The sequence below is a fragment of the Pseudenemella bisphenolivorans genome (assembly GCF_051133435.1).
Lineage (GTDB): Bacteria > Actinomycetota > Actinomycetes > Propionibacteriales > Propionibacteriaceae > JAAYAO01.
In genome coordinates this window covers 57672-170400 of the sequence record NZ_JBPGNY010000001.1, presented here as the reverse complement: position 1 = coordinate 170400, position 112729 = coordinate 57672, and the positions used below count along the sequence as shown (strand labels likewise).

The window sequence follows — 112729 nt, the reverse complement described above, 5'->3', positions numbered from 1 at the left end:
CGCGGGAAAAACCACCTTGTTGCGGATCCTGTCCGGGTTGGAGGAGCCCGATACCGGTGAGGTGGTGGCCGGGCACGGGCTGAAACTCGGTTACTACGCGCAGGAACACGAAACTCTGGATGTCACCCGCAGCGTGCTGCAGAACATGGTGTCGGCCTCGCCGAACCTCAACGACACCGAGGTGCGCAAGGTGCTCGGCTCGTTCCTGTTCTCCGGCGACGATGTCGACAAACCGGCCGGGGTGCTGTCGGGCGGGGAGAAGACCCGCCTCGCCCTGGCCATGCTGGTGGTCTCCAGCGCCAACGTGCTGCTGCTGGACGAGCCGACCAACAACCTCGACCCGGCCTCCCGGGCCGAGGTGCTGGAAGCGATCCGCACCTACGCGGGCGCGGTGGTGCTGGTCACCCACGACGAGGGGGCGGTGGAAGCACTGGACCCCGACCGGGTGTTGATCCTGCCCGACGGGGTCGAAGACCTCTGGACCCCCGATTACACCGACCTGATCTCCCTGGCCTGACCCGTCGACCCCGTCCTGCCCGTCCGGGACGGGCCGAGCACACTCACACAGTTGGTCGGGCGTGGTTGGATGAAGGATGGTCGCGTTCACCAGCGGGACAGCGGCACCACCGGATGAGGAGAACAAGCGCGCAGTGACTATGGGAATGGGTCCGGCGAGCCCGGGCGGCCTGATGCGCCGGATGGGCAAGGGCCAGGACATCGGCGACTTCAGGCCCGACCGGGCGATCTGGCGCCGGGTGCTCGGGTACGCCAAGCCCTACCGCGCCACGATCGTCCTCTTCGTGACCATGGTCGTGCTCGGGGCCGCCCTCTCGGTCGCCCCGCCACTGCTGTTCAAGGAGATCATCGACCGCGGCGTGCTCGGCGGCGACAAACAGATCGTCGTGATGTTGGCCCTGGTGGTGGCCGGCCTGGCGATCGCCAGCGCCGTGAGTTCCCTGATCGAGCGCTGGTGTTCGTCCCGCATCGGGGAGGGGCTGATCTACGACCTGCGCACCCAGGTGTTCGACCACGTCTCGTCGATGCCGGTGGCCTTCTTCACCCGTGCCCAGACCGGCAAGCTGGTCTCCCGGCTGAACAACGACGTGATCGGCGCCCAACAGGCCTTCACCTCGACCTTGTCGAATGTGGTCTCGAACGTGATCCGGCTGGTGCTGGTGGCCGGGGCGATGATCGTGCTGAGCTGGCAACTCACCCTGGCCTCGGTGGTGCTGCTGCCGATCTTCTTCATTCCGGCCCGGATCATGGGCAGGAAACTGGCCGGACTGACCCGCCGCCAGATGCAGTACAACGCCGACATGGCCGCCACGATGACCGAACGCTTCAGCGTCTCGGGGGCACTGCTGGTGAAACTCTTCGGGCGATCGCAGGACGAACATGACGGTTTCGCGGCCAAGGCCGGGGGAGTACGGCACGTCTCGGTGCAGATCGCGATGAACCAGCGCTTCTTCATGGTGTCGCTGACCCTGGTGGCGGCCCTGGCCACCGCCCTGGTGTACGGGGCCGGTGGTGTGATGGCCGTGGACGGGATGCTGACGGTCGGTACCGTCACCGCCTTGGCCGGGCTGTTGGCCCAGTTGTACGGCCCGCTGACCCAGCTCACCAACGTCCGGATCGACGTGATGAGCGCCCTGGTCAGCTTCGACCGGGTTTTCGAGGTGCTCGACCTGGCGCCGATGATCATCGAGGCCGAGGACGCGGTCACCCCCGAAGCGCCCTGGTCGGTGGAGTTCAAGGACGTGCACTTCAGCTATCCCAGCGCCGAAGAGGTGTCCCTGGGCAGCCTGGAGGCCGTCGCGATCACCGAGCGGGCCGGCTCCGAGGTGCTGTCGGGATTGGATTTCCGGGTCGAACCGGGTCAGACCGTGGCGCTGGTCGGATCATCCGGCGGCGGTAAAACCACCATCACCCACCTGATCGCCCGGCTCTACGACGTCACCGGTGGGTCGGTCGAGGTGGCCGGCACCGACGTGCGCCGCTGGCATCTGGCCGCGCTGCGCGACCGGGTCGGCTATGTCACCCAGGACGCGCACATGTTCCACGACACGATCGGGGCGAACCTGCGCTATGCCCGTCCCGGAGCCGCCGAGGACGAACTGTGGGCCGCTTTGGAGGCCGCCCAGGTGGCCGACCTGGTGCGCAGCCTGCCCGACGGCCTCGACACCGTGGTTGGGGAACGCGGATATCGGCTCTCCGGTGGTGAACGGCAACGCCTGGCGATCGCCCGGCTGCTGCTGAAGTCGCCCCCGATCGTGGTGTTGGACGAGGCCACCGCCCATCTGGATTCCGAGTCCGAGGCCGCGGTGCAGCAGGCCCTCGACCGGGCGATGGAGAACCGCACCAGCGTCGTGATCGCGCACCGTCTGTCGACGATCCGCGATGCCGATCAGATTCTGGTCGTCTCGGGGGGACGGATCGTCCAGCGCGGCAGCCACGACGAACTGCTCGCCACCGGCGGTCTTTACGCGGAGTTGTACGACAAGCAGTTCGCCCACCGCGGGTGAACGACCTCGGCTGAACGCACGCCGGCCGTCAGCGCTGCAGGATCAGCAGCTCGAGGTTCGAGAGCTCGACCAGGGATTCATCACTGCGATTCAGGGAGTCACAGGGCACGTCGGCGATGAACAAGACCTGCTTGCGGGTGCCGGCGATCTCTTCGGGCAGATCGGCACCGGTGATGTGGACATCGTTCGAAATCGCCAAGGGGCCATCGACGCGGTGACGTTCGACGACCTCGGCCCGGGCGTTGCCGAGCATCGGGCCGAGGCCGTAGACATAGTCCCTGATGTTGAAGGTGACGTAGCACTGACCATCGGTGGGAATCAGGTAGTTCTTGCCCCGTTTCAGGTCGACGTCGTAGTCCACCGTGCTGCCGGGGCCGATCAGGGTGATCGTGTGGGTGCCCGCAGTGCCCTCGACGAAGCGTCGGGGTTTGCCTCCGGTGAAGCTGTCAACGTCCTCCCCGTCCACCTGCAAGCGATACGTCGCCTCGTCGGGGGCGAGGACGGCCAGCCGCGGCTGCGGGCTGGACAACAGGAGCAGGAGCCCCGGCAGGGTGACAGCGGCGACTACCAGCCCTACCCCCAGCAGCACGATCGGCCAGACCCGTCGCTGGGGCCGTCCCTCGGCCGGGGCGGGTGCCAGCGCGTGGAAAGCCGGGCCGTGGGGCGGATACCCCCGGTGCGGCGGGGCACCGGACGGTCGCTCGTGCGGTGGATGGTGCGGCGGTTGGTGCGGCGGCTGGGCAGGCGGTCCGGAAGGTGGGTGCATCAGTTCTCCTCGGGATCGCGGGGCGCCCTGCCCCAGCACCGGACATTGTGACAGGCCAATGGGCCGCAGCCGGCCCCATGAGGCCGATGGACGGGGCACTGGAAACCGAACGACACAGCCCTCCGTGGCCGGGACCGCGGAGGGCTGTGTTCGTGCGTTCGGAGAGTCAGTTGTCGCTGACAACCGCCTGATCGAGGAACACCGTGTAGGCCCCCGAGGGGACGATGCCGGTCACGTTGTCATTCCAACCGACGGTGGTGGCCATGGTGGCCATCATCGCGATCGGCGGATCCTCGTCGAAGGCCTGCTGCACCTTCGCCAGCGCCTTCTGCTTGTCCTCCACCGTGTTGGCCCCGAGCAGTTCGATGCCGGCGGTGTCGAAGTTCGGGTTCTGATAACCGGTGACGTTGGTGTTGGCGGTCGACCCGTAGTTGTTCCACAGGTTCGCCGGGATGTCGGTGTCGGGCATCGCGGTGTACGACAGGGACACCTCGAAATCGTGCTCCGCCCACACCTTGTTGGCCTTGTCGCGGCGGTACTCGACCTTGCTGTTGAAACCGACCGCATCGAACTGGGCCTGCAGTACCTGGCAGACCTTGCGTTCGGCCGGGGTCTGGTCGCACAGGATGTCGAGGTTGCCGTCGAAGCCGTCGGCCTTGGCCTCCTCGACCAGCTTCTTGGCCTTCTCGACGTCGTATTCCAAGGAGGTCTTCTCACCGAACAGGGCAGCACCCTCCGGCACGACCGACTTGCTCGGAATCGCGGTGCCCTCATAGGCCCGGTCGTTGATCACGTTCGGGTCGAGCGCGTGCACCATCGCCTTGCGTACTCGCGGGTCGGACGTGGCGTACTTCTCCCGGTTGTTCATGAACACCATCTGGGCCATCGAGGTGGGTTCGACGAATCCGTTGAAGTCCTTCTGCAGCCGGGCGCCGATCTCGGGATCACGGGTGAACATGACGTCGATCGAGCCGCTGCGCAGGCTGTCGATGGTGGTTTCCTCGTTCTCCAGGTACACGAAGCGCAGGTTCTTGGTCTTCGGCGCCTCACCCCAGTAATCGGGGTTGGTGGTCAGGACGAGTTCCTCACCCGGCGCCCACCGCTCCAGCTTGTACGGTCCGGCGCCCACCGGGTTGTTGCCGAACTCCTCCTCGCCCATCTTCTTCACCGCGGTGGGGGAGACCACGGTGCCGGGCAGGTTGGTCAGATCGCCCAGGAAGCTGAAGTTGGGCCGGTCGAACTTCAGCACCACGGTGTGTTCGTCCGGGGCCTCCATCGAGGTGGCCTGTCCGACCCCGGCGCCGAAGCGGGACGGGGTGTCGACGTGCCGCTTGAGGCTGAAGATCACCGCTTCGGCGTTCAACGGGGTGCCGTCGGTGAAGGTGACCCCGTCACGCAGGTTGATGGTGAGCTCGGTGCCGTCGTCGTTGAAGCTGAAGTCTTCGGCCAGGCGCGGCGAGTACTCCAGGGTTTCGGGGTTGTAGGTCAACAACGTGTCGTAGATGGCATGCAACTCGATGCCGCCGGAAGTGCCGGTGCCCAGAGCCTTCACCGGATCGAGCGCGGTGGGGGGCTGGAAGGCCCCGAAGTTCAAGGTGTCTTTGGGGGTGCCGCTGGGCTCGGTATCGGTATTGCCGAAGAACTTGGCTCGTTCTTCGGCGTTCGAGCCGGCGGGATCTCCGCCGCCACCGTCGGTTCCGTCATCGGTGCGAACCCCACAGGCCGACAGGATAACGAGACCCGCCACGGCCAGGGAGGCGAAGAGCTTTTTGCGCATCGGAGTCCTTTCACTGGAACCGCCAATGCTGCTGTCTGCGCCTCCCCGTCCGAGAACTGCCATTTCAGTGAGTGGGAGTGGAATTCGCACTATTTCTGGGTGACGGCGCCTACGGTGAGCATGCGGCCCGATCCATCCTGTCGACTCCCCGCTGCCCATACCGCCGCTTCCGGCGCCGAGGCCAGTCCTTGGGGCGGTCTTCCGTGCCTCCGGCTCGCTCCCTTCGGGCCGGATGGTTACACCGAATGCTGGTGAGATCGCATGCTCAGTGGGCTGGGCGATGACTTCACGGGAGCGGATCTGTGATGTCGGTCTGAATGGCGGGGACTTCGTGCATCGTGATGGGGGGCGTACCCGGGGGATCCGGAGCGGGGTCAGGTGCTGCTGCAGGGACGGGGTAAGGGGCGCTGGCGACAAGATCGGTGTAGTGCTCCACGCTGGGAACTTGAGCGGGTGTTCCTGCGAAGGTCGGCGAGGTCTCAATGGCCACTGCGAGTCGAGTGCCGTCAGGTAGGAGGCGTTCGATGATCAGGTATCGCCCGTCCGGATAGTCCCGGATGTAGCGGATGGCCGTGCCATATCGGTCGCAACCGAGGTGGAGCAAATCACCAGAGCATTGGAGCGGGGCAGAGGTGTCGGACGCATAGTGCAGTTGCCATAGCAGGCCGACGTTGATGCCACCCGTTGGGAGGTGTCCCGCTATACGTGTGTGGTCGGGGGAGTATCGGGATTCCGGGCCGGTGGAGAAACCCCAGCGGTCCACCCACGTGGATAAGGATCGTGGGTCATAAGGGTTGGATGGGGTGTCGGCGTCGGGATGATGTGTTGGCGCTGGGGTTTGCGTCCCCGTCGGCGATGTCGGCTGGGTAGCGATTTCGGTACCCGATGGTCGGGTGACGATCCACACAGTCGACAGAAGCAGCACGACCGGAAGGGTGACCAAGACCGCTGAGGCGGTGCGACGCCTCGTCCGGAGATGACGTGCTCGGGCGGTCACTTTGACAGGATCGATTGCCTCGGGATGGCCGGCCGCTTCGCTGAGCTTCTTGTGCAGATCAGTCATCGGCTTCCTCCTCGATGTCGAGTGTTAGGTGGGTCGAACGGCGCATCTTGGTCAGAGCGCGATTGGCTGTGCTCTTCACGGTGCCGACCGCGACGTTCAAGATGTCGGCGATTTCTTTCTCGGAAGCGCCTTCGAAGTAACGCAGGACGATGACTGCTCGCTCGCGACGGGTCAGTTCGCGCAAGGAACGATAGACGCTGTCACGGGTGGCGAGGTCGCTCACGAAGTCGGTCCTCGCGGGATGGTCCTCTATGTAGTCACGGGGGTGCTCTCGCCACCAACCTCCGCGCCACCAGTCGGTGTTGCGGTTGATAACGATGCGCCGGACATAGGCATATGGTTCTTCATCTCGGATCCGGTCCCATTTGAGATAGGCGCGCGCATATGCGTCCTGCACCAGATCTTCTGCCCGGTCGACCGATCCGCACAGCAGTCGGGCAGCTCCCAGTAGACGACCAGACGTGGCACGCACGAAGTCATCGAAGTCAGTCGTTTCCACCACCTCTGTCCTCTGGGTTGACAGTCGTGCCCGTGCTCTACCCACGCCTTCATGAACGCGAGTTCTGGCCGAGAGGTTCTGTCTGCAGGGGCAGAACCTTTGGCAATCAACTCACGTAAGTGCCGGTATGGACATGATGCCTTGGCCAGTACTCCGCCGGCCGACAAAACCTGAAGTCGTTGCTCTTTGGTGCGGTCTGTCGGCGTTTCTCGCTGCACTCATTACCCAGTGGGCGGCCAAGCGCCCGGCATTCCATCCGAGTCTTCTGCTCAATGTGTCGGAGGCTTCTCCAATGGCCGAGTACATCCGTGCGATCGACCCGGGGTTTCATTTCGTTTCGTCCACAGAGCACTATGACGGCGTCTACTTCTACGCGATGGCCCTGGATCCCTTCGCAATGGGACAGGCTCACACCCTCATTGATCTCGCCGCCTACCGGTATGGACATCCGCTGTACTCGTGGGTGGCTGCAGTGATGAGCGCGGGGCAAGTTTCGTTATTGCCCTGGGTGTTCTGGCTAATGAGCTTGGGGTCGATGTTCGCGGCGGGGTTCTTCGCGTCCCGGCTCGTTGCCCGCCTGGGTGGTTCACCGTGGTGGGGCCTGGCCGTCGCGATGAGTCCCGGCCTGTTGTACAGCAGTTCCACGGCTCTCACCGAACCCGCGCAGGTGGCCCTGACCTGTGCCGTCCTGCTGTGGTTGACCCGACCGCGATCGAACCCGGCGGTGCTGGCCATCATGGTGGTGGCTCTGTGTCTGCTCAAGGAGCAGTTGGTGCTCGTGCCGGTAGCCCTGGCCATCGCCGAGGGGGTGGCAGTGGTCGGGCGGCGTCGACTACACCCAGGTCGCCTGCTCGCGTTTCTTGCCGGGCCACTGGCATTGGGTGCCTGGCTGTACTTCGTCCGCAACCGCTTCGACGCCGCCGCCAAGACGTACGACGAGGGCAACATCGACCTGCCGTTGCGGGGTTGGTTCCAGATCTTCGACTACGCAGCAGCCCTCCGGGAGCGAGACTTCTTCAGCTCTCAGATCGGCACCACGGTCGTGCCCGGCATCATCGCAATCGCCGTTGTTCTGACGGTCGCGAGCGTCATCGCCGTCCGACGGCGCGACGCCCTGTCGTGGGTGGTTCTGCTGCAAGCGGCCGTGGTGACCTGTCTCGGTTGGCGCACCCTGATGTATCCGCACGAGATGTTCCGCATCCCGGCAGTTGCCCTCGTGCTGGCCGTGTTGCTGATCGGTGTGGCGGCCACGCGCCCGGTCAAGGCGCTTTCGCCGGACACCACGGACGCACAAGCTCTGCGCCCTGGGACTGTTTCGTCCGGAGGGACGGGGTAGCCGTCAGTTGTGCAGCAGGGCACTGGGTGCCACGCCGGAGTTGTTCTCCTTACCGGCATCCGCGCCCCGGGCGAGCAGCAGATTCGCCGTCGCGCTGTTCTGCTCCGGGGAGTTCATCGCCGCCCGCCACAGCGGGGTGTTGCCCCAGGCATCGGTCGGGTCGATCTCGGCGCCGTGGTCCAACAGCAGTTCGGCCACCTCGGGGAAGTCGTGGATCGCCGCCATGTGCAGAGCCGTCATGCCCTGGTTGTCAGTGGCGGAAAGGTCGTAGTTCTTGCCGATCAGGTACGACACCAGTTCGAGGTTGTTCTTGGCAACGGCCGACATCAGAAATGTTCTGCCATCGCGGTCGACGGCATCGACGCCGTATTCGGCGATGAACGCATCCAGAGCCTGCTTGTCGTCCGGATTGACAAGCAGTCGAATCATTCGTCTTTCGTCCATCGTTGCCATGAAAGCTCGCTCTTCCGCCGTCGCCGTTGTTTCGGCCATCCTAGGGGGCGGCGTGGCAACACGTCCTACTTCTGGGTGACGACCGCCTTGTCCAAGTGGACGGTGTAGGCGCCCGCAGGTTCGATGCCGGTGACGTTCTCATTCCAAGCGACCGTGGTGGCCATCGTGGCGAGCATCGCGACCGGCGGATCCTCGTCCAGGGCCGTTTGGATGTTGGTCAGGGCCTTGCGCTTGTCGTCGGTGGTCTTGGCGCCGCGCATCTCGATCGCCGCCTTGTCGAAGTCCGGGTTGTCGTACCCGGTGACATTGGTGGCCGAGGTGGAGCCGTAGTTGTTCCAGGCCACCGAGCCGATGTCGGTATCGGGCATCGCCTGACTGGTCAGGCCGACCTCGAACTCCCGCTGTACCCAAATCTGTTGCACCTTGTCGCGGCGGAAGTCGGTTTTGGTCGTGAACCCCACTGCGTTGAACTGCGCCTCCAGCACCTGGCAGACATCGCGCTCCTGCGCCGTCTGGTCGCACATCAAGTCGATGTTGCCGTCGAAGCCGTCGGCCTTGGCTTCTTCAACCAGCTTCTTGGCCCCCTCGGGGTCGTATTCCAAGGTGGTGTTCTTGCCGAACAGGGCTGCGCCCTCCGGGACGTAGTTCTTGCTCGGGATCGCGGTGCCCTCGTAGGCCCGGTCGTTGATCACCTTCGGATCGATTGCCATCACCAGAGCCTTGCGCAGGCGCGGATCGGCGGTGGCACGGCCTTCCCGAGTGCTCATGAACATGATCTGGGCCATCGACGTCGGCTCGATGAAGCCGCGCGACTCGTTCAAGAGTCGGTTGGAGATGATCGCCTCGCGGGTGAACATCGCATCGATCGACCCTGAAGCCAGGCTGTCGGCGGTCGTTTCGCCCGAGCCCAGGTAGACGAAGCGCAGGGTGTTTGTCTTGGGTTCCCCACCCCAATAGTCGGGGTTGGCGGTCAGGACGAGATCCTCACCCGGCGCCCACCGCTCCAACAGGTAGGGCCCGGCCCCGACGGGTTTGTTGCCGAACCCCTCCTTACCCAGCTTCTGCACCGCGGTGGGCGACACGATGGCTCCCGGCATGTTGGTCAGATCGCCCAGAATGCCGTAGTTCGGCTGCTCGAAGCTCAATCGAACCGTGTGCTCGTCCACGGCTTCCATCTTCGAGGCCAGGCCGATCGCCGCACCGAACCGCGATGGGGTCTCGATGTGACGTTTCAGGCTGAAGATCACCGCTTCGGCATTGAACGGGGTGCCGTCGCTGAACTTCACGCCCTTGCGGAGGTTCAGGGTGAGTTCGGTGCCGTCGTCGTTGTAGCTGTACGACTCGGCCAGTCGGGGACCGTATTCGAGGGTCTCGGCGTTATAGGTCAACAACGTGTCGTAGATGGCGTTCAACTCGTTGCCACCCGAGGTGCCGGTGCCCTGAGCGACCACCGGATCCAGCGCAGCCGGTTCCTGGAAGGCCCCGAAGTTCAGCGTGTCCTTGGGAGTGCCGCTCGGCTCCTTCTGGACGTCACCGAAGTAGTGCGCCAGCTCGTCGGCCTTCTTCCCCGAGGTCGGTTCACCAGCCGGATCATCGGGCGTTCGAGCACCACAGGCGGACAACAGGACCAAACCGGCCACTGCCAACGAAGCGAGGAGTTTCTTGCGCATAGCGGATTCCTTCCGGGATGTCGCCGATGTTGGCAGTTGCGAGCTCGGGGACGGGGCAACCTCCCGTTGAGTAAGAGCCCCTCTGGGACAATGTGTTTGCTGGCCAGTCCATCGGCACTAGCCTCACCGCAAGGCTTTTCTCCGCGGGAGGTTTTCGATGCGGTACGGACTCTCCAAAGTGGGGATGGGATTCATCGCGGCCGCGCTGTTGCTGGCCGGTTGCGCCACCGGCGGCGACCGTCAGGCCGGCGACCCGGGGTCGGACACCGCCCGATCGGACGGCGGATTCGAGTTCAAGGACGGCCCGATCTGTACCGATGAGGCGCCCGGCGACCCGGTCGCGGGTGGCACGCTGACCCTGGCGATGCTCACCGAACCACCGGCGATCGACCCGGCCGTGACCCGCCCGCCGGCCGCTACCGGTGGCGTCGAGGTGCTTGCGGTGTTCGAACCCCTCCTGCGTTACGACCCTGCCGCCAAGAAATACGTGCCGCAGTTGGCCGAGGCGGTCGAGGCCAACGACGACTTCTCGCAGTACACCGTCACCCTTCGCGAGGACGCGACCTTCAGCGATGGCTCACCGGTCGATGCCGAAGCCGTCAAGTGGAGCATGGAACGGTACGCCAAGACACCCACTGCTCCCGACGGTGCACTGTGGAACTCTTCGGTCTCGGCGGTCGAGGTCACCGATGAGCGCACCGTACAGATCACCCTGGCCAAGCCCTGGTCGACCTTCGAGGTGATGCTCTCCCTCGGGCCGGGGATGATCGTCGCTCCCTCCTCCGGTGCGGGCGAAGCGTTCACGCCGATCGGGGCGGGCCCGTTCGTGCTGGACAAGCACGTCCCGCGCGAGAGCATCACGATGAGCGCCAACGAGAAGTACTGGGCCGGCAAACCCCACCTGGAGGGGGTGCGCTTCATCTACCTCGGTTCGGCGCAAACCAATATCGAAACCCTGCAGTCCGGCGGTGCCCAGGTGGCGATGCTGCGAAGCCCCAACCAGGTGCAGGACCTCTTCGCCGAGGACGAATACTGCGGCTCGATGGCCATGATCGGTGGCGGGGCGGTGCTCCAGATCAACGCCGATGAGGGCCGGCCCGGCTCCGACCCACGGGTGCGAAAGGCGCTGCAGCTGGCCATCGACCCGAAGGTCGTCTACGAGCGCGCCTTCGACGGCAAGGGCATCCACAGTTCCAGCCTGTTCCCCGAGTACTCGCAATGGCACACCGAACAACAGGGGCTCGAACCCGATCCCGAAGAGGCCAAGCGACTGATCGAGGAGGCCAAGGCCGACGGCTTCGACGGCACCGTCAAGTACCTGGGCACCAGTTCGGGTCAGGATGTGGCACTGGCGGTGCAGGCCCAATGGGAAGCGGTCGGGCTCACCGTCGAGGTCGACCTGCTGCGCAGCGTGCCCGAGCAGGTGGAACGCATCTTCAAGAAGGACTACGACACCGTCTACTGGGCCGTCGGGATAATGGAATCGGATGTCTACGGCCGACTCAGTGCGGCCCTGCACAGTGACGGCAACCAGTTGTTCGGCACCGCAACAACACCCGAACGCGACGCTCTGATCGACAAGTTCCGCTCCGCACCGGACGCCGAGAGTCAGCAGCGGATCCTCAACGAGTTGCAGCAGAGCATCAACGACGACGTCCCCTTCGTCAGCCTGGGTGCCATGTCGGACGTGTTGGCCTGGCCCAAGAACGTCCACGGCATCGAACCGGCCGGATACGGCACCGTGTTGTTGGGGCGGGCGTGGATAGCACCGTGAGCGCGACCGAAGGAGAAACTGCATGACCGACCTGAACTTCACCGCCGGTGATCGGATCGTCGTCACCGGCGCCGCCAGTGGCATCGGACGGTGCGTCGCAACGCGTGCCGCCGAACTCGGCCTGGAGGTCGAGGCCTGGGACCTGAACCTCGATGGGGCCGAGGCGGTGGCCGAGGAAATCAACAACTCCGGGGGTCGCGCGCTGGCCCGGGGCGTCGACGTGGGTGACTACGAGGCCATCGAACAGGCGATGCAGGCCGCCCATGCCGAGGGCAGGGTGCGTTACCTGGTGAACAACGCCGGCCCGCCGTCCTACCTCGACCTGTCCTTCGACGAGGGTGTTCGGCTGGTGCTCGGCTCGATCCGCGCTGCCACCGATGCCTGGCTGGCCGGCGAACCCGGCGGCAGCACCGAACCGGGTGTCGTGGGCGCGGCCATGTGCGCCACCGCCTCGGTCGCCGGCACCCAGGTCGGCACCGGATCGAACTGGTACTCGGCGGCCAAGGCCGGTATCGCCGGGTACATCCGCCACCTGTCGGCCTACCGCAGTACCGAGGCCCGCTTCAACGCGGTGGCGCCCGGCATGGTGGGCACCCCGCGACTGGCCGGCTTCACCGCCAGCGACCTTGGTCAGGACATCCTGGATCGCATTCCGTTGGGCCGGGTCGCCGAACCCGACGAGATCGCCTGGGCGGTGCTGTTCAGCCTGTCGCCGTTGGCGACCTACCTCAACGGCCAGTTGCTGGTGATCGACGGAGGCTGGTCGATCACCCAGTAGCCCGGCAGTTCTCACCGCGCCAGAGGTTCCCACCCAGCAAGGAGATAACACCCATGAACGACGCGACCCCGTCCCTGGAAGCACGGATCGCCCGACTCGAAGCCATCCGGGATATCGAGGAACTCAAGCACCGGTACCTGCGGGCGGTCGACGCCAGGAACTTCGACGAGTTCCGGGAGTGCTTCGTCACCGAGGGCGCCAGCCTGGGCTACGGCCCGATGGGCCACTTCAACTCGGTGGACGAACTGCTGCAGGTGTTCAACGCCTACTTCCTGAGCAAGGACGACGACGGCAACCACATCGTTTACGACATGCACCACGCGGTGCACCCCGATATCGAGATCATCTCCGACACCGAAGCCACCGGCCGTTGGACGCTGCGCTTCCGCGAGGTCAATACCCGTGACCGGGTGGAGGTGATCAACTGCGGCACCTACACCGACCGCTACGTCAAGGTCGACGGCCGCTGGCGGATCCAGGAACAGGAGTTCTCGATCCTGTGGATGTTCAGCCAACCCCTGTCCGACGATGCCACCGTGATTCCGTACGGCTTCGATTCCTGAGCGGAGATACCCATGACCGAACAGTTGGAAAAGCAGATCGCCGCCCTCGAAGCGCGGCACGAGATCGAACAGTTGAAGTACCGCTATCTGCGGGCCTGTGACGCCAAGGACCCGCAAGCCTTCCGCGACTGCTTCGTGCCCGAGGGTGCCGACCTGGACTACGGCCCACTGGGCAAGTTCGACACCGTGGACGACCTGGTGGCGATCTACGAGCGGATCGCCCTGGCCAAGGGGGAGGACGGCTACTTCATCCTCGACATGCACCACGCCATGCACCCCAGCATCGACATCATCTCCGAGACCGAAGCAGTGGGGCAGTGGACGTTGCGGTTCCGTCAGGTGAACCTGCACGACCGCACCGAACGACTCACCTGCGGCAACTACGACGACAGCTACGTCAAGGTCGACGGGCAATGGCGCATCCGCAAGCACCACTTCCACGCGCTGTGGTCGGTGGCCCGTCCACTGCCCGAAGGTGCGAGCGTGATGCAGCTCGGCTGGGGCGAGTGAGGCTACTTCCGAAAAGCCAGGATTCTGCCCGACCTACTGGACAGGCACACCTCCGGAACCCAATCGTCGGAGACGCAGACGAAGACCGTGTCGTCGTTCGCCGCCACGGCGAAAGGCATCTGATCAACGGGGTGGGCGGCGTCGAGCAGCCCGTCCGGAGTGACCTGCAGGATTTCTTGACTGAACGGTGACGCCACCCAGAGGAACTCACCGTCGAAGGCCATCCCGTCGGGCATCCGGTCGGGACGGTCGAACTCGACCAGGACGCGACGCTCGCTCAGTTCATCACCGGAGCGCCGGAAGGACGTGACCCGGGGCGGCGTGCTGCGGGTTTCGGCCACGAGCAGGGTGTCCGGCAGGGCGACGATGCCGTTGGCGAAATACATGTCTTCGGCGGCCACGCTCGCTCGCCCGTCCGGGTCGATGACGACCAAGTTCGCCGGGTGGCAGGGCGTCGGGGGAGCTGTGTCGTCCCCGAAGTTGCCCACGAAGACGTGATCGGTCTCGGTGACGGTCAGATCGTTGACGTGCCAGGACGCGAGATCACTCAGATCCGCCCATTCCCGCAGCGTTTCCTCGGCGACGCTCCACCGCAGCACTTTGCGGGTGTGCATGGCGGCCACGGCAAGGTCCCCATTGCTGAAGAAGCCCAGTCCGGAACAGGCATCTGGCATCTCGAGTGTCACCTCGGGCGTGCCGTCGGCGCGCACTGCTCGCACACATTGTGCGTGCATGTCGGAGAACCACAGCAGTCCCTGGTGCCAACGGGGCCCCTCGGGCAGGGTCAGGCCGGACACGATGACTTCCGGGTTACGCACAGCAGCTCCATCTTTCGGCGGAAATCGAATTCCTTACAGATGGTACTGGCCCTTGCCGCGCTGCTCGGGGGCACTTACGTTCAGGTTCGAACCTGCCCGGGCAGGTGAACCGAGAGGGAAGAAACATGCGCAAAGGTGCTGTGATCGCGGCCAGTCTGGCCGCGTTGGTATTGGCCTCGTGTGGCGGTGGTGGCAACACCGAACCGGAGAAGGGCGAGACGCCCGAGTTGAAGGGTGATCCGATCGTATTCGGCATCAACGAGGACAGCACCGGACCCGGTTCTTCCTACAGTCCGATCGCCGGCCGGACGGTCCGCGACGCCGTGGACGAGATCAACGAGAACGGCGGCATTCTCGGTCGACCGGTGAAGGTCATCGTCGGCAATGACGAATCCGACCCGACCAAGACCCCCACGGTGATCCGTAAGCTGCTCGACGACGGTGCCGATGTGTTGTTCACCCTCACCGGCACTGCTGCGCTCGTCCAGGCCAAGCCGGTGGTGGAACAGGACAAGGTGATCACCATCGCCTCGATCGCCACGGCGCAGACCGTGGTCGAACCGCCGGACAACACCTACATGTACGCTCTGGCCAACTCGACCGCAGACTGGGCCAAGGCCTACTGCGGCGCCTTCGAAGCCAAGGGCTTCTCGAAGGTCGCCTTGCTCTCGGACAGCACCCCGACCATCGAGGGCCTCAACGAGATGATCATCAAGGGTATGGAGGCCGAGTGTGGTGTCGACATCGTGGCCTACGAGAAGGCACCGATGGATGCTTCCGACGTGTCGGCCCAAGTTGCCCGCGCCAAGAATGCCAACCCCGATGTCATCATCGTCACCAGCGTCGGCGGCAATATCGAGGTTCTGTTCCACAACACCGCCGCCCAGCAGATGCCCGATGTGATGCGCTTCTCGCTGGCCTCACTGGGTAACCAGCCCGAAGTCTGGAAGACAGCAAACCCCGGCGCCCTCGAGGGTGTCGTGTTCATGGGTTCGCTGGACATGACCAAGGAATCGACCCTGGAACTGCAGGACAAACTCCGCAAGCGCCGCGGCGAGCCCGACTACCGGCTGACCGCCTTCGACGCCCAAGCCTACGACTCGGTCTACCTGCTGAAGGCTGCCATTGAGGAAGCCGGCACCACCGACAGTGCCGAACTGAAGAAGGCTCTCGACAAGATCGAGAAGCAGCCCGGACACTACGGTCAGAAGGACATGACCATCACCTGGTCGGCCGACAAGAAGCTCGGCACCGACGGGTTGTGCGGCTTGGTGTTGACCGAGTTCGGTGCCAACAACGAGCCCTCGGGTCCGTGGCCGGACTACCAGCCCGAGTGCTGATTCGCTGATGACCGATCCACAACTGTGGCTGTCGGCACTGGAGATCGGGTGCTTCTTCGGGCTGCTGGCTCTGTCGTACTACCTGATCCTGATCGGTTCCGGCTTCTTCAACTTCGCCCTCGGCCCGTACGCCATGGTGGGTGGCCTCAGCGCCTCCTGGTTCATCGTGAACCTCGGCTGGCCTCCCATCCTGGCGGCACTGGTCGGCGTGCTCCTGGTCGTGGCCGTTTCGGCCGTCACCGAACTGGTGGTCGTGCGCCCCGTCCAGAAGAAGTCCGGACGCGGGGAGCTGCCAGCCCTGGTGGCTGTTGCTGCGGTGCTCTTCGCGGTCCAACAGGCAGCAGGTGTGGCCTTCGGCCGGGTGCCGCTGCCCGGGGTGCGTCTGGTCGAGGGGTCGCCCATCGAACTGGGAGATGTCTACCTGTTCCCGACCTCGGCGTTGCTGATCGGGGTGACCTTGGTGGCCTTCATCGGTGTCGGGCTGTGGATGTCGAAGTCCACCACGGGACGGTTGCTGCGGGCGGTCGGCGATAACGGTGACGCCGCCCGGATCCTGGGCCTGCCCGTGTCGCGGGTGCGGCTGGTGTCGTTCATGCTCGGTGGCCTGTTGGCAGGGGTCGCCGGAGTTCTGTTCTCCAGTAAGTCGGGCATTTCCTTCCAAGCCGGGCTGGGCTGGACGCTGACAGGCTTCCTCGCCCTGGTGATCGGCGGCACCGGACGGATCTATGCACCTCTGATCGGGGGGCTGATCTTGGGCATCGTCCAAGTATTCACCCCCTTCTACTTCGCCACTCTGGGGCCGCAGACGATGATCTTGTTTCTCGGTGTGATCTTCTTCGCCTTCAAACCCGAGGGCATCTTCGTGCGAAAGGTCCGGGCATGAGCACACCGACGACGACCTACAAGTTCTCCCGGGCCGGCGACAGGTGGCCACCGCTGGTGGCGGCTGCCGCACTGTTGCTGGTCTTCCTGTGGACCGGAGGGATGGCCTCACGCCACGACATGATCGTGCTGACCTGCACCTATGCGCTGATCGCCTTGGGTATGTACATCCCCTTCGTGATGGCCGGCACGATGTCGATGGCCTACAACGCCTATGCCGCACTCGGCGCCTACGGGGTGGCCCTGATCGCCGCGCACACCGGGTTGCCGATTTGGGTGGGGTGGCTGCTGGGAATCATCGCCGCGGTGATCATCGCGGTGGTGCTTTCGCTGGCCACCCGTCGACTTTCGGGATTCTTTCTCGCCGCGGTGACCCTGCTGTTCGGCACCGCCTTCGAATACTGGGCCGGCGTCTCCAAATGGAGCGGTGGTGCCGGAGGGATCGGCAACATTCCGCGGGTCAGCTTCTTCGGCTGGGAACCCAGCCGTGCGGTGCAGGTGGTGATGGCCCTGGTGCTGGTCTGGCTGGTGACCGTGCTCGTCGAGCGGATGCGGCGCAGCCCCTTCGGGGCCACCGTGCGAGCGATGCATGAGAAACGGCTATCGGTGGACACCGGTGGAGTGAAAACCAGCACTCTGGTGACGGTGTGCCTCGGGGTGGGCGCGGGCATCGCCTCCCTGGGCGGCTCCCTGTTTGCCACCTTCGTGCGCGGAATCACCCCGGAAACTTTTACTCTGCATGTAGTTTTCCTGGCCATCTTCATGCCCCTGATCGGCGGACGGCTCAGCGCTTGGGGCGCAGTCCTCGGCGCATTCCTGGTGGTGCAGTTGACGCTGAACTTCCCTTGGGCGGCCAGCGGCCAGTTGATCCTGGCGATCGCGGTGCTGGTGGTCATGCTCGCCGCCCCCGGCGGGGTGCTGGGCTGGATCGATAGTGCTTGGCGGTTCGTGCGCCGGATGATCAGCAAGGAGCGGTCGGCATGAGCGAACTGTTGTTGTCGGGCCGGGGCCTGAACAAGTCCTACGGTGGAGTCATCGCGGTCAAGGACGTCTCCATCGAAGTACATGCCGGTGAAGTGCTCGGCCTGGTCGGCCCCAACGGAGCCGGAAAAACAACGTTGGTCGACCTCATCACCGGGGCGCAGGTCGCCAACTCCGGTGAACTGCGACTGCGTGACGAGAAGCTCGCCGGACCGGCATCGCGCCGGGCCCGGATGGGCCTGGCACGGACCTTCCAACATCCGCAACTCCCGCCCGACCTGCGGATCATCGAGGTTCTGGCGACCGGGGTAACAGCCAAACGGTTGGGCTCCCTGCCGGCCATCGTGGCTCGGCTGTTCACCAGCATGATCACCGGCCCCGATGGCGATTACGACACCGCCGCGGCCGTCGGCACCGAACTGGGCATCACCGATCTGGACCGGATGTGCGGTGATCTGACCCTGGGCGAACAACGCTTGGTCGAGGTGGGTCGGGCGCTGGCCCAGGAACCAATCGTGATGTTGCTCGACGAGCCCTTCGCCGGCGCCGACCCCACTGGTATCGCCGGCATCGTTGACGCGATCCGCCAGGTGCAGGAACGGGGCTTCGGAGTGATCCTGGTGGACCACAATGTCGATCTGCTTGCCGGCCTTGTCGATCGAGTGATGCTGATGGATCGCGGTGCGGTGGTCTTCGACGGTGACCCGGAAGAATGCCTGGCCAGCGACACGATGAAGCAGGTCTACTTCGGGACGGCGGACTGATGAGCCACGAACTGATGGTCAATGATCTCTCGGTGCGTTATGGCAACGCGATTGCCGTTGACGGGTTGAATCTCAGAGTCGACTCCCAGCAGATGACAGGGTTGGTCGGGCCGAATGGCGCCGGCAAGTCGAGCGCGCTGCTCGCGATCTACGGATCCATCGCCACCAATGCCACGGTGACGCTCGACGGCGACGACGTGGCGCGCATGTCGCCGCGCGATCGGGCCCGCCGGATCGCCTTGGTGCCACAGGGACGGCAGTTGTTCCCGAAGATGACCGTGCGCGAAAACCTGCGGGTGATGTCCGAGTTCTTGAAGTTGCCGACCAACGCGGTGGGTGAGGCGATGGATCGGTTCCCGATCCTGCACGACCGCGCGAACGCCTACGCCGGCGTGCTGTCGGGTGGTGAGCAGCAGATGTTGGTGGTCACCCGTGCATTGATGGCCAACCCGCAGGTGCTGTTGCTCGATGAGATGATGACCGGCCTGGCGCCACGCATCGTCCAGGAATTGTCGGCGACCGTCCGCGAACTTGCGGACTCCGGGGTCGCGGTACTGACTGCCGATCCGTCGATCACGCCCGTGCGGCGCATCATCGACCGTGGGTATGTGCTGTTACGTGGACGCGTGGTGAGCGAGGCGGACAATCTGACCGACCTGGACCGGCAGTACCAAAGAGCGATGGGCATCATTCACCGTGAGGTGGAGGACGCCGAAGCGATCGTGGACCAGGCGATCGCCAGCGATCGTCCGGTGGACTACGAGGCAATCAGCGAACACGAGACGCAGGAACCCAGATGAGCGAAGGGCCGGCACGCGGCCTGGGTGAGAACCTCACGGTGCACCCGAGCCTGATCGAACGCTACGAGGCCGAAGGGTGGTGGATCAGCGACTCCTGCGGTGAACTGCTGGCCCACTGGGCCGAGCGGAAACCCGACGAGATCGCGATCGTCGACGATCAGGGTCGGCACACCTGGTCGGACTACCACCGGGCGGCCGACGACCTGGCCCGCACCCTGGCAGGACTCGGCATCGACGCCGAAGCCTCAGCCGCGGTGTGGTTGGACGATTCCTTCGAGTTTCATGTGGCTCTGGTGGCCGCCGAACGTGCCCGCGTCGTGGCCCTGGGGGTGGGCGCCCGGGCCCGGGTCGAGGAACTGGCGCACCTGATGCGCGGCGCCGGGGCACAGGCCCTGATCACCACTGCCGACCATCGCGGTCAGGACACCCGCTCGATCGCCGAACAACTTCGGGAACGCGGGGTCGATCTGCGTTACCTGCTGCTGATGGGCGAAGAGTTCGAGGTGGTGTGCCTGAACGGCGCACCGGCGCCGACCCCACGCGAGCCGGGGGAGGGATTCGGCCCGAACGACTTCTCGCTGCTGAACTCCACCTCGGGCACCACCGGGTTGCCGAAGCGGGTCGCACACACCGCGAACCAGTGGTTCGCCTTCGCGGTGATGGCACAACAGTCGGCCGGCCTGGGTGACGACGAGGTCTTCGGCGGCTTCGTCCCCGGCCCCTTCGGCTTCGGCCTGTGGACCTCCCACTACGCGCCGCTGTACCTGGGCGCGCGCACCGTGCTGACGGCCCGGTTCACCGCGACCAAGGCACTCGAACTGATCGAGCGCGAGCAGATCACCTTCATCGCCTGTGTCAGCACCCAGTTCAAGATGATGCTCAACGACCCGGCGATCGGTTCGACCGACTTCAGTTCCCTGCGCGTGATGTACTCCGGCGGTGAAGCCGTACCGGCCGCCAAGGCGCGTGAGTTCGAGGAGTACACCGACTCGGTCGTGCTGCAGTTCTTCGGCTCCAACGAGATCGGCGCGGCCAGCATGACCACCCCCGACATGACCGCCGAGCAGCGGCTGGCCACCGCCGGACGTCTGATCGAGTGCATGGACGTCGCGGTCTACGACGAGGCCGGGCAGATCATCACCGACCCGCTCACCCCCGGCCAGCCGGCCGCCCGCGGGCCACTGAACTCGCTGGGGTATCACGGCGACGAGGCAGCCAACGACCAGTTGTACAGCCCGCACGGCCGAATGCTGATGGCCGACCTGGTCACCGTCGATACCGACGGCTTCCTCCGGGTGGTCGGCCGCAAAACCGACATCATCATCCGCGGCGGTAAGAATATCTCCGCCCTGGAAGTGGAGGCGGCGGTCGAATCCCATCCCCGGGTGGGGTTGGCCGCGGTGGTGCCGGTGCCGGACGAGCTGTTCGGCGAGAAGGTCTGCGCGGTGGTGGAGACCCACGACGGGGCAGAACTGACCCTGGCCGAACTGACCGAGCACCTGGCCGGCAGCGGCCTGGGCCGGGAATCGTGGCCGGAGTACGTGGTCACCCACGGCGACCTACCGCGCTCCTCGGGCGGCAAACTCGCCAAACGGGAGGTTCGGTCGATCGCCCTCGGCGCGCTGGCAATGGATCAGACATGAGCGAACTGCTGCGGCGCCGGCACCTGGTGACCTATGCCGACACCGACCCGGCCGGGGTGATCTACTACGCATCCTGGGTGCCGTTCCTGGAACGGCTGCACACCGCCTGGCTGCTGAGCAACGGATTCCGCGACCCCGAATACGAGTCCCGCTTCGGGGTGCGCTCGGCCTGCCGCGCGATCACCGTCGATTATCTGCGTCCGGTGCATCTGTTCGACCAACTCGACCTGGTGCTGCGCGTCGACCACATCGGCACCACCTCCTACCGGATACGGCTCGACTACGAACTGGACGGTGAACTGACCGGCTACGCGACGATGACCGTCGCCTTCTTCGCCGAACAGAAGGCCCCGATTCCCGACGAGATCCGCGAGGCGTTGATCCGGCACCAGGGGTGATCAGCCGGCGTCACAGGGGTTGATAGCGTCGAAGGATCCCGAGATCTGGAGGGCCTTCGATGACTCAGCCGACCATGCTCGACTACATCCTCGACACCCCGGGGCTGCTGCGCCGGATGCCGGCCGAGCGGGCCGCGCTCACCGGTGACCTGGTCGAGTTGTATCGGGCCCGCAATCCCCGACGGTTGCGGCTGGTCGCATCCGGATCCAGCTACCACGCCTGCCTGGCCGCCGAGCCGCTGTTGCGCGAGCTACTGAACGCCGAGGTCGGCGTGGTCACCCCCCACGCCTTCACCTACTACCACGGGGGCCTGGCCCCGGACGAGCTCGTGCTGGTGGTGTCGCAGAGCGGGCAGAGCACCAACGCGATCGAGGCCCTGCGCACCGTGCGCGAACTCGGCGGGACGACCGTCGGCGTCACCGCCGACCCGACGGCCGACATCGCCGAGGTGTGCGATCACGTGATCGACTACGGCGCCGGGGTCGAAGAGGTTCCCTATGTCACCCGGGGCCTGGCCGGACTGACGATGTTCCTGATCCTGGCCGCGGTCGAGATCAGCGGTGACGCATCGCCGCTGCCGGCCCTGCAACAGGTCGCGGACACCTACGAAGACCTCATCGGACGCAGCCGGGACTTCGTCGAGCGGCATAACCGAGCGCTCACCTCGATGGGCACCACCTACGTGTGCAGCAGCGGCCCCAGTGAAACCCTCGGGCTTGAGATGGCGATGAAGATCGCCGAAACCGTGCATGTGCCGAGCTTCCACTACGAGGTCGAGGAGTTCATCCACGGCCCGAATATGCAACTCGACCCGACTTACACGGTGTTCTTCCTCGACCCGAACGACGCCAGTTCCGAACGGGTCGGATTGGTGTACCGGGCCGTGGGGGAGGTCACCGACCGGGCCTTCATCCTCACCGCCGACGAGAGTTTCGTCGACGATCCGAAGGCGCTGGTGGTGCCTGAAGCTCCGGACGCCCGGGTGCTCACCCTGGCGTACCTGCCGTTTCTGCAGGTGATCTGCCACGAGGTGAGCACGGCTCTGGGCAGCACGCGGCAACACCCGCTGATGGACAGGTTCCGCGAGATCGTCGCCTCCAAGACCGACGACCCGTTCAGCCGTCCGAACTGACCCCCGAACCAAGCCGACCCAGCCCTGCCGGCACCCCCAGAACTAACCCCGAGCGCTGAACCGGGCGCGCAGTTTCGAGCGCTGGATCTGCCCGGTGGCGGGGGTGAGGGGCAGCTCGTCGACGATCTCCAACTGTCGGGGATGCTTGAACGATGCGAGCTTGCCGGTCAGGTGCTCGCGCAACTCCGGCAGGGTCGGGGGGTCGGCCGGGTCTGCGGGCACGATCACCGCGCACACGATCTCGTGCCAGGTCGGATCGGGCAGCCCGATCACCCCGGCCAGCGACACCCGCGGATGCTCCCGCAACACCGCCTCGACTTCCGAGGGGGCCACGAACTCGCCTCCGGTGCGCACCAATTCCTTCGTGCGTCCGACCAGGGTCAGGTACCCGTCGTCGTCCATCACGCCACGATCACCCGACAGGTACGCGCCGTCGCGCATCGCTGCGGCGGTGGCCTCGGGATCGCGCAGGTAACCGTTCATCACCGTCGGCCCGCGGAAGCACACCTCGCCGGTGTCGGGATCGCACCACACCACCCCGGGGAAGGCCGCCCGGCCCACCGAGCCGGGGTGGTCGGCCAGTTCCCAGTCCTGCAGGCCGGTCATCCGGCCGGCTTCGGTCGAGCCGTAGAGCACCGACGTGGTCGCATTCGGGCAACGCTCCTTGATCGCGTCCAACAGCCCGTCGGCCAGCGGGGAGGTACCCGAGTCGGCATGCTTCAGACTGGACAGATCCCAATCGCCCGGGTGGGCCAGGATCCGCTCCCACACCGCCGGAATGCTGTACAGGGCGGTGGCCCGGTGCCTGGTGATCGACTCCAGGATCAGCTCGGCATCGGCCTTGGCAACCAAGTGAATCGCGGTATGGCTGAGCCAGGCCTCGATCGCGTAATGCCAGCCGCCGTAGTGATACAGCGGAAAGGTGCACATCACCCCACCGACGCCGCGCACCCCGGTGGAGAAGGTGCCGCCACCGGGGGAGGACCGCAGCCAACTTGCCAGGTGTGACACCAGCACCGCTTTCGGAGTGCCGGTGCTGCCGGAGGTGAGATAGGCGATGTGCGGGTCGGTCGGGGCCGGTTCGGGCAGATCCTCGCCGCGGGCCGGTGAGCGCCGGGCCATGATCTCCTCGCGGGTCACCGACGGCCAGCTCGACCCGGCCGGAATCGCGGCGTCGTGCACCACCAGATTCGGCTGCAGCACATCGAGTACCGGGGCCAGTTCGGACGGGGTGTAGTTCGGGTTGACCGGTGCGAACACCACCCCGAGCCGGCCACAGGCCAGCAGCGCGGCCAAACTGTCCAGGTGGGTCCGGCAGACCCAGGCCACCATCCCCAACGGCACCTCCTCATCACCGGCGGCCGGCAGCCCCTCGGCGACCAGATTGTCGGCCAGTGCCTCGGCCCGGGCGTCCAACTCGGCGAAGGTGATCGCCTCCTCACCGAGGGTGGCGGCGATGTGGGTGGGTCGGGCGCGCACGGCGGCATCGATCACCGAACCGATCAACATCCCGGAGGTGCCCGAGGCGGGTCCGGCGGGTCGGGGGCGGGTCATGCGGGCTCCTCATTACTGCTCGCGGGGTTGCTGCTGATATCCGAGTTCACGCTGTCCCGGTTCACGGTGTCCCAGGCCAGGTCGGTGAACACCTGGGGCGGGTTGATCGCATTGTGCTGGTGTTTGCCGGCCGACATCGCCACCGCTTCGGGAATCGACTCCAGACCCTGCAGGCGGTGGGTGACCAGGGCCTCGGTGTCCACATCTCCGCGGGCGATCAGCCGCAGAGCATGATCGAAGACCGACGAGGACGCGGAGTAGCCACCCGATCCGGTGTTGGGGTGCAACACGTTCACCACCCGCTCCCGGGCGAGGTCCAGCGGGAAATGGGCCTTGTTGTCATAGACCGCCTCGAGCAGCACCCGGCCGCCGCGCCGCACACAGCGCAGCGCCAATTCCAGCGTCGAATCACCGCCCAACCCGGCTCCCGGCGGGCCACCGGCGGCCTCGACCACCACGTCGGCCCCCAGGCCCGCGGTGAGCTCGGCCACCTCGGCGGCGACATCGTCACTGCGGGCATCGAGCACCACATCGGCACCGAGACGGGCGGCCAACTCGCGCTTGGCCTCGCTGCGTCCGACCGCGATGATCAGCCCGGCATTGCCGTGCCGGGCCACCTGGATCTCCAACAGCCCCATCACCCCACAGCCGATCACCACCAGCGCCTCACCGGGCTGCACGTGGAGTGCCGCATGACCGTGCAGAGCGCCGGCCAGCGGCTGCACCCCGGCCGCGGCCGAGGCGCTGACACCGGGGGGAATGGCCACCACATTGGCCGCCGGTACCACCACCTCCTCGGCGAAGGCCCCCTCACGGGTGAACCCCAGATACTCCGGCATCCCGGACGGGCCGGGCACGGTCTCGATCGCGGTGACCCGATCCCCGGGCCGCCAACGGTCGACCTCGGCACCGCATTCGGTCACCACCCCGGCGAACTCGTGCCCACCGAAGAGCACCGGCCCGGCCGCCAACCGCTTCGCCAGGTGATCGTGCAGGGTGATCGGTTCGCCCATCGCGAGCAGGGCCTCGGTGACACTCGACTGCACTGCGGCAACCCCGATGCGCACCTCGTCGGGACCCACGGCGGGGGAGGGGACGTCCTCCATGCGCAGATCGCCGAAGGAATGTAGTCGGGCTGCCAGCACGCTCGGCTCCTTGGTTCGGGTCCGTTTTCCGGTGGCCGGGGCAAGGGGCTGGCCACCATCACAACGTAATGTATATTGTATTCAAACCTGATGGGAGGGCTCATGGCTGACTCAACCAGAAACACGCTGCCTCTGGCGGTAACCGTCTCGGGCATCGGAGGACAGGGCATTCAGCTGCTGTCGAAGACCTTGGCGCTGGCCGCGACGAAGGCCGGTCGTCATGCGATGCTCGCGGCCGATTACGGCGGTGAGATGCGCGGCGGCCCGTCGTCCACCAGCTTCGTGATCGACGACAAGCCGGTGAACGCCCTGCCGATTCTGGAAGAGACCGACGCCATCGTGCTGTCGCACCACAAGTTCAGCGAGCGTGCCTGTGAACGGCTGCTGCCCGGTGGGTTGTGCATGGTGAACAGCTCGATCGTCGACCAGTCGGTGATTCCGGCCGGCGCCCGGGTGATCGAGGTACCCGCGGCCGACCTGGCCAAGCAGATCGGCTCCCCGCAGACCAGCGGGCTGATCCTGGCCGCCGCCTTCAACGCCCTCTACGGCCTGGTCGACCACGAGATCCTCGTCGATGCGATGCGCGAGTTGATCCCGCCCTACCGGCAGCAGGCGGTTCCGAAGAACATCGAGGCCATGGGTGTCGGCCGTGACGCCGTGGCCGGCCACGACCTGACAGGAGTACCGGCATGAGCGAAGAACTCGAATTGCTCGAAGGCACCGCCGCGATCGCCAAATCGGCCATTGCCGCCGGCATGACCTTCTTCGCCGGCTACCCGATGTCACCGTTCACCGGCCTGCTCGAATCGTTGTCGGCGATGATGCCCGAAGCCGGCGGGGTGTGCATCAACGCCGAGTCCGAGATCGAGGGCGTGAACATGACCCTCGGTGCCGGGGCCGCCGGCGCCCGGGCCGGTACCGGATCCTGCGGCCAGGGCATCGCCCTGATGCAGGAGGCGATCGCCGAGGCGGCGCTGAACGAAACCCCCTTCGTGGTGTTCAACCTGGCCCGCGGCGCATCCGACTACTTCCAGTGCACCAAGGGTGGCGGCTGGAACGACTACCGCACCATCACCCTGGCACCGAAGAACGTGCACGAGGCGGTCGAGCACACCCAACTCGCCTTCCACCTCGCCGACAAATACCGCGCCCCGGCCATCGTCTACGGCGACCCGCTGATGGCGCGCACCACCGTCGGCATCCACATCAAGAAGCTCGACTTCGACGAACTGCCAGCCAAGGACTGGGCCCTGGACGGGTCGATGTCGGGCACCGGCAAATCGCGCCAGGTGTGGACCTGGGCGATGGGCAAGGTCACCGATCCCGGACCCGAGATGGACGCCCACTGGCGCTACATCGCCGAGAAGTTCAACCAGATCGACGGCATGGAACAGCGCCACGAAGAACTGTGGTGCGACGACGCCGACACCATCGTGGTGGCCTGGGGTACCGGCGCCCTGTTCGCCGAGAAGGCGGTCTGGGAACTGCGCAAGGCCGGGCACAAGGTCGGCGTCTTCCGCCCGGTCACCCTGTGGCCCTTCCCCGGGCCGGCCCTGGAACGGGTCGCCGAGGGCAAGCGGGTGCTGGTCTTCGAGGCCAACGCCGGTCAGTGCCTCGAGGACGTGTACCAGTGGGTGCCGCGCCGACAGGTCACCTTCATCGGCCGGGTCAGCGTCGACCACACCGGCATGAACTTCGGCGACATCATGGACGCCCCCGTGGTGCGCCAACTGATCCTGGAACAGCTCGACAGCCGTGAAACCGCAACCGCAGGAGCGAACCAATGAGTGCCCCCAGCAAGCAGTTGCCGATCGTCGACAGCAGCACCGCCCCCGAGGGGACGGTCAAGGTTGCCGACCCGAACCCGAGCCTGATTCTGGGTGCCCACTCGCTGTGCCCCGGTTGCGGTGAACCGGTGGCCCTGCGGCTGCTGATGGAATCACTGCAGGACCTCGGTATCGTCGATCGCTCGATCGGCGTGGTCGGGCACGGCTGTTACGGCTCCTTCGTGCGGATCATGGACATCGATGTGCTGCAGTGCCTGCACGGCCGCGCACCCTCGTGCGCCACCGGCATCAAGCGGGTGCGTCCCGACTCGGTGGTGTTCACCCTGCAAGGTGACGGTGACATGGTCAACGAGGGACTCCAGGAGGTGCTGCACAGCGCCGCCCGGGCCGAGAACATCACCTGCATCCTGCTGAACAACGGCGTTTTCGGTGACACCGGCGGGCAGGCCACCGCCACCACGGTGGTCGGTCAGCGCACCAAGACCAGCCTGGAGGGGCGCGACCCCAGCACGCACGGTTACCCGATTCCGGTATCCGACCTCGTCGCCTCCCTGGAGGGCTCGGGCTACGTGGCCCGCGGTCACGTCGGCGACCCCGGCGGCGTCACCCGCACCAAGAAGATGATCAAGGAAGCCCTGCAGAGCCAGCTCGACGGCAACGGGCTCAGCCTGGTGGAGATCCTCACCATGTGCCCGACCGGCTGGTTCGTCCCCGCCGGTGAGGGCCCGAACTACCAGCAGCAATCGATGGAGCAGGTTTACCCGATGGGTGTGCTGAAGCGTCCGGGCGGTGAGAACTGATGCCCGCGTTGCGCAGGGTCAAATCCAGCGAAGCGGTCGCCGATTACCTGCTGGGGGAGTTCACCGCCGGCCGGCTCAAGCCCGGGGACCGCATCGACCTGGACGCCGTGGCGAACGAACTGGGCGTCAGCCGGGCCCCGGTGCGCGAGGCGCTGGTGCTGCTGGAACGCGACGGCACCGTCCGGATGCCCTTCCATCGCGGCGCCTTCCTGGGTGACATCAACGCCGAGCGGGTGCGCGAAGGAGTCACCCTCTATGCCCTGCTCAGCGGTCTGACCGCCCAACTGGCCGCCCCCGAGGTCGAGGGCGAGTACCTCGACCTGCTGGGCGAGGCGGTCACCCAGGCGCTGGCCGCGACCAACACCCGCGACTACGAACAACACGCCCGCGAGTTCCGCCGGCTGATCAACCGAAGGGTCGCCGGGCCGCACCTGCGGGCGATGCTGCGCACCTTCGTCGGGCTGGTGGTGGCCGTCTCCTCGGTGGCGGTCGACGAGGACCTCGCCGGCCAGCAGAAACTGCTCGAAGAAGAGTTCGAGGCCCTGCAGACCCGCGACCCCGCCACCGCTGCCCGGGCCGCCATCAAGCACATCCGCCAGACCGGTGAACAGGGCCTGGACGTCCTGGTGCAGCGCGGCATCATCGCCGCCGACCACAACGACGACGACTTCGTGGCCCGCCGCCTGCCGTCGATCGAGGCCCTGCTCACCACGATGACCGGAGGACAATCATGACCACCGAACAAACTCCCGCCGGAACCACCCGCGGCGGCGTGGTGATCGACGTCGATTCCTGCAAGGGCTGCGAACTGTGCATCACCGTCTGCCCGCCGAATGTGCTGGAGATGTCCGCCGACCGCAATGCCCTGGGCTACCGCTACCCGGTGCTGCACGACGGCTGCACCGGCTGCACCGCCTGCCAGATGGTGTGCCCCGACTACGTGTTCACCGTCTACCGGCGCCCGCGGGCCAAGAAGGGCGACAGCCAGGCCGACTGACGGCCGGGCCGGAACCCGATCACGGTTCCCGTCGCACCCAGCAACTCACCGTCACCGACAGCACGGTCTCGATCGGGGCCGGATCGGTGGCAGCACCGTGATTTTTGGCAGGACCGTGGTCGTTGGCCGCACCGTGGTTTTTGGCAGCACCGTGGAAGGCATTGGGGCCCATCGCGATCAGATCGGCGACCTCAGCGCCGGACAGTGAGAGGTCCGCACGCACCTCGCCGCGTCCGACCGGGTCGAAATCGGCACCGAGATCGGCAGCGATCCGGTCGAGCTTGGCCTCGGCCACCTCCAACAAGCCGTGGCGCTGCCGCAGCGCCGACAGGTGATCGGCATTCGGTGTCACCACGATCACCCGGCCCCCGGGGCGCAGCACCCGGGCGAACTCGGCGGCGTGACGGGGCGCGAAGATCACCAACACCAGATCGGCGGAGGCATCGGCCACCGGCCAGTCACCCCAGGTGTCGAAGACCACCGCACCGATGCGGTCGCCGGCCTTGGCAGCCCGCCGGGCGGCGGCCACCGAGACATCACCGGCCAGCGCCACCGCGTCCGGATGGTCGGCCAACAACCGGCTCAGATACCAACCCGGGCCGGCACCCGGCTCGATCCACCGTTGCCCGCCCGCGGGGTCGAGATACTCGGCCACTGCCTCCAGGATCGGCCGGTAGTGGCCGGCATCGAGAAACCTGAGCCGGGCCGCAACCATCTCCGCAGTGTCGGCATTGGCCGGGGGAGCGCTGCGCAACAGGTTGAGGTGCCCCTGGCGGGCCAGGTCGAAGCGGTGCCCCCTCGGGCAACCCACGGTCGCCTCCCGGCGCTGCAGTTCGGCACCGCACACCGGGCAGCGCAACAGGTCGAGCACCGCATCGATGGCCATGGCCCGGATCCTGGCACGTCCGACATGGGCGTGGACAGCACCCCCGGAGTGCGGGACGATGACAGTGTTGTGATCATGATCACGTGCTGACGAGGAGGTCGCCCGCGATGACTGAGCAAGCCGAACCCCGCCGAGTGCCCCTGCGACGCCTGCCGGAGATGAAGGGGGTCGAACTGTCCGGCTCGAAGTCCATCCTGATCACCCAGGAGCGGATCAACTGGTTCGCCGAAGTCACCGAGGACCGGCAATGGATCCACGTGGACACCGAGCGCGCCAAGGACGGGCCCTTCGGAGCAACGATCGCTCACGGGTTCTTGACCCTGTCCTTGGGCGTGGAGCTGTACTTCTCGCTGCTGCAGGTCACCGGGGTCGATCAGGTGATCAACTACGGGTTGGAGAAGGTGCGCTTCCTGAGCCCGGTCCTGGTCGGATCCGAGCTGACCGCCACCGCCACGATCGACGACGTGGCCCCGTGTCGCGGCGGCTACCAACTGACCTCGACCCTCACCTTTGAGACTGGTGGGGAACGCCCGGCATGTGTGGCCACAATAGTGTTCCGTTACCTCGGACCTGTGGACGAACCAGCCTAGGAGCGCCGTGATCAAGAAGCTCACCCGACGAGCCAGTGCCGCTGTCGATCCGTTCGGGTGGCTTTCCGCCACCATGGACGTGGCCAAGAAGGCGGCCACCAACCCGGTCGGAGTGGCCACCGCCACCGCGAAGTACGGGTTGCAACTCGCCACCCTGCCGCTGTCGGCAGCCTGGGTGAGCACCGGCATGGAAGGGTTGCCGCTGCCCGAGGTCAAGGGGGACAAGCGCTGGTCGAACCCGGCCTGGACCCAGCACCCGATGTACAACGCGTGGCTGCGGTACTGGGTCGCCACCGGCGAATACGTCGACGATCTGATCGCGGCCGGGGGAGACCCCGACGAGTTCAACGTCCGCAAGGCGCGCCAGTTCGCCCGCATCGTGCTGGACATGAGCGCCCCGTGCAACAACCCGTTCACCAACCCCGACGTGCACGTGCGCAGTTGGGAAACCGGCGGCAAGAGCCTGATGAAGGGCTTCTCGCACTTCCTCGACGATGTCATCCGTCGTGACGGCAAACCGCTGCGGGTGGACGAGGGTGCCTTCACCGTCGGCGAGAACATGGCCGCCAGCAAGGGCAAGGTCATCTACCGCAACGAGTTGATCGAGGTGATGCAGTACGAGCCGCTCACCGAGAAGGTGCATGCCACGCCGTTGCTGATGGTGCCGCCGTGGATCAACAAGTACTACATCATGGACCTCAACCCGGGCCGGTCGCTGGTCGAATGGGCCGGCAAGCAGGGCCGAACGGTGTTCATGATTTCGTACCGCAACCCCGACGAGTCGATGGCCGACACGTCCTTCGCCGACTACATGACCCAGGGCGTGCTCGCCGCCCTGGACGTGGTGCAGGGGGTCACCGAGCAGGACCGGATCGACCTGCTCTGCGTCTGCCTGGGTGGGGCGATGGCCACCATCACCGCGGCCTACATGAGCGCCACCGGCGACGACCGGATCGGCAACATCACCCTGATCAACACCCTGCTGGATTACAGCGAGACCGGTGACCTGGGGTTGATGTCGGACCCGGAGACGGTCTACAAGATCGACACCCTGATGGAGGCCAAGGGGTACCTGGAGGGCAAGAACCTCGCCACCTCCTTCGACCTGCTGCGCGCCCACGACCTGATCTACAGCTACTGGATCACCCGTTGGATGCTCGGTGAGGACCCGCCGGCCTTCGACCTGCTGGTCTGGAACGAGGACAGCACCAACATGCCGCGCAAGATGCACGGCGAGTACCTGCGCAGCCTCTACAACAACAACGAACTCGCCAACGGCACCCTGGAAATGGCCGGCCAACGGCTCGGGCTCGACCTGGTGAAGAACGACGTCTACATCATCGGTGCGATCAACGACCACATCGTGCCCTGGGAGTCGTCCTACGCCGGGGTGCCGCTGCTCGGTGGCGACGTGCGCTATGTGCGCGCCAGTGGGGGACACATCGCCGGCATCGTGAACCCGCCGAGCAAGAAGGCCTGGACCGAGGTGCTGGGCGATCCCACCGAGGCCTCGCAGATGCCCGCCACCAGCGCGGAATGGCTGGCCAAGGCCGAACGCAAGGCGATCTCGTGGTGGCAGGACTGGGCCGAATGGTCCAAGGCTCGCGCCGGTGAGTTGATCGACCCGCCGGTGATGGGTGGCGGCAAGTACGAACCGATGGACGACGCCCCCGGCACCTACGTCTTCTGAGGCTTCACCCGGAGTTTTCTCCCTGGATTTGAAGTGTTAGCTAACGGTAGCTAACATAGCTAACAGCGATTCCCACTCCAGAGGAGAAAACAATGGCCACCACCACCAGCAAGCCCACTGCCAGCAAGACTTCGGCCGCTGCGACCAAGACCGCCGCTGCCGCTCGCAAGAACGCCGATACCGCTGCCGCCACCTCGCAGAAGGTTGCCGACGCGGCCGTCGAGAACACCACCAAGCTGACCGAGAGCGCTGCGGAGAACACCCAGAAGGTTGCCGACGCCGCCGGCGAGAACCTCGCCAAGGCTGCCGACACCGCCACCGCTTCGGCCGCCAAGGTCACCGAGGCCACCACCAAGGCCGGCGCCAAGGCCGCCGACGCGACCGTGCAGAACGTCACCAAGGTGACCGACGCCGCCACCAAGGCAACCACCAAGGCCGCCGACGCCGCTGCGCAGACCGCCACCAAGGTGACCGACCAGTCGATCGCCCAGGCCGACGCCGCCGCTGCCAAGCTCGAGGCCGGCATCGCCGCCAACACCGACACCATGGTGCAGGCGATCAACGACTCGACCACCAAGATGTTCGAGCTGAACACCCTCTACGTCGAGGCCGCCAAGAAGGCCGGCAACCAGAACCTGGACTTCTTCGAGAAGAACACCGAGATGCTCTTCGACGCCCAGGCCAAGATGGCCGAGGCCGTGAAGGTTCCGGGCTTCGCCGACATCGTGAACGCCCAGATCGACCTGGCCAAGGGCCTGACCCGCGCCAGCACCACCATGGCCCGCGAACTGCTCAAGTGACCTGATCGCCCCACAGCAAGACCCGATCGCCGCCGGAGTCCTATCCGGCGGCGATCGTCATCTCCGGGAGAGTCAACATCTTCGGGCAGCATGCCGATCGATTGTGAAAAGGTGATGTGGTGATGTCCCAACCGTTGCAGCGGGTTCTGCTCACCCCGTTCACCCTGACCCGTCAATTGGTGGAGGGCTGGGCGGGCTATCTCTCCCACGCGGCCACTCGACCGACCGGGCCGGTGGAGTTCTGGACCGATACCGGCAACTTCTGGTCGTCCATGTTCGACCCGACCCCGCCCACCTTCGCCCACCCGCACGAGGTGGTGCGCGAGTGGCCGATCGCCCGGCTGCTCGACTTCGGAGCCGACGAACCCGACCGGCTGCCCACCCTGGTGCTGCCGCCCCGATCGGGAATGACCTCGTCCGGGGTGGACCTGAGCGAATCAGCCGGCCTGATCGGCACCCTGCTGGCCTCCGGGCATCACCGCACCCACAGCCTGGAATGGTTCCCGGCCACCGGCGAAACCGCCTCGGTCGGCATCATCGAACATGTCGAGGTGGTGCGTGAGGCGATCACCGAGTTGGGCGGACGGGTACACCTGGTCGGCTTCTCCCAGGGCGGCTGGCTGGCCGCGATCATCGCCGCCCTCGACCCCGACAGCGTGGCGACCCTGACACTGGGGGCCGCACCGATCGACTGCCACGCCGGCCTCGATCTGCCCGGCCGGGTTACCTACCGCGCCCTGGGCGGCATCAGCGACCTGGCTGGTGATCTGATCGGCGGCCGCTGGATCTACCCGGGCATGTTCCAGGCCGGCCTGCTGCGCACCATGGAATGGACCGAGGACAGTGCCCGGGCGGCGAAACTGTGGGCCGAGATCGGTAGCCCCGAGCTGATGGCCCAGAACGCCGCGGTCCGCCGGTGGCTGAACACCCCCGAAGACCTGCCGGGTCCCTTCGTCCGCTGGACCGTGGACGAACTGTTCGCCGCCAACAAGCTGATTCGCGGTGAGTTGAGCATCGGCGATGAGCAGGTGGACCTGTCCCGGATCTCCTGCCCGCTGTTCCTGATCACCGGTGACAAGGACGTGATCTGCCCACCGGCCCAGTTGCTGGCGATCGAGGACGTGGTGTCCACGCGTCCGGAACTGATTCATCGCGCCGACGCGCCCGTGGGACATCTCGATCTGTTGTTCGACCGCACCGTGCTCGCCGAACAGTGGGCCCCGCTGCTGCGGGTCGCGAGCGACCTCGGCTGAACCCGCGCCGGTCAGTCGCCGGCTTCGTTGGTGGCCAGGAAGGCCAGGTACACCTCTTCGAGGGACTTGCGCTGCGCGGCGGTGAGTGCGGTGTCGGCGCGAATCGCGTCCACCACCGCGGCGGTGCCGGCCCGGGTGGCCGATACCCCGGCCTGGGCGCGCAACGCGTCGGCCGAAATCTGCAGATTGGTGGCCAGCGCCTCGAGTACTTGGTCGGACGGTGCCCGCAGGCCGCGCTCGATCTGCGACAGATAAGGGCCGGAAATACCGGCCATCCTGGCCAACTGCCGCATCGGAATCGAGGCGAGTTCGCGCTGCTTGCGCAGCAACTCACCCAGTGACGATCCCGCTCTCGTTTCGGCCATGGGCCCATTTTACCCGGCCGGGCCGCTGTGTGGGCGCTCCCATCTCTGTGCGGACGCGGATCGGGCAAGTTACCGAGCAGGGACGGTGCGGGCGACTAGTGTGCATGTCGACACACATGATTTCGGCAATCGGTGCACAGAGGGGAGACGTGATGGCGCCCGATCCGCCCGGTGGTTACTCCGCCGGTGGCGTGCGTCCCACCTGGCAACAGGACGGGCCGGCCGTGGTCACCCCCGAGTGGGCCAAGGACCGGGCCCGGCATCGTCCTGCCGAACCGCCACCGCCACCACCGCCGCGTTTCCCGGCCCCGCCGCAGCAGCAGCCCGAAGGCGCACCACCCCCGAAGCCCGAGAAACCTGCCCGGCGGCGCCGCTACGAACTGCCGGTGGCGCTGGTGTTGGTGCTGGGCGTCCTGGCCGCGATGGCCGCCCTCACCATGCGTTCCGCCGCCGTCCCCGATGACTTCCCACACAATGCGGCCACCGATCTCTGGCCGGTCGACGGGGCCGCCCTGGATGTCGACTACACCCTCGACAGCACCACTGAACAAGGCGTGATCGAGCACGCGAGGTTGCTCGGTGAAGAAGCCATCGTCGGCATCCCGTCCCCGTTGGCAGCGTCGTTGTATCCCCCTGAGGGCGACGTGCGCACGGCACATTTCTGGCGTCAGGTGAGCACCGGAGATGAGTTGGATCGTCGCGTTCACCTGCGCCAGGCAACCACCGGCGGCACCATGCTGTTCGGACAGTCCTGGGGTGAGCGGGGCATCGTGTTCCATCCACCGGTCCGCGAGGTGCCGCACGATGTCGCTGCTGACCAGAGCTGGGAGTCCAAGGGCGAAGCGCGGATCGACATCGTCCGCCGGGTGCAGCAGCCCTACACCAATACCTCCTCGGCGAGCACCCCTGCCGACGCCGGGGAGGCCGATCGGGGCTGTTTGGTGATCACCTCGCAGACGGAGATGGAGCATCTGCGAATCGAGGAGGAATCCCTGTGGTGCCCCGGTGCCGGCATCGTGCGGCAGAGCGGGCGCTGGAATCAACAACGCTACGAGTTCACTCCGGCCGATCCTCGGCCGATCGGTGCCGAGGATCGCGAATCCGCCCCGCTGCTGAAGGCCGACGCATCGGACCCGGCTCAATGGCAGACCGGATGGTTGGACGCAGCGGTCGAGACCGACGGGACATTCGACACCCAACCCGCGCTGGTTGTTCCCTTCGGGGCGCCGGTGGCCGGCGACACCGGCTATCTCCATGTGCCGTACCTGCTCAACGGCGATGTGATGAGCATTCTGCCCGCAGCCGAGGACGGGGCCGACTACTCGGCCGGAACCGGGCTGTTGATCTGGCGCGGACATGCCGGCGGGCAGGTGACCGCGGTGGGTACCCACGGCAGGCTGACGACGGCCACCTCCAATCGGCGCACCCTGACGGTGTTCGGCGACGACGGAGCCCGGCGGTGGACCGCGGACCTGTCCGACGTGGCGATGTCGGCCCCGGTGTCGCTCGGGCCGGACCGGATCGCGGTCGCCACCCTGGACGGTCGGGTACGGATGTTCGACGTCGGCAACGGTCAGGAGATCTGGAACACCGCAGCCAGCGACGAGGGCATCGCCAACCCGCTGGCCACCGACGGCACGAGCGTGGCTGCGGTGGACGCCGGCTTCACCTTGTTGTTGCTGGACGCCGATACCGGAGAGTTGCTCTCCGACGACGTGGGCTTCGGACAGCCGATCGCCGATGTGGCCCTGGCCGACGGCGTGGTGCTCGTGGCGGCCGGGGGCGTGAGCGCCATCGACGCCCGCACCGGCGACATGCTGTGGGAATCAACCTTGTCGGTGCCGAACCGCCTCGCGATCAGCGGTGGCCGGGTGCTGGTCGGAACTCCCAACCGGATGCGCTTCCTCGATCTGACCACCGGCGCCACGATCGCCGATGTGCCGACCGGGCAGCAGGCCCTGGTGGCGATCGATGGCGGCTTCCTGACCCTGGCCGACGGTCAGGTCCACCTGTGGAGCACCGATGGCACCAAGCGGCATTCCTGGTCGCTGGAAGGTTCCCCGGCAGACACGCTCACCGTCGGCGCCGGCCGGGTGTGGGCCCTGGATCGCGAAACGATGACCGGATGGTGGGTGCAACCATGACCAGTCCGCCCCCGTGGCCGCCCCAGCAGCCCGACCCGAACCGCCCGGCCCGGCCACCACACCAGCCGCCACCAGCGCAGTATCCCTCTGCCCCGCAGTATCAACCCGGGCCGCAGTCTCAACCCGGGCCACAGTATCCACCGGCTCCACAGCAGCCGGCGGGCGCACAGCCGCCGACAGCCCCACCCGACAGGCGGGACCCGGCCTCCCGGACCGAATCCCTGGAGCAGATGCCGCCGACCGGGCCGGACCTTCCGCCCTGGTCGCCGTGGACCATGCTGCGCTTCCTGTTCCGTCGGGTGATCGTCGACCAAGTGAGCGATGGCCGCCTGCGCGATACCGGGTGGTCACCGGGGCTACGGGCCATCGTGATCGCCGGACTGGCGCTGTACGTGCTGTCCCTGGCCTTGGCCGTCTTCGCTCAGCCGATCCGTGCTCGCACCGATCTGGTATTGCAGCTCAACTTCACCGTCCCGGTGATGGTCATGCCGGTGATGGTGACGATTCTGCTGTTCGCGCTGGCGGCCCTGTTCACCGCCGGCCTGCACATGGTGTGGTGGCTGCGCCTGGCGATCACCGTGATGACCGTCGCGGTGCTGGTCCAGCCGGTCACCCTCGGCGACGGATGGCAGGCCACGGACATCATTGCGGTGACCGGAGCGGTTCTGCTGTGCGTCCTGATGCTCGTTCGCTGGCGAGCCCGCTTCGCCTGGTGGGAGTTCGTGGTCGCCCTGCTGGTGATCGGTGCGGCAGTGATCGGGCCGATCCTGATCGTGGCCGCGAACTCGATTCCCTCGGCGCGACCCCTTGCGATGTTCTCCGGGGCGCTTCAGGTGTTCGCCCTCCTGTGGCTGTTGGCCGTACCGGTGGCCTTCCTGGCCGGCGCGTCGATGGCCGAATTGACCGCCTCGACCGTTACCTGGACGGTGACCACGGTGTGGCAGGGCCTCAACTCCTGGCGCCGGCGGCTACTGCCGATCGGCTTCGCTCTGCTCGTCGGGCTGTTGATCTACCTCTTCGGACGCACCGGTTGGGGAATGGTCAACGGTGACCTGTCCTATGCCCCGATGGTGTTGTTGGCGGGGGTCGCCTATTCGGTGCCGCCGCTCCTCCTGTGCTGGTTGGTTACCTGGCGCGCCGACCGGGTGCCGACCGGGGACAAGGCCGTCCGGCCCGACCCCGACGACATCCCGGCGGTCTGGACCGACATCGCGCCGGCGATGGCCGGACTACTGGCGCTGATTCTGATCGGTGACACCCTGCTGGGCACCATCCTCAATGCCTTCGGCGTGGACTGGCTGACCCAACGCAGCCAGGCGTCGGCCAACAGTGTGGTGATTTCGATGATTCGGTCCTACACCACCGCTGTGATCTCCCTGATCGCCGCCCTCTGGCTCAGTGGTCGGGGCCGCCGGATCATGCCCATGGGCCTGGCCGCCTTCGCCGGCCTGATGGTCACCGATGTCACCTATTCGGTCCTGGGCGTGTCCTGGTCGTACGAGGGTGTGATCGGTGGTCTCGCCCTGGCCGGACTGTTGGTCTTCGGCTGGTTGCTGCTTCGTGGTGAACTGACTGCCGACCGTGGCCTGGCACTGTTCAGCGTGCTGCTGCTGTTGGCTGTTTTCGAGCACCGCGAGATCGTGTTCGAACCGTTCACCGCCCTGATCGGACTGCTCGGGGTCGGTAGCGCCCTGTTGGTCGGTCTGATCTGGCGGCTGCTCACCGACAACGAGTTCGCGCGCGGGGATTCGGCCTGGTTCCCGCAATCGGCTCGGGTGCTGGTCGCGTTGGCCAATGCCACCTTCGGTGCCGCCGTGCTGGCTCTCGATGCCCTGATGGGCGGGCACTGGATAGGCGACCTGACCCCCTTCGAGGGTGCCGGTGACCGCTACCTGGGCATCAGCTTGTTCCTCACGGTTGCTTACGCGGGCCTGACCCTGGCGCTGCGTGGCCGGGTGGTGAAGAGCCACGAACACGAGGCACCACCTCCGGACGATCCGGCGTCGGCCGAGGGCAACGTGTTCCCGACCGTCCGAGGTGACGAACTGTGGCACACCGGTTGGCAACGCTGAGCGTCAGCGGGTGGTGAGTTCCGCCTCGTCCGCGCCCGTGGTGCTCGCATCGCCCGATGCCGAGGCGGGCCGGCGATCGTCCTCGTCGTCACCGGGGTCGCTGCCGCTCTTCTTCTTGCCCATCAGATCGCTGCGGATGAAGATCACCACGCCGACCACCGCGATGCCGCAGAACAGGAACCACTGCACCGCGTACCAGAAGTGGGGCCCGTCGGACAGTTCCGGCAACGGCACCGGCTGCAGCACCTCGTCCTGGGCCGGCTTCGACTCGACCAGGGTGACGTACCCGTCGAGGGCGTCGGTGCCCAGTGTCCGTGAGATCTGCGGAGAACTGATCAACCGCAAGCGTCCCTCGGCATCGGGCACGGTGGCCCGGTCCGGACCCCGTTCGTTGCGGCGCACATGCCCGACCACGGTCACCTCACCCGATGGTGGCGGTGGCACTTCGGCGGCGGTCAGTTCCCGAGGACCGCGCGGCCAGAAACCACGGTCGACCAGCAGCAGATCACCCTCGGTGGTACGCAAGGGAGTGACGATCTCGATGCCGGGCTGCCCGTCGTAGTTGCGATAGCGCACCACGAACTGTTGGGGCTCGTAGCGCCCCGTCACCTCAACCCGCCGCCATTGATCCTCTTCGGCGATCGGGCCACCCATCACCTCGGAATAGGGACGTACCGGGGCTTCCTCGGCGGCGATCACCCGGGCATTGTTGGTGCGACGCTGCTCCAAGCGGTCGAGCTGCCAGTTGCCCAACATCACGAAGGTGGTGCCCAGCACGGCGACGAACACCAGCAGGGCGAGCCACTTCTTCCACAGATGACGCACCAGTACACCTTACGCGGCGAACTCAGTAGATCTCGGCGTCCTCATCATCGTGGTCGTCGTCATTGTGCCCCAGGGCCAGGGCGGTGGCCTTCGCAGCCACCGCACCCAGGGAGGCGCCGCGGCCGACCGCAATACCCAGCAGGTAGGTGCTGATCGGGGTGGCCGGCCGAATCACCTGATGGGCGACGTCACGGGCCAGGTCCAGCAGAATATGGATCGAATCCTCGTCCAACTCGACATCGTCCAGTCCGATCTCGGCGGTCAACTCCCGGATCCACTCCGAGACGCGCTTGGTCTCCTCGGTCACGCGACTGCTCCCCCCATGACATCGCCGGCTGCTCTCCAACGATCATGTCACGCAGGGCCCGCCCGGCCGTGGGCACCCCCGAACGGGGCTGATCGATAGTTACTGGTTCGGGCCACCTACACTCGGTCGAATGCAACAGAGCCGGAACCCAGCCGACGTCACAGCACACCCCGATGTGATGTCGCCTCGTCGTGTGCTCGCCGACCGGCACGGGCGGGTCGCCACCGACCTGCGGGTCTCGCTGACCGACCGGTGCAACCTGCGCTGTTCCTACTGCATGCCGGCCGAAGGGTTGCCCTGGATGCCGCATGACGAGGTGCTGAGCAACGACGAACTGCTGCGGTTGTTGCGGGTCGGGGTGCGCGATCTGGGCATCCGCACCATCCGGCTGACCGGCGGCGAACCGTTGCTGCGTCCCGACCTGCCCGACCTGATCGGACGGATCGCCGCCCTCGATCCCCGTCCGCAGGTCGCGATGACCACCAACGGGATCGGCCTGGCCACCCGCGCCGCAGCTCTGGCCGAGGCCGGGCTGAACCGGATCAACGTGTCCCTGGACACCTTGGACCCCGACACCTTCACCTCCCTCACCCGACGTCGCCGGCTCGACGATGTGCTGGCCGGTATCGACGCGGCCCTGGCCGCCGGCCTGGCCCCGGTCAAGGTCAACTCGGTACTGATCCGCGGGGTGAACGACCACGAGGCCGCAGACCTGGTGTCCTGGGCCCTCGACACCGGGGTGCAACTGCGGTTCATCGAACAGATGCCGCTCGACCCGCAGAAGGGTTGGTCGCGTGAGCAGATGGTGACCGCCGAGGAGATCCGCGATCGGGTCGCGGCGGTGCATCCGCTGGTCGCGGACCCGGAGGACGCCGCCCGGCGGGGGAGTGCCCCGGCCGAGCTGTACCGGGTACACGGTCATCCGGTCGGCATCATCGCCTCGGTCACCCGTCCCTTCTGCGGGGATTGCGACCGGGTCCGGTTGACCGCCGACGGACAGATTCGCAATTGCCTGTTCGCCAGGGAGGAATCGGATCTGCGCGCCGCACTGCGTGGTGGCGCCACCGATGAACAGTTGGCGGATCAGTGGGTGGCCGCGATGCTCACCAAACGTCCCGGGCACGGGATCGACGACCCGACCTTCCTGCAACCCGACCGGCCGATGTCGGCCATCGGTGGCTGAGACCCGGTTCAGTCGTCGTCGATGACCTCGCCGGGCACCACGTGGTCGGAATGCTGCGCCGGAATGGCCTTGTACTGCGGCTCGTCCGGCACCGGCGCGGGGGTGCGGATGTCCACGTTGTTGGCGATCAGCACCGCCAGAGCGGGCAGCACGGCCGCGCCCAGCAGCAGCACCCACCGCCAGATGCCCGGCACGAAGACCATGCCCACGATGCAGGCCACCCGGAACGCCATCAACACCAGGTAGTTGCGTTGACGGCGGGCCAGATCCTCCGAGCGGGGCGCACGGGCACCGGTGATCACGGTGCTCGTGGGTCGCTGGATCGCCTTGGCCATGGGGCCACGATACGCCGCGAAACCATGTACTGGGTGCGGTAGCCTCACAGACTGTGAGCTCCGAGATGAAGACCGACGACAAGACCGGACGGGTGGCCCTGGTCACCGGTGCGAGCAAGGGCATCGGCCGGGTGATCGCCACCCGGCTGTTGGCCGATGGGCACCGGGTGGCGGGCACCTACCGCAGTGGGGACGTCCCCGAAGGTGTGCTGGGTGTGCAATGCGATGTGACCAGCGTCGAGGACGTCGACGCGGCTTTCGCCAAGGTCGAGGCCGAGCTCGGCCCGGTCGAGATCGTGGTCGCCAACGCCGGCATGAACCGCGACACCCTGCTGATGCGCCTCAGTGAGGACGACTGGCAGTCGGTGATCGACGCCAACCTCGGCGGGTCGTACCGGGTCGCCAAGCGGGCCTCCCGGGGCCTGGTGCGGGCCCGCTGGGGTCGCCTGATCTTCATCTCCTCGGTGGTCGGCATGTACGGCTCGGCCGGGCAGGCGAACTACGCCGCCGCCAAGTCGGGGCTGGTCGGCCTGGCCCGTTCGCTGGCCCGCGAACTCGGCGGGCGAGGGGTCACCAGTAATGTGATCGCCCCGGGATTCATCGAAACCGATATGACCGCCGAACTGCCCGCCGAAACCGTGGAACGCTACGCCACCCTGATTCCGGCCGGCCGGATGGGGGCCAGCGAGGACGTCGCCGCCGCGGTGGCCTTCCTGGCCTCGGAGGGTGCGTCCTACATCAACGGGGCGGTGCTGCCGGTCGACGGTGGCCTGGGCATGGGTCACTGAGCGAGGGAACGGGAGAAATCATGGGCATTCTGGACGGCAAGACGATCTTCGTCGCCGGGGTCACGATGAACACCTCGATCGCCTACGCGGTGGCCGAACTGGCCGCCGCCGAGGGGGCGAAGGTGGTGGTGTCGAACTTCGGCCGGGCGATGAGCCTGACCAAGCGGGTGATTCAGAAACTCGACCCGGTGCCGGAACTGATCGAACTCGACGTCACCGACGAGGAGCACCTGGCCCGGCTGCCCGAGGTCCTGCGCGAGGCCGGGGTGGAGAAGCTGGACGGGATCGTCCACTCGATCGCCTACGCCAACCCCGAAACCGCCCTCGGCGGAGGCTTCCTGACCACCCCGTGGTCGGACGTCTCCCAGGCGGTGCAGGTATCGGCCTACTCGCTGGTGTCGCTGACGATGGCCTGCAAGGACCTGCTGGCCAAGCCGGCCTCGGTGGTCGGGATGACCTTCGACGCGCGGGTGTCGTGGCCGACCTACGACTGGATGGGGGTGGCCAAGGCGGCGCTGGAATCGAGTAGCCGCTACCTCGCCCGCTACCTGGGTCCGGAGCAGGTGCGCTGCAATATTGTCGCCGCCGGGCCGATCGACACCTTGGCCAAGAAGGCTATTCCGGGCGCCGAAACCTTCAACGACGTGTGGGGCGATCGGGCCCCGCTCGGGTGGGATCCGAAGGACCCGGTACCCACCGCCAAGGCCGTCGTCGCCCTGCTGAGCGACTTCTTCCCCGCCACTACCGGCGAGATGGTGCACGTCGACGGTGGCCTGCACGCAACCGGCGCCTGAAAGAAAACGAGGAGAGCAGCCCGTGACCACAGTTGTCGACCTGGCCGAAGTCACCATCCGCCGCGGCGAGGCGGTGCTGCTGGACGGCATCGACTGGTCGGTCGAAGAGGGTGACCGGTGGGTGGTGATCGGGCCCAACGGCGCCGGCAAGACCACCTTGCTGCAGATCCTGGCCGCCCAGATGCACCCCACCATCGGGGTGGTCGGGCTGCTCGGTGAGGTACTGGGCACCGTGGACGTGTTCGAACTGCGCCCCCGGATCGGGATGAGCTCGGCCGCGGTGGCCGAACGGATCCCCCGCGGGGAGCGGGTCGCCGATGTGGTGGTGTCGGCCGCCTACGGCGTTTTGGGCCGGTGGCGTGAGGAGTACGACGAGATGGACTACCAGCAGGCGGCGTACCTGTTGGAGCGGTTCCGGGTCGAACACCTCGCCGATCGCACTTTCGGCACCCTCAGTGAGGGGGAGCGCAAGCGGGTGCAGATCGCCCGGGCCCTGATGACCGATCCGGAACTGTTGCTGCTCGACGAACCCGGCGCCGGGCTCGACCTGGCCGGGCGGGAATCCCTGATCGCCTCCCTGGCCGATCTGTACGCCGACCCCTACGCTCCGGCGAGCGTGCTGGTCACCCACCATGTCGAGGAGATCCCGCCGGGCATCACCCACGCGCTGCTGCTGAAGCAGGGCAAGGTGGTTGCGGCCGGCCCGATCGCCGACACCTTGACCGAAGAGAACATGAGCCACACCTTCGACCTGTCGCTGCAGATCAGCCAGGCCGATGGCCGGTGGTCGGCCCGGGCCCGCTGATGGACGTTCACCTCTCCGACTGGTTGGGCGCCAACCCCTGGACGCTGTGGGTGGCCGCCGGACTGTGCTGCCTGATCGCCGAGGTGATCACCCCCTCTCGGCGGGTGATCGGCTGGGGCATGGTGGGCGCGATCTGTGCCGCGATGGTGGCCTGGGTGCTGCCCACGCTCTGGCCGCTGCAGGTGATCGCCGCGGTGGTGGTGACCACTGCGCTGATCATCTACGCCCGCGACACCTCGCTGGCCTACCCACCCGTCGACGCCCCCGGTAACTCGCCGCACTTGTGAACCGGATCGAGATCACCGACCCGGCCGACGACCGACTCGCCGACTACGTCCGGCTGCGCGAATCATCGCTGCGACGCCGGCTGGAGACCGAACACGGACTGTTCATCGCCGAGGGCACCAAGGTGATCCGACGGGCCGTGGCGGCCGGGTATCGGCCGCGATCCTTCCTGCTCGCACCGCGTTGGCTGGGCGAGCTGGCCGACCTGCTGGACGAGCACCCGGACGTCCCGGTCTATGTGGTGTCCGAGGCAGTCGCCGAGCAGGTCACCGGTTTCCATGTGCACCGCGGCGCCCTGGCGTCGCTGCACCGGCACCTGCGGCACAGTGTGGCCGACATTCTTGCCCTGCCCCGGGTGGTGGTCTGTGAGGACATCGTCGACCACACCAACGTCGGCGCGATCCTGCGCGGGGCGGCCGGCCTGGGTTGGGACGGGGTACTGCTCGCCCCTCGGGCCGCCGATCCGCTGTACCGGCGCGCGATCAAGGTCTCGATGGGAGCGGTGTTCAGCCTGCCCTGGGCACGACTGGACGATTGGCACGCCGCCCCTGAACTCCTGCGGGAGGCGGGCTTTCGCACCGTGGCGCTGGCGTTGCGCGACGATGCGGTCGATCTGCCGGATCTGAAGGTTGGGGCCGGCGACAAGGTCGCCCTGATGCTCGGCACCGAGGGTGACGGGTTGTCCGACCATTGGGTCGGGTCGGCCGATGTGGTGGCCAAGATTCCGATGTCGGCCGGCATCGACTCGCTGAACGTCGCCGCCGCCGCGGCGATCGCCTGTTACGCGCTCGGCTCGTCCTCGGCCTGATCGGTGACCGCGGAGGCGGTCTTCGGGGTCACCGGCCAGTCGTCGGGGTAGCGGTGGGCCAGCGATTCGTGCTGCTGGTACAGCTTCTTGCGGCCGCGGGCGGCGAGCCGGTCACCGAAGACGATGCCGTTGAGGTGATCGGTTTCGTGCTGCAGGCAACGGGCCAGCAAGCCGGTGCCGACGACCTCGATCGGGGCGCCGGTCTCGTCCTGGCCGGTGCAGGTGGCCCGGTCGGGACGGTGCAGGTTCTGGAATCCGCCCGGCAACGACAGGCAGCCCTCCTCGGCGCCTTCCAGGTTGCGGTCGCGTCCCTCGGGCAGGGTCACCTTCGGGTTGCAGAAGACCCCGCGTTGGCGGACGTTGTCCTCGTCGGGGCAGTCGTAGATGAACACGGCCTTGGACACACCGACCTGGGTGGCGGCCAGTCCGACCCCGTCGGCGGCATACATCGTGGCGAACATGTCGCGGATCAGTTCACGCAACTCGTCGTCGAACTCGGTGATCGGCTCGGTGGGGGTGTGCATCACCGATTCGCCCCAGCGGGTGATCCGCAGCACCTTGCCACCCTCGAGCAGGCTCTGATCCATCTTCTCCCTCACTTCCGGCCGTGCACCAGCAGGATGCAGGCGGGGCTGGGTACGGGCAATTCGATATCCAGCACCCACTCGGCCGAGCTCGACTCCCGGGCCGGCACCCGCCGGAACACCGAGACGTTGTTACTGGCCTGGTTGGCGATCCACACCTCGTCCTCGGTGAGCACCAGGTCGCGCGGCCATTCCCCACCGGTGGCCACTTCGGCCCGTCGGGTCAAGGTGTTCGCCTGCCGGTCCAGGCTGAACACCGCGAAGGTGTCCGAGCCGCGGTTGGCGACGAACACCTGATCGCCGTCGATCCGCAGGGCGGAGGGGTGCACCCGCTCGTCGGAGGCCGAGGCCGCCACCTGATGCACCAGATCCCAGCCCTCACCGTTGCGGCGGGCCAGCCACAGGTCGCCGCTCAGTTCACAGGCGATCACGAGATGGTCGCGGGTGATCACCAGATGCCGCGGGCCGGATCCGGCCGGCAGCCGGATCGGTTCGTTGGAACGGGTGAGCCGACCTTCGACGTCCAGCCGCACCCGGTGCACCACATCGGCACCCAGGTCGGGCACCTTGATCCGACCCTCGGAGGGCACGATCTGGTGGGCATGCGACTGTTCCTGGCGGGCCTGGTCCGGGCCCGAGCCGGTGAACGGGTGCAGGGCCTGGGCAGGGGAGAGGGTGCCGTCGGAGAGCACCCGGTGGCTGCTCACCGCACCCTCGGAGTAATGCGCCACCAGCACCCACCCGTTGGTCTCGTCGAAGCCCAGATGGCAGGCTCCGACGCCACCGGTCGGCACGCTGGCGACCAGCCGCAGCCCCTCATCGGTCAACTCCAGGGTGTGCACCTGGGACTCGGGGGCCTCGGAGATCGCGTACACGATTGGGCGGGTCGGATGCTGCAACAGATAGGACGGCGAGATCAGCGGCACCGACGGATAGGCGACCAGATTCGCTCGGTCCTCGGTCGACCCCTGCCAGCGCAGGACGTGAATGCCCTCGGCCTCGCCCTGGACCTCGGCGGTGTAGCCACCCACGAGGATCCACATATCGGCACTATCGGGGGTCGTTGGTGTCGGCATGGGCACATCAATACCAGATTCGGGCCGCGTCGTGCGCGTCAGGAGGCGCCCCGACCGGGCACAGTGGACTCATGCCGGACCATGCCGAACCCCGCCTCGACCCGTGCTGGGCCGAGCCGATGGACGGCTGGTTGCGGCATCTCGACCGGGAACGGAACGTGTCGACGAACACAGTGCGCGCCTACCGGCAGGACCTGATCGATCTGGCCGTGTTCCTGGGGGCCGAGGTCGACGACAGCGAAGCCGGCGCGCCGGCCACCATGCCCGAGCAGGTGACCCTGACCGACCTGCGGGCCTGGCTGGCCGATCTGCGCCGCCGTGGCGCGGCCCGCACCACGATGGCCCGCCGCACCTCGGCGGTGCGGGGATTCTTCGGCTGGGCCCAACGCAGTGGTCTGATCAGCGGCGACCCGTCCCGGGCGCTGCGCTCACCCAAAGCGGCCCAACACCTGCCGCGCACCCTCACCCGGGCCGAGACAGATGAACTGTTCGCCGCCGCCGTGGCCGCGGCTGCGGATGATGAAGGGCCGATGGGACGCCGCGATGTGGCGGTACTGGAACTGCTCTACGGCGCCGGGATTCGGGTGGGGGAGTTGTGTGCCCTGAATCTCGACAGCATCGATGCCCAGCGCCGCACCGTACGGGTGGTGGGCAAGGGCAACAAGGAGCGGGTCGTGCCACTGGGAGTACCGGCCCTGCGCGCGGTGGACGACTGGCTCGCGGTCCGCGGCCGGGTGGCCGCGGGGGCGCCGACCACCAACGCCTTGTTGTTGGGCGCTCGTGGGGCCCGGCTGGACCCGAGGGTGGCCCGCCGGATCGTGTACCGCGCCCTGGAGGCCGTTCCGGGGGCACCGGAGATGGGGCCGCACGGATTGCGGCACGCGATGGCCACCCACCTGCTCGAGGGCGGAGCGGATCTGCGCTCGGTGCAGGAGATGTTGGGCCACAACTCGCTGGCCACCACCCAGCTCTATACCCATGTCAGCGACGCCCGGTTGCGCGCAGCCTTCCAACAGGCCCACCCCCGCGCCTGATGCCGCACGAGTTGGTTCAGGGCAGCAGCGGATGTGGGTTGACGATTCGACCGCCCCGCCAGGCCATGAAATGTAGATGGCAGCCGGTGGAGTAGCCGGTCGTTCCGATCCGTCCGATCTGCTGGCCCGCCACCACCTGATCACCCACCCGAGCACTCCAACTCTCGGCATGGCTGTAGCCGGTGCGCAGCCCACCACCGTGGTCGATGATCAACCACCAGCCGTAGGCGACGTGGAAGACCGATTGCACCACCGTGCCCGGCAACACCGCCCGGATCGGCGACCCACAGCCGGAGCCGATGTCCAACCCGTCGTGCAGCTTGTAGACCCCGGTCACCGGATGCACCCGCATCCCGAACGGTGAAGTGATCGGGCCGTCGGCGGGCCGGGTCGAACCCGCCGACCCCACCGCGCCGGAAGATCCCGTGCCGCCCGGTGCTCCCACCGTCGCGGCAACCGGGTCGCGAGTCGCGGCCCGCTCGGCAATCCGTTGTGGTGCCGACGCGGGCAACAGCTTGATCACCGGCCTCGGCAGGGAGGCCGCGTCCAGAATCAGGTGCGGGTCCAGGTATTCCTCACCCCGTTTCAGTCCCAGGTGCAAACAGGCCGCGGCGGTGTCGCAGTGCCCGGCCAGCAGGGTGCCGATCGGGTCACCGGCCCGCACCTGCTGCCCGGTACGCACCCCGGCCCGCACCGGTTGATAGGTGGTGCGCCGGCCGTCGGGGTGGTCGATCGACACCACCGGCTGTCCGGCGACGTCACCGGCGAAGACGATGCGCCCCGACATCGCCGCCACCACCGGCTCACCCGGGACCCCGGACAGATCCACCCCACGATGGCCCGGCAGCCAGTCGTGTTCCGGCGGGTCGAAGGCGCGCACCACCGGCCCCGGCACCGGGCGGACGATGGTCGGGGAGGCGTGGGCGGGGTCCCGGAACACCACCACCAGGAACAGGGTCAGGGCGATCGCGCCGAGGAGCCGAAAGCCGGGCAGACGAAGACGGTTCATATCCGACACGGTGGGCACTCGGAGCGCGAACTTCCCTCGGCCGGACGAGATTGTGGAGAATGCTTCGACCCCGTGGGCGGTTGTGGACAACCGCTGGTTTCGCACCTGCAACCCGCACTCGTTCCTGCGTCACCAACTACGCGCCGCAGGAACGAGTTGCGGTTGCAGATGGCCATCGGGGACGGGCGGTTCGGCGGGCCCGTCGTACCGCCTCGGGCCGGGCGTGTCATCGGTTGGCGCCGATCGGCCCGATCGGCATACACTTACCCCGGCGATTCGGGCAACCGGATCGACTTCGCATGCAGTCATGCCACCGAAGGTGGACGGTCTCGGCGGTCCCGCAAGGGTCGAGCCCGGTACTGCATCAGGCGGTATCGAACCCGATACCGGAACAACCGTGCGGCACGCATCGGCGTGCCAAGAGGAGGAACGACCATGGCCGTCGTCACTACGCGCCAGTTGTTGGAGAACGGTGTCCACTTCGGACACCAGACCCGCCGGTGGAACCCGAAGATGAAGCGCTTCATCTTCACCGAGCGCAACGGCATCTACATCATCGACCTGCAGCAGTCGCTGACCTACATCGACCGCGCCTACGCCTTCATCAAGGACACCGTCGCCAAGGGCGGTTCGGTGCTGTTCGTCGGCACCAAGAAGCAGGCCCAGGAAGCGATCGCCGAGCAGGCCACCCGCGTCGGAATGCCGTACGTGAACCAGCGCTGGCTGGGCGGCATGCTGACCAACTTCCACACCGTGATCAAGCGGATCCACCGGCTCAAGGAGCTGGAGGCGATGGATTTCGACAACGTCGCCGAGTCGGGCTTGACCAAGAAGGAATTGCTGGGCCTGCGCCGCGAGAAGGAAAAGCTGGAGAAGACCCTGGGCGGTCTGCGCGACATGGCCAAGACCCCGCAGGCGGTCTGGGTGGTCGACACCAAGAAGGAGCATCTGGCCGTCGATGAGGCCCGCAAGCTGCGGATCCCGATCATCGGCATCCTGGACACCAACTGCGACCCCGACGAGGTCGACTACGCGATCCCGGGCAATGACGACGCGATTCGTTCGGTGGCCCTGTTGACCCGCGTGATCGCCGACGCGGTCGCCGACGGCCTGATGGCCCGCTCCGGGGTCAACACCGGTGCCGAAGCCGAGGCCGAGCCGATGGCCGAGTGGGAGCGCGAACTGCTGGGCGCTGCCGAGCAGACCGAGCAGCCCAAGGCCGAGGCCCCCGCCGAGCAGCCCAAGGCCGAGACCCCCGCCGAGGAGCCGAAGGCCACCGAGGCCACCCCGCAGACCGCTGCGGCCGTGACCGAGCCGGTTGCCGAGGCCGTCGAAGCCGAAGCCGCGGAGGCCACCGCGGAAGCTCCGGCCGCTGAGGAAGCTCCGGCTGCCGAGGCCACCGAGGCCGAGGCCACCGACAACCCCACCGCCTGACCCACCCCACCCCAAGCCTGATCAACAGGAGAAGGAAGAGCATCGATGGCAAACTTCAGCGCGGCCGACGTCAAGAAGCTCCGTGAGGACACCGGCGCCGGAATGATGGACGCCAAGAAGGCCCTCACCGAAACCGACGGTGACTACGAAGCCGCGGTCGAGTACCTGCGGGTGCACGGGGCGGCCAAGGCCGCCAAGCGCGGTGCCGAGCGGGAAGCCTCCAACGGCTTGGTCGCCAACGCCGGCTCCACCCTGGTGCAGCTGGCCGCCGAGACCGACTTCGTCGCCAAGAACGAGGAGTTCCAGGCGCTGGCCAACCAGATCGTCCAGGCCGTGGACGCCGCCGGCGTCAGCGGTGTCGAGGCCGCCAACGCGGTGACCCTGCCCGGCGGCGAGACCGTCGCCGATGCGGTGTCGCAGCTGTCGGCCAAGATCGGCGAGAAGCTGGAACTGGCCGGTGCCGAGCACTACACCGGTGACACCCACGTCTACCTGCACCGCCGCTCCTCCGACCTGCCCGCCCAGGTCGGCGTGCTGCTGGAATACACCGGGGGTGCCGACGAGTCGGTCCTGCACGGCGTGGCCATGCAGATCGCCGCGATGCGTCCGCAGTTCCTCACCCGCGAGCAGGTGCCCGCCGATGTGATCGCCAACGAGGAGCGCATCGCCGAGGCCACCGCCCGCGAGGAGGGCAAGCCCGAGAAGGCTCTGCCCAAGATCATCGAGGGCCGGGTGAACGGCTTCTACAAGGACGTCGTGCTCGTCGAGCAGCCGTCGGTGTCGGAGGACAGGAAGACCGTCGGCCAGATCCTGGACGACGCGGGCATCACCGTGACCCGCTTCGTCCGCCTGGAGGCCGGCGCCTGAGCCAGCGGCATCCGTGATTTGCCGGACGCGGGTGTGACCGTGGGAGAATGCTTCCCGGGTCACACCCGCGTCACTGTTTCAACGAAAGGTTTGCCCGTGCCTCGATATCAGCGAGTTCTGCTCAAGCTGTCCGGTGAGGCATTCGGCGGCGGCAAAGTGGGCGTCGACCCCGATGTGGTCGGCAGTATCGCCCGGCAGATCGCCGAGGTCGTCCGCGCCGGGGTACAGGTGGCGATCGTGGTCGGCGGCGGCAACTTCTTCCGCGGCGCCGAACTGCAACAGCGCGGTATGGAGCGCGACCGGGCCGACTACATGGGCATGCTCGGTACCGTGATGAACTGCCTGGCCCTGCAGGACTACTGCGAGAAGGCCGGGCTCGACACCCGCGTCCAGACCGCGATCACGATGGGCCAGGTCGCCGAGCCCTACATTCCGCGGCGCGCCGAACGGCACCTGGAGAAGGGCCGCGTGGTGATCTTCGGGGCCGGTTCGGGAATGCCCTACTTCTCCACCGACACCGTTGCCGCCCAGCGTGCCCTGGAGATCGGCGCCGAGGTGCTGTTGATGGGCAAACAGGGCACCGACGGGGTCTACGACGACGACCCGCGCAAGAATCCCGGGGCGCACAAGTTCGAAACCCTGACCTACGACGAGTTCCTGACCCGCGACCTGAAGGTGGCCGATGCCACCGCGATCAGCCTGGCCCGGGACAACAACCTGCCGATGATCTTCTTCAACCTTGATGTCGAGGGCAACATCGCCCGGGTCGCGGCGGGGGAGCAGATCGGTACGACCGTCCATTCGTGACGGCTAGGATTCACCTACAGATTCACAAACCAGGCCGCCCGCGCGGTGGCTGAGAAGGGGAGGGCGCAGTGATCGCCGAGACCACTCGCGAGGCCGAAGCCAAGATGAACGACGCGGTGGAGTACGCCAAGGAGGAATTCGCGGCGATTCGCACCGGACGGGCTCATCCGGCCATGTTCAACAAGCTGTTGGTGGACTACTACGGGCAGCCCACCCCGCTGCAGCAGCTCGCCTCCTTCCAGGTGCCCGAAGCCCGCACCGTGCTGATCTCCCCCTACGACCGGGGCGCGATGGACGGCATCGAGAAGGCGATCCGGGATTCGGATCTGGGCGCCAACCCGTCCAATGACGGCAACACGATCCGTCTGGTGCTGCCCGCCCTGACCGAGGAACGGCGCAAGGAGTACACCAAGCTCGCCAAGTCCAAGGCCGAGGAAGCCCGGATTTCGATCCGCAATGCCCGCCGCAGCGCCAAGGAGACCCTCGACAAGATGGTCAAGGACAAGGAAGTCGGTGAGGACGAGGTGGCGCGGGCCGAGAAGGGCCTGGAGGAGACCACCAAGAAGTACACCGACCAGATCGATGATCTGTTGAAGCGCAAGGAAGAAGAACTCCTCGAGGTCTGATGACTGACCCCTATACCGGTGAACTGATCGCCCAAGCCGATCACGGGCGTGCCGGTCGCAATCTACCGGCGGCGATCACCGTCGGGGTTTTGCTGATCGCCACTGCCGTGGCCACCCTGTGGTTCTGGCATCTCGGGTTCACCATTTTCATGACCGCCCTGATGATCCTGGCGGTGATCGAGGTCAGTTCCGCGCTGCGTCGTCTCGGGCTGAACGCAGCCCTCGTTCCGGTGCTGGTCGGCACGGTGGTGATCGGGGTCGGGCCCTATGTGGCGGCGACCCTGTCCTACAGCATCCTGCCGGCGGGCACCTTCTTGCTGTCGGCCCTGGCGATCACCGTGGTTGCTGCGATGGTGTGGCGGATGTTCGGCGGGGCCGATGCCTACGTGCGCGACACCGCCGCCAGCCTCTTCCTGATCGGCTATCTGCCGTTGATGGGGGCCTTCGTCCCGCTGATGCTGGCCGACCACAACGGGGTGATGCGGATCGCCACCTATGTCGCGGTGGTGGTGGCCGGTGACACCGGCGGCTACATCTTGGGCGTGTTGTTCGGCAAACACCCGATGGCCCCGAAGATCTCACCGAAGAAGTCCTGGGAGGGTCTGGCCGGCTCGTTCCTGCTGGGCATCGGGGTCGGTATCGCCGCCAGCATCTGGCTGCTGGACGCCCCCTGGTGGGTCGGCCTGATTCTCGGCGCCGTGCTGGTCACCACCGGGGTCTTCGGAGACCTGGTCGAGTCGCTGATCAAGCGCGACGTCGGGATCAAGGACATGAGTTCGATCCTGCCCGGCCACGGCGGCATCATGGACCGGCTCGACTCGCTGCTGCTGACCGCCCCGGCGGCCTGGCTGCTGATGTACCTGTTGGTTCCGGGGTTGAGCTGATGACTTCACTACCGCTGGTGCTGCAGGCTCCCCGGCGCGGTAAGCCCCCGCAGCACTGGGCCGATCTGAGCCCCGAGGAACGCCGCGCGGCCGTCGTCGAGGCCGGCCTGCCGGCCTTCCGGGCCCAACAACTGTCCCGGCATTTCTTCGAGCACTACTCCACCGACCCCCGGGAGTGGACCGACCTGCCCAAGGCGTTGCGGGACCAGGTCGCCGAACGCTTCTTCCCGCAACTGCTCACCGAGGTGCGCACCCAGACCGCCGACCGAGGCACCACGGCCAAGACCCTGTGGCGGTTGCACGACGGGGCCCTGGTCGAGTCGGTACTGATGCGGTACCCGAAAACCAGGACGTCGGCCGAACGCACCACGCTGTGTATTTCGTCACAGGCCGGCTGCGGGATGGCCTGCCCCTTTTGCGCCACCGGCCAGGGTGGCCTGACCCGGAACCTGTCCACCGCCGAGATCATCAGCCAGGTGGTCGACGGGGCCCGGCGGGTGAGTTCCGGGCAGATCCCCGGTGGCCCGGGCCGGGTGTCGAACATCGTGTTCATGGGCATGGGCGAGCCGTTGGCGAACTTCCGGGCGATCCGCGACGCGGTGCGCACCATGACCACCGCACAACCGGACGGCTTGGGCATCAGTGCCCGCGGCATCACCGTGTCCACGGTCGGGTTGGTGCCGGCGATCGCCAAACTCGCCGACGAAGGGCTGCCGGTCACTTTGGCGGTGAGCCTGCATGCCCCCGATGATGAGTTGCGCGATGAAATCGTCCCGATCAACACCCGCTGGAAGGTCGCCGAAGCTGTCGACGCGGCCTGGGAGTATTTCCGGGCCACCAAGCGGCGGGTGAGCATCGAATATGCCCTGATCCGCGACATCAACGATCAGGCTCATCGGGCCGACCTGCTCGCCCAGGTGCTGAAACGCGGCGGGGGTTGGGGTTGGGTTCATGTGAACCTGATCCCGCTCAACCCCACGCCCGGTTCCAAATGGACAGCATCGCGTCGGGAGGACGAAGCTGAGTTCGTCCGCCGACTGGAAGCGCGCGGGGTGCCCGTCACGGTGCGCGACACTCGGGGGCGGGATATCGACGGCGCCTGTGGCCAGCTTGCGGCCACGGGAGACGACAGTACGAAAGGTGACGCACATGGATGAGCAGTTGGAGAGGACCTACGACGTCGTAGTGCGCCGCAATCCCGGTGAAGCAGAATTCCACCAGGCCGTTCGCGAAGTTTTCGAATCCCTCGAACCCGTCCTGCTGCGCAACCCGCACTACACCGAGGGTGCGGTGCTGGAGCGGATCTGCGAACCCGAACGCCAGATCATCTTCCGGGTGCCGTGGGTCGACGACGACGGCCGTCCGCAGATCAACCGCGGCTTCCGGGTGCAGTACAACTCCGCCCTGGGGCCCTACAAAGGTGGCCTGCGTTTCCATCCCTCGGTGTACCTGGGCATCGTCAAGTTCCTCGGCTTCGAGCAGATCTTCAAGAACTCGCTGACCGGCCTGCCGATCGGTGGCGCCAAGGGTGGCGCCGACTTCGACCCGCGCGGACGCAGCGAGGGCGAAGTGATGCGGTTCTGCCAGTCGTTCATGACCGAGCTGTACCGCCACCTGGGCGAATACACCGACGTGCCGGCCGGTGACATCGGCGTCGGCGGCCGCGAGATCGGTTACCTCTTCGGCCAATACAAGCGCCTCACCAACCGCTACGAGTCGGGCGTGATCACCGGTAAGGGCCTCACCTGGGGTGGATCCCTGGTGCGCACCGAGGCCACCGGCTACGGCGCGGTGTTCTTCGCCGCCGAGATGGCCAAGGCTCGGGGTGGCTCGCTGGACGGATTGACCGCGAGTGTGTCCGGTTCGGGCAATGTGGCGATCCACGCGATCGAGAAGTTCGCCCAGTACGGCACCAAGGTGGTCGCCTGCTCCGACTCCTCGGGCTTCGTCTACGACGAGGACGGCATCGACGTCGAACTGCTCAAGCAGGTCAAGCTGATCGAGCGGGCCCGGCTCACCGAGTACGCCGACCGGCGTCCGAACGCCCGGATGGGCGACGAGGGCGCCTCGATCTGGGAACTGCCGGTACAGGTGGCCGCCCCCTGCGCCACCCAGAACGAACTCGACGCCCAGCACGCCGAAACGTTGGTGAAGAACGGGCTGCAGTACGTCGTCGAAGGCGCGAACATGCCCGCCACCCCCGGCGCGATCGAGATCTTCAACAAGGCCGGAATCGCCTTCGGGCCCGGCAAGGCCGCCAACGCCGGCGGTGTGGCCACTTCGGCCCTGGAAATGCAGCAGAACGCCTCGCGCGACTCGTGGAGCTTCGAGTACACCGAGGAGCGGCTGCAGGACATCGTCGAGGGCATTCACGCCACCTGCATGGAAACTGCCGAGGAGTACGGCGAACCCGGCAACTACGTGCTGGGCGCCAACATCGCCGGCTTCACCAAGGTGGCCGACGCGGTGATCGCGCTCGGGGTGATCTGAGTCGTGCCCTTCACCCGGCACAACCGACGCACCGTCGAGATCGAGTCGCTGGAGGAGTTCGACGCACACATCGAGCGCACCGACTCGCTGGCCGGGTGGTTCATCCAGTCGGTCGATCTGACCGAGCGGCGGCCCGCCCTGGATCGGGTGCAGGTCGGCGGTGCGGTGTTCCTCGGCTGCGCGATGGACGAGTCCACCGAAGCCTCGTTGCGGGCCCGCGGGGCGTTGATCTTCCCACGGCTGGACGGGCTGCCCTTCGACCCCTACCGCAGCACCCTCTACGACGCCGACGAACTGTTCGGCACCGATGGGGACGGGCTCGACTACGCCGCCTCGCCGGATGCCCAGATCTATGCCTGGACCCGGGAACACACCCACCCGACCAATGTGGCCGACACCTTGGCGATGGCCCTGCACGACCACGCCATCACCGACGCCCTGGACGACTGGGAGCTCGAATCCCGGCGCGTGGTCGGGGTGATGGGTGGGCACGCGATGGAACGTGGCACCGCCCAGTACGCCGATGCGGCACGCCTCGGCCTGCGCCTGTCGGCCGCCGGTAAGACGGTACTGACCGGTGGCGGGCCGGGTGCGATGGAGGCCGCCAACCTGGGTGCCTGGTTCGCCAACCACCCCGACCTGCTCGATCGGGCCCTGACCGAACTGGCGAGTGTGCCGTCCTTCCGTCCCGATATCGGGGCCTGGGCGGCGGTCGCGTTGCGGGTGCGGGCCTGGGTGTCCGACCCGGTGCCCACGATCGGTATTCCGACCTGGTTCTACGGCCACGAACCACCGAACGTGTTCCCGACCGGTATCGCGAAGTACTTCGCCAACGCGATCCGCGAGGACACCTTGTTGAACCGGGCCCGCGGCGGCATCGTCTACCTGCCCGGCGCGGCCGGCACCACCCAGGAGATCTTCCAAGCCGTGACCGGCAACTACTACGCCGCCGACGCCGGGCTGATCGCCCCGTTGGTGCTGGTCGGCCGCGACCAATGGACGCAGGTACTGCCCGCCTGGCAATTGTTGGAATCGCTCGCCGAGGGGCGGGCCATGGCCGAACACATTCACCTGGTCGACACCGTCGACGAGGCCCTGGCCGTGCTCCTTCCCGACGCCGGCTGAACCTCAGCGGGCGATGCTGCCGTCCAGGAAGACCGCCCAGTTCTCCCCGCGGGTCAACCGGCTGCGGGTACCGAGTCGTTCCAGCACCGCATCGCTGGCCCGTCGGGTCTGACGGTCCCAGCTACCGGTGATCTTGCAGGGCACATCCCACAGATAACGGCAGATCGCCTGCACGGCCTGGTTCTGCACCCGGGAGCCGGTGTCGAAGGTGCTCATCCCCGACCCGGAGACGCCGTTGTCGATGTGGATGTGGTTGTCGTGTGCCGGGTCGTAGAGATGGGTCAACACATAGGCGAAATGCAGGTGCAGACTGGCCGCCAACATCCAGTACCGGCGCCGGTGGGAGGTCTGCTCGGCGGGGGAGAGGCCCTTCCAACGATCCTCGCGGCACGACACCAGAACTCGGTCGCCGTCGTTGATGCCGGCGATGTCGAAGGCCCGCCCGGCATGGTGCCAGGAGCTACCGCAGTCACTGCCGCCGTCGATCCAGGCCCCGTAGGTGCGGATCGTGGTGGCGGTGAGCCCGGTCTTGGCCTGCCAGGTGTCGAACCAGGCCTCGACCTGACCGTGGAAGGCCGCCTCGAAGGGGAAGGCTTGGGCTCCGCCGGTGTCCTCGTAGACCAACTGCGCCCCACCCACGGTTTCTTGCATCGTCATCTCCAGGCGGCCGGCGCAGCGTTCCCGGCGCTTCGGGTCGGACGGCTCGGGCCCCACGCAGGCGGTCAGCGCAAGGGCGCCGGTGAGGCCCAGGAACTGACGACGCGAAAGCATGCGGACGAGGATAACCGCGCCGAGCAACGCCGCACCGAATCGGGCGGCGTCGGCAGGTGTTCCGGGTGCCCGTGTGGTGGATCAGCGCTTCTGCAGATGCCGGAGGAACACTAATGGTTCTCGTAACCCAAATGATGGTGGATGAAGTCTTTGAATGACGACCATCTTTGATCTGCGTGACCGCTTTCGATGAAGCTGTCGATGTTCTCTGACGCCACCAGGGCGACACTGTCGTCGTTCTTGTTGTAGAACAGGTAATCCTCGGCTTCAAGGTTGAACAACGGGAAATAGTGACGCGGCAGGTTCAGGGTTTCTCTCAGGTGGGCGGTCAGGCTGTCGTTGATATCTTCGAGCTCATACATGAAAGCGAAGATGAAGCCTTCTTCCCCGTAGTACTCATCACCGTACTCGGACCAAAAACGAACGAAGTCACTGTTTGCTTCATCGAAACCGAGTTCCTTGAACTTGGTTCGGTAAAAGAGCACGCTTTCGGGGAGCAATTTCCTTGCTGCCCTGCTTTCCAAGAACCTGATGAAGTCTTCGCTGAACACACCGACTCCCTCCCGAATCAGAGCTCGCGCAGGGCCAGGTGGGTGGCGATCGCGGCCTGCGCCGCCTCCAAGCCCTTGTCCTCGCTCGATCCGGGGAGTCCGGCCCGGTCCAGGGCCTGTTCCTCGGTGTCGCAGGTGAGCACCCCGAAGCCGATCGGGGTGCCGGTGCGCACCGTCACCTCCGTGATCCCATTGGTGGCCGCCGCGCAGACATAGTCGAAGTGCGGGGTGCCGCCCCGGATCACCACCCCCAGGGCCACCAGCACATCGAACGTGCGGGCCAGGTTGGCGCAGGCCACTGGCAGTTCGAAGGCCCCCGGCACCCGCACCACCGTGGCCTCGGCACCGGCATCGGCGACGCCGCGCAGCGCACCGTCGAGCAGCCCGTCCATCACCGGGGTGTGCCATTGGGCGGCGATCACCGCCACCCGCAGGCCCTCGGCCCGCAGCTTCAGATCGGGGGCGCCGTGTCCGGCCATCTCACAACTCCTGCATGATCGTGTGACCCATCCGGTCACGTTTGGTTTTCAGATAGGACTCGTTGGCCGGGTTGGCGGGCACCTGCAACGGCTCCACCCCGGCCAGTTCGACGCCACCGGCGGTCAACGCGTCGGCCTTGATCGGGTTGTTCGTCAACAAGGAGATCCGCTGCACCCCGAGATCGCGCAGGATCGCGGTGGCCGCCCCGTACTCGCGGTCGTCGATCGGCAACCCGAGGCTGACCTGGGCATCGACGGTGTCCAAGCCGTCGTCCTGCAGGTGGTAGGCGCGCAGTTTCGCCAGCAGGCCGACCCCGCGTCCCTCATGCCCGCGCAGGTATATGACCACCCCGCCGCGCTCGGCGATCACCGCCATCGCCCGGTCGAGTTGGGGGCCGCAATCGCAGCGCAGCGACCCGAAGACATCTCCGGTCAGGCATTCCGAATGCACCCGCACCGGCACCGCGGCGCCGTGATCGCCGGCCAACCCGTGGGGGCTGATCAGGGCCACATGTTCGGCATCGGTGACCAGGTCGCGGTAGCCCACGATCCCGAAGGTGCCGTGTGGGGTCGGCAACCGGGTCTCGGCCGAACGTTCCACCCGGTCGACCAACAATCGGTGCCGAACCAGATCGGCGATGGTGATCACCGGCAGACCGTGTTCGGCACCCAGGGCCACGACATCGGGGGTGCGCATCATCGACCCGTCGTCGTGCACCAGTTCACCGATCACCCCGACGGGTTGCAGCCCGGCCAGCCGGCACAGATCAACGGTCGCCTCGGTGTGCCCGCGGCGTTTCAGCACCCCGCCGGGACGAGCCCGCAGCGGCAGAATGTGGCCCGGACGCACGAAGTCGCGCGGCCCCGCCTCGGGGTCGGCCAGCAGCCGGACGGTGTGCGCCCGGTCGGCCGCCGAAATACCGGTGGTGACCCCTTCGGCGGCGTCGACGCTGACGGTGTAGGCGGTGCGCAGTTCATCCTGATTGCGTTCCACCATCAGCGGCAGTTCCAGCCGGTCGGCGGTTTCCTCCGGCATCGGGGCGCAGAGGTAGCCCGAGGAGTACCGCACCGTCCACCCCAGCCACCGGTCGGTGAGCGTCTCGGCGGCCAGGACGACATCGCCCTCGTTCTCGCGGTTCTGGTCGTCCAGCACCAGCACCGGAAGACCCTGCCGCAGGGCGTCCAGAGCCTGTTCGATCGTGGCGAAACTCATCGCTCGCCCCCGGCGGTGAGCCGCTCGACGTACTTGGCCAACACGTCGACCTCCAGATTCACCGGGTCACCGGGCTGCTTGGTGCCCAGGGTGGTCAGTTCCAGGGTGGTCGGAATCAACGAGATCTGGAACCAGGGTTCGGCCGCCCCGGGCTCACTCACCGCGCTGACGGTCAGCGACACCCCATCGACGGTGATCGAGCCCTTCTCCACCACGTACCGGTCGAGCTCGGCCGGCAACGCGATGGTCACCACCTCCCACCGGTCGGCCGTCTCCCGGCCCAGGATCGTGCCGACCCCGTCGACATGGCCTTGGACGATGTGGCCACCGAAGCGCCCCGACGCGGCCATCGCCCGTTCCAGGTTGATCGCCGATCCGGGTTGCAGCGCGCCGAGCGAGCTGCGGCGTAAGGATTCGCCCATCACATCGACGGTGAACGATTCGGTGTCGAAATCGACCACGGTCAGGCACACCCCGTTGCAACTGATCGAGGCACCGTGTTCGGCGTCGGCAACCACCACGGGGCCACGGATCCGGAACACGGCCGAATCCGCGCCGTGGCGGATCTCGACCACCTCACCCAATTCCTCAACGATTCCGGTGAACATCAGATGCCTTCCTGTACGGGTCGGTAGTCGGCACGCACGTCATCGCCGAGACGGGTCAGCCCGTGCAGGGTGAAACGTGGGGCATCGGCCAAGGTGGTGATGCCGAAATCGGTGACCGCGGCGCTCCCGGAACCGAGCATCACCGGTGCGAAATAGCAAATCACCCGGTCGATCAGCCGGGCCCGCCAGAAGGCGGCGGCCAGGGTCGGGCCACCCTCCAACCAGACCTGGCGTACCTGCCGCCGGTGCAGTTCGGCGAGCACCTCGTGCGGGTCACGGGTGCGCAGGTGCAGGGTCTCGGCCGTCTCATCGAACAGCCTCGCCCCGGCCGGCAGGTCGCGCAGTCCGGCCACCACCCGCAAGGGTTGTCGACCCACCGGGTGGCCGTCCTGATCGCGGACGGTCAGTTGCGGATCGTCGGCCACGGCGGTGCCGGTGCCGACCAGGATCGCCCCGCATTCGGCGCGCTGTCGGTGCACATCGGCGCGCGCTTCGGGCCCGGTGAGCCATTGGCTGGTGCCGTCGGCGGCGGCCGAACGGCCGTCCAGGGAGGCCGCGAACTTCCAGGTCACCATCGGCCGGCCCTCGGTCACCGCGAAGCGCCAGGGTTCATTGAGGCGCTCGGCGTCGGCGGCCAGCACCCCGGAGACCACCTCGATGCCATGGGCGCGCAAGATGTCGGCCCCACCCCGGGCCGCCGGGTTCGGGTCGCTCGCGCCGTGCACCACCCGGGTCACGCCGGCAGCCGCGAGTGCTTCGGTGCACGGGCCGGTGCGGCCGGTGTGACTGCACGGTTCCAGGCTCACGTAGGCGGTGCAGCCCCGGGCCCGGTCCCCGGCCGCGGCCAGGGCGTCGGCCTCGGCATGGGGGGTGCCGGCACCGCGATGGACGCCGGCTGCCACCTCGCTGTCGTTGCCCGGGTCGACGAGGACACAGCCGACCCGCGGGTTCGGGTCGGCCTGCGGGCCCCGGGCAGCCAACTCCAGGGCTCGGCGCATCCACCGCTCGTCGGCGGTGGTGGGCGGCTGATGCGGCATCGGCCCGGTACTCCTGTCCTTGACAGGCTCCGGGGAATGAGAATGCGGACGGCCGCCGTAGCGGACATCGTCCACGGCACGGGAAGACGAATTCCCGCGCGTGCTGCCTCCCATCCGGACTTTCACCGTCGGTACTGGAATCTCACCAGTTCGGCCCCTCGGACGAGGGGTTCGCGGACTGTCACCGCCGGCTCGGAATTACACCGACCCCGGAGCACGTTTGCACCATTATGTCATCGCGCGGTCGGCGGAGCCCCGGTGTTCCCGCCCGGCGGAACCGGGTCAGGAGCTCGCCGCCCCCACCTGCGGGTCGGACAGGTCTGCCAGCAGGGTCACGTGGGTGACCGCCTCGAGCAGGGCCAGGTTGTCCACCACGGCCGGGCCGCCCAGGGTCAGGGCGGGTTCGAAACCGTAAACGGTGTCCTCGGTAACCGGCCCGAGTCGCTCCAGGGCCAGTTCGAACAGCGGTTCGCCGTCGTCACCGTTGGGTTCCACGTCGCCGGGACGGGTGCCGCGGAACTCGGCGTTGATCTGGTTGTTGCGGTCCTTCTCCTCGGCCATCTGGGCGGTGCGGTCGTTGACCACGATCACCCCGCGCCAAGGCAGAATCACCGCGCTCATTCCGGTGCGTTGCCCCCACAACCGCACCTCACCGAAGGCGCTACGGGTGATCGCCAGCCACGAATCGTCCCCGATCGGCAACGACACCTTGTTCATCCAACGGTCCACCGCCGGCTGCCACCGCACCGGGTCGCAGATCCAGAACCGGCCCTGACCGAATCCGGCGAACCCGAAGGTGCGCCAGAACTCGAACAGCGACTCGGGCACCCGTCCGGCGAAATCGGTGTAGTAGTTCTCGGGCACCTCCCGCGAGGTCAGGGGGGCACCCCAGTTGCGGGCGAAGGCGTCGGTATGGCGGCTCACTTTTTCGGTCCTTCCAGAATCCAGCCCAGATCGAGCTTGTCATCACCGCGACCTTCGGCGATGAGCCTGTCAATGTACTCCTCGAACTCGTCGCGTCTGCCTTGCCACTGCGAGCCGATCGAGGAGTTCACGTTCCGGTCGCCCATCGACGGCATCCCGTTGTCGTCGGGGATCTCGTCGCGTCCACCGGCCACCAGGTCGGGTTCGTGCAGGGCCGCGACCCGGTCCATCTCCTCCTCGGTGCGCTTGTCGGCCCACTCCTCGGCGGTCAGACCGTCGAGGGCGTCGGGGTCGTCGTCTTCCAACCCGAGCGCCTCGGTCAGGTATTCCTTGCGCTTCAGTTCCTCGTACTTCTCACGCGCCTCGCTCTGGGCCTTGCCCTCGCGCTCGACGGTGTCCCAGTTCTCGCGCACCTCATTGGCGGTCATCCGGTTCAACGCCTCGATCTGGCGGGACAACTGGCGCTCGTACTCGTCGATCTTGTCGCGCAGGTCCGGGCCCGATCCGACCGTGAAGGGCACCACCATGTCGGCGGAGCGCACATTGTCACTGGCGCGGGTGCCGACCTCGTCCAGCAGGCCGTTCAGGGCCACTCCGAAGATGCCGGGGATGCTAGCCACGCAGCGACTCCGCCGCGATCCGGATGGCCTGGTCGATGATCTGGCGGGTGATTTGCTGGGCCGGTGCGATGGTCGACAGTGAGGCGCCGAAGGTGGCCGGAGCCGCCGCCTGGGCCGAGGCGATGTGGGCCTGCAACACCGACACGTTCGTGATTTCGGTGACCTTCAACCCGGTGGTCACCCCGGCGATCATCATCAGGCAGGCCGCGACCACGTTGCCGGCCACCCCGAGTTTGGTGGCGACCACCTCGACCCCGTCCAAGGCCGACCAGTTGCCGCTGAAGGCCTGCATCGCGGGGCCGTCGTTGGTGGCCCGGGCGTAGCCGGCCGCGGCACCGGCCTCACGCACCAGGGCGGTGACCTCACCGCCGTACTGCTGCCACTGGCGGGCGTATTCGACGATCTGGTCCTCGTTGCCGGACGGGAATTGGTGGCCCAACAGTTGCAACAGACTGTTCAGGGGAGCGGGGATGCTGATCACCAGCCACCTCCGGACAGTTCGGTGTTGTCCTCCTCGACCCGGCGGTAGGCGCGTGAGGCCCGGTGCAGGGCCTCGGCATGGCCGCCGTAGGCCTCCAGGACCGAGTCGATGGTCCGCTTCGCCTGTTCCAGCACGTCGCGGTACATGTCGGCGGCCACCCGGCCGAAGGTGTCGTTGTCACCCACCACCGAGGCATCCGAGACCCGCCCGTAGAGCGACTCGGTGGCTCGGGAAATCTGCTGGGCGACCCCGTCCACACCGTCGGCGGCGCGGGCCAGCGAGGACGGTTCGAACCGGATCTGACTCATTTGCCCGCCGATCGCAGCATCTCGGCCAGCACCTTGGCGTAGTTGTCCAGGGCCTGCAGTGAGTCGGCACCGATCGACTCGAGTTCGCTGCCGAGATTCACCTGCTGCTGCTCGGCCAGCACCGCCATCAACTGTTCCTGATAGTTGCTCAGAACGTCGTTGGCGACGTCCTGAATCATGTCGGCCAACTCGGTGCTGGACAGGTTCTTGACCCGTGGATCCAACACCACCGAAGTGAACCGGCCCTCACTCATCGTGATCGAAACCTGCTTGTTGGGTGACTCGGCCCGCACCTCGATCGACGGCACATCCGCCGGGTCGATCGGTTCGGTCGGCTGCTGGGCCTGAATGGCACGTTGGAGGATTTCGTCGAAGCTCTGCGACATCTGCACTCCCTGATGTGGACGCTCATCGGCAGGCTAGCCAGCCCCGGGGTCAGCCGTCACGTGCCAGACTGGGTGGGTGCGAGACATCATCATCCTCGGCAGCACCGGCTCGATCGGCACCCAGGCGCTCGACCTGATTTCGTCCTGCGCAGACGAGTTTCGGGTGGTGGGGCTGGCCGCCGGTGGCGGCAATATCGACGTGCTGGCCCGCCAAGTTCTGGACGTGAACCCCGAGGTGGTCGCGGTATCGCGGGCCACCGCGGTGCAAGACCTCCAATTGGCGCTCTATGCCGAGGCCCAGCGGCGGGGCTGGGCGCGTGGGCAGGTGCGGCTGCCGAAGATCCTGGCCGGCCCCGAATCGGTCAGCGAACTGGCCGCCGCCGACTGCGATGTGGTGCTCAACGGCATTACCGGTGCCGCCGGGCTGCTGCCCACCCTGGCCACTCTGAAGGCCGGCACCACCCTGGCGCTGGCGAACAAGGAATCCCTGGTGATCGGTGGCCGGCTGGTCACCTCGGCGGCCGCACCGGGGCAGATCGTGCCGGTCGATTCGGAGCATTCGGCCCTGGCCCAATGCCTGCGTGCCGGTACCGCCGAGGAGGTCGCCGCCCTGGTGCTGACCGCTTCGGGTGGGCCCTTCCGGGGTCGGGGACGGGCCGAGCTGGCCGACGTCACCCCCGCCGAGGCGCTGGCCCACCCGACCTGGGACATGGGCCGGGTCGTCACCACCAACTCCGCCACCATGGTCAACAAGGGCCTGGAATTGCTGGAGGCTCACCTGCTGTTCGACGTGCCGATCGACCGGATCCAGGTGGTCGTCCACGCCCAGTCGATGGTGCACTCGATGGTCACCTTCGTCGACGGGTCGACCATCGCCCAGGTATCGCCCCCGGACATGAAACTGCCGATCGCCCTGGGTCTGACCTGGCCGGCCCGGCTGCCCGGATCGATTCCCGGGTGTGACTGGTCGACCGCCAGCAGTTGGACCTTCGAACCCCTCGACGAGGAGGCCTTCGCCGGGGTGAAGCTGGCCCGCACCGCGGCCCTGGCCGGGGGCACCGCGCCCGCGGTACTGAACGCCGCCAACGAGGAATGTGTGGACGCCTTCCACGAGGGACGGGTCGGTTTCCTGGGCATCTGCGACACCGTCGAGCGGGTGCTGGCCGAACACATCGAAGGAGTTTGGGGTGAGGATCTAGGCTCCGACCTGGTCGTCGAGCCGAACCTGGACACCGTCCTGGCCGCCGACCGTTGGGCGCGGGCCCGCGCGCGGGCGATCACCTCGGAGGTCTGAGATGGACATACTGCTGTACCTGGTGGCGGCGGTAGTCTTTTTCGCGCTGATCATGGCCTCGGTAGCCCTGCACGAGGTCGGACACATGCTGCCGGCCAAGTTGTTCAACGTGAAGGTGACCGAGTACTTCGTCGGTTTCGGACGAACCCTGCGGTCCTGGAAACGCGGCGAGACCGAGTACGGGTTCAAGGCCTTTCCGCTCGGCGGCTATGTGCGGCTGGTGGGGATGTACCCGCCGGCCCGCGGCACCGACAAGGTGAAGGCCACCGCGATGGGCCCCTTCCAGCAACTCAGCGAGAACGCCCGCAGCTACGAGTGGGAAACCATCAGCCCCGCCGACGACGGGCGGCTGTTCTACCAGAAGAAGATGTGGCAGAAGCTGATCATCATGTTCGGTGGGCCGCTGATGAACCTGCTGCTGGCCTTCGTGATCTTCTGGGGCGTGATCGGCATCCACGGGGTGTACCGCCCGCAGTTGACGATCGCAGCGGTATCCGAATGCGTGGTGCCGGTCGACCGCACCGAGCAGACCTGCCAACCCGGCGACCCGCCCACCCCCGCGGTCGAGGCCGGCGTCCAACCCGGCGACCGGATCGTGTCCTTCAACGGGGTGCAGGTGCGTGACTGGGACCACTTCAGCGAACTGATCCGCGCCAACATGGACCGCTCGGCCACCGTGGCGGTCGAACGCGAGGGCCGCACCCTCACCCTGCCGACGGTGCAGACCGTCCGCACCGGTGTGCCGGACGCCTGGGACCCGGGCAAACGCGTCGATGCCGGTTTCTTCGGTGTCACCCCCGACCGGGTCAAGGAACGGGGCGGCCCGGTCGCGGTCGCCAAGGACATGTGGAAGATGACCCTGCAGTCGGGTTATGCGCTGGTGCGGTTCCCGGTGAAGGTCTGGTACGTCGGTGTCGACCTGGTCACCGGACGGGACCGCGACATGTACGGGCCGATCAGCATCGTGGGTGCCTCCCGGGCCGCCGGTGAGGTCGCCACCACCGACCAGATCACCGCCGCCGACAAGGTCGCCACCGTGTTCTCGCTACTGGCCTCGGTGAACCTGTTCGTGGCCCTGTTCAACCTGGTACCGCTGCCGCCGCTGGACGGTGGCCACATCGTCGGCGCACTGTGGGAGGGTCTGCGCCGCTGGTGGGCGAAGGTGCGCGGCAAACCCGACCCGGGCCCGGTCGACACCACCCGAATGCTGCCGATCGCCTACCTGGTGGGCGGGTTCGTGTTGTTGTGTGGTGTGGTGTTGATCATTGCCGACGTACTGGACCCGATTCGACTCTTCGGATGAGGTGCACGATGTGCCGCCGGCGCAATGACAGACTTGGCAAGTAGACGAGGAGAGGAAGCGCTATGACCACCGCCTTGGGCATGCCCCAGCCCGCACCGGTCACCCTGGCTCCGCGGCGCAAGAGCCGCAAGATCAAGGTCGGCAAGGTGGACGTGGGCGGGGACGCCCCGATTTCGGTGCAGTCGATGACCACCACGCTCACCGCCGACGTCAACGCGACCCTGCAGCAGATCGCCGAACTGACCGCGGCCGGCTGCGACATCGTCCGGGTGGCGGTGCCCAGCAGTGACGACGCCGAGGCCCTGCCCCAGATCGCCCAGCGCAGCCAGATCCCGGTGATCGCCGACATCCACTTCCAGCCCCGTTACGTCTTCGCCGCGATCGACGCCGGTTGTGCGGCGGTGCGGGTGAACCCCGGCAACATCAAGGCCTTCGACGACCGAGTGGGGGAGATCGCCAAGGCGGCCTCCGACGCCGGGGTGTCGCTGCGGATCGGGGTGAACGCCGGATCGTTGGACAAGCGGCTGCTGGCCAAGTACGGCTCGGCCACCTCCGAGGCGTTGGTCGAATCGGCGCTGTGGGAAGCGTCCCTGTTCGAGGAACACGGCTTCCGGGATTTCAAGATCTCGGTGAAGCACAACGACCCGATCGTGATGGTGCGGGCCTACCAGCAACTCGCCGAGGCCTGCGACTACCCGCTGCACCTGGGCGTGACCGAGGCCGGGCCGGCCTTCCAGGGCACGATCAAGTCGGCGGTGGCCTTCGGCGCCCTGCTCAGCCAGGGCATCGGTGACACCATCCGGGTGTCGCTGTCGGCCCCGCCGGTGGAGGAGATCAAGGTCGGCATCAAGATCCTCGAATCCCTGAACCTGCGCCCGCGCAAGCTCGAGATCGTCTCCTGCCCGTCCTGTGGCCGGGCCCAGGTCGACGTCTACAAGCTGGCCGACCAGGTCACCGCCGGACTCGAGGGGCTCACCGTCCCGCTGCGGGTCGCGGTGATGGGCTGTGTGGTGAACGGGCCCGGTGAGGCCCGCGAGGCCGACCTCGGGGTGGCCTCCGGTAACGGCAAGGGACAGATCTTCGTCAAGGGTGAGGTGATCAAGACCGTGCCCGAATCGATGATCGTGGAAACCCTGATCGAGGAAGCGCTGCGGATCGCCGACGAGATGGGGGAGTCGAGCGAATCGGGCCCCCCGGTGGTTGAAGTCGGCGGCTGACCCCGATGACCATCGACGAACAACAGCGCACCGGGGTGTCGGTGCTCGGAACTGAACATCTCGAAGCCGCGGTGCGGCTGTTGTCGTCGCAGCCGGTCGAGAACGTCTTCGTCGCCTCCCGGGTGCGCAGCGGTGGACTCGACCCGTTCCTGCTGGGCTGCCAGGTGTGGGGGTACTGGGAGGACGGCGAACTGGTGTCGATGCTGCACGCCGGGTCGAACTTCGTCCCGATCAACGCCACCCCCGCCGCCCTGGACGCCTTCATCGAATACGCCGGGCCGGTGCGCAAGTGCTCCTCCATCGTCGGGCCCGCCCCGGTGGCGATGAGCCTGTGGCGTGGACTGTGCCAGCGCTGGGGCGGCAGTTGGGTCGATGCCCGCGAGGTGCGCGCCCGGCAACCGTTGATGACCATCGACACCGACCCGCCGATCGCCGGGGACCCGCGGGTGCGCCGGATCGGGCTGGAGCACTGGGACGCCTACGTCGAGGCCGCGATCGCGATGTACACAGAGGAGGTGGGGGTCTCACCGGTGCTCGGCAACAACTCCACCCACTACCGCTATTACGTGCGCCAACTGATCGAATCCGGACGCTCCTACGGGTGGGTGAACGAACACGGCCAGGTGTTGTTCAAGTCCGATATCGGGTCGGCCGCCCGGCAGGTGTGCCAGGTGCAGGGGGTGTGGTTGCACCCGGAACTGCGCGGCACCGGAATCGCCGCCGGGCTGATGGCCCAGGTGGTGATCCTGGCCCGTCAGGAGTTCCCGGTGGTGTCGCTGTACGTCAACGATTTCAACGAACGGGCCCGCGCGACCTACCGACGGTGCGGTTTCGACGAGGTGGGGGAGTTCGCCACCATCTTGTACTGATCGGTTTTGTACCGGCCCCTCGCCGCCGTCGGGTCGTGTGGCGGGATCGGCGCGTGTACTAGGGTGATCGAGCCCGACCACGCTTCAGGAGTGCTTCGTTGATCACCAGAATGTCGCAGCTTTTCGTCCGCACGCTGCGGGAGGACCCGGCCGATGCCGAGGTGCCCAGCCACCGGTGGCTGGTGCGTGCCGGCTACATCCGCCGCGCCGCCCCGGGGATCTACACCTGGCTGCCGCTGGGGTTGAAGGTATTGCGCAAGGTCGAGCAGATCGTCCGCGAGGAGATGGACGCGATGGGCGCCCAGGAGGTGTCCTTCCCGGCCCTGCTGCCGCGCGAGCCCTATGAGGCGACCAACCGGTGGACCGAATACGGCGACAATCTCTTCCGGCTCAAGGACCGCCGCGACAACGACTACCTGTTGGGCCCCACCCACGAGGAGATGTTCACCCTGCTGGTGAAGGACCTGTACTCCTCGTACAAGGACCTGCCGCTGTCGCTGTACCAGATCCAAACCAAGTACCGCGACGAGGCGCGACCCCGGGCGGGGTTGTTGCGTGGCCGCGAGTTCGTGATGAAGGACTCCTATTCCTTCGACATCGACCAGGACGGCCTGCAGGCCTCCTACGACGCCCACCGTGCGGCCTACATCCGGATCTTCGACCGGCTCGGTCTCGACTACGTGATCGTGCAGGCCACCTCGGGGGCGATGGGTGGTTCGGCCTCCGAGGAATTCCTGGCCGTGGCCGACAACGGCGAGGACACCTTCGTCCGGTCGCCGGGTGGTTTCGCGGCCAATGTGGAGGCGGTGCGTCGCGAACCCGGCGAGGCCCTCGACCACGCCCACGTGCCCGCAGCCCGGGTGGAAGAGACCCCTGATGCGGCCACCATCGAACAACTGGTGCAGGTCGCCAACGAACGCGTGCCCCGCGACGACCGTCCCTGGGCGGCGGCGGACATGCTCAAGAACGTGCTGTTCCGGGTGGAGCATCTGGACGGCAGCACCGAGGCCGTCGCGATCGGCCTGCCCGGTGACCGTGAGGTCGACATGAAGCGGCTCGAGGTGGTCTTCGAACCGGCCACCGTGGTGCCCTTTTCGGATGAGGACTTCGCCGCCCACCCGCGCCTGGTCAAGGGCTATGTCGGCTCACAGGTGCTGGGGGTGGGCGAACTCGCCGATGGCGAGGTCGCGCCCGCCGACGCGGTCACGTACCTGATCGACCCGGCGGTGGTGGACGGTTCGCGCTGGGTGACCGGGGCGAACGAGCCCGGCAAGCACGTCTTCGATCTGGTCGCCGGACGCGACTTCACCGCCGACGGGGTGATCGATGTCGCCGAACTGCGCGAGGGCGACCCGGCCCCCGACGGCTCGGGCCCGATGAGCCTGGCCCGCGGTATCGAGATGGGCCACATCTTCCAACTCGGCCGCAAGTATGCCGAGGCCCTCGACCTGCAGGTGCTGGACGCCAACGGCAAGCGCACCGTGGTGACCATGGGTTCCTACGGCATCGGGGTCTCCCGCGCGGTCGCCGCGGTGGCCGAGAGCACCAGCGACGAGGCCGGCCTGTGCTGGCCCAAGGCGCTGGCGCCCTTCGACGTCCACGTGCTGGCCACCGGCAAGGGCGACGAGATCGCCGAGGCCGCCGAGAAGCTCGCCGCCGACCTGGCCGAACAGGGCCTGGAGGTGCTGCTCGACGACCGCAAGGCCAGCCCCGGGGTCAAGTTCGCCGACGCCGAGGTGCTCGGTATGCCGACCTCGGTCGTGGTCGGCCGCGGCCTTGCCAACGGCATGGTCGAACTGCGCGACCGCAAGTCGGGCGACCGCGAAGAGGTTCCGGTCACCGAGGCGGTCGAGCGAGTGCTGGCCGCGGTTCGCGGCTGAGGATCAGGCCAGGCCGGGCCAGCGGGGCAGCCCGCCCCCGGCAGCCACCAGCCGAGCAGTGGTGGCGGTGAGCTCGTCGACCACCACCGCGCGCAGGTCGTCACCGGCGGCCACCCCGGCCACCGCGGCCCCGACGAACGGCAACAGCCGCTGCTCCACACCTCGGGTCAGCGCGATCGCCGCAGCCGGGTCCTTGGGGCGCGGCACCTCGTAGGCGGGTTCGGCAGGTGGTGGGGCGACCCCACGATCGACCAGGGCCGCACTGAGCCGGTCCCGCAGTGTGCTGATCGCCCGGTCGCGTGCCTCCAGGGGGGTGCGACGCTCGTCCGACAGTTGGAAGGCGCCCAGGGCGGTTTGGTAGGCGTACCGGGCGGCGTGCAGCTGCTCGACCAGCAGGGTGAGCGCATCGGTATCGCTGATCGGCACGAACTCATCGGGCTCGGCGCTGCCGATCGGGACCTTGAAGGTGGTGCCCTGCCGGGCCAGCACGGTCGCGAAACCGGCACAGGAGGCGAAGAACAACCCGAGCCGGCCCGAAACGAGCAGGGCCTGGCTGCGGTGTTCGGCGGCGACGGCAGTCAGTTCCTCCGACCAGGCGGTGACCGCCGCAGCCAGACCCTGGGCGGGTTGGGGAGTGGGGGTCGTGGGCGGGTCGATCGGCCCGAAATGCTCGCCAAACTGGTCGACATGTGCCTGATGGGCGTCTCGGGCGGCGGTGACCACCTTCGACCCGGCCCCGGCGATCGGCATGATCGAGGCGGCCCGGGCGGCGAGTTCGGCCTCGCGCTGCACAGCCAGTTGCACTTCGGGCTGCTGGGTCGGACTGGGGGTGGGGGTCGGTGACCAGTGGGGCTCGGTGGGTTCGGACACCCGGGGGTCACTCACCGCGCACCCGGTCAGAGCGGCCGCGGTACCGGCTCCCAACCAGGCGAACAGGGTGCGGCGGCTGACAAGCATGACCCAAGCCTAGCGGCGGGTAAGATGGTCGATTCACAACCGCGTAGGACAACAGAACCCGGGAGGACACCGTGCAAGCCGACAAGCTTTCCGTGATCGTCCGCGACATCCTCACCGAACACGAGTTGGAGCTGGAATCGCTCGACATCGTCGGTGGCTCGCGCCATGCCGTGGTACGAGTGATCGTCGACGGCGACGGCCCCGAGGGTCGCGGCCCCTTGCTGGACGACATCACCCGCGCCAGCCAGGCAATCTCCCGGGCACTGGACGACGAGCCGGCCACCGGCAGCCGTCCCTACACCCTGGAAATCACCTCCCGGGGTGTCACCCGACCGCTTACCGAACCCAAGCACTGGCGCCGCAACATCGGACGGCTGGTCAAGGTCGAGCGCGAGGGCGCCGAAACCGTCACCGGCCGGATCCGGGAAACCGATGACACTTCGGCGACGTTGGAAGTGGAAATACCTCCGGTCAAGGGCGCCAAGGGCCCGAAGAAGACCACCACGAAGAACATCACCATCGACCTCGGCGAGGTGCGCAAGGCGGTCATCCAGGTGGAGCTGACCAAGATGCGTGCCGAGGACACAACTGAAGAGCTGGAGAGCTGACATGGATATCGATATGGCCGCACTGCGGATGATCGAACGCGACAAGGGCGTTGCCCTGGATGTGTTGGTCGCCGCGCTGGAGGAAGCGCTGCTGACCGCCTACCACAAGACCCCCGACTCGGTGCCCGGTGCTCGGGTGTCGCTGCACCGCAAGAGCGGGGTGGTGCAGGTGCTGGCCCCCGAACTGGACGAGGAGGGCAATGTGATCGCCGAGTTCGATCACACCCCGTCCGGCTTCGGACGAGTGGCCGCGGCCACCGCCCGGCAGGTGATCATGCAGCGCTTGCGCGATGCCGAGGACGAACGCAAGTACGGCAAGTTCTCCGCCGCCGAGGGCGACATCCTGTTCGGGGTGGTGCAGCAGAGCCGCGACCCGCGCGTGGTGCGGGTCGATCTGGGCGATATCGAGGCGATCCTGCCGGCGGCCGAACAGGTGCCCGGCGAGAACTACGCGCACGGCACCCGGATGCGGGTGTACGTGGTGGCGGTGCGCCGCGAGCCCACCGGACCCCAGGTCGTGGTCTCGCGCACCCACCCGCAACTGGTCGAGAAACTGTTCCGACTGGAGGTGCCGGAGATCGAGGACGGGGTCGTCGAGATCAAGGGTGTGGCCCGCGAGGCCGGTCACCGCAGCAAGATCGCGGTGGTCAGCCACGATCCGTCGGTCTCGGCCAAGGGTGCGTGCATCGGGCAGATGGGGCAGCGGGTGCGTTCGGTGATGAACGAGTTGAACGGCGAGAAGATCGACATCATCGACTGGTCGGACGATCCGGCCGAGTTCGTCGGTGAGGCCTTGTCACCGGCGAAGGTGTCCTCGGTGACCGTGGTCGACCCCGAGCGTCGGCAGGCCCGGGTGATCGTGCCGGACTACAAGCTGTCGCTGGCGATCGGCAAGGAGGGCCAGAACGCCCGGCTGGCCGCCCGGCTCACCGGCTGGCGGATCGACATCCGGCCCGACACCGAGGTCTGAGCGAACCTTCGACCAACCGCGAGCCCCGAGCCCGGGCCGCGGGATCACTGCGGGGCAGAGTTCACAGGTCCAGCCAGGTCGGGGAGGTCTTGTTCACGAAGGCCTCCCTGGCCCGGTCGGTCTCACCCGAACCGGTGAGCATGGTCTGGGTGCGGTTCTCCACGTCCAGGGCCTGCCGCAATGACCCGGCACCCATGTTCAGCCACATGGTCTGTTTGGTCATCCACACCGCCATCGGCGCGTTCTGCGCGATCTCGCGCAGCTTCGCCAGGGCGGTGTCGACGACCGTGCCATCGGGCACCACATCGAGCACCAGTCCGTATTCCTGCGCCTCCGCGGCCGAGAAGATCCGTCCGGTCATCATCAGTTCGGTCGCCCGGGCGGCACCCACGATGCGGGGCAGGAAGTAGGAGCAGCCCATGTCTGCCCCCGAGACCCCGACCTTGATGAAGACCGCTCCGAATTGGGCCGACTCGGCGGCGTAGCGCAGGTCGCAGGCCAACGACAGGGACAGGCCGCCACCGACCGCCGGGCCGTTCACCGCCGCGACCACCGGCGCCTTCATTCGGTGAACCCGGTCATGCAGGGAGGCGATCAACTCCTGCATCCCGAACATGTGCGACATCGGGTTCTGGTTCTCGGCCGGACGCGCGTCAGACATTTCCTCGTTCGGCCGCAACTCCGCCCCGGAGCAGAACCCTCGTCCGGCACCGGTGATCACCACGCCGCGCACATGCCGCGAGCGGTCGAGCTCGCCGAGAGCCTCGTGCAATTCGCGCACCACCGTCAGCGACAGTGGATTGAGCCGCTCGGGCTTGTTCAGGGTGAGCACGAACAGACCCGGTTCGGGCTGATCGACCAGCAACTGCTCCATGACGGGTGGGTCCTCTTTCTCAGCCGGACGCGGGAATCAGGTCGGTGAGTTCGCCGACCCGGCGACGGTGCCGCTCATCGTTGCCGAACAGCACCGAATCGGCCATCGCCCGCTTCAAATACCAATGCAGCGGGTGCTCCCAGGTGAAGCCGATCCCGCCGTGCAACTGCTGGGCCTGTTCCAGGGTCAGCAGTCCCCGCTGAGCCGTGAAGGCCGCGGCCAGGCCGGTGGCCAGGGCAAGTTCGGACGGGTCGTCGTCGTGGGCGGCCAGCGCGTGAGCGGTGATCGCGCGGGCCTGTGAGGTGTCGATCCACATCCGGGCGTTGGCGTGCCGCAGGGCCTGGTAGGAGCCGATCAACTGGCCGAACTGGTAACGCTGGCCGAGATAGTCGGCCGAGGCGGTGACCGCCCACTCCATGATCCCGACCCGCTCGGCGCACAGGACCGCGGCGCCGACATTCAGCGCCGCTCGCAGATCCTCCTCGGCGTGGGTGCCGCGGGCGATCACGGCCGCCGGGGTCCGGTCCAGGCTCACCGTGGCCACCGGACGGGTCTCGTCCAGGCTCACCTCGACCTCGACCGAGACGTGCTCGGTGCCGTCGACCAGGGCCAGTACCGGGGTGCGGTCCAGCATGGCCGGCACCACGAACAGGTCGGCCCAGCCGGCACCGGGTACCACCTCGACCACCCCGGTGAGCACAACGTCATCATCGGCCCCGGTGGCCTGTACCCGGGCGGGGAACTCGTCGTAGGCGGTGGTCGGGCCCGGCACCACCAGCACTGCGGTGCGGGTTCCGGACGCCAATCCGCGCAGGGCCTCGCGAGCAGCGGGGGAGTCGCTTGCCGACAGCGCCCGGGTCGCCACCACCGATGAGGTCAGGAAGGCCGGGGCGGCCAGGCAGCGACCGAGCTCTTCGGCGACCAGGCCGAGTTCGCGCACTCCCAGGCCCACCCCGTCCAGGTCTTCGGCGATGGCCAGGCCGGCCAGACCGAGGTCGGGGGTGGTGAAGCGCCACGGACCACCGATCGCGGTCTCATGGCCGGCGGCCGCACCGTCGGTGACGGCGGTGCGCACCGCGGCACGCAACTCGGACTGCTCGGAGCTCTCCAGCAGATCGAGCTCGGGGGTCTTCATCGGGGGATGTCCTTCCACGGGGTGTCGCGGCTGATGGCGTGTTCGCGGGGGAGTCCGAGCACGCGGTCGGCGATCTGGGTGAGCAGCACCTGGGTCGTGCCGCCCTCGATCGAGTTCGCCCGGGCGCGCAGGTAGCTGAAGGTCACACAGCGCAGTTCGCTGTACTGCAGTTCGTCCTCCCAGTCGTCGAACAACAGGGCCTGGGACGGGTCCATCTGGGCGAGCACCCGTCCGGCCTTCTGGTTCACGTCGGCGAACACCACCTTCGCACCCGAACCCTCCAGGCCCGGCTGGCCGCGTTTGGCCAACTGGCGGATCCGCTCATTGGCGATCCGGGCAACCTCCACGTCGATCCAGGCATCGACCACCCGGTCGGCCATCACCGGCGTGTGCAGGTCGGGATTGTCGCGCCACTGCTTGGCCAGCCCCCCGATCCGTCCGGTCTCCCGGCCGCCGGAGCGGCCACCGATCGCCATCCGTTCGTGCATCAGGGTGGTGCGGGTGACATTCCAGCCGTCGTCGACCGCACCGACCCGGTGCGAATCGGGAACCCAGGCGTCGGTGAAGAAGACCTCGTTGAACTCCGCACCGCCGGTGGCCTGCCGCAGCGGACGGGTCTCCACCCCGTTCTGCTCCATGTCGATCACGAACACCGTGATGCCGTGGTGCTTGGGCAACTCCGGGCTCGAGCGGGTCAACAGCAGACCCCACTTGGCCCGGTGGGCATAGGAGGTCCACACCTTCTGGCCGTTGATCAGCCACCCCGGAACTCCGTCGCGGGTCTCCGGTACGGCCCGGCACGCCAGACCGGCCAGGTCGGAGCCGGCCCCCGGTTCACTGAACAACTGGCACCAGATTTCCTCACCGGTCCAGGCCTGCTTGAACAACTGTTCGCACAACTCACGCGGCGAGTGCCGCAGCAGGGTGGGGATGATCGTCCCGGTGCCCAGCGGATTGCGATACGGGTCGGGTTCGGGAACCCCCGCCTCGACCAGTGCGGCTTCCACCAGGGCCTGATCGGTCCGGTCCCCGTCGTAACCACCCAGTCCCTCGGGGTGATGTACCCAGGCCAGGCCGGCGTCGTAGCGCGCAGCGAGGATCTCCACCTGGGAGAGCTGACGCACGGCGTCGAGGCCTCCGAGATCGGCAACGAATGTGCTCACCCGCTCAGCCACACTCGGGTCGGTCATCGACGGGCCTCCTTCACGTTGTCTGATATCCGGAGGTCACCCGCGGGACCGCACCGGCTGCCGGCCCAACGTGTCAACAAGCACCGAACGCTGGCAACAGCCTTTCTCACCCACCAGAAGGCGGCGGTCAGGAACTTCACCTGCGCAGCCCCGCCTCCCGGGGTGCGCCGGTGCCGGCCGGTGTCCCTCGGCGTACGCCACGCCCACCCTTTACGCTGGCCCGGTACCACCGTGGACTCCACCTGCGGCTTGCGGGCATGGGCAGCAGGACGGATACGGGGTCCGACATCTACCAGGAGGCGGCAATCATGAAGTTCGGTCTTTCACTGGGCTATTGGGGATCGGGCAAGCCTGCCAATCACGCAGCCATGGTGGCCCTGGCCGAAGAACTGGGCTTCGACTCGGTGTGGACCGCCGAGGCCTATGGTTCGGACGCCCTGACACCCCTGGCCTGGCTGGGGGCCGGCACCGAGACCCTGAAGCTCGGTACCGCGATTCTCCAGATGTCGGCCCGCACCCCGGTGGCCACCGCGATGGCGGCGATGACGATAGACCACCTCAGCGACGGCCGGTTCGTGTTGGGCCTGGGCGTGTCGGGGCCACAGGTCGTCGAGGGCTGGTACGGACAGCCGTTTGGTAAGCCGCTGGCCCGCACCCGCGAATACATCGCGATTCTGCGGCAGGTTTTCGCCCGCGAGCGGGTCGCCTTCTCGGGTGACTTCTATCAGCTTCCCCACGAGGGCGGGACGGGGCTGGGCAAGTCGCTGCGCTCCACCCTGCATCCGCGGCGTCCCGACATCCCGATCATGTTGGCCGCCGAGGGTCCGAAGAATGTCGCCCTGGCCGCCGAACTGACCGACGGTTGGTTGCCGTTGTTCTATTCGCCCTACAACGACCAGCACTACCGCGACGCGCTGGCCGAGGGGTTCGCCCGCGAGGGCGCCCACAGCACCCCGGAGGAGTTCGAGATCGCCGCGACGGTGCCGGTGGTGGCTGTCGACGACGTCGAGATCGCCGCCGACATGGTGCGTCCCTTCCTGGCCCTCTACATCGGGGGTATGGGGGCGCCGGGAGCCAACTTCCACTACGACGCCTTTGTGCGGATGGGCTTTGCCGCCGAGTGCGAGAAGATCCAGGATCTCTACCTCAACGGACGCAAGGACGAGGCCGCCGCCGCGGTACCCACCTCGATGGTCGAACAGGTCGCGCTGATCGGCCCCGAGGCCAAGATCCGCGAGGAGTTTCCGGCCTGGGACGACTCCTTGCTGACCAGCATGCTGGTGATGCCCGACGAGGCAACGATGCGCCTGGTGGCCGACCTGCGCTGAGGCCGATCAGCGGGGGAGTTGTCCGTCGTCGACCTTGATCACGGTGCCGGTGACGCACTCCGAGGCCGGTGAGGTCAGGTACAGCAGGGTGCTGTCCAGTTGGGCCGCATCGCCCCAGCGCTTGCGGGGGAAGTTGTCGGAGCGATCCCCGATCCGCTCGATCATGCCGTCGGTCATCTCGGAGCGGAAGCCGCCCGGAGCGATCGCGTTGACGTTGATGTTGCGTCCGGCCCACTCCACGGCCAGGGCTTCGGTCATCCGGTTGATCGCAGCCTTGGTGGTGGCATAGAGAGCCGCCGCCCCTCCGATGGTGTGGAAGGCGGCCATCGATGAGATGTTCACGATTCGCCCCGGACGTTCCTCCGCGAGCAGTCTCGAGGCGACCCCGGTGGCCAACAGCCAGGGCCCGCGCAGGTTGGTGGCGAGCACCGAGTCGACCAGCTCGAGATTCATCTTGTGTGCCCGCTGGGCATCGGGAACGCCGGCATTGTTCACCAAGATGGTGATCAATCCCAGCTCGTCCTCCACCCGGGCCAGGGCGGTGCTGATCGCCTCGGCATCGGTGACGTCCAAGGGCACGGCCAGGGCGGTGCCCCCATCGGCGGTGATCTCGTCGACCACCTCGGCGAGCAGTTCCTCGCGGCGCCCGGCCACCGCCACCCAGGCCCCGGCCGCGGCCAGGGTTTTGGCGAAACGACGGCCCAAACCGGAGGTGGCGCCGGTGACCAGGGCCACCTCACCGCTGAGATCGAAGTTCACGTGGGGCAGCGGATAAGTCGTCATGCACGCATCGTGGGCGATGGCGGCTCCCGACGTGGGGCGACATCTCGATCAGCGGCCGGAGCGGACCCGAGCTGAGGTCCTGAGGTCATCGTCCGGAGAGATGAATTCAATGCGTTACTAGAGAGACAACAGTGAACCTTGGGTAAAGAGTGAACTAGAGGGAACTGTGAGGTTCATTTACTGTTTTCCCGAACCGAGCAGAAGGGTCGGGCATGCGTGTGCGTTCAGCTTCGGCAGTAGTCACGTTGCCGTTGGCACTGTTTCTGGTGATCACCACCATGGTGCCGGTGGCTCAGGCGGACCCCGGAGGACCTGACCCCGGGGCGGGCGACAGTGCCCCGGTGGATACCTCCCAGGGCGCCGCCGCGGAAGAACCGACCCCGGTCATCGACCAGGCGCGTCCGGTACAGACGTCTTCGACCGAGGTCGAGTTGGACGAGATCCCCCAGGAGTCGGCCGCCACGACGCCCAGTCCGGCCACCACCGCGGCCGAGCCCTCGCAGGCTCCGGCGGAGGACGAAGCCGAACCCGGCCCGGAGGCCGACGCAACGACACCCGAGGCCGACACCACGTCCGAAGGCGAGGACGACGGGACGACTCCGGAATCCGAGGTCGACCAGACCTTGCCCGAAGGCGAGGACGACGCGACGACCTCCGAGGCCGATGACGCCCGCGACCGGAACACCACCGCTCGCAGCGAGGCTCCCGAACCGGACGGCACGGGGGACGGTGAATCCGACGGTACGGATGAGGCCGAGCCCACCACGTCCGGTGAGCCGGAATCGGCTGAGCCGAGTGAACCGGAGCAGACTCCCTCGCCCGCTGCCGAGGCCCCGCAATCCGATGACCCGTTGGCCGCCCCCGATGCCCGAGGCCTCGACCTACCGGTGAACACCGAGGACAGCACCGTGCACGTGGCCACTCACGCAACCGAGCAGGACCTGAGCGTGGCGGGTATTTCCTGGCCGGAGTCGACGGAGGACGTCCAAGTCTTCCTGCGCACCAGCACCGATGGCCGCACCACCGATTGGGAGGCCGTCGATCTGGCCCACGTTGAGCCCGGCGCCACCTCGGTGGGCACCGAACCGGTCGTGTTGACCGGTGCCACCACGATGCAGGTCGCCACGGTCTCGGCCACCGGCATCGCCCCGAGCCTGACCGTGGTCGACCCGCGCACCGCGGCGGCCGACTCGATGGCCACCGCCTCCAGTAGTTCGTCCGGGCCGGTGATCTACTCCCGCCGCGACTGGGGTGCCGACGAATCCCTGCGCGGCTCGCCGCCGGTCTATGCCAAAGTCCAGGGCGTGGTGGTGCACCACACCGCCGGTTCCAACAGCTACACCCGCGAACAGGTGCCCGGCATCATCCGCGGCATTTACCGCTACCACACCCAAACCCTGGGGTGGAGCGACATCGGCTACAACGTGTTGGTCGACAAGTACGGACGGGCCTGGGAGGGCCGCTACGGCGGTCTCACCCGCGCCGTACAGGGCGCCCACGCCTATGGGACGAACCACATCACCTTCGGGATTTCGCTGATGGGCGACTACGAGAAGGTGCAGCCCCCGGCGGTGGCGATGGACACCATGGCCCGAGTGTCGGGCTGGAAGATGAGCCTGCACAAGGTCAACACCTATGCCACCTTGACCACCTCGAGAGGAGTAAAATTCCCGGCGATCTCCGGTCACCGCGACTCCTCGGCCACCAGCTGTCCGGGGCGCTACATCTACGGCAAGATGGGCAGCTTCCGCACCCAAACCCGGGCCTACCAGTCGAGTTACAGCGGCGGAGGTCCGGAGAACTTCAACCGTGACCTGACCGGTGACGGCAAGGCCGATCTGGTGGTGCGCAACGGCACCGCGGTATCGGTGGCCCAACCCCTGCGGGCATCCGGGGAACGCAGCGCCCTGAGCCCGGGCTCGGTGATCCGCAAGCCCTGGTCGGGCGGGGCGCGCACGATCAGTGCCGGTGATGTGAATCGCGACGGCCGGGCCGACATGATCCGAGTACAGACCAACGGCCAGATGTGGCTGTACCGGGGCAACGCGGCCGGACGGTACGCCGCCCCCACCCTGATGGATCACGGCTGGCAGTACTTCGACCTGATCACCGGCGGTGCGGACTGGAACGGTGACGGGATTCCCGATGTGATTGCCCGCAACCGCACCGACGGCAAGCTGTACCTCTACCGGGGTCGCACCAACGGCACGTTCCAACCCCGGGTGCGCCTGCATGCCGGTACCTGGCGCGGATTGAGCCAAGCCACGATGGTGCCGCGGTTCGTCAACGGACGCACCGCACTGGTGGCCCGCACCACCAGCGGCGGGACCGTCGTGCTGCCGGCCAGCGGCAACGGCACCGCAGCGATGATCACCATGTCGGCCAACCTGGGATCGGTGCGGCAGATCTCGGGCGTCAACGACCTGAACGGCGACGGCCGCGGCGATCTGCTGATCCGGCGCAGCGACGGCAGTCTGCGGATCGGCTGGGGATCGGGCAGCGGACAGCTCTACGCCACCACAGCCATCGCGGGCTCCTGGTCGTGGGCGAGCAGCATCCTGCCCACTGCGAGCACCGGTGCCGACATCGCCACCCATGTGGTCGACAGTCGCGACGGGTCCTTGCGCCGACACCGGCTCACCTTCACCAAGGCCACCGTGCCGCAGACCCGGGTGCTGACCGTCCCGAGCAACACCAAGGCGGTGATCAACGCCGGGCGCTGGGACGGTGACGCCCACCCCGACCTGCTGGTGATCACCGGCGAGGGATACCTCAGGCTGCACCGCGGCCTGGGCGGCGGACGCTTCGACCAGACCGGACGGCAGATCGGGGCCGGGTGGAACCAGTTCACCCAGGTCGCCGGAGTGCACAACTTCACCGGCGATGGCCGCCCGGGGCTGCTGGCCCTGGACGGTTCCGGCGGCCGGGTGCTCTATTACGGCGGCAACGGCACGGGCGGTTTCAACGGGGTGAACACCATCGCCACCACCGTGAAGGGCCACCTGGCGATCACCGCCGGCGGCCGGATGACCGGCGGCAGAACCCCCGACTTCGTGACCCGTGACTCCTCGGGCCGGTTGTACGTCCACGCCGGCAACGGACGCAGCACGATCCGCTATTCGAGGGTGGTCGGCACGGGCTGGACCGGCAACTACCAGTTGGCCGGGGGAGCGGCCATGGTCGGCACCGACCAGACGAAACCGGACGTGCTCGTGGTCGCCCCGAATGGCAGCGTGCGCCGCTACCTGACCACCAGCGGACCGAAGGTCACCCAATGGGTGCCCAGCCCGGCGGGCTTCAGTCTGCGCGGGGTCAAGGTGTCCTGACGGTTTCGGCCGGTGGGCGAGCACCGGGGGTACCCAAACCCCCAACTCACCCACCGGATTCGGCCCGAAACCCGCCGATGGCGGGGGTGAGTTGGTGGTTTTGGTACCGGTGTGCGGCCAAGGGGCCACGCGGTGGGGCTCAGCGCACCGCCCACACGGTGATCGCCTCGTCGATACCGCCGTCGGCACCGACCTGATCGGTGGCCATCAACACCCGCCACCCGTCCGGTAGCTGCCAGGGGGCCTCGACGGTGCAGATCACCAACACCTCCGCGCGGTCACTGCCGGCGGGGTCTGCCCGGTTGACCCCGGCCAACACGCCGGCGGGGGTGTCCAGCCATTCCCAGGTTCCCCGGCCCAGATGGAGTTCGCGGCGTCGGCGCAGCAGATCGCGGTACAGCGAGAGGGTTGAGGACGGGTCGGCCAGTTGCCGGTCGACGGCCAGGTCGGCCCATTCGGCCGGTTGTGGCAGCCACGACTCGCCGGTGGGGGAGAAGCCGAAGGCCGGTGCGTCCCCCTCCCAGGGCAGCGGTACCCGGCATCCGTCCCGGCCCGCCTCGGCGCCGCCGGTACGGAAGAAGGCCGGGTCCTGACGTACCTCATCGGGCAGGTCGAGGTGTTCGGGCAACCCGAGTTCCTCACCCTGATACAGGTAGGCGCTGCCCGGCAGGCCCAACATCAGTGCGGTGGCCGCCCGGGCCCGCCGGGCGCCCAACACCGGGTCGGGTTGGGGCTCGCCGGGGCGGATGCCGTTGGGGCCCTTGCCGGTGACGGCCAGCCCGAGCCGGGAGGCATGACGCACCACATCGTGATTCGACAACACCCAGGTGGTCGGAGCCCCGACGGCCTCGTTGGCCGCACAGGTCTCGGTGATCACCCGGCGCAGGTCCTCGGCGTGCCAGGGGCAACTCAGGAAATCGAAGTTGAAGGCTTGGTGCATCTCATCGGCGCGGACGTAGCGGGCCAACCGCTCGGGCGGGTCGACCCACGCCTCGGCGACCAGAATCCGATCCTCGCCGAACTCGGCCAGCACCCGGTGCCACCTGCGGTAAATCTCGTGCACCTCGTCGCGGTCCCACATCGGGGCCTGCGGTTGGTCGCCGTGGCCGGCCATCTCGGCGCGGTGCTCCCAACTGGGCAACTCCGGATCCTTCGCCAGCCCGTGGGCCACGTCCACCCGAAAACCGTCCACCCCGCGGCGCAGCCAGAACCGCAGGATGTCGTCGAACTCGGCGAGCACCTCGGGGTGGGTCCAGTTCAGGTCGGGCTGGCTGCTGTCGAACAGGTGCAGGTACCACGACTCGTCCTCGGCCCAGGCCGAACCGGGGGCATCGGGCCGGTCGCACACCCGGGTCCAGGCTCCGGCACCGAAGACCGACAGCCAGTCATTGGGTGGCTGCTCACCGTGCCCCTCCCGGAACCAGTAGCGTTCCCGCTCCGCACCGCCCGGGCCCGCCGCCAGAGCCGCCCGGAACCAGGCATGCTGATCGGAGGTGTGGTTCGGCACCAGATCGACCAGCACCCGCAGACCCAGTCGGTGCGCTTCGGCGATCAGCTCGTCCATATCGGCCAGATCACCGAACTGGGGGTCGATCGCGCGGTAATCGGCCACGTCGTAGCCGCCGTCACGTTGCGGCGAGACATAGCAGGGTGAGAGCCACAACGCGTCCGCCCCGACGGTCACCAGATGGTCGAGCCGGGAGGTGATCGCAGCCAGATCTCCGACCGGGCCGGACGATGACGCGAACGATCGCGGATAGACCTGATATATGACCGCGTCGTGCCACCAGGGGTGCTTTCGGGTGCTCTTCAAGGCCGCCATCACCACACCATAACGAAACGGGCACGCCCTCCTGACTCGCCGGTAACCATGGGGCTAGGGTTCTGAATGTGAGCATAAATCCGTTCACCTCTAGGTAGGAAAGCGAGAATCGCATGCGTCGACGCATCGGAGCAGCACTCATCGCCACCGCGGTCGTGACCTTGACCGCCTGTGGCGGCGGTGGAGGAACCAGCGGTGATCCCGATGGTGGCGAGAAGAGCCAAGCCCCCGACGGCACCGGCAAGACCCTGACCGTGTGGGTGGATGAAACCCGCATGGCCCCGACCAAGGCCGCGGCGGACGCCTTCGAGAAGGACACCGGCGCCAAGGTCGAGTTGGTACAGAAGAACTTCGAGGACATCCGGGCCGACTTCCTGGCCCAGGTACCCACCGGTGAAGGGCCCGACATCACCGTGGGTGCTCACGACTGGTTGGGCGAGTTGACCCAGAACGGTGTGGTCTCCCCGGTGGAGTTCGGCGACCGCTCCGATGAGTTCACCGATGTGGCCCTCGAGGCCTTCACCTTCGACGGGCAGGTCTACGGCGTGCCCTACGCGGTGGAGAACCTCGGCCTGATCCGCAACACCAAGCTGGCCAAGGATCCGGCACCCGACAAGTTCGACGACATGATCGCCAAGGGCAAGGAAGCCGGCACCAAGTACCCCTTCCTGATTCAGGTCAGCGACAAGGGTGACCCCTACACCATGGCGCCCTTCCAGCACTCCTTCGGCGCCCCGGTGTTCGAGCAGAACGACGACGGCTCGTACTCCAACAAGCTCGCCCTCGGTGGTGAGAAGGGTGAGGCCTTCGCCAAGTGGCTGGCCCAGCACGGCAAGAAGGGTGACGGCGTGCTGAACACCTCCATCACCTACGACATCGCCCGGGATGCCTTCAAGAAGGGTGAAGCCCCCTACATGGTGGGTGGCCCCTGGCTGATCGACGAGTTCAAGGACATGGAACTCGCGGTCGACCCGATCCCGTCCGCCGGCGGTGAGCCGTCCGCCCCGTTCATCGGTGTGCAGGGCTTCTACGTTTCGTCCAAGACCGAGAACGCCATCCTGGCCACCGAGTTCCTGGTGAACTACATCGGCACCAAGGACGTCCAGGTCAAGATGTTCGAGGCGGGCAACCGCACCCCGGCCATGAAGGAAGCCGCCGAGGAGATCTCCTCGGATCCGCTGGCGAAGGGCTTCGCCGACATCGCCGAGGACGCCAAGCCGATGCCCTCGATCCCCGAAATGTCCGCGGTGTGGAACTTCTGGGGTGTGACCGAGGCGCAGATCATCAACGGTGACGCCGAGCCGTCCCAGGCCTGGCAGAAGATGGTCTCCGACATCGAAGGAGCCATCGGCTGACCGGCTGATTGACCCGAACTGTGGGGCGTACGACACATGCGTGCGCCCCACAGTCACCCGCAGACTTTCCCCTGACGCCGACCACGGAGAACAACGATGTCCCAACCGGAAGCGCCCCCGGAGCGTCGCACCAAGAGAGCTCGGGAGTCGCACGCGACCGCCATTGGTCCGGGCTTCTTCCTGAAACTCGTCCTGATGGCCCTGATCAACGCACTCGGGGTCTACATCATCTACTCGGCCTGGGTCCAGAAGTCCTGGATCATCCTGGCCGTCACGATCTTCTTCGTGGTGTTGGCAGACATCGTGTACTTCACCAAGCGGATGTTGCCGCTGAAGTACCTGCTACCCGGCCTGACCTTCCTGCTGATCTATCAGGTCTTCACCGTGGGCTACACCGGCTACGTGGCCTTCACCAACTACGGGGCCGGACACAACTCCGACAAGGCCGATGCGATCGCGGCCAACATCATGCAGAACCAGCGCCGGGTCGAAGGGTCGAAGGCGATGCCACTGGTGGTGGTCGAGAAGGCCTTCCCCAGCACCGACCTCGGCTTCGCGGTGGTGCAGGACGACGTGGTCAAGGTCGGCACCAAGGACCAGCCGCTGGAGGAGGTGCCCGACGCGGTTGTCGAGGGCACCACCATCAAGGAGGTGCCCGGCTGGAAGGTGCTGAGTTGGGCCGACGCGGTCTCGCGCAGCAAGGAGGTCACCGAACTGCGGGTGCCGGTCTCCGAGGACGCGAACGCCGGCTCCATCGGCACCCAGGACGCCCGCACCGGCTACGCCTACCGCTCGGTGGTCACCTATGACCCCCAGACCGACTCGATGACCCACGCCGACACCGGCAAGGTCTACAAGGCCAACAAACGCGGTCAGTTCGAGGCCGACGACGGCTCCACCCTGACGGTGGGTTGGCGGGTCTTCGTCGGGGCGGAGAACTTCACCACCGCGTTCAGCGATGCGCGCTATTCGGGGCCCTTCCTGAAGGTGCTCACCTGGAACGTGGTGTTCGCACTCGCCTCGGTGCTCAGCACCTTCTTCCTGGGACTGTTCCTGGCGATCGTGATGAACAGCGAACGCATGCGCGGCCGCAAGATCTACCGCACGCTGATGTTGCTGCCGTACGCCTTCCCGGCCTTCCTGACCGCCCTGTTGTTCAAGGGCATGCTGAACCGCGACTTCGGCTTCGTCAACGAGGTGCTGTTGGGTGGGATGCCGGTGGCCTGGCTGAGCGACCCATGGTTGGCAAAGCTCGCGATCATCGTGGTCAACCTGTGGATGGGCTTTCCCTACATGTTCCTGATCGCCACCGGCACCCTGCAGGCGATTCCCAGTGATGTCTACGAGGCGGCCAAGATCGACGGGGCCACGGGGTGGCAGCAGTTCCGCCAGATCACCCTGCCGCTGCTGTTGATCGCGGTCACCCCGCTGTTGATCTCGTCGTTCGCGTTCAACTTCAACAACTTCAACCTGGTCTACATGCTCACCGGTGGTGGGCCACGATTCACCGACACTTCGGCCCCGATCGGGGCCACCGACCTGTTGATCACGATGGTCTATTCGGTTTCGGGCCTGGACGGGTCGGCGGCGCGCAACTACGGCCTGGCCTCCGCGTTGTCGATCGTGATCTTCCTGATCGTGGCCACGGTGTCGGCGATCAGCTTCCGGCTGTCGCAGAAGATGGAGGACTGAGATGAGTACCCCGAAAACCTCCGAGCCCGAGGTGACCGCCGACACCCACCGCAAGCGCAGCTTCGGCAAGGTCTTCGCCGACGTCGGCTGGCGGCACGTGGTGGGCATCCTCGCGGTGATCTTCGCGGCCTTCCCGATCCTGTACATCCTGTCCGCGGCACTGAACCCCGGCGGGACGCTGACCGGGTCGAATGCGATGTTCACCACCTTCAGCCTGGACAACTTCGTCAAGCTGTCGGACACCTATTTCTGGCGCTGGCTGGCCAACACACTGATCATCGGCGTGATCACCTCGCTGGGCACGGTGCTGATGGGCGCTGCGGCCGCCTACGCCTTCTCGCGCTACCGGTTCGCCGGACGTCAGTTCGGATTGACCTTCCTGATGGTGTTGCAGATGTTCCCGCAGTTGCTCGCCTTCGTGGCGATCTTCCTGCTGTTGCTGCTGCTGGGTGATGTGGTGCCCTTCCTCGGTCTGAACAGCAAGATCGGCCTGATCTGCGTGTACCTGGGTGGTGCGCTGGGTGTGAACACCTTCTTGATGTACGGCACCTTCAACACCGTGCCCAAGGAACTGGACGAGGCGGCCAAGATCGACGGGGCCTCCCATGCTCACATCTACTGGCGGATCATCCTGCCCCTGGTGATGCCGATCCTGACCGTGGTGGGGCTGCTGAGCTTCATCTCGACCTTCAACGACTTCATGCTGGCCAAGGTCATCCTGCAGTCGGAGGAGAACTGGACGGTCGCGGTCGGCATGTACGGCTGGGTGTCCGACCAGTTGTCGGCCAACTGGGGTCAGTTCGCCGCGGGGGCGATCATCGCCGCCTTGCCGATCCTGGCGTTGTTCCTGTTCCTGCAGCGCTGGATCGTCTCCGGCCTGACCCAGGGTTCGGTGAAGTAACGCACGTGACGATCGGGCAGCGCACCTGTGTGGGGTGCCGCCGGGTCGACGACCGCGCCGTGTTGGTGCGTCTGGTCTGGGACGAGAGTGCCGGCCGGGTGGTCGTCGACCCGGCCAAGGCGCTGCCCGGACGCGGGGCCTGGGTGCATGACGAGGCCACCTGCGTGGAGACCGCCTGCCGTCGTCGCGCGGTGGGTCGGGCGCTGCGTCGCAGCGAGGTGAATCACGACCGAATCCGGCTCGATCCGGCCTTCGGTTTCAACAATGACGGTGAAACGCGTTAGAGTACTCGATGCGCCTGCGTCCCGATCGGGGCCAGCACACGTCAGGAAAGTGGGTTTAACGCTCATGACCACTCGATGAGTACGTACCGATGAGCATGCACACCAACTAAAACCGGTCCAGGCGCAAGGCCCGGACCTGAAGGAGAGTAGTGTCCAAGGTCCGTGTCTACGAGCTCGCCAAGGAGCTCGGACTGGAAAGCAAGCAAGTTCTGGCAAAACTCAATGACATGGGGGAGTTCGTTCGCTCGGCCTCCTCGACCATTGAGGCGCCCGTCGTGCGGCGGTTGCGCGAGAAGTTGAGCAGTGAAGAGGCGGCCAAGCCCGCCGCAGCCCCGGCGCCCCCGCCGGCCACTCGCCCCGCAGCACCCTCGACCAGGCCGGCCAAGCCGGCTCCGCCGTCGACCCGTTCCGGCCCCCCGGCCACCCGGTCGGCGCCTCCGGCGACCCGCCCCGGGCCGCCGGCAACGCGTCCCGGAACCCCCGCGGCCCGTCCGGCACCGCCGGCGACCCGTTCCGAGCCGCCGGCCACCCGTCCGGCTCCGGCCGAGCCCGAGAAGCCGGCCGCGCAGGAACCGGCCGCCAAGGAACAGGCGCCGACCCCGAAGCCGCCGGCCCCGCGTCCGGCTGCCGACGCCGAGCCGACCCCGACTCCCGGACCCCGTCCGGGCCCGCGTCCCGGCCCCCGTCCGGCCGCTCCCGGTGCGCGTCCGCGTCCGGGGTCGACCGGCGGTTTGCCCGGTGGCGGCCCGACCCCGGCTCCGCCGCGTCGCGGTGGCCCGCGTCCGGGCAACAACCCCTTCGCCTCCAGCCAGGGCATGGGTACCGCTCGTCGCGGTCCGCGCCCCGGCCCGCCCACCGGTGACCGGCCCGCGCCGCGTCCCCCGGCCGGGCGTGGTGGCCCCGGGCCCCGGCCCGGTGGCGGCGGTGGTGGCGTGGCAGGTATGCCGCGCCCGAACCCCGCGATGATGCCCAAGCAGAGCTCCGGCCAGCTCGGTGCACCGTCCCGAGGCCGTGGCGGCCCCGGTGGCGGTGGCCGTCGTGGGCCCGGCGGTGGCCCCGGTCGCGGTGGCCCTCCCGGTGGCGGCCCGATGGGCGGCGGCCGCGGTGGTCGCGGTGGTCGTGGCGGTTCGGGCACCCAGGGTGCCTTCGGGCGTCCCGGTGGTCCGTCGCGTCGTGGTCGCAAGTCGAAGAAGCAGCGGCGTCAAGAGTTCGATCAGATGGAGGCCCCGTCGATCGGCGGCGTGCGGCTGCGCAAGGGCGGCGGTCAGACCGTCCGCCTGCGTCGCGGCGCTTCGCTGACCGACCTGGCCGAGAAGATCGGCGTGGACGCGGCCTCGCTGGTGCAGGTGCTGTTCCACCTCGGTGAGATGGTCACCGCCACCCAGTCGGTGGCCGACGACACCCTCGAACTGCTGGGTGCCGAACTGGAGTACAACATCCAGGTCGTCTCGCCCGAGGACGAGGACCGTGAGCTGTTGGAGCGGTTCGACATCGAGTTCGGTGAGGACGAGGGCGACGAGGAAGACCTCGAACACCGTCCGGCCGTGGTCACCGTGATGGGCCACGTCGATCACGGTAAGACCAAGTTGCTCGATGCCCTGCGGCACGCCAACGTGGTCTCCGGTGAGGCCGGCGGGATCACCCAGTCGATCGGCGCCTACCAGGTGCGCACCGAGGTCGACGAGCAAGATCGCCGGATCACCTTCATCGACACCCCCGGTCACGAGGCATTCACCCAGATGCGTGCCCGTGGTGCGAAGTCGACCGACATCGCCGTGCTGGTGGTGGCCGCCGACGACGGCGTGATGCCGCAGACGATCGAGGCGTTGAACCACGCCACGGCGGCCGATGTGCCGGTCGTGGTTGCGGTCAACAAGGTCGACAAGGACACCGCCGACCCGACCCGGGTGCGCGGACAGCTCACCGAGTACGGGCTGGTGCCCGAGGAGTACGGCGGCGACACGATGTTCGTCGACGTCTCCGCGGTCACCCGTCAGGGTCTGGACGATCTGCTCGAAGCGATCGTGCTGACCGCCGACGCCGCCCTCGACCTGCGGGCCAACCCGTCGATGGACGCCCAGGGTGTCGCGATCGAAGCCCACCTGGACAAGGGCCGCGGCCCGGTGGCCACGGTGCTGGTGCAGCGCGGCACGCTGCGGGTCGGTGACTCGATCGTGGCCGGTCCGGCCCATGGCCGGGTGCGTGCCCTGATCAACGACCACGGCGAGAACGTGGACGAAGCGCCTCCGTCGATGCCGGTGCAGGTGCTGGGTCTGACCTCGGTGCCCGGGGCCGGTGACTCCTTCCTGGTGGTGTCGGACGACCGCACCGCACGGCAGATCGCCGACCAGCGCGAAGCCCGCAACCGGGCCGCTGCGCAGGCCGCCGGTGCCCGCCGCAAGACCCTCGACCAACTGTTCGAGCAGTTGGAGAAGGGCGAGACCCAGGAGCTGTTGCTGATCCTCAAGGGCGACTCCTCCGGTTCGGTGGAAGCCCTGGAGGACACCCTGTCGCAGATCGATGTCGGCGAGGAGGTCTCGTTGCGGGTCATCGACCGTGGTGTCGGTGCGATCACCGAGACCAACGTGTCGCTGGCGGCGGCCTCGGGTGCGGTGATCCTGGGTTACAACGTGCGTGCCCAGGGCAAGGCCACCGAACTGGCCGACCGCGAGAACGTCGACATCCGCTACTACTCGGTGATCTACCAGGCGCTGGACGAGATCGAGGCCGCGTTGAAGGGCATGCTCAAGCCCATCTACGAAGAGGTCCAGCTCGGCCAGGCCGAGGTGCGGGAGATCTTCCGCTCCTCCAAGGCGGGCACGATCGCCGGTTGTATGGTGCTCAGCGGCCTCATCCGCCGCAACGCCAAGGCGCGGTTGCTGCGTGACGGGGTCGTCATCACCGAAACCGACATCAAGTCGCTGCGTCGCGAGAAGGACGATGTGACCGAGGTGCGCGAAGGGTTCGAATGCGGTATCACGCTGTCGAACTTCTCCGACATCAAGACCGAGGACATCATCGAGACCTTCGAAATGGTCGAGAAGGCTCGCGACTGAGAGGGGAACGCCCATGACATCGGCACATGTGCTGAAGCTCGCCGATCGCATCCAGTCGCTGGTTGCCCAGTTGCTGGCGCGACGGGTCAAGGACCCCCGTCTCGGCTTCATCACCGTCACCGGGGTGGAGCTGACCGGGGACACCCGGGACGCCACGGTGTTCTACACGGTGATGGGTGATGCCGCCGCCCATGCCGATACCGCGGCCGCCCTGGCCTCGGCCACCGGCATGTTGCGCACCGAGGTGGGCAAGCAGCTCGGCCTGCGACACACCCCGTCGCTGACCTTCGTGCCCGATTCGGTTCCCGAAACGGCCGCGGAGATCGAGGACGCCCTGGCCCGGGCCCGGGCCAGCGACGCCGCGGTGGCCGAGCAGGCGGCAGCGGCGGCCTACGCCGGTGAGGCCGACCCGTATCGCAAACCGCGTGCGGAGTCCGACGACCAGGAGCAGGACCACTGAACGGAACCGACGGCCTGGTGGTGGTCGACAAACCTTCGGGTTGGACCTCCCACCAGGTCGTCGGCCGTGTCCGACGGCTGCTGGGCACCCGCAAGGTCGGTCACGGAGGCACCCTCGACCCGATGGCCACCGGTGTGCTGGTGATCGGCGTGGGCCGGGCGACCCGATTGCTCGGGCATCTGGCCGGCCGCGACAAGACCTACCTGGCCACCATCCGGCTCGGGCAGAGCACCGTCACCGACGATGCGGAGGGCGAGATCACCGACAGCCCCGGCGCAGCCGGCCTGGACACCGACGCGATCCGCGCCGCGATCGTGCCGCTCAGCGGCACCATCAAGCAGGTGCCATCGGCGGTCTCGGCGATCAAGGTGGACGGCAAACGTGCCTATGCGCGGGTGCGGGCCGGTGAGGACGTGGTGCTGAAGGCCCGCGAGGTCACCGTCCGGCGCTTCGACATCCTCGAGGTGCGGCACACCGAGACCGACGGCCTGCCGGTGGTCGACGTCGACGTCAAGGTCGACTGCAGTACCGGCACCTACATCCGTGCTCTGGCCCGTGACCTGGGCGCGGCCCTGGGCACCGGGGGACACCTCACCAGCCTGCGCCGCACCCGGGTCGGGCCGTGGACCCTGGACGACGCCTGCCCGATCGGTGCCGACGTCGACCGGGTCACCCTGCGCAGCCTGGACGAGGTGGTGCCGGAGGCCTTCACCACCGTGCTGGTCGATGAGGACTTCGCCCGCGACGTGCGGCACGGACGCCGGCTGCGGGTGCGGTTGGACGCCCTCAGCGCGATCCTGGATCAGGACGGCACATTTTTGGCCCTCTACACTCCGGACGGGGACACCGCGGTGGCCGACGCGGTCTTCGCTCCCGCCCAGGGCGGCTGAGGGGCCCGGGCCACCGGGCACGACGAGAGATAGCATCGAACGGGACGACGTGTCCCGGTGACGAGGAGGAGACGCGCGTGGGAACCACGGTCGTGATCGGCAACTTCGACGGAGTCCATCTGGGCCACCGCGCGGTGTTGCAGGCCGCCCGGGCGCACAACGGCAACGGCTACGTGATGGCGGTGACCTTCTGGCCGCACCCGAACTGGGTGATCCGCCCCGGCACCGGTCCGTTGCTGCTGTCCACCCTGGAAGACCGGCTGGCACTGCTGGCCGAGGCCGGCGCCGATGCCACCCAGGTCGTGGACTTCACCCCCGAACTCGCCCAGTGGACCCCGGCGGAGTTCGTCGACCGGGTGATTCGCCCACTGCGCCCCGACCACGTGGTGGTGGGGGACAACTTCCGCTTCGGCCGGGGCGCGGCCGGCAATGTCGACACCCTGCGTGAGATTGCCGACGGCGAGTTCGAGGTGAACGGTCTCGACCTGGTGTTGGAAGGGGCCGGTCCGACCTCGTCCACCCGGATCCGTCAGGTACTGGCCGAGGGGGATGTCACCGCCGCGGCCCACATGCTCGGTCGTTGGTACCGCTTCGGCGGGGAAGTGCAGCGCGGTGACCAACGTGGCCGCGAACTCGGTGTGCCGACCGCGAACCTGCTCGCGGTGCACGGCTACGCCGTCCCGCAGGACGGGGTCTACGCGGGCTGGATGACCTGCCGGGAACAGCCCAAGCTGGGCACCCTGCCGGTGGCGATCTCGGTCGGCTCCAACCCCACCTTCGACGGGATGGAACGTCGGGTCGAATCGCATGTGCTGGATCGCGACGACCTCGACCTCTACGGCGATCACATCGACGTGGAATTCGTCGCCCACGTGCGCGGTCAGGTGCGCTTCGACGGGGTGGAGTCCTTGGTCGAACAGATGCAACAGGACATCGCCGACGTGCGGGTTCTGCTCGGGTAGGGCCGAGATGGCCAAGCGGCACACCGGAGGCACTCCCGCCACCGTCACCCTGGACCGGGCCGGGATCGACTATCTGATCCGGCGGTACACCCATGATCCATCCGCGACTTCCTACGGTCTGGAGGCCGCCGAAGCTCTCGGCGTCGAGCCAGAGCGGGTGTTCAAAACCCTGCTGGTCGACACCGATCACGGGCTCGGAGTGGGCATCGTCCCGGTGGTGACGCAACTGAACCTGAAGGCGATCGCCGCCGCCCTGGGCGCGAAGAAGGCCACCATGGCCGACCCGAAGCTGGCCGAACGTACCACCGGCTATGTGGTCGGCGGGATCAGCCCGATCGGGCAGAAGAAGGCCCTGCCGACCATCGTGGACGACAGTGCGCTTGGCTTCGACACCGTGTTGGTCAGCGGGGGCAAGCGGGGCTTGGATCTTGAACTGGCTCCGGGTGACCTGATGGCGATCACCGGGGCAGTTTCCGCCCCGATTGCGCAGCTTTCCTGAGAGTAACCATCCCCTTGTGACCACCCAGGGGGTACGATCGGGTACGTACCAGTGAAATCGAGCGCCCCGGGAGGTAGTGATGACCAGCAAACCCCGGGCCATGCCGATTCTGGACGGTCCGCAGACCAAACACGAACAACTGCGTGACCTGATCGCCGCCGAGGCCATCCCGGGTCAGATGATCCCCTCCGAGCGGGATCTGATGGCCCGCTACCAGGTATCCCGGGCCACCGTGCGCAAGGCCATCGACTCACTGGTGGTCGAAGGCCTGCTGCGCCGGGTACAGGGCAAGGGCACCTTCGCGGTCACCCCGCGGGTCGGCAGCCACCTGCACCTGGCCTCGTTCACCCAGGACATGCTGCGCCGCGGATTTCGTCCCTCGACCCGGGTGGTCGGGGTCGAACTGGTCGAGCCGCCCGCCTCGATCGGGCGCAGGCTGAACATGAACCCGGGGGAGAAGGCCTGGAATCTCACCCGGGTGCGCTTGGCCGACGGCCGGCCCCTGGCGGTGGAGATCGGCTGGTATCCCGATGCGATCTTTCCCGAGCTGGGGCAGCACGACTTGTCGGGCTCGCTGTACGAGGTGTTCTCCCACCAGTACAAGCGGGTGATCGACAGGGCCGACCAAACTCTGTGGGGTGAGGCCGCCCAGGGGGCGCGGGCACACATGCTCGACGCCCCGGTGAACACTCCGTTGTTGGTCTTCGAACGGGTGTCCCGCTCGGGGCGGTTACCGGTGGAATGCGTGGTGTCGTACTACCGCGGCGACATGTACCAGGTGCACATGTCGCTGGACAACAGCCAACCGGCCGTCGAACGGTAACGCCGACGGACGCACGAACGGCCCATCGGATTGCGATGGGCCGTTCGGCTTGTCGGGGGTGGGTAGTGGGTGAAATCACCCCGGTTCGTCAACTCGAGGCCGGTACCTCCGTGCCGACCCACGACCCGCGCAGCATCACCCGCTGCACCTGCAGGTCGTCGTCCAGCACCACCAGATCGGCACGCTTGCCGGGTGCGATGCTTCCGACATCGGTCAACCCGAGGTAGCGAGCCGGGATCGCGGTGGCATTGTGGACGGCTTGGCCCACCGGGATCCCGGCCGCCACGGCATTGCGGACCGCCTGGTCGAGGGTGAGGGTGGAGCCGGCGATGGTCTTGCCATCGTCCAGCCGAGCCACCCCGCAGCAGACGTTCACCGACAGGTTGCCCAACATGTAGTCACCGTCGCCGCCACCGGCAGCGGCCATCGCGTCGGTGATCAGGGCCACCCGGTCGGGGAACGACCGCATCACGAAGGCACACAGGTCGGTCGCGACGTGCACCCCGTCGAAGATCAACTCCAGGGTCACCGAGGGATCTTCCAGGGCGGCCAGGATCGGCCCGGGTTCGCGATGTCGCAGGGCCGGCATCGCATTGAACAGGTGGGTCACCCCACGTGCTCCGGCGGCGATCGCCTCCTTGGTCTGCTGGTAGTTGGCGTCGCTGTGTCCGAAGGCGGCCATCACGCCCTGCTCGTTGAGCAGCCGGATCACCGACATCGAGTGTTGCCGCTCCGGAGCCAGGGTGACCATTCGGATGGTGCCCTCGCCGGCCTGCAGCAGGTCGTTCACCGCAGCGGGGTCGGGGTCGGACAACAGGTCGGCCGGGTGGGCCCCCTTGTACTTCTCCGCCAGCCACGGCCCCTCCAGGTGAATGCCCTGCAGGTCGCCGGCCTGTACCCGGGGCACCAGCAGACGCACCTGTTCGCGCAGGGCGTCGATGGTGTTGGTGACCAGGCTCGCCACGATGGAGGTGGTGCCGTGGCGTAGGTGGGCCTGCAGCCCGGTGTCGACGTCGGCCGGGTCGGTGGTGCCGAACTCGGCCCCGCCGCCCCCGTGGCAGTGGGCGTCCACATACCCGGGGATGAGCAGTCCGTCGATGATCAGATCGGCCTGCCGGGGAGGGGTTCCCCGTCCGACCTCGGTGATTCGGTCGCCGTCGATGTCCAGCCAGCCCGGGGCGGGATCGCCGGCATCGGTCAGGATTCGTTCGCTCGTGATCAGCATGATGACCTCACTCTAACCGTCGGGTGTTCAGGGTGCCGGTGGCGGCGGTTCCGGCCGCCGCCACCGTCCCACCCGGTTGGCGGAAGACTCCCTGCACCTCAGGCCGTCGGATCGGCGCTGATGTCCACTTCGTCGTCGGAACGACCCGGGGTCTTCAGGTTGAACTTGCGGATCACCAGGCGGAAGAGCAGGTAGTAGATCACCGCGAATACCAACCCGATGATGATCAACATCCAGGGTTTAGTACCGATATTCCAGTTCAGTACGTAGTCGAACAAGCCTGCCGAGAAGCCGAAGCCCATCTTGACTCCCAAGGCGTTGGTCACCGCCAGGGAGACACCGGTCAGCAGGGCGTGCATCACGTACAGCGGGAAGGCGACGAACATGAAGGCGAACTCCAGCGGTTCGGTGACGCCGGTGAGGAAGGCGGTCAGCGCGACCGACAGCATGATGCCGCCGACGGCCTTGCGGTTCTGCGGCTTGGCCTCGTGCCAGATCGCCAGGGCGGCGGCGGGCAGGGCGAACATCATGATCGGGAAGAAGCCGCTCATGAAGGTTCCGGCGGTCGGGTCGCCGTTCAGGAAGCGCAGGATGTCGCCGTGCACGACCTCGCCACCCGGGGTGGTGAACTCACCCAGCACGAACCACGGCGGGTTGTTCAGGATGTGGTGCAGACCGAGCGGGATCAGCAGGCGGTTCAGGGTGCCGTAGATGAAGCCACCGATGATCGCGTTGTTGGTGACCCATTCGCCGACCGCGGTCAGGCCGGTGTTGAAGGCCGGGTACACGAAGGCGAGCAGCACAGCCAGGATCAGCGCGCCCAGGGCGGTGATCATCGGCACGAAGCGGCGTCCACCGAAGAAGGCCAGATACGTCGGTAGTTTGATGCGGTAGAACCGTTGCCACAGGAAGCCGGCGAGCAGACCGATCAGGATGCCGCCGAGCACGTTGTAGTTGATCAGTGCTTGGGTCTCGCCCTCGGCGGCTTCACCCAGCACCAGCGGGGACATCGCGTCGCCGACGCCCTTGAAAACGAGGTAGCCGACGACCGCGGCAAGTGCGGTGGAGCCGTCGGCCTTCTTCGCCATGCCGATCGCCACACCGACTGCGAACAGCAGCGGCAGGTTGCCGATCAGGGCATTACCGGCGGCACCGATCACCGAGGCGAAGGTGTCCCAGCCCAGGCCGTCGGCACCGAGCAGATCGGGTTGACCCAGTCGCAACAGCAGAGCCGCGACCGGTAGGGATGCGATCGGCAGCATCAGGCTGCGGCCGAACTTCTGAATGGGTGCGAGGTTCACTCGCTTCTTGCCCCCCTCGGGGACGGCTTCGGTGCTCATGCGTTTCCCTCCATTGGGTGTCGCAGTCCGGGTAAGTGGTTCGCACTGGTACGGACTGGCCTGTACCAGTACGTATGAGCATGCTACTCTTTTCGAACAATGTCAACGACAGCGAGGGGGCTGTTATGAGTTCGAAAGCAGAAAAGATCCTGGCCGGCCTCGGTGGGGCCGACAACATCATCGAGATCGAGCCGTGCATCACACGCCTGCGTACCGAGGTGAACGACCCGTCCAAGGTTGACGAGGGCGCATTGAAGGCCGCCGGGGCGCACGGCGTGATGGCCAATGGCAAGGTCGTTCAGGTCGTCGTCGGCCCCGAGGCCGACAACCTCGCCGAGGACATCGAGGACTTGATGTGACCAAGATCATCTCGCCGGTCGCCGGCAGAGTGATCCCACTGGCGGAGGTGGCCGACCCGGTCTTCTCCGAGCAGATGCTGGGCCCCGGGGTGGGAATCGAACCCCGTCCCGGGAAATCCAGCGTGATCGCGCCCGCCGCCGGAAAGTTGGTGAAGGTACACCCGCACGCCGTGGCGATGCAGACCAGTGACGGACTGGCGCTGCTGGTGCACCTGGGCATCAACACCGTGAAGCTGGACGGTGCCGGCTTCGAGGTGCTGGTGGCCGATGGTGACGAGGTCAGCGCCGGACAGGAACTGATCCGCTGGGATGTCGACCGGATGGTCGGCGACGACATCCACGCCACGGTGCTGATGGTGGTGATGGAACGGCCCGCCGATTCGCTGGAGCTGCCATGCCTCGGTAAGGACGTTCAAGCCGGGGACGAACTCTTCACCGCCTGATACCGTTCCCCGGTGTTTTCCGGGGGCCCGAGCGACAACACCCTGCCCGACAACGGAGGATCCTCCGCGGGCAGGGTGTTTCGCATTCTCCCGACCGCCGTGTTGCTGCTCGCTGCGGTGGCGGTGATCCTCATGGGGCTCTTTCCCCAACTGACCGCCGGTCTGAGCGTGGTGACCCCGTTCAGCCAGGGCCTGGCCTTCGTGCATGTGGCCGGTATGGGGCTGGCCGGGCTGAGTCTTATATGGGCTGCCATCATGCTGCTGCGGCGTGGGCGACGCCTCACGCTGGTGATCGCGGTGACCTGGCTGATTGCCGGACTGGTCCCGGTGCTCTTCCCGTCCGGTGTGCTGTACCCGAGGGCGAACCCGGACGATGTGGCCCGGACGCCGCTGCGCATCGTCACCTTCAATGCCGCCTCCACCCTGACCGGGGCCGATCTGCAGCAGATCATCGACACCTTCGCCCCCGATGTGATGGTGCTGCCGGAGACCTCCTCCGACGAGGTCGAAAGACTCCTGAGGGGCGCCGGTTTCCGCGGCAAGGTCTTCGGGACGCCGGATGCCGGCCTGCCGCCCAGCTACACCGGGCAGATCGAGCCGACCACGGTGGTGGTGCGTGCCGAACTCGGCGAAGCCCACCTCACCGCCGGGCCGGTCACCTCCTTCGGCACCGTGGCGCTGAAGTTCGACGACCCGAAGATCCCGACCGTCGTTGCCGTGCATACCGCGCCACCACTGCCGGCCCTGGTCGGCGAGTGGCGCGGCGATCTCGACCGGGTGACCGCCTTCGCCGAGGGCTTCGGTGGCCCGGTGATCATCGCCGGCGACTTCAACGCCACCCTGCGCCACGGCCCGTTGGCCCGGCGCACCAAGCTGGTCGACAGCGCCCAACAGTGCGGCCGGGAGGTCGGTACCTGGCACACCAGATTTCCGGGCTTCATGCGATCCCCGATCGACCACGTTTTCATCACCCCCGATTTGGACGCACAGGACTGCCGGGTGGCCGACATCGGCCGGTCGGATCACGCCGCCTACGTCACCACGGTGCTGATGCCACGCACCTGATCCGAGGCACGGGCATCGGGGGCACATCGCCTCCCGGACTGATCTGGCCCGCGCTACGGTGGTGCCCCTGGTGAGAGGGGGCCGCAGTGTTTGTCCATCCGGTGGTGCACGTGGTGGATGTCGAGGCGGCCGTGCACGAGGTGCGCAAGGTCGTCCGGCACCCGATCCACGGCGTATTCCTGATCGACCACGACGCCGATGACCAGCGCCTGATCGACACCATCGCCGCCGTGGCCGGCGAGTTCGGCGACCTGTTCCTGGGGGCGAACTTCATCCGGCGCCCGATCGAAGACGCCCTGGCCGTACTGACCCAGCATTTCGGCGACGAGATTCCGTTGGCCGCGATCTGGGCCGATCGGGTGACCGCACTGGCCCCGGGCTCGGCCGCCCCGAAAGTGGCATTACCCGAAAGCTGGCGGGGCCTGCACTTCGGGGGCGTGGCCTTCAAATACCAGGACCCGGTACCCCTGGCCGATCTGCCCGCCCTGGGCGCGGCGGCCCGGGATCACGTCGACGTGGCCACCACCTCCGGCCCCGGCACCGGTCATGCCGCCGATCTGACCCGGCTCAAGGCCCTGCACGAGGGGCTCGCCGGGCATCCGCTGGGCCTGGCCAGCGGGGTCACGGTCGACAACATCGGCAGCTATGCCGGGTTGGTCGACCACGTCCTGGTCGCCACCGGCATCCTCGGCGACGATCGCCTGATCGACGAGGCCAAGCTGGAAGCCCTGCTGGCCGCCATCGCCTAGTCGGCCGCGGCCACCGCCTCGGTGTCGTCACGATCCGGGCGCTCGCCACGTTTGGCGGCCTGGATGTGCTGGTAGATCGTGGTGCGCAACTCGGCGAAGCGCTGATCGCTGCGGGTGCCGATCTGATCGCGCTCGGCCGGCAGATCGATCTCGACATCGGCCATCACCACGGTGGGTGCCGCCGACAGCACGATGACCCGTTCACCCAGGTACACCGACTCGTCGATGTCATGGGTCACGAACAGGACCGTCAGGTCCAGGTCCTTCCAGAGCTTGCGAACCAGATCTTCCAGATCGGCGCGGGTTTGGGCGTCCACCGCGGCGAAGGGCTCGTCCATGATCAACACTTCGGGCTGGTAGGCCACCGCACGTGCGATCGCCACCCGCTGCTGCATACCACCCGAGAGTTGCCAGGGGTGCAGGTCGCCGGCATCGCCCAGGCCGACCGATTCCAGCGACGAGGTGACCAGTTCGTGGCGTTCGGCGCGGCTGAGCTTGAGCTCCTTGAGCGGCAACTCCACGTTCTGGGCCACCGTCAGCCAGGGGAACAGGCTGCGCTGATACTCCTGGAACACGATCGCCATCCCGCGTGGGGGAGAGGTGACCTCCTCACCGTGCAGCACCACGCTGCCCGAGGTCGGCTTGAGCAAACCGGCCATGCACTTCAGCAACGTCGTCTTACCGGCACCCGAGGGGCCGACGATGCAGACCAGGGACGAAGGGGCAACGGTGATGTTCAGGTCCCGAATGGCCTCCACATCCCGGTGTCGACCCCGATAGGTCTTCTGCAGGTGGCGCACTTCAAGGGCACCCTTGAGGTTGTCGTCCATCGTCAGTTCCTTTCAGCCTTTCGAATACCCTCGTGCCACCGCAGGACGACCGCCTCGACGACGCGGAAAAGTGACGCCAGCACAACACCGACCAGGCCCAGCAGCAGCACACCGCTCCACATCTCGGCGATCGCGAAGTTCTGCTGGAACTGCAGGATCTTGAAGCCCAAGCCGTTGCTGGCGGCGAACATCTCGCTGATCACCATCACGATGATCGCCAGCGACAGTGCCTGCCGGGCGCCGGCCATGATCTGCGGCGAGGCACCGGGCAGCACCAGATGGGTGATCCGGCGTCGCCGGCTCATCCGGTAGACCGTCGAGGTCTCGTGCAACACCTCGTCGACCCCGCGGACACCCTCGATGGTGTTGAGCAGCACCGGCCAGACCGCACCGATGGCGACCACAATGATCTTCATGGTGTCGCCGATGCCGGCGAAGAGCATCAGGATCGGTACCAATACCGGCACCGGGATGGCCCGGAAGAACTCCAACACCGGCTCGATGAACTGACGCACCCGGGGCCAGGTGCCGATCACCGAGCCCAGTCCGATACCGATCACCAACGCCAGCAGATAACCGACGGCCAGACGCGCCAGGCTCGGCAGTACATCGCTGGCGAAAACCGGCCCGAGCCACGTCGAGGCGAAGGCGTCCAGAATCTTCGACAGCGGCGGAAAGAAGAAGTTCTTCGATCCGGCACTGAGCACCCACCACAGGGCGATCAGCACCACCGGGGTGCCGATCTTCAGGGCGGTGAGCAAGCGGGGGTTCCAGTCGCGGTTCACTTCGCGGCCTCCCTTCGCATCGCCGGATGCCACCGCAGCACCCGTCGTTCGGCGGCGCGCAGCACCACGTTCACCACGACCCCCATCAGGGCGGCCACGATGACCAGTCCGTACACCTCGGCGACCCGGTTGGCGGAGTTGGCCAGCACGATCATTCGGCCGATTCCGGGCGAGCCGATGATCAACTCACCGGTGATCTCCAGAATCAGCGCCACACCTGCGGCGAGCCGGAAGCCGGTGATCACATAGGGCAGTCCCGACGGCAGCAGCACCATCCGCACGTGCCGGATCAGCGAGAAGCGATACGACCGGGAGGTTTCGATGGCCACCGGATCGACGTCCTTGATGCCGTAGATGGCTTGCACCAGCACCTGCCAGAAGGCCGAGTAGATGACCAGCATCAAGGTGGAGCGCATATCGGTGCCGAAGATCAAGATGGCGATCGGAATCAGCGCGACCGAGGGAATCGGGCGCAGGAACTCGATCACCAGCGAGGTGGCCGCGCGCAGGGGTTCGATCACCCCGATGATGAATCCGAGCGCCAGCCCGGCGATGCTGGCGATCCCCAGCCCGATCGCCCAACCGCGCAGGGTGGCGAACAGTGCCTGCCAGAACTCCCCGGTGGTCACCAACTCGCCCAGCGCCGCCATCATCGAGCTGAACCTGGGCAGATAGCGCTCGGGCACCACCCCGATCAGCGGCAATACCTCGAGCAGGAGCAGCAGCGAAACCACGCCCGCCACACCGAGCCCCACGCCGGCGGGGTTGAACCGGCGTGGGGCTCGACGGGCGGAGGTGGGTGCGAGTGGGGAGGTGGTGGCCGGACTATCCGTTGGGGAGGATGTCATCGACATTGAAGTCCTTCTCGAGGAACTCGTACTTCACCATCGCCTCGGCCAGGGTGTTCAGGCCGTCCTTGTCGACCTCACCGGTCCACTTCGGCAGCACCATCGATTCGAGGGTCTTGGCGTCGACGCGGGTGAAGGCCTCGACCGCTTCGATCCGGGCCTCCTCGTCCTCGTTGATGATCTCGGAGGCCTCGTCGATGGACTTCATGAAGGCCTCGATGGTGTCGGGGTTGCGCTCGGCGAACTCCTTGGTCGTCACCCAGCCGGAGACCGGGATGCCCTCGAAGGCGCCGCTGAAGTTCTCGACCACGACCTGGTGTCCGGCTTCCTTGCCCGCGGCCATGAAGGGCTCCACGACCCAGATGGCGTCGACATCGCCCCGTTCCAGGGCGGCCTGCATGTCGGGGAAGGGCATCTCGACGTAGGTGACCTTCTTCGGGTCACCGCCATCCTCGGCCACGGCATTCGAGATCGCCAGCACGCCGATATTGCGCAGGTGGCTCACCGCCACCTTCTTGCCCTCGAGGTCGCGCGGCGACTTGATCGGGGAGTCGGCCTTCGCCATCACGGTGTGGTCGCGGTTACCGGTGTTGTTGCCCGAGGCGATCTGCAGGGGGAGACCCTGGTCGGCGGCCAGGATGATCGATACGTAGTTCGAGAACGCAATGTCGAACTCACCGGCGGCAACCGAGGAAATTGCCTGCACTCCGCCGGTGGTGTCCTTGATCGTGACGTCGAGGCCGTTCTTCTCGAAAATGCCCTTGATCTTGGCAGCCTGGCCGGGGGTGGCATCCACCACGGGGAACATGCCGATCGACAGCGTCTTCTGCTGCTCGCCTTCGGCCGGGCCGCCGCCATCGCCGCAGCCGGCCATCACCAGCATGGCCGCTGCGAGGCCGGCCACCACACCCATCAAACGCTTTCTGGGAGAACGCATAACCATCCCCTTCGTGAGGAACTCGGTGGAGATATGTGATCAAATATTCCAACAAGTCAAACACGTCCGGGACAACGGCACAAGGGTCGTGGGTAACGAGTGGGACGAGCGGGACGGTCCGTCCCGACGGCCCGGGGGACCTCCCGGGTGCGGGGTCGGCTCGTCATGAAGGTCGCCGGCAACGAGGGCGCACAGGGACCTCCCGGGTGCTGGTCGGCTCCCGGGACGGGGCGTCCGGCCCGAGGGGGCGGGGGCCTTCACCCCCGCCCGTGGTGACTCACAGCCAGTCGAGAGTTTCCGGGTAGGCGTCGCGGTAGTAATCGAGCAGGGTGAGCTCGCTCGCGGCCTCCTCGTCCACCACGATGGTGGCCCGCGGGTGCATCTGCAGGATCGAGCCCGGAACCATCGCCGTCATCGGGCCCTCGACCACCCCGGCGATCGCGTGCGCCTTGTTGGCGCCCTGGGCGACCAGCACGACATTGCGGGCATCGAGGATCGTGCCGAGGCCCTGGGTGAGGCAGTGGGTCGGCACCTCGTCGAGAGAGTTGAAGAACCGCTGATTGTCCAACCGGGTGGTGCGGGCCAGGGTCTTCACCCGGGTGCGGGAGGCGAAGGACGAGGTGGGTTCGTTGAACCCGATGTGGCCGTTGGAGCCCACGCCCAGGATCTGCACGTCGACACCGCCGGCGGCGGCGATCGCAGCCTCGTAATCGGGGCCGGCGTTGGCCAGATCCTCGCGGAAGCCGTCGGGGCAGTGCACCTTGGCCGGATCCATGCCCAGCGGCTCGGTGACGGTGGTGCGCACCACCTCGGCGTAGCTCTCGGGATGGCCCTTGGGCAGGCCGACGTACTCGTCGAGAGCGAAGGCCGAGGCCCGACTCAGATCCAGATCACCGGCGCGCACGCGCTTCGCCAACGACTCGTACACACCCATCGGGGATGAGCCGGTCGCGACACCCAGCACCACCTCGGGACCGACCTGGTCGATCACCTGACCGATTCTGGCTGCGGCAACTTCGCCGACTCGTTGGGCATCCGGGCAGACCACAACTTGCATGCTGACTCCTCGTCGAGATTCTCCTGCCGAAAACGATACGACCAGGCACCCGCCGCAGCGTGGCCGACCCGTCGAAACGTGCGGCGAATCACGTCGCAGCGTGCGGTGAGAACCGGTACCGGACGAAGGCCGGAACCAGCAGCGCCAACAGCACGGTGCCGACGATCACCAGCACCCCACCACCGGCGGTGGCCACCGCGGTGCCAACCAGGGCCGCGGTCGAGCCGTGCAGCAGGTCGGCCACCCGCGGTCCGCCGCTGACCACCACGGTGAAGACACCTTGCAGCCGACCGCGCATGTCGTCGGTGGCGGCCTGCAACAGAATCGTGGACCGGAACGCGGCCGAGGCCACATCGGCGGCACCGCCGAGCATCAGGCAGGCCACCGCGATCACCACCAGCACCCCCGGTCGTCCCTGGGCGAACCCGACCGCCACTCCGAAGCCGGTGATCGCCGCACCCCAGACCACGATCGCGACCACCACGGCCAGCCCGTGTCGGGTCACCCGCGACACCCAGCCGGAGAAGATGCCGCCCAACACCCCGCCGAGGGGGATGGCGGCGAACAGCAGGGCGAACACCCAACCACCCTCGGTGGGGCCTCCGAAGGACATGTTCGCGATCTCGGGAAACAACGCCCGGGGCATGCCGAAGACCATCGCGACGATGTCGACCGCGAACGACATCATCACCACCGGGTGTTTCGCCAGGTAGGCGAATCCCTCGATCACCGAACGCAGCCCGGCCCGCGCCGGGGTGCCGATCGGGGGCAGCGCGGGCAGCCGCAGCACCATCAGCACCGCCACCACCAAACAGGCCGCGTCGATGGCATACAGCAGCGGAAAGCCGGTGAGCGGAATCAGCATGCCGCCCAGCAGTGGCCCGGCCACCGCACCGACCTGCAAGACCGTCATGTTCAGCGAGTTGGCCGCGGCCAGTTCCCGGGCCGGCACCAGCCGGGGCACGATCGCGGTGCGCACCGGCTGATTGAGGGCGAAGAAGGCCTGTTGTACCGCGAACAGGCACAACAGCACCCAGGGATTGGTCACCCCGAGGGCGGCCTGAACCCAGAACAGGCCACTGGTCACCGCCAGACCGATCGAACTGAGCACCAGCAGCATCCGCCGATCCAGCGAGTCGGCCAGGGCCCCGCCCCACAGTCCGAAGATCATCAACGGCACCAGGCCGAAGATGCCGGTCAGCCCCACCCAGCCCGAGCTGCCGGTCATCGAGTAGAGCTGCGCCGGCACTGCCACCACGGTGAGCTGCCCACCGATCACGGTGATGATGTTCGCCACCCAGAGCCGGCGGAAATCCGGGTGGCTCAGCGGTCGGGTGTCGGCCAACAAGGCACGAAAGCGGGCGGGCATCGGGTCAGGATATCGACGCGATGCCCGCCCGCCCGGTGCGTCCGGTGGGCAGCTGCCCGATCAGATCATGGCCCGCAGCGGTCCCTGCGGTTCGAAGCCCAGTTCGCTCAGGGCCGCCGCCTGGTACGGGGTGGTGGCCACGTGGATGGCGTGGTGCAGACCGGCCTGCATATCGCGCCAGTACTTCTGCATCATCGAGTCGTTGCGCAGAGCGGTACCGCCACAGCGGGCGTAGGCGTCGTCGACCGCGCGCACGGCGGTCCACACCGCATCCACCTGGTTGCGGCGACCCTCGGCCCGGCGGGCGAAGGAGACTTCCTCGCCGGCGGCGACGATGTCGTAGATCTCCTGGGCATTGCTCAGGATGGCCTCGCGGGCGGCCCGCAACTGGGCGCCGCTCCGACCCAGGTGGTACATCACGATCGGGTCGTCCTTGATCACGTTGCCCTCGGCGCCGACGCGGTCACGCTGGTAATCCTTGATCTGGTCGTACAGACCCTGGGCGATCCCGATGGTGGCCGCGGAGATGCCCAGCGGGAACATCATCGACCAGGGCAACTGGTAGAGGATCTTCTCCACACCCATCTCGCGCCACTGCACGCCCTCGACGACATCGTCGTAGGCCATCAACCGGTGGTCGGGGATGAAGGCGTCCTTGACCACGATGTCCTTCGATCCGGTGCCGAGCAGGCCCACCACGTCCCACGAATCCGGCACGATCTCGTAGTCGCTGCGCGGCAGGTTCACGTGCAGCATCTGCGGGGGCATCACCATGTTGCCCTCCTCGTCGCACTTCATCGCGCCCAGGTACAGCCACCGGCAGTGGTCGGTACCCGACGAGAAGGACCAGCGGCCCGACATCCGGTACCCACCCTCGACCCGGATGGCCAGGCCGTTGGGCATGTACGGGGAGGCGATCCAGGTATCGGGGTCCTCACCCCACACCTCGTCCTGAACCTCCTTGGTGCCCAGTGCCAACTGCCAGGGGTGCACGCCCACCACGCCGGCCACCCAGCCCGCCGACGGGTGAAGTGCCGCCAGGGTCATCACGGTCTCGGCGAACTCCCGGGGGCCGACCTCCAGACCGCCGTACTCGGCCGGCTGCAGCATCCGGATGACCTGTTGCTCCTTCATCCGCGCGACGGTGGCGTCGGAGAGCTGATTGAGCTTGTCGGCCTCGAGTGCCTCGGAACGGTACTCGTCGGCGGTGGCGAGAATCTGGTCTTTGACGGACACCGGAACTCCTAGAACGATCGGGTGGTGGATGTGCAGCGGTCACTGTGCACGCATCAGGGTAGGGACCGGCCCGCCGCGCTCGGTTTCCGTTCCCGGTGATCGGCAGGGCAATCGCTTTCCGGTTCACAGATGTCCGGCATTGGGTGCTGGGGCGGGTGATGGGGTATGGTCTTCAGGTTGCCGTCACGACGGCCGCGGATCACGAAGAGCTCCAACACCGCAGAGGTGGCCCGGAATCCGGGGGAGCGCCGCGCAACGGGAAACCGAAGGAGGAGCAGCCATGGACGCTGCCGAGAAGCAGAAGATCATCGAAGAGTATGCGACCAAGCCGGGGGACACCGGTTCGCCCGACGTGCAGATCGCGCTGCTCACCAAGCGGATCTCGCACCTGACCGAACATCTCAAGGAGCACAAGGGTGACCATCACTCGCGTCGCGGCCTGATGTTGATGGTCGGTCAGCGTCGTCGACTGCTCAACTACGTGGCCAAGAACGACATCGAGCACTACCGCTCGCTGATTGCTCGGCTGGGTCTGCGTCGCTGATTCTCATCGCCGCAAACCGGCATGGCTGACACCCCGGGAACGCATTCGTTCACCGGGGTGTCAGCGTTGCTTGATATAACCGAATAGCACTACCCACCACCGCGTGTGCCGGTACGTCTGCCTGATGCAGATCTCGGTCCTCGGTAGTGGTTCACGGGACCAAGCGCCCGTGGGCCTCGATCGAAGACCGGTCTCATACAGGATCACCACGTTCCGGACACACGCCATGTCAGGAAGGAATCCCGTGGAGGGACCTGAATTCACCGAAGCCGTTCTCGACAACGGCAAGTTCGGCAAGCACACCGTCCGTTTCGAATCCGGCCAGTTGGCCAAGCAGGCCGACGGCTCCGCCGTGGTCTACTTCGACGACGACACGATGTTGTTGTCGACCACCACCGCCCAGAAGACCCCGCGGGATGCGATCGACTTCTTCCCGCTGACCGTCGACGTCGAGGAGCGGATGTACGCCGCGGGCCGGATCCCCGGCTCCTTCTTCCGTCGCGAGGGCCGCCCGTCCGAAGGTGCGATCCTCACCTGCCGGCTGATCGACCGTCCGCTGCGTCCGTCCTTCGTCAAGGGCCTGCGCAATGAGGTCCAGGTCATCGTCACCGTGATGGCGCTGAACCCCAACGTGCTCTACGACGTGGTGGCGATCAACGCCGCCTCGATGTCCACCCAGCTCGCCGGCCTGCCGTTCTCCGGCCCGATCGGCGGCGTGCGCATCGCGCTGATCGACGATCAGTGGGTTGCCTTCCCGACCGTGGAGCAGCTCGAGGACGCGACCTTCGACATGGTCGTGGCCGGCCGGGTGCTGGCCGACGGCGACGTCGCGATCATGATGGTCGAGGCCGAGTCGACCGAGCAGACCTGGGACCTGATCAAGGCCGGCCGCACCGCGCCGACCGAAGAGGTCGTCAGCGAAGGCCTGGAGGCGTCCAAGCCGTTCATCAAGGCTCTGTGCGATGCCCAGGCCGAACTGGCCGCCAAGATGCCGAAGGACACCTACCCCTTCCCGGTCTTCCACGACTACGAGCAGGACGCCTACGACGCGGTCGCTGCCAAGGCCGAGGACGAGCTGTCGAAGATCATGCAGATCCCCGGCAAGCAGGAGCGCGACGACGCCTCCCACGACCTGCGGATTCGGATCACCGAGGAACTGGCCGAGGAGTTCGAGGGCCGCGAGAAGGAACTGTCGGCCGCCTTCAAGGCGATCACCAAGAAGATCGTGCGGCACCGCACCCTCACCGAAGGGGTCCGTATCGACGGCCGTGGCCCGCGTGACATCCGCACGCTGTCGGCCGAGGTCGGCGTGATCCCGCGGGTGCACGGTTCGGCGCTGTTCCAGCGCGGCGAGACCCAGATCATGGGTGTCACCACCTTGAACATGCTCGAGATGGAGCAGAAGCTCGACGTGCTGGGCCCCGAGACCAGCAAGCGCTACATGCACAACTACAACTTCCCGCCCTACTCCACCGGTGAAACCGGCCGGGTGGGTTCGCCCAAGCGCCGCGAGGTCGGCCACGGTGCCCTGGCCGAACGCGCCCTGGTGCCGGTGCTGCCCGACCGCTCCGAGTTCCCCTACGCGATCCGTCAGGTCTCGGAGGCCCTCGGCTCCAACGGGTCGACCTCGATGGGCTCGGTCTGCGCCTCGACCCTGGCGCTGCTGAACGCCGGTGTGCCGCTGCGCGCCCCGGTGGCCGGTATCGCGATGGGCCTGATGAGCGAAGAGGTCGACGGCGAGGCCAAGTACCTGGCCCTGACCGACATCCTCGGCGCCGAGGACGCGCTGGGTGACATGGACTTCAAGGTCGCCGGCACCCGTCAGTTCGTCACCGCCCTGCAGCTCGACACCAAGCTCGACGGCATCCCGGCCGAGGAACTGGCCAAGGCCATGCTGCAGGCCCGCGAGGCCCGCTACGCCCTGCTCGACGTGATGGCCGAGGCCATCGACACCCCCGACGAGCTGAGCGACTACGCCCCGCGGATCATCACCGTCAAGATTCCGGTCGACAAGATCGGTGAGGTGATCGGGCCCAAGGGCAAGGTGATCAACCAGATGCAGGAGGACACCGGCGCCAACATCTCGGTCGAGGACGACGGCACGATCTACATCGGCGCCTCCGACGGCACCGCCGCCGAGGCCGCCCGGGCGATGGTCAACGCGATCGCCAACCCGACCATGCCGGAGAAGGGCGAGCGTTACCTGGGTACCGTCGTGAAGACGACCACCTTCGGTGCCTTCGTCTCGCTGCTGCCCGGCAAGGACGGCCTGCTGCACATCTCCAAGCTGCGTGACCTGGCCGGCGGCAAGCGCGTCGACAACGTCGACGACGTGGTCTCGGTCGGTCAGAAGCTCGAGGTGGAGATCTCCGAGGTCGACGATCGCGGCAAGCTGTCGCTGATCCCGGTGATCGAGGACGACGAGGACTCCGAGCAGGAGTGATTCCCGCCTTGCGCTGAACCAGTGCTGTTCGGCACAGTTCGGTTCAGTGCCGCAGCCGCCCGGTTGCCCATCCGCACTCTGGTGCGGTGGCGACGGGCGGCTGTTGCGTTGTGGGCCGGGCACCACCGGGAGCCCACTACACTGTCCGGCGTGACTGTGACTGTGGGAGTGTTCGGCGCCAAGGGCAAGATGGGCGCAGAGGTATGCCGGGCCATCGAGGGCGCGGCCGATCTGGAACTGGGGGCCGCCCTGGACCTCGGCGACGAACGATCGGCCGCTGCCGATTGTCGGGTGATGGTGGATTTCACCAACCCCGATGCGGTGATGGACAACCTCAGCTGGTGCATCGACAACGGCATCCACGCCGTGGTCGGCACCACCGGCTTCGACGCCGACCGGCTGGCCGAACTGCGTCGGCGGCTGGCCGACAAGCCGGAGGTCGGCATTCTGATCGCGTCGAACTTCTCCATCGGGGCGGTGCTGATGATGGCCTTCGCCGAGCGGGCCGCCCGCTTCGTCGACAGTGTCGAGATCATCGAACTGCATCACCCCGACAAGGCCGACGCCCCCTCCGGTACCGCCACCACCACCGCCCAGCGGGTCGCAGCGGCGCGCGCCGAGGCAGGCTGTGAGCCCTTCCCCGACGCCACCAAGCACGAGGTCGACGGTGCCCGTGGGGCGTCCATCGACGGGGTGCACGTGCACAGCGTCCGGGTGCGCGGCCTGGTCGCCCACCAGGAGGTCGTGCTCGGCACGCCGGGGGAGACCCTCACCATTCGGCACGACTCGCTCGACCGGGTCTCCTTCATGCCCGGCGTGCTCACCGCGGTGCGGGCGGTGCCCGACCGTCCGGGGCTGACCCTGGGCATCGACGAGTTGCTGGGGCTTGCGTGAGCGAACGCCGCAAGGGATCCGGCTGCCTGGTGGCCGTCGTCGTCCTGATCGCGCTGCTGTCGGGCGCGGTCGTGATCGGCGACAACCTCACCCGCGACTATGTCGAGGAAGAGTTCGCCACCGGCGTGCAATCAGAACTGGGCATGGATGTGCCACCCGAGGTCGACATCCAGGGCTGGCCCTTCCTGTGGCAACTGTGGCAACGCAAGTTCGACCACGTGCAGATGAACGCCGCACAGGCCACCCTCAGTGACCAGGAACGCAGTATCCGGGTCGACGACCTGCACGTCGACCTGCACGGGGTGAACGCCTCGCAGGATTACACCGAACTGGTCGCCGAACGGCTCAACGCCACCGGCAGGCTCTCCTGGGACGAACTCAGCCGTCTGGTCGACGGCGGTCAGGTATCGGCCGCCGGCTCCGATCGGATCAAGATCCGCTACACCCTCGAAGTCTTCGGCCAGACGATCGACGTCGAGGCCAGCGGCAAACCCGTCCTCGACGCCGAGGCCCAGAAGCTCAAAATCGAGGACGTGGATCTGCGCGTCGTCGGTATGGACGTACCCCGGGCGATCACCGAGGAACTGATGCGGCTGCGACTGGGTGAGATCGATCTGGCCCTGCCGATGGGCCTGCGGGTCGACGCCTTGGGCGTGGCCGAGCGGGGGATCGAAGTGCAGGTCTCCGGCACCGAGGTGCCGCTGCGGCGCTGAGGGGCGGGGTGATCGGATCAGCCGGGTTGTTCAGATCAACCGGGTTGTTCAGATCAATCGGGTTGTTCAGATCAATCGGGTTGTTCAGATCAGACAGTGCAGCCGCAACTGCTTGAGTTGCACGCTCTCGTCGTCCGGGCCGATCGCCCGATGCGCACCGTCATAACCCCACCCGGCGTCGGTGAAGAAACTGCGGCGGGCGTCGTCGGCCGACACCACCCAGTACAGCGCGCGGGTGAACTTGTCGGCCCGCAGGGTGTCGACCACAGCATGCATCAACCGTGAGCCGTGGCCCTGCCCGCGGGCCAGGGGGCTGATCGCGAACTCACCGACCAGGGCATCGGTGCTGGGGTCGGCGTCCTCATCGTCGGCGGGCTGGGTGGTGGCGAAACCGACCACTCGCTCGCGCGGCCCCGCGGCCACCGCCACCAGCACCCGGCAGCGGGGGTCCGGCGGACGCATGATCGCCTGCTCCCAGGCCGCGGCCACCTCGTCCACCTTGGTCATCATCAGGGCTTCGGCCAACTCACCACCCAACTCGCGCCAGGCATCACGCTGGATACCGGCGATCTGGGCGGCCTCGGCGGGCAGGGCGAGCCGAACCGAGTCGGGGCGGGGCGCGTCAGATGTGCTCACCGCAGCGATGCTACTAGGCTCGACTGGTGACCATTGGCCTGAAGACTCCTCCACCGCTGAGCCCCGGGACCCTGCGGATCATTCCGCTGGGCGGGCTGGGTGACGTGGGACGCAATATGACCTCCTTCGAGATCGACGAGCGCTTGTTGCTGGTCGACTGCGGGGTGTTGTTCCCCGAAGAGGCCCATCCCGGCGTCGATCTGATCCTGCCCAGCCTCGACCTGGTGACCTCACGGGTGGATGAGATCGAAGCACTGATCCTCACCCACGGGCACGAGGACCACATCGGGGCGGTGCCCTACCTGCTGCGGCACCGGGCCGACATCCCGATCTACGGCACCGAACTGACCCTCGCCCTGGTCGCCGAGAAGCTGCGCGAACACCGCATCAAGGGTTACGACCTGCGGGTGGTGCGCGCCGGTGACCTGGTCACCGCCGGACCCTTCGACCTGGAGTTCGTCGCGGTGAACCATTCGATTCCGGACGCGATCGCGCTGGCGATCGGTACCAAGGCCGGCATCGTGCTGCACACCGGCGACTTCAAGATGGACCAACTGCCCCTGGACGGGCGGATCACCGACCTGCGCACCTTCGCCCGCCTCGGCGAGCAGGGCGTCGACCTGTTCATGGTCGACTCCACCAACGCCGAAGTGCCCGGCTTCACCACCGGTGAACGGGAGATCCAGCCCGCCCTGGACCGGGTCTTCGCCCAGGCCGAGGGGCTCGTCGTGGTGGCCTGCTTCGCCTCCCACGTGCACCGGGTGCAGCAGGTGCTCGACAC

General features: G+C 67.2%; 112 protein-coding genes and 1 riboswitch (2 of these 113 only partly in view). Of the genes, 69 read left to right on the top strand and 43 right to left on the bottom strand.

All coding sequences use genetic code 11. The features are described 5' to 3' along the window. Both ACR4XW_RS00820 and ACR4XW_RS00815 read left to right on the top strand, forming a co-directional pair. Positions 1 to 517: the 3' end of an ABC-F family ATP-binding cassette domain-containing protein gene (locus tag ACR4XW_RS00820; protein ID WP_434758612.1), read on the top strand. It extends 1082 nt beyond the left edge of the window; 517 of the gene's 1599 nt are visible here — the last part of the coding sequence; its start codon lies off the left edge, out of view; its stop codon occupies positions 515 to 517. 139 nt (positions 518 to 656) lie between these two features. Further along, positions 657 to 2522: an ABC transporter ATP-binding protein gene (locus tag ACR4XW_RS00815; RefSeq protein WP_434758611.1), complete on the top strand. Its 1866-nt coding sequence runs from the start codon at positions 657 to 659 to the stop codon at positions 2520 to 2522. 28 nt (positions 2523 to 2550) lie between these two features. On the opposite strand, the gene ACR4XW_RS00810 is transcribed toward ACR4XW_RS00815, so the two are convergent. The 3 genes from ACR4XW_RS00810 to ACR4XW_RS00800 all read right to left on the bottom strand — a co-directional run bounded on the left by ACR4XW_RS00810 (position 2551) and on the right by ACR4XW_RS00800 (position 6627). After that, positions 2551 to 3288: a hypothetical protein gene (locus tag ACR4XW_RS00810; RefSeq protein ID WP_434758610.1), complete on the bottom strand. Its 738-nt coding sequence runs from the start codon at positions 3286 to 3288 to the stop codon at positions 2551 to 2553. 166 nt (positions 3289 to 3454) lie between these two features. After that, the gene (locus ACR4XW_RS00805; protein ID WP_434758609.1) at positions 3455 to 5065 is read right to left on the bottom strand and encodes an ABC transporter substrate-binding protein; all 1611 of its coding nucleotides are present in this window, start codon (positions 5063 to 5065) and stop codon (positions 3455 to 3457) included. A gap of 1055 nt (positions 5066 to 6120) precedes the next feature. Beyond that, positions 6121 to 6627 carry a SigE family RNA polymerase sigma factor gene (locus ACR4XW_RS00800; protein ID WP_434758608.1) on the bottom strand — a complete coding sequence of 169 codons (507 nt, stop codon included), beginning with the start codon at positions 6625 to 6627 and terminating at the stop codon, positions 6121 to 6123. A gap of 127 nt (positions 6628 to 6754) precedes the next feature. Here ACR4XW_RS00800 and ACR4XW_RS00795 point away from each other — a divergent pair, with 127 nt between their 5' ends. Then, positions 6755 to 7963, top strand: coding sequence for an AZOBR_p60025 family cell surface glycopolymer formation protein (locus ACR4XW_RS00795; protein WP_434758607.1), 1209 nt, complete (start codon positions 6755 to 6757; stop codon positions 7961 to 7963). Between the two features lie 3 nt (positions 7964 to 7966). Here the strand turns inward: ACR4XW_RS00795 and ACR4XW_RS00790 are convergent, their stop codons facing one another. Both ACR4XW_RS00790 and ACR4XW_RS00785 read right to left on the bottom strand, forming a co-directional pair. Further along, a complete protein-coding gene (locus ACR4XW_RS00790; RefSeq protein WP_434758606.1) occupies positions 7967 to 8392 on the bottom strand; it encodes an ankyrin repeat domain-containing protein in 426 nt (141 codons plus the stop codon). A gap of 89 nt (positions 8393 to 8481) precedes the next feature. Beyond that, on the bottom strand, positions 8482 to 10086 hold the full coding sequence (locus ACR4XW_RS00785) for an ABC transporter substrate-binding protein (protein ID WP_434758605.1): 1605 nt from the start codon (positions 10084 to 10086) through the stop codon (positions 8482 to 8484). A 157-nt stretch (positions 10087 to 10243) separates the two neighbouring features. Here ACR4XW_RS00785 and ACR4XW_RS00780 point away from each other — a divergent pair, with 157 nt between their 5' ends. The 4 genes from ACR4XW_RS00780 to ACR4XW_RS00765 are packed head-to-tail and all read left to right on the top strand — an operon-like array spanning position 10244 to position 13711. Further along, a complete protein-coding gene (locus ACR4XW_RS00780) occupies positions 10244 to 11860 on the top strand; it encodes an ABC transporter substrate-binding protein (protein ID WP_434758604.1) in 1617 nt (538 codons plus the stop codon). Between the two features lie 22 nt (positions 11861 to 11882). Beyond that, a complete protein-coding gene (locus ACR4XW_RS00775) occupies positions 11883 to 12638 on the top strand; it encodes an SDR family NAD(P)-dependent oxidoreductase (RefSeq protein ID WP_434758603.1) in 756 nt (251 codons plus the stop codon). Positions 12639 to 12691: 53 nt separating this feature from the next. Then, positions 12692 to 13201 (top strand): nuclear transport factor 2 family protein, encoded by a 510-nt coding sequence (locus ACR4XW_RS00770; RefSeq protein ID WP_434758602.1) that lies wholly within the window; start codon positions 12692 to 12694, stop codon positions 13199 to 13201. 12 nt (positions 13202 to 13213) lie between these two features. Next, positions 13214 to 13711 (top strand): nuclear transport factor 2 family protein, encoded by a 498-nt coding sequence (locus ACR4XW_RS00765; RefSeq protein ID WP_434758601.1) that lies wholly within the window; start codon positions 13214 to 13216, stop codon positions 13709 to 13711. Positions 13712 to 13713: 2 nt separating this feature from the next. Here ACR4XW_RS00765 and ACR4XW_RS00760 read toward each other — a convergent pair whose 3' ends face one another. Next, the gene (locus ACR4XW_RS00760) at positions 13714 to 14529 is read right to left on the bottom strand and encodes an SMP-30/gluconolactonase/LRE family protein (protein ID WP_434758600.1); all 816 of its coding nucleotides are present in this window, start codon (positions 14527 to 14529) and stop codon (positions 13714 to 13716) included. A gap of 125 nt (positions 14530 to 14654) precedes the next feature. On the opposite strand from ACR4XW_RS00760, the gene ACR4XW_RS00755 reads away from it, so the two are divergent. From ACR4XW_RS00755 to ACR4XW_RS00720, 8 genes are read left to right on the top strand one after another with little or no spacing between them, the layout of a single operon-like run. Then, on the top strand, positions 14655 to 15869 hold the full coding sequence (locus tag ACR4XW_RS00755; protein WP_434758599.1) for an ABC transporter substrate-binding protein: 1215 nt from the start codon (positions 14655 to 14657) through the stop codon (positions 15867 to 15869). A gap of 7 nt (positions 15870 to 15876) precedes the next feature. After that, positions 15877 to 16752, top strand: a complete 876-nt coding sequence (locus ACR4XW_RS00750; RefSeq protein WP_434758598.1) for a branched-chain amino acid ABC transporter permease — start codon at positions 15877 to 15879, stop codon at positions 16750 to 16752. Next, positions 16749 to 17735 carry a branched-chain amino acid ABC transporter permease gene (locus ACR4XW_RS00745; RefSeq protein WP_434758597.1) on the top strand — a complete coding sequence of 329 codons (987 nt, stop codon included), beginning with the start codon at positions 16749 to 16751 and terminating at the stop codon, positions 17733 to 17735. Before ACR4XW_RS00750 ends, ACR4XW_RS00745 begins: the two co-directional genes overlap by 4 nt. Next, positions 17732 to 18496: an ABC transporter ATP-binding protein gene (locus ACR4XW_RS00740; protein WP_434758596.1), complete on the top strand. Its 765-nt coding sequence runs from the start codon at positions 17732 to 17734 to the stop codon at positions 18494 to 18496. The genes ACR4XW_RS00745 and ACR4XW_RS00740 overlap by 4 nt, the downstream gene beginning before the upstream one ends. Beyond that, positions 18496 to 19296, top strand: a complete 801-nt coding sequence (locus tag ACR4XW_RS00735; RefSeq protein ID WP_434758595.1) for an ABC transporter ATP-binding protein — start codon at positions 18496 to 18498, stop codon at positions 19294 to 19296. The genes ACR4XW_RS00740 and ACR4XW_RS00735 overlap by 1 nt, the downstream gene beginning before the upstream one ends. Continuing rightward, positions 19293 to 20939, top strand: a complete 1647-nt coding sequence (locus ACR4XW_RS00730; RefSeq protein ID WP_434758594.1) for a class I adenylate-forming enzyme family protein — start codon at positions 19293 to 19295, stop codon at positions 20937 to 20939. Before ACR4XW_RS00735 ends, ACR4XW_RS00730 begins: the two co-directional genes overlap by 4 nt. Beyond that, positions 20936 to 21337: an acyl-CoA thioesterase gene (locus tag ACR4XW_RS00725; protein WP_434758593.1), complete on the top strand. Its 402-nt coding sequence runs from the start codon at positions 20936 to 20938 to the stop codon at positions 21335 to 21337. Before ACR4XW_RS00730 ends, ACR4XW_RS00725 begins: the two co-directional genes overlap by 4 nt. 59 nt (positions 21338 to 21396) lie before the next feature. Further along, positions 21397 to 22470, top strand: a complete 1074-nt coding sequence (locus tag ACR4XW_RS00720) for an SIS domain-containing protein (RefSeq protein WP_434758592.1) — start codon at positions 21397 to 21399, stop codon at positions 22468 to 22470. A gap of 42 nt (positions 22471 to 22512) precedes the next feature. On the opposite strand, the gene ACR4XW_RS00715 is transcribed toward ACR4XW_RS00720, so the two are convergent. Both ACR4XW_RS00715 and ACR4XW_RS00710 read right to left on the bottom strand, forming a co-directional pair. Further along, complete coding sequence (locus ACR4XW_RS00715) at positions 22513 to 24024, bottom strand: class I adenylate-forming enzyme family protein (RefSeq protein ID WP_434758591.1); 1512 nt, start codon at positions 24022 to 24024, stop codon at positions 22513 to 22515. Next, positions 24021 to 25169, bottom strand: a complete 1149-nt coding sequence (locus ACR4XW_RS00710) for a zinc-dependent alcohol dehydrogenase (RefSeq protein WP_434758590.1) — start codon at positions 25167 to 25169, stop codon at positions 24021 to 24023. Before ACR4XW_RS00710 ends, ACR4XW_RS00715 begins: the two co-directional genes overlap by 4 nt. A 102-nt stretch (positions 25170 to 25271) precedes the next feature. Here ACR4XW_RS00710 and ACR4XW_RS00705 point away from each other — a divergent pair, with 102 nt between their 5' ends. Genes ACR4XW_RS00705 through ACR4XW_RS00685 form a run of 5 tightly spaced genes read left to right on the top strand, consistent with a single transcriptional unit; the run spans position 25272 to position 28753 of the window. Further along, entirely contained in the window at positions 25272 to 25862 is a 591-nt protein-coding gene (locus ACR4XW_RS00705) for a 2-oxoacid:ferredoxin oxidoreductase subunit gamma family protein (RefSeq protein WP_434758589.1), read from the top strand. Next, positions 25859 to 26956, top strand: a complete 1098-nt coding sequence (locus ACR4XW_RS00700) for a hypothetical protein (RefSeq protein ID WP_434758588.1) — start codon at positions 25859 to 25861, stop codon at positions 26954 to 26956. The genes ACR4XW_RS00705 and ACR4XW_RS00700 overlap by 4 nt, the downstream gene beginning before the upstream one ends. Further along, on the top strand, positions 26953 to 27756 hold the full coding sequence (locus ACR4XW_RS00695; protein WP_434758587.1) for a thiamine pyrophosphate-dependent enzyme: 804 nt from the start codon (positions 26953 to 26955) through the stop codon (positions 27754 to 27756). Before ACR4XW_RS00700 ends, ACR4XW_RS00695 begins: the two co-directional genes overlap by 4 nt. Continuing rightward, positions 27756 to 28490 carry a GntR family transcriptional regulator gene (locus ACR4XW_RS00690; RefSeq protein ID WP_434758586.1) on the top strand — a complete coding sequence of 245 codons (735 nt, stop codon included), beginning with the start codon at positions 27756 to 27758 and terminating at the stop codon, positions 28488 to 28490. Before ACR4XW_RS00695 ends, ACR4XW_RS00690 begins: the two co-directional genes overlap by 1 nt. Further along, positions 28487 to 28753, top strand: coding sequence for a 4Fe-4S dicluster domain-containing protein (locus tag ACR4XW_RS00685; protein WP_434758585.1), 267 nt, complete (start codon positions 28487 to 28489; stop codon positions 28751 to 28753). The genes ACR4XW_RS00690 and ACR4XW_RS00685 overlap by 4 nt, the downstream gene beginning before the upstream one ends. A gap of 19 nt (positions 28754 to 28772) precedes the next feature. On the opposite strand, the gene ACR4XW_RS00680 is transcribed toward ACR4XW_RS00685, so the two are convergent. Next, complete coding sequence (locus ACR4XW_RS00680) at positions 28773 to 29639, bottom strand: putative RNA methyltransferase (RefSeq protein ID WP_434758584.1); 867 nt, start codon at positions 29637 to 29639, stop codon at positions 28773 to 28775. Between the two features lie 107 nt (positions 29640 to 29746). On the opposite strand from ACR4XW_RS00680, the gene ACR4XW_RS00675 reads away from it, so the two are divergent. The 4 genes from ACR4XW_RS00675 to ACR4XW_RS00660 all read left to right on the top strand — a co-directional run bounded on the left by ACR4XW_RS00675 (position 29747) and on the right by ACR4XW_RS00660 (position 33972). Continuing rightward, complete coding sequence (locus tag ACR4XW_RS00675; protein WP_434758583.1) at positions 29747 to 30229, top strand: MaoC family dehydratase; 483 nt, start codon at positions 29747 to 29749, stop codon at positions 30227 to 30229. A 7-nt stretch (positions 30230 to 30236) separates the two neighbouring features. Beyond that, positions 30237 to 31919: a PHA/PHB synthase family protein gene (locus tag ACR4XW_RS00670; RefSeq protein WP_434758582.1), complete on the top strand. Its 1683-nt coding sequence runs from the start codon at positions 30237 to 30239 to the stop codon at positions 31917 to 31919. A 92-nt stretch (positions 31920 to 32011) separates the two neighbouring features. Further along, on the top strand, positions 32012 to 32719 hold the full coding sequence (locus ACR4XW_RS00665) for a phasin family protein (protein WP_434758581.1): 708 nt from the start codon (positions 32012 to 32014) through the stop codon (positions 32717 to 32719). A gap of 122 nt (positions 32720 to 32841) precedes the next feature. Then, positions 32842 to 33972, top strand: a complete 1131-nt coding sequence (locus ACR4XW_RS00660; RefSeq protein ID WP_434758580.1) for an alpha/beta fold hydrolase — start codon at positions 32842 to 32844, stop codon at positions 33970 to 33972. 11 nt (positions 33973 to 33983) lie between these two features. On the opposite strand, the gene ACR4XW_RS00655 is transcribed toward ACR4XW_RS00660, so the two are convergent. Next, on the bottom strand, positions 33984 to 34337 hold the full coding sequence (locus ACR4XW_RS00655) for a helix-turn-helix domain-containing protein (RefSeq protein WP_434758579.1): 354 nt from the start codon (positions 34335 to 34337) through the stop codon (positions 33984 to 33986). 152 nt (positions 34338 to 34489) lie between these two features. Here ACR4XW_RS00655 and ACR4XW_RS00650 point away from each other — a divergent pair, with 152 nt between their 5' ends. Together ACR4XW_RS00650 and ACR4XW_RS00645 are read left to right on the top strand one after the other, a co-directional pair. Continuing rightward, the gene (locus tag ACR4XW_RS00650; protein ID WP_434758578.1) at positions 34490 to 36481 is read left to right on the top strand and encodes an outer membrane protein assembly factor BamB family protein; all 1992 of its coding nucleotides are present in this window, start codon (positions 34490 to 34492) and stop codon (positions 36479 to 36481) included. A gap of 230 nt (positions 36482 to 36711) precedes the next feature. Next, on the top strand, positions 36712 to 38553 hold the full coding sequence (locus tag ACR4XW_RS00645; protein ID WP_434758577.1) for a hypothetical protein: 1842 nt from the start codon (positions 36712 to 36714) through the stop codon (positions 38551 to 38553). Between the two features lie 3 nt (positions 38554 to 38556). Here the strand turns inward: ACR4XW_RS00645 and ACR4XW_RS00640 are convergent, their stop codons facing one another. Both ACR4XW_RS00640 and ACR4XW_RS00635 read right to left on the bottom strand, forming a co-directional pair. After that, positions 38557 to 39378 carry an SURF1 family cytochrome oxidase biogenesis protein gene (locus tag ACR4XW_RS00640; RefSeq protein ID WP_434758576.1) on the bottom strand — a complete coding sequence of 274 codons (822 nt, stop codon included), beginning with the start codon at positions 39376 to 39378 and terminating at the stop codon, positions 38557 to 38559. Positions 39379 to 39400: 22 nt separating this feature from the next. Continuing rightward, positions 39401 to 39685 (bottom strand): DUF6457 domain-containing protein, encoded by a 285-nt coding sequence (locus ACR4XW_RS00635; RefSeq protein ID WP_434758575.1) that lies wholly within the window; start codon positions 39683 to 39685, stop codon positions 39401 to 39403. 178 nt (positions 39686 to 39863) lie between these two features. Here ACR4XW_RS00635 and moaA point away from each other — a divergent pair, with 178 nt between their 5' ends. Then, positions 39864 to 40868, top strand: a complete 1005-nt coding sequence (gene moaA, locus ACR4XW_RS00630; protein WP_434758574.1) for a GTP 3',8-cyclase MoaA — start codon at positions 39864 to 39866, stop codon at positions 40866 to 40868. Between the two features lie 8 nt (positions 40869 to 40876). Here the strand turns inward: moaA and ACR4XW_RS00625 are convergent, their stop codons facing one another. Further along, positions 40877 to 41203: a DUF3099 domain-containing protein gene (locus ACR4XW_RS00625; protein ID WP_434758573.1), complete on the bottom strand. Its 327-nt coding sequence runs from the start codon at positions 41201 to 41203 to the stop codon at positions 40877 to 40879. Positions 41204 to 41268: 65 nt separating this feature from the next. Here ACR4XW_RS00625 and fabG point away from each other — a divergent pair, with 65 nt between their 5' ends. The 5 genes from fabG to ACR4XW_RS00600 are packed head-to-tail and all read left to right on the top strand — an operon-like array spanning position 41269 to position 44683. Beyond that, positions 41269 to 41991 carry a 3-oxoacyl-ACP reductase FabG gene (fabG, locus tag ACR4XW_RS00620; RefSeq protein ID WP_434759382.1) on the top strand — a complete coding sequence of 241 codons (723 nt, stop codon included), beginning with the start codon at positions 41269 to 41271 and terminating at the stop codon, positions 41989 to 41991. A 20-nt stretch (positions 41992 to 42011) separates the two neighbouring features. Then, positions 42012 to 42785, top strand: a complete 774-nt coding sequence (gene fabI, locus ACR4XW_RS00615) for an enoyl-ACP reductase FabI (protein WP_434758572.1) — start codon at positions 42012 to 42014, stop codon at positions 42783 to 42785. Between the two features lie 22 nt (positions 42786 to 42807). Continuing rightward, the gene (locus tag ACR4XW_RS00610) at positions 42808 to 43590 is read left to right on the top strand and encodes an ABC transporter ATP-binding protein (protein ID WP_434758571.1); all 783 of its coding nucleotides are present in this window, start codon (positions 42808 to 42810) and stop codon (positions 43588 to 43590) included. After that, positions 43590 to 43877: an NfeD family protein gene (locus ACR4XW_RS00605; RefSeq protein WP_434758570.1), complete on the top strand. Its 288-nt coding sequence runs from the start codon at positions 43590 to 43592 to the stop codon at positions 43875 to 43877. Before ACR4XW_RS00610 ends, ACR4XW_RS00605 begins: the two co-directional genes overlap by 1 nt. Next, positions 43874 to 44683, top strand: a complete 810-nt coding sequence (locus tag ACR4XW_RS00600) for a TrmH family RNA methyltransferase (protein WP_434758569.1) — start codon at positions 43874 to 43876, stop codon at positions 44681 to 44683. Before ACR4XW_RS00605 ends, ACR4XW_RS00600 begins: the two co-directional genes overlap by 4 nt. On the opposite strand, the gene def is transcribed toward ACR4XW_RS00600, so the two are convergent. Further along, a complete protein-coding gene (def, locus tag ACR4XW_RS00595) occupies positions 44656 to 45270 on the bottom strand; it encodes a peptide deformylase (protein WP_434758568.1) in 615 nt (204 codons plus the stop codon). The genes ACR4XW_RS00600 and def overlap by 28 nt on opposite strands. Positions 45271 to 45278: 8 nt before the next feature. Then, on the bottom strand, positions 45279 to 46310 hold the full coding sequence (locus ACR4XW_RS00590; RefSeq protein ID WP_434758567.1) for a lactonase family protein: 1032 nt from the start codon (positions 46308 to 46310) through the stop codon (positions 45279 to 45281). A 104-nt stretch (positions 46311 to 46414) separates the two neighbouring features. On the opposite strand from ACR4XW_RS00590, the gene ACR4XW_RS00585 reads away from it, so the two are divergent. Then, positions 46415 to 47377: a tyrosine recombinase XerC gene (locus ACR4XW_RS00585; RefSeq protein WP_434758566.1), complete on the top strand. Its 963-nt coding sequence runs from the start codon at positions 46415 to 46417 to the stop codon at positions 47375 to 47377. A 16-nt stretch (positions 47378 to 47393) separates the two neighbouring features. On the opposite strand, the gene ACR4XW_RS00580 is transcribed toward ACR4XW_RS00585, so the two are convergent. Then, positions 47394 to 48386: a peptidoglycan DD-metalloendopeptidase family protein gene (locus tag ACR4XW_RS00580; RefSeq protein WP_434758565.1), complete on the bottom strand. Its 993-nt coding sequence runs from the start codon at positions 48384 to 48386 to the stop codon at positions 47394 to 47396. Positions 48387 to 48821: 435 nt separating this feature from the next. On the opposite strand from ACR4XW_RS00580, the gene rpsB reads away from it, so the two are divergent. The 8 genes from rpsB to ACR4XW_RS00540 all read left to right on the top strand — a co-directional run bounded on the left by rpsB (position 48822) and on the right by ACR4XW_RS00540 (position 56619). After that, entirely contained in the window at positions 48822 to 49820 is a 999-nt protein-coding gene (rpsB, locus tag ACR4XW_RS00575; protein ID WP_434758564.1) for a 30S ribosomal protein S2, read from the top strand. A gap of 45 nt (positions 49821 to 49865) precedes the next feature. Further along, complete coding sequence (gene tsf / locus ACR4XW_RS00570; protein WP_434758563.1) at positions 49866 to 50687, top strand: translation elongation factor Ts; 822 nt, start codon at positions 49866 to 49868, stop codon at positions 50685 to 50687. Positions 50688 to 50777: 90 nt separating this feature from the next. Beyond that, positions 50778 to 51494, top strand: a complete 717-nt coding sequence (gene pyrH / locus ACR4XW_RS00565) for a UMP kinase (RefSeq protein ID WP_434758562.1) — start codon at positions 50778 to 50780, stop codon at positions 51492 to 51494. Between the two features lie 104 nt (positions 51495 to 51598). Beyond that, positions 51599 to 52120: a ribosome recycling factor gene (gene frr, locus ACR4XW_RS00560; protein ID WP_434759381.1), complete on the top strand. Its 522-nt coding sequence runs from the start codon at positions 51599 to 51601 to the stop codon at positions 52118 to 52120. Further along, on the top strand, positions 52120 to 53004 hold the full coding sequence (locus ACR4XW_RS00555) for a phosphatidate cytidylyltransferase (RefSeq protein ID WP_434758561.1): 885 nt from the start codon (positions 52120 to 52122) through the stop codon (positions 53002 to 53004). The genes frr and ACR4XW_RS00555 overlap by 1 nt, the downstream gene beginning before the upstream one ends. Then, the gene (rlmN, locus tag ACR4XW_RS00550) at positions 53004 to 54161 is read left to right on the top strand and encodes a dual-specificity RNA methyltransferase RlmN (RefSeq protein ID WP_434758560.1); all 1158 of its coding nucleotides are present in this window, start codon (positions 53004 to 53006) and stop codon (positions 54159 to 54161) included. Before ACR4XW_RS00555 ends, rlmN begins: the two co-directional genes overlap by 1 nt. Then, positions 54154 to 55494 (top strand): NADP-specific glutamate dehydrogenase, encoded by a 1341-nt coding sequence (gene gdhA / locus ACR4XW_RS00545; protein ID WP_434758559.1) that lies wholly within the window; start codon positions 54154 to 54156, stop codon positions 55492 to 55494. The genes rlmN and gdhA overlap by 8 nt, the downstream gene beginning before the upstream one ends. 3 nt (positions 55495 to 55497) lie before the next feature. Then, positions 55498 to 56619, top strand: a complete 1122-nt coding sequence (locus ACR4XW_RS00540) for an LOG family protein (RefSeq protein WP_434758558.1) — start codon at positions 55498 to 55500, stop codon at positions 56617 to 56619. A 3-nt stretch (positions 56620 to 56622) separates the two neighbouring features. Here the strand turns inward: ACR4XW_RS00540 and ACR4XW_RS00535 are convergent, their stop codons facing one another. The 11 genes from ACR4XW_RS00535 to ACR4XW_RS00485 form a co-directional block, all read right to left on the bottom strand. Next, on the bottom strand, positions 56623 to 57390 hold the full coding sequence (locus tag ACR4XW_RS00535) for a hypothetical protein (RefSeq protein ID WP_434758557.1): 768 nt from the start codon (positions 57388 to 57390) through the stop codon (positions 56623 to 56625). A 110-nt stretch (positions 57391 to 57500) separates the two neighbouring features. Continuing rightward, positions 57501 to 57941, bottom strand: a complete 441-nt coding sequence (locus ACR4XW_RS00530; RefSeq protein ID WP_434758556.1) for a hypothetical protein — start codon at positions 57939 to 57941, stop codon at positions 57501 to 57503. Between the two features lie 17 nt (positions 57942 to 57958). After that, positions 57959 to 58420, bottom strand: coding sequence for a 6,7-dimethyl-8-ribityllumazine synthase (gene ribH, locus ACR4XW_RS00525; protein WP_434758555.1), 462 nt, complete (start codon positions 58418 to 58420; stop codon positions 57959 to 57961). 1 nt (position 58421) lies between these two features. Next, the gene (locus ACR4XW_RS00520) at positions 58422 to 59633 is read right to left on the bottom strand and encodes a bifunctional 3,4-dihydroxy-2-butanone-4-phosphate synthase/GTP cyclohydrolase II (protein ID WP_434758554.1); all 1212 of its coding nucleotides are present in this window, start codon (positions 59631 to 59633) and stop codon (positions 58422 to 58424) included. Then, positions 59630 to 60241, bottom strand: a complete 612-nt coding sequence (locus ACR4XW_RS00515) for a riboflavin synthase (RefSeq protein ID WP_434758553.1) — start codon at positions 60239 to 60241, stop codon at positions 59630 to 59632. The genes ACR4XW_RS00520 and ACR4XW_RS00515 overlap by 4 nt, the downstream gene beginning before the upstream one ends. Further along, positions 60241 to 61278 (bottom strand): bifunctional diaminohydroxyphosphoribosylaminopyrimidine deaminase/5-amino-6-(5-phosphoribosylamino)uracil reductase RibD, encoded by a 1038-nt coding sequence (gene ribD / locus ACR4XW_RS00510; RefSeq protein WP_434758552.1) that lies wholly within the window; start codon positions 61276 to 61278, stop codon positions 60241 to 60243. The genes ACR4XW_RS00515 and ribD overlap by 1 nt, the downstream gene beginning before the upstream one ends. Positions 61279 to 61375: 97 nt before the next feature. Further along, positions 61376 to 61499, bottom strand: a riboswitch (FMN riboswitch). A 61-nt stretch (positions 61500 to 61560) separates the two neighbouring features. Beyond that, entirely contained in the window at positions 61561 to 62202 is a 642-nt protein-coding gene (locus ACR4XW_RS00505; RefSeq protein WP_434758551.1) for a GAD-like domain-containing protein, read from the bottom strand. After that, complete coding sequence (locus ACR4XW_RS00500; RefSeq protein ID WP_434758550.1) at positions 62199 to 62822, bottom strand: polymorphic toxin type 15 domain-containing protein; 624 nt, start codon at positions 62820 to 62822, stop codon at positions 62199 to 62201. The genes ACR4XW_RS00505 and ACR4XW_RS00500 overlap by 4 nt, the downstream gene beginning before the upstream one ends. After that, positions 62815 to 63303, bottom strand: a complete 489-nt coding sequence (locus ACR4XW_RS00495) for a WXG100-like domain-containing protein (protein ID WP_434758549.1) — start codon at positions 63301 to 63303, stop codon at positions 62815 to 62817. Before ACR4XW_RS00495 ends, ACR4XW_RS00500 begins: the two co-directional genes overlap by 8 nt. Then, entirely contained in the window at positions 63300 to 63611 is a 312-nt protein-coding gene (locus ACR4XW_RS00490) for a WXG100 family type VII secretion target (RefSeq protein WP_434758548.1), read from the bottom strand. The genes ACR4XW_RS00495 and ACR4XW_RS00490 overlap by 4 nt, the downstream gene beginning before the upstream one ends. Then, positions 63608 to 63997 carry a hypothetical protein gene (locus ACR4XW_RS00485; RefSeq protein WP_434758547.1) on the bottom strand — a complete coding sequence of 130 codons (390 nt, stop codon included), beginning with the start codon at positions 63995 to 63997 and terminating at the stop codon, positions 63608 to 63610. The genes ACR4XW_RS00490 and ACR4XW_RS00485 overlap by 4 nt, the downstream gene beginning before the upstream one ends. Positions 63998 to 64073: 76 nt before the next feature. Here ACR4XW_RS00485 and dxr point away from each other — a divergent pair, with 76 nt between their 5' ends. The 5 genes from dxr (at position 64074) to ACR4XW_RS00460 (ending at position 70560) form a co-directional block, all read left to right on the top strand. After that, entirely contained in the window at positions 64074 to 65291 is a 1218-nt protein-coding gene (gene dxr / locus ACR4XW_RS00480) for a 1-deoxy-D-xylulose-5-phosphate reductoisomerase (RefSeq protein ID WP_434758546.1), read from the top strand. 1 nt (position 65292) lies between these two features. Then, positions 65293 to 66594 carry a M50 family metallopeptidase gene (locus ACR4XW_RS00475; protein ID WP_434758545.1) on the top strand — a complete coding sequence of 434 codons (1302 nt, stop codon included), beginning with the start codon at positions 65293 to 65295 and terminating at the stop codon, positions 66592 to 66594. Between the two features lie 62 nt (positions 66595 to 66656). Continuing rightward, positions 66657 to 67811 (top strand): flavodoxin-dependent (E)-4-hydroxy-3-methylbut-2-enyl-diphosphate synthase, encoded by a 1155-nt coding sequence (ispG, locus tag ACR4XW_RS00470; RefSeq protein ID WP_434758544.1) that lies wholly within the window; start codon positions 66657 to 66659, stop codon positions 67809 to 67811. A gap of 5 nt (positions 67812 to 67816) precedes the next feature. Next, positions 67817 to 68680: a GNAT family N-acetyltransferase gene (locus ACR4XW_RS00465; RefSeq protein ID WP_434758543.1), complete on the top strand. Its 864-nt coding sequence runs from the start codon at positions 67817 to 67819 to the stop codon at positions 68678 to 68680. Between the two features lie 110 nt (positions 68681 to 68790). Then, positions 68791 to 70560: a proline--tRNA ligase gene (locus ACR4XW_RS00460; RefSeq protein WP_434759380.1), complete on the top strand. Its 1770-nt coding sequence runs from the start codon at positions 68791 to 68793 to the stop codon at positions 70558 to 70560. Positions 70561 to 70563: 3 nt separating this feature from the next. Here the strand turns inward: ACR4XW_RS00460 and ACR4XW_RS00455 are convergent, their stop codons facing one another. Continuing rightward, complete coding sequence (locus ACR4XW_RS00455; protein ID WP_434758542.1) at positions 70564 to 71517, bottom strand: DUF4439 domain-containing protein; 954 nt, start codon at positions 71515 to 71517, stop codon at positions 70564 to 70566. Positions 71518 to 71588: 71 nt separating this feature from the next. Here ACR4XW_RS00455 and rimP point away from each other — a divergent pair, with 71 nt between their 5' ends. Together rimP and nusA are read left to right on the top strand one after the other, a co-directional pair. Next, positions 71589 to 72125, top strand: a complete 537-nt coding sequence (gene rimP, locus ACR4XW_RS00450; protein ID WP_434758541.1) for a ribosome maturation factor RimP — start codon at positions 71589 to 71591, stop codon at positions 72123 to 72125. 1 nt (position 72126) lies between these two features. Further along, the gene (gene nusA / locus ACR4XW_RS00445; protein ID WP_434758540.1) at positions 72127 to 73095 is read left to right on the top strand and encodes a transcription termination factor NusA; all 969 of its coding nucleotides are present in this window, start codon (positions 72127 to 72129) and stop codon (positions 73093 to 73095) included. A 61-nt stretch (positions 73096 to 73156) separates the two neighbouring features. Here the strand turns inward: nusA and ACR4XW_RS00440 are convergent, their stop codons facing one another. Genes ACR4XW_RS00440 through ACR4XW_RS00430 form a run of 3 tightly spaced genes read right to left on the bottom strand, consistent with a single transcriptional unit; the run spans position 73157 to position 76294 of the window. Beyond that, a complete protein-coding gene (locus ACR4XW_RS00440; RefSeq protein ID WP_434758539.1) occupies positions 73157 to 73969 on the bottom strand; it encodes an enoyl-CoA hydratase/isomerase family protein in 813 nt (270 codons plus the stop codon). Between the two features lie 19 nt (positions 73970 to 73988). Then, entirely contained in the window at positions 73989 to 75104 is a 1116-nt protein-coding gene (locus tag ACR4XW_RS00435; protein WP_434758538.1) for an acyl-CoA dehydrogenase family protein, read from the bottom strand. Then, complete coding sequence (locus ACR4XW_RS00430; RefSeq protein WP_434758537.1) at positions 75101 to 76294, bottom strand: acyl-CoA dehydrogenase family protein; 1194 nt, start codon at positions 76292 to 76294, stop codon at positions 75101 to 75103. The genes ACR4XW_RS00435 and ACR4XW_RS00430 overlap by 4 nt, the downstream gene beginning before the upstream one ends. Positions 76295 to 76602: 308 nt before the next feature. On the opposite strand from ACR4XW_RS00430, the gene ACR4XW_RS00425 reads away from it, so the two are divergent. Next, a complete protein-coding gene (locus tag ACR4XW_RS00425) occupies positions 76603 to 77622 on the top strand; it encodes an LLM class F420-dependent oxidoreductase (RefSeq protein ID WP_434758536.1) in 1020 nt (339 codons plus the stop codon). Positions 77623 to 77628: 6 nt separating this feature from the next. Here ACR4XW_RS00425 and ACR4XW_RS00420 read toward each other — a convergent pair whose 3' ends face one another. Further along, positions 77629 to 78405: an SDR family NAD(P)-dependent oxidoreductase gene (locus ACR4XW_RS00420; RefSeq protein ID WP_434758535.1), complete on the bottom strand. Its 777-nt coding sequence runs from the start codon at positions 78403 to 78405 to the stop codon at positions 77629 to 77631. Positions 78406 to 78746: 341 nt separating this feature from the next. Here ACR4XW_RS00420 and ACR4XW_RS00415 point away from each other — a divergent pair, with 341 nt between their 5' ends. After that, a complete protein-coding gene (locus tag ACR4XW_RS00415) occupies positions 78747 to 81731 on the top strand; it encodes an FG-GAP-like repeat-containing protein (RefSeq protein WP_434758534.1) in 2985 nt (994 codons plus the stop codon). A 139-nt stretch (positions 81732 to 81870) separates the two neighbouring features. Here ACR4XW_RS00415 and ACR4XW_RS00410 read toward each other — a convergent pair whose 3' ends face one another. Further along, entirely contained in the window at positions 81871 to 83553 is a 1683-nt protein-coding gene (locus ACR4XW_RS00410; RefSeq protein WP_434758533.1) for a glycoside hydrolase family 13 protein, read from the bottom strand. A 113-nt stretch (positions 83554 to 83666) separates the two neighbouring features. Between ACR4XW_RS00410 and ACR4XW_RS00405 the strand changes: the two genes are divergently transcribed. The 10 genes from ACR4XW_RS00405 to ACR4XW_RS00360 all read left to right on the top strand — a co-directional run bounded on the left by ACR4XW_RS00405 (position 83667) and on the right by ACR4XW_RS00360 (position 94475). After that, positions 83667 to 84908, top strand: coding sequence for a sugar ABC transporter substrate-binding protein (locus ACR4XW_RS00405; protein WP_434758532.1), 1242 nt, complete (start codon positions 83667 to 83669; stop codon positions 84906 to 84908). Positions 84909 to 85004: 96 nt separating this feature from the next. Beyond that, positions 85005 to 86600: an ABC transporter permease subunit gene (locus tag ACR4XW_RS00400; protein ID WP_434758531.1), complete on the top strand. Its 1596-nt coding sequence runs from the start codon at positions 85005 to 85007 to the stop codon at positions 86598 to 86600. A 1-nt stretch (position 86601) separates the two neighbouring features. Beyond that, positions 86602 to 87501, top strand: a complete 900-nt coding sequence (locus ACR4XW_RS00395; RefSeq protein WP_434758530.1) for a sugar ABC transporter permease — start codon at positions 86602 to 86604, stop codon at positions 87499 to 87501. 5 nt (positions 87502 to 87506) lie between these two features. Further along, entirely contained in the window at positions 87507 to 87785 is a 279-nt protein-coding gene (locus tag ACR4XW_RS00390; RefSeq protein ID WP_434758529.1) for a YlxR family protein, read from the top strand. A gap of 149 nt (positions 87786 to 87934) precedes the next feature. Further along, positions 87935 to 90841 carry a translation initiation factor IF-2 gene (infB, locus tag ACR4XW_RS00385; protein ID WP_434758528.1) on the top strand — a complete coding sequence of 969 codons (2907 nt, stop codon included), beginning with the start codon at positions 87935 to 87937 and terminating at the stop codon, positions 90839 to 90841. Positions 90842 to 90854: 13 nt separating this feature from the next. Continuing rightward, positions 90855 to 91301 carry a 30S ribosome-binding factor RbfA gene (gene rbfA / locus ACR4XW_RS00380; protein WP_434758527.1) on the top strand — a complete coding sequence of 149 codons (447 nt, stop codon included), beginning with the start codon at positions 90855 to 90857 and terminating at the stop codon, positions 91299 to 91301. After that, a complete protein-coding gene (truB, locus tag ACR4XW_RS00375; RefSeq protein WP_434759379.1) occupies positions 91298 to 92191 on the top strand; it encodes a tRNA pseudouridine(55) synthase TruB in 894 nt (297 codons plus the stop codon). Before rbfA ends, truB begins: the two co-directional genes overlap by 4 nt. A gap of 77 nt (positions 92192 to 92268) precedes the next feature. Further along, entirely contained in the window at positions 92269 to 93153 is an 885-nt protein-coding gene (locus ACR4XW_RS00370) for a bifunctional riboflavin kinase/FAD synthetase (RefSeq protein ID WP_434758526.1), read from the top strand. Positions 93154 to 93160: 7 nt separating this feature from the next. Beyond that, positions 93161 to 93652: a Cys-tRNA(Pro) deacylase gene (ybaK, locus tag ACR4XW_RS00365; RefSeq protein WP_434758525.1), complete on the top strand. Its 492-nt coding sequence runs from the start codon at positions 93161 to 93163 to the stop codon at positions 93650 to 93652. A 79-nt stretch (positions 93653 to 93731) separates the two neighbouring features. Continuing rightward, on the top strand, positions 93732 to 94475 hold the full coding sequence (locus ACR4XW_RS00360; RefSeq protein ID WP_434758524.1) for a GntR family transcriptional regulator: 744 nt from the start codon (positions 93732 to 93734) through the stop codon (positions 94473 to 94475). 88 nt (positions 94476 to 94563) lie between these two features. Here ACR4XW_RS00360 and nagA read toward each other — a convergent pair whose 3' ends face one another. Together nagA and ACR4XW_RS00350 are read right to left on the bottom strand one after the other, a co-directional pair. Then, positions 94564 to 95700, bottom strand: a complete 1137-nt coding sequence (nagA, locus tag ACR4XW_RS00355; protein WP_434758523.1) for an N-acetylglucosamine-6-phosphate deacetylase — start codon at positions 95698 to 95700, stop codon at positions 94564 to 94566. 98 nt (positions 95701 to 95798) lie between these two features. Then, positions 95799 to 97040 (bottom strand): PTS transporter subunit EIIC, encoded by a 1242-nt coding sequence (locus tag ACR4XW_RS00350; RefSeq protein ID WP_434758522.1) that lies wholly within the window; start codon positions 97038 to 97040, stop codon positions 95799 to 95801. An 80-nt stretch (positions 97041 to 97120) separates the two neighbouring features. Here ACR4XW_RS00350 and ACR4XW_RS00345 point away from each other — a divergent pair, with 80 nt between their 5' ends. The 4 genes from ACR4XW_RS00345 (at position 97121) to ACR4XW_RS00330 (ending at position 99656) form a co-directional block, all read left to right on the top strand. Next, entirely contained in the window at positions 97121 to 97399 is a 279-nt protein-coding gene (locus tag ACR4XW_RS00345; RefSeq protein WP_434758521.1) for a PTS sugar transporter subunit IIB, read from the top strand. Then, positions 97396 to 97842, top strand: coding sequence for a PTS sugar transporter subunit IIA (locus ACR4XW_RS00340; RefSeq protein WP_434758520.1), 447 nt, complete (start codon positions 97396 to 97398; stop codon positions 97840 to 97842). Before ACR4XW_RS00345 ends, ACR4XW_RS00340 begins: the two co-directional genes overlap by 4 nt. Before the next feature lie 75 nt (positions 97843 to 97917). Then, positions 97918 to 98907: an endonuclease/exonuclease/phosphatase family protein gene (locus ACR4XW_RS00335; RefSeq protein ID WP_434758519.1), complete on the top strand. Its 990-nt coding sequence runs from the start codon at positions 97918 to 97920 to the stop codon at positions 98905 to 98907. 86 nt (positions 98908 to 98993) lie between these two features. Beyond that, on the top strand, positions 98994 to 99656 hold the full coding sequence (locus ACR4XW_RS00330) for a BtpA/SgcQ family protein (RefSeq protein ID WP_434758518.1): 663 nt from the start codon (positions 98994 to 98996) through the stop codon (positions 99654 to 99656). Here ACR4XW_RS00330 and ACR4XW_RS00325 read toward each other — a convergent pair. From ACR4XW_RS00325 to ACR4XW_RS00295, 7 genes are all read right to left on the bottom strand, one after another. Further along, a complete protein-coding gene (locus tag ACR4XW_RS00325) occupies positions 99653 to 100486 on the bottom strand; it encodes an ABC transporter ATP-binding protein (protein ID WP_434758517.1) in 834 nt (277 codons plus the stop codon). The genes ACR4XW_RS00330 and ACR4XW_RS00325 overlap by 4 nt on opposite strands. A gap of 2 nt (positions 100487 to 100488) precedes the next feature. Beyond that, complete coding sequence (locus ACR4XW_RS00320) at positions 100489 to 101271, bottom strand: ABC transporter permease (protein WP_434758516.1); 783 nt, start codon at positions 101269 to 101271, stop codon at positions 100489 to 100491. Next, the gene (locus tag ACR4XW_RS00315) at positions 101268 to 102005 is read right to left on the bottom strand and encodes an ABC transporter permease (protein ID WP_434758515.1); all 738 of its coding nucleotides are present in this window, start codon (positions 102003 to 102005) and stop codon (positions 101268 to 101270) included. The genes ACR4XW_RS00320 and ACR4XW_RS00315 overlap by 4 nt, the downstream gene beginning before the upstream one ends. Before the next feature lie 91 nt (positions 102006 to 102096). Beyond that, on the bottom strand, positions 102097 to 103056 hold the full coding sequence (locus tag ACR4XW_RS00310; protein WP_434758514.1) for an ABC transporter substrate-binding protein: 960 nt from the start codon (positions 103054 to 103056) through the stop codon (positions 102097 to 102099). 277 nt (positions 103057 to 103333) lie between these two features. Further along, positions 103334 to 104113 carry a glucosamine-6-phosphate deaminase gene (nagB, locus tag ACR4XW_RS00305; RefSeq protein ID WP_434758513.1) on the bottom strand — a complete coding sequence of 260 codons (780 nt, stop codon included), beginning with the start codon at positions 104111 to 104113 and terminating at the stop codon, positions 103334 to 103336. Positions 104114 to 104201: 88 nt separating this feature from the next. Further along, entirely contained in the window at positions 104202 to 105482 is a 1281-nt protein-coding gene (locus tag ACR4XW_RS00300) for an MFS transporter (RefSeq protein WP_434758512.1), read from the bottom strand. A gap of 60 nt (positions 105483 to 105542) precedes the next feature. After that, positions 105543 to 106718 (bottom strand): acyl-CoA dehydrogenase family protein, encoded by a 1176-nt coding sequence (locus ACR4XW_RS00295; RefSeq protein WP_434758511.1) that lies wholly within the window; start codon positions 106716 to 106718, stop codon positions 105543 to 105545. A 280-nt stretch (positions 106719 to 106998) separates the two neighbouring features. Between ACR4XW_RS00295 and rpsO the strand changes: the two genes are divergently transcribed. From rpsO to ACR4XW_RS00275, 4 genes are all read left to right on the top strand, one after another. Further along, on the top strand, positions 106999 to 107262 hold the full coding sequence (gene rpsO / locus ACR4XW_RS00290; protein ID WP_434758510.1) for a 30S ribosomal protein S15: 264 nt from the start codon (positions 106999 to 107001) through the stop codon (positions 107260 to 107262). Between the two features lie 244 nt (positions 107263 to 107506). Continuing rightward, on the top strand, positions 107507 to 109705 hold the full coding sequence (locus ACR4XW_RS00285) for a polyribonucleotide nucleotidyltransferase (RefSeq protein WP_434758509.1): 2199 nt from the start codon (positions 107507 to 107509) through the stop codon (positions 109703 to 109705). 156 nt (positions 109706 to 109861) lie between these two features. Beyond that, on the top strand, positions 109862 to 110599 hold the full coding sequence (dapB, locus tag ACR4XW_RS00280) for a 4-hydroxy-tetrahydrodipicolinate reductase (RefSeq protein ID WP_434759378.1): 738 nt from the start codon (positions 109862 to 109864) through the stop codon (positions 110597 to 110599). Next, on the top strand, positions 110596 to 111312 hold the full coding sequence (locus ACR4XW_RS00275; RefSeq protein WP_434758508.1) for an LmeA family phospholipid-binding protein: 717 nt from the start codon (positions 110596 to 110598) through the stop codon (positions 111310 to 111312). Before dapB ends, ACR4XW_RS00275 begins: the two co-directional genes overlap by 4 nt. 84 nt (positions 111313 to 111396) lie before the next feature. On the opposite strand, the gene ACR4XW_RS00270 is transcribed toward ACR4XW_RS00275, so the two are convergent. Beyond that, entirely contained in the window at positions 111397 to 111948 is a 552-nt protein-coding gene (locus ACR4XW_RS00270) for a GNAT family N-acetyltransferase (protein WP_434758507.1), read from the bottom strand. Positions 111949 to 111971: 23 nt separating this feature from the next. Between ACR4XW_RS00270 and ACR4XW_RS00265 the strand changes: the two genes are divergently transcribed. Then, on the top strand, positions 111972 to 112729 hold the start of the coding sequence (locus ACR4XW_RS00265; RefSeq protein WP_434759377.1) for a ribonuclease J. Its footprint extends 928 nt past the window's final position; only the first 758 of its 1686 coding nucleotides appear in the window; it begins with the start codon at positions 111972 to 111974; the stop codon falls past the right edge of the window.

What these genes read in the sequence shown, in the direction of transcription:
- ACR4XW_RS00815 (WP_434758611.1), top strand. Translation starts at nt 657, where the DNA reads ATGGGAATGGGTCCGGCGAGCCCGGGCGGCCTGATGCGCCGGATGGGC.
- ACR4XW_RS00810 (WP_434758610.1), bottom strand. Translation starts at nt 3,288, where the DNA reads ATGCACCCACCTTCCGGACCGCCTGCCCAGCCGCCGCACCAACCGCCG.
- ACR4XW_RS00805 (WP_434758609.1), bottom strand. Translation starts at nt 5,065, where the DNA reads ATGCGCAAAAAGCTCTTCGCCTCCCTGGCCGTGGCGGGTCTCGTTATC.
- ACR4XW_RS00795 (WP_434758607.1), top strand. Translation starts at nt 6,755, where the DNA reads ATGGACATGATGCCTTGGCCAGTACTCCGCCGGCCGACAAAACCTGAA.
- ACR4XW_RS00790 (WP_434758606.1), bottom strand. Translation starts at nt 8,392, where the DNA reads ATGATTCGACTGCTTGTCAATCCGGACGACAAGCAGGCTCTGGATGCG.
- ACR4XW_RS00785 (WP_434758605.1), bottom strand. Translation starts at nt 10,086, where the DNA reads ATGCGCAAGAAACTCCTCGCTTCGTTGGCAGTGGCCGGTTTGGTCCTG.
- ACR4XW_RS00780 (WP_434758604.1), top strand. Translation starts at nt 10,244, where the DNA reads ATGCGGTACGGACTCTCCAAAGTGGGGATGGGATTCATCGCGGCCGCG.
- ACR4XW_RS00775 (WP_434758603.1), top strand. Translation starts at nt 11,883, where the DNA reads ATGACCGACCTGAACTTCACCGCCGGTGATCGGATCGTCGTCACCGGC.
- ACR4XW_RS00770 (WP_434758602.1), top strand. Translation starts at nt 12,692, where the DNA reads ATGAACGACGCGACCCCGTCCCTGGAAGCACGGATCGCCCGACTCGAA.
- ACR4XW_RS00765 (WP_434758601.1), top strand. Translation starts at nt 13,214, where the DNA reads ATGACCGAACAGTTGGAAAAGCAGATCGCCGCCCTCGAAGCGCGGCAC.
- ACR4XW_RS00755 (WP_434758599.1), top strand. Translation starts at nt 14,655, where the DNA reads ATGCGCAAAGGTGCTGTGATCGCGGCCAGTCTGGCCGCGTTGGTATTG.
- ACR4XW_RS00750 (WP_434758598.1), top strand. Translation starts at nt 15,877, where the DNA reads ATGACCGATCCACAACTGTGGCTGTCGGCACTGGAGATCGGGTGCTTC.
- ACR4XW_RS00745 (WP_434758597.1), top strand. Translation starts at nt 16,749, where the DNA reads ATGAGCACACCGACGACGACCTACAAGTTCTCCCGGGCCGGCGACAGG.
- ACR4XW_RS00740 (WP_434758596.1), top strand. Translation starts at nt 17,732, where the DNA reads ATGAGCGAACTGTTGTTGTCGGGCCGGGGCCTGAACAAGTCCTACGGT.
- ACR4XW_RS00735 (WP_434758595.1), top strand. Translation starts at nt 18,496, where the DNA reads ATGAGCCACGAACTGATGGTCAATGATCTCTCGGTGCGTTATGGCAAC.
- ACR4XW_RS00730 (WP_434758594.1), top strand. Translation starts at nt 19,293, where the DNA reads ATGAGCGAAGGGCCGGCACGCGGCCTGGGTGAGAACCTCACGGTGCAC.
- ACR4XW_RS00725 (WP_434758593.1), top strand. Translation starts at nt 20,936, where the DNA reads ATGAGCGAACTGCTGCGGCGCCGGCACCTGGTGACCTATGCCGACACC.
- ACR4XW_RS00720 (WP_434758592.1), top strand. Translation starts at nt 21,397, where the DNA reads ATGACTCAGCCGACCATGCTCGACTACATCCTCGACACCCCGGGGCTG.
- ACR4XW_RS00715 (WP_434758591.1), bottom strand. Translation starts at nt 24,024, where the DNA reads ATGACCCGCCCCCGACCCGCCGGACCCGCCTCGGGCACCTCCGGGATG.
- ACR4XW_RS00705 (WP_434758589.1), top strand. Translation starts at nt 25,272, where the DNA reads ATGGCTGACTCAACCAGAAACACGCTGCCTCTGGCGGTAACCGTCTCG.
- ACR4XW_RS00700 (WP_434758588.1), top strand. Translation starts at nt 25,859, where the DNA reads ATGAGCGAAGAACTCGAATTGCTCGAAGGCACCGCCGCGATCGCCAAA.
- ACR4XW_RS00695 (WP_434758587.1), top strand. Translation starts at nt 26,953, where the DNA reads ATGAGTGCCCCCAGCAAGCAGTTGCCGATCGTCGACAGCAGCACCGCC.
- ACR4XW_RS00690 (WP_434758586.1), top strand. Translation starts at nt 27,756, where the DNA reads ATGCCCGCGTTGCGCAGGGTCAAATCCAGCGAAGCGGTCGCCGATTAC.
- ACR4XW_RS00685 (WP_434758585.1), top strand. Translation starts at nt 28,487, where the DNA reads ATGACCACCGAACAAACTCCCGCCGGAACCACCCGCGGCGGCGTGGTG.
- ACR4XW_RS00680 (WP_434758584.1), bottom strand. Translation starts at nt 29,639, where the DNA reads ATGGCCATCGATGCGGTGCTCGACCTGTTGCGCTGCCCGGTGTGCGGT.
- ACR4XW_RS00675 (WP_434758583.1), top strand. Translation starts at nt 29,747, where the DNA reads ATGACTGAGCAAGCCGAACCCCGCCGAGTGCCCCTGCGACGCCTGCCG.
- ACR4XW_RS00665 (WP_434758581.1), top strand. Translation starts at nt 32,012, where the DNA reads ATGGCCACCACCACCAGCAAGCCCACTGCCAGCAAGACTTCGGCCGCT.
- ACR4XW_RS00660 (WP_434758580.1), top strand. Translation starts at nt 32,842, where the DNA reads ATGTCCCAACCGTTGCAGCGGGTTCTGCTCACCCCGTTCACCCTGACC.
- ACR4XW_RS00655 (WP_434758579.1), bottom strand. Translation starts at nt 34,337, where the DNA reads ATGGCCGAAACGAGAGCGGGATCGTCACTGGGTGAGTTGCTGCGCAAG.
- ACR4XW_RS00650 (WP_434758578.1), top strand. Translation starts at nt 34,490, where the DNA reads ATGGCGCCCGATCCGCCCGGTGGTTACTCCGCCGGTGGCGTGCGTCCC.
- ACR4XW_RS00645 (WP_434758577.1), top strand. Translation starts at nt 36,712, where the DNA reads ATGCCGCCGACCGGGCCGGACCTTCCGCCCTGGTCGCCGTGGACCATG.
- moaA (WP_434758574.1), top strand. Translation starts at nt 39,864, where the DNA reads ATGTCGCCTCGTCGTGTGCTCGCCGACCGGCACGGGCGGGTCGCCACC.
- ACR4XW_RS00625 (WP_434758573.1), bottom strand. Translation starts at nt 41,203, where the DNA reads ATGGCCAAGGCGATCCAGCGACCCACGAGCACCGTGATCACCGGTGCC.
- fabG (WP_434759382.1), top strand. Translation starts at nt 41,269, where the DNA reads ATGAAGACCGACGACAAGACCGGACGGGTGGCCCTGGTCACCGGTGCG.
- fabI (WP_434758572.1), top strand. Translation starts at nt 42,012, where the DNA reads ATGGGCATTCTGGACGGCAAGACGATCTTCGTCGCCGGGGTCACGATG.
- ACR4XW_RS00605 (WP_434758570.1), top strand. Translation starts at nt 43,590, where the DNA reads ATGGACGTTCACCTCTCCGACTGGTTGGGCGCCAACCCCTGGACGCTG.
- def (WP_434758568.1), bottom strand. Translation starts at nt 45,270, where the DNA reads ATGGATCAGAGCCTGCTCGAGGGTGGCAAGGTGCTGCGGATCACCCGC.
- ACR4XW_RS00590 (WP_434758567.1), bottom strand. Translation starts at nt 46,310, where the DNA reads ATGTGGATCCTCGTGGGTGGCTACACCGCCGAGGTCCAGGGCGAGGCC.
- ACR4XW_RS00585 (WP_434758566.1), top strand. Translation starts at nt 46,415, where the DNA reads ATGCCGGACCATGCCGAACCCCGCCTCGACCCGTGCTGGGCCGAGCCG.
- ACR4XW_RS00580 (WP_434758565.1), bottom strand. Translation starts at nt 48,386, where the DNA reads ATGAACCGTCTTCGTCTGCCCGGCTTTCGGCTCCTCGGCGCGATCGCC.
- rpsB (WP_434758564.1), top strand. Translation starts at nt 48,822, where the DNA reads ATGGCCGTCGTCACTACGCGCCAGTTGTTGGAGAACGGTGTCCACTTC.
- tsf (WP_434758563.1), top strand. Translation starts at nt 49,866, where the DNA reads ATGGCAAACTTCAGCGCGGCCGACGTCAAGAAGCTCCGTGAGGACACC.
- frr (WP_434759381.1), top strand. Translation starts at nt 51,599, where the DNA reads ATGAACGACGCGGTGGAGTACGCCAAGGAGGAATTCGCGGCGATTCGC.
- ACR4XW_RS00555 (WP_434758561.1), top strand. Translation starts at nt 52,120, where the DNA reads ATGACTGACCCCTATACCGGTGAACTGATCGCCCAAGCCGATCACGGG.
- rlmN (WP_434758560.1), top strand. Translation starts at nt 53,004, where the DNA reads ATGACTTCACTACCGCTGGTGCTGCAGGCTCCCCGGCGCGGTAAGCCC.
- gdhA (WP_434758559.1), top strand. Translation starts at nt 54,154, where the DNA reads ATGGATGAGCAGTTGGAGAGGACCTACGACGTCGTAGTGCGCCGCAAT.
- ACR4XW_RS00535 (WP_434758557.1), bottom strand. Translation starts at nt 57,390, where the DNA reads ATGCTTTCGCGTCGTCAGTTCCTGGGCCTCACCGGCGCCCTTGCGCTG.
- ribH (WP_434758555.1), bottom strand. Translation starts at nt 58,420, where the DNA reads ATGGCCGGACACGGCGCCCCCGATCTGAAGCTGCGGGCCGAGGGCCTG.
- ACR4XW_RS00520 (WP_434758554.1), bottom strand. Translation starts at nt 59,633, where the DNA reads ATGAGTTTCGCCACGATCGAACAGGCTCTGGACGCCCTGCGGCAGGGT.
- ACR4XW_RS00515 (WP_434758553.1), bottom strand. Translation starts at nt 60,241, where the DNA reads ATGTTCACCGGAATCGTTGAGGAATTGGGTGAGGTGGTCGAGATCCGC.
- ribD (WP_434758552.1), bottom strand. Translation starts at nt 61,278, where the DNA reads ATGCCGCATCAGCCGCCCACCACCGCCGACGAGCGGTGGATGCGCCGA.
- ACR4XW_RS00490 (WP_434758548.1), bottom strand. Translation starts at nt 63,611, where the DNA reads ATGAGTCAGATCCGGTTCGAACCGTCCTCGCTGGCCCGCGCCGCCGAC.
- ACR4XW_RS00485 (WP_434758547.1), bottom strand. Translation starts at nt 63,997, where the DNA reads ATGTCGCAGAGCTTCGACGAAATCCTCCAACGTGCCATTCAGGCCCAG.
- ACR4XW_RS00475 (WP_434758545.1), top strand. Translation starts at nt 65,293, where the DNA reads ATGGACATACTGCTGTACCTGGTGGCGGCGGTAGTCTTTTTCGCGCTG.
- ispG (WP_434758544.1), top strand. Translation starts at nt 66,657, where the DNA reads ATGACCACCGCCTTGGGCATGCCCCAGCCCGCACCGGTCACCCTGGCT.
- ACR4XW_RS00465 (WP_434758543.1), top strand. Translation starts at nt 67,817, where the DNA reads ATGACCATCGACGAACAACAGCGCACCGGGGTGTCGGTGCTCGGAACT.
- ACR4XW_RS00460 (WP_434759380.1), top strand. Translation starts at nt 68,791, where the DNA reads ATGTCGCAGCTTTTCGTCCGCACGCTGCGGGAGGACCCGGCCGATGCC.
- ACR4XW_RS00455 (WP_434758542.1), bottom strand. Translation starts at nt 71,517, where the DNA reads ATGCTTGTCAGCCGCCGCACCCTGTTCGCCTGGTTGGGAGCCGGTACC.
- nusA (WP_434758540.1), top strand. Translation starts at nt 72,127, where the DNA reads ATGGATATCGATATGGCCGCACTGCGGATGATCGAACGCGACAAGGGC.
- ACR4XW_RS00440 (WP_434758539.1), bottom strand. Translation starts at nt 73,969, where the DNA reads ATGGAGCAGTTGCTGGTCGATCAGCCCGAACCGGGTCTGTTCGTGCTC.
- ACR4XW_RS00435 (WP_434758538.1), bottom strand. Translation starts at nt 75,104, where the DNA reads ATGAAGACCCCCGAGCTCGATCTGCTGGAGAGCTCCGAGCAGTCCGAG.
- ACR4XW_RS00430 (WP_434758537.1), bottom strand. Translation starts at nt 76,294, where the DNA reads ATGACCGACCCGAGTGTGGCTGAGCGGGTGAGCACATTCGTTGCCGAT.
- ACR4XW_RS00425 (WP_434758536.1), top strand. Translation starts at nt 76,603, where the DNA reads ATGAAGTTCGGTCTTTCACTGGGCTATTGGGGATCGGGCAAGCCTGCC.
- ACR4XW_RS00420 (WP_434758535.1), bottom strand. Translation starts at nt 78,405, where the DNA reads ATGACGACTTATCCGCTGCCCCACGTGAACTTCGATCTCAGCGGTGAG.
- ACR4XW_RS00410 (WP_434758533.1), bottom strand. Translation starts at nt 83,553, where the DNA reads ATGGCGGCCTTGAAGAGCACCCGAAAGCACCCCTGGTGGCACGACGCG.
- ACR4XW_RS00405 (WP_434758532.1), top strand. Translation starts at nt 83,667, where the DNA reads ATGCGTCGACGCATCGGAGCAGCACTCATCGCCACCGCGGTCGTGACC.
- ACR4XW_RS00400 (WP_434758531.1), top strand. Translation starts at nt 85,005, where the DNA reads ATGTCCCAACCGGAAGCGCCCCCGGAGCGTCGCACCAAGAGAGCTCGG.
- ACR4XW_RS00395 (WP_434758530.1), top strand. Translation starts at nt 86,602, where the DNA reads ATGAGTACCCCGAAAACCTCCGAGCCCGAGGTGACCGCCGACACCCAC.
- rbfA (WP_434758527.1), top strand. Translation starts at nt 90,855, where the DNA reads ATGACATCGGCACATGTGCTGAAGCTCGCCGATCGCATCCAGTCGCTG.
- ybaK (WP_434758525.1), top strand. Translation starts at nt 93,161, where the DNA reads ATGGCCAAGCGGCACACCGGAGGCACTCCCGCCACCGTCACCCTGGAC.
- ACR4XW_RS00360 (WP_434758524.1), top strand. Translation starts at nt 93,732, where the DNA reads ATGACCAGCAAACCCCGGGCCATGCCGATTCTGGACGGTCCGCAGACC.
- nagA (WP_434758523.1), bottom strand. Translation starts at nt 95,700, where the DNA reads ATGCTGATCACGAGCGAACGAATCCTGACCGATGCCGGCGATCCCGCC.
- ACR4XW_RS00350 (WP_434758522.1), bottom strand. Translation starts at nt 97,040, where the DNA reads ATGAGCACCGAAGCCGTCCCCGAGGGGGGCAAGAAGCGAGTGAACCTC.
- ACR4XW_RS00345 (WP_434758521.1), top strand. Translation starts at nt 97,121, where the DNA reads ATGCTACTCTTTTCGAACAATGTCAACGACAGCGAGGGGGCTGTTATG.
- ACR4XW_RS00325 (WP_434758517.1), bottom strand. Translation starts at nt 100,486, where the DNA reads ATGGACGACAACCTCAAGGGTGCCCTTGAAGTGCGCCACCTGCAGAAG.
- ACR4XW_RS00310 (WP_434758514.1), bottom strand. Translation starts at nt 103,056, where the DNA reads ATGCGTTCTCCCAGAAAGCGTTTGATGGGTGTGGTGGCCGGCCTCGCA.
- nagB (WP_434758513.1), bottom strand. Translation starts at nt 104,113, where the DNA reads ATGCAAGTTGTGGTCTGCCCGGATGCCCAACGAGTCGGCGAAGTTGCC.
- ACR4XW_RS00300 (WP_434758512.1), bottom strand. Translation starts at nt 105,482, where the DNA reads ATGCCCGCCCGCTTTCGTGCCTTGTTGGCCGACACCCGACCGCTGAGC.
- rpsO (WP_434758510.1), top strand. Translation starts at nt 106,999, where the DNA reads ATGGACGCTGCCGAGAAGCAGAAGATCATCGAAGAGTATGCGACCAAG.